The following is a 113,233-nucleotide window of genomic DNA, read 5'->3' on the forward strand; positions in this document are numbered from 1 at the left end:
AGGTACCTCGCTCCTGCGAGCACCTCCCCACGCTTGACGACCAATAGGAGCATCAACGCGGGTCAGGTTCCGGGCTTGCGCCCGTAGACGTACACGTCGTCGCCGTTCCTCAGGAGGTTCCAGTACGCCTTCGCGTCGGCCGGGCGCATGTTCACGCAGCCACGGGAACCCGGCGGGTTGTACATGGACTTGGTGACGGAGTGGAAGGCCTGTCCGCCGTCGAAGAACTGGGCGTACGGCATCCGGACGTCGTAGAGCGTCGACCAGTGGTCGATGTTGCGGTAGTAGATCTTCCTCGCGCCGGTACGGGTCTCGTCGCCGTCGCGGCCGGTCCGCACCGGGACCGGCCCGTACGTCAGCTTGGTGCCGTCCTGGATCCAGCTCAGCTGCCGCGTCAGGTCCACGCACGCGATGCGCCCCTTGTCGGTGGGGCACTTCCCCGCCGCGTTGGGGTTCTTCCCCGCCGCCCGCTGCTGGAGGATCGTGTTCATCGTGCGCCAGGTGATCTCCCCGGCGTATCCGACGGTCGGCGTGATCCCGTGCCAGCGCTGGAACGTCTGTATCGCCTTGCAGTCGGCCGGCGACTGCTTCCCGTCCACCGGCCGGCCCATGAACTTTTCCACCTGCCTCTGGTACGGCCCCGTCTGCGTCGTACAGGACGCCGCCTGGGCGGGCGCCGCCCCCAGCGCGACCGTCAACGGCACGACCAGTGCGGTCAGTCCGAGCGTGACCCCTGCCCGTCTGCGTATGCGTGTCCCACCCACGTACACCAACTCCCCCTTGAGCCCGGTGCGGTAGTTATGCCCGTAGGACGCGCGGGGAAGCGGTGTGGTTGTACGTTTCGCGAGACTTGCGGTTCTGTACGCGCGCGGCGTGCGTCCCGTACAGGGTGAGGGAGACCACCCCGAGGACGGCGACCAGCCCCAGCAGGACCGTCCCCGCCCAGCCGCCCGCGTGGAAGGCGACCGCGCCGAGCGTGCCGCCCGCGCTGCTGCCCAGGTAGTACGCCGACTGGTACAGCGCCGACGCCTGCGCCCGGCCCGTCTTCGCGGTACGGCTCACGGAGGAGGAGGCGACCGCGTGACCGGCGAAGAACCCGGCCGTGATCAGGACCAGGCCGAGCAGCACGCCCGCCAGCGCGTCCGACAGGGACAGCAGCAGGCCCGCCGCCGTCGTGGCCACCGCCAGGTACAGCGCCCCGCGCCGCCCCATCCGGCCGACCAGCTTGCCGGCCGCGGCCGACGACACCGTACCGACCAGGTAGACGAGGAAGATCGAACCGATGACGCCCTGCGGGAGCGAGAACGGCGCCTCGACGAGCCGGTAGCCGATCACCGTGTACACGGCGCCGAAGACGGTCATGAACAGCGCGCCGATCGCGTACAGCCGCATCAGCAGCGGGTCCGACAGGTGTGTGCCGACCGTCCGCGCCAGCGTGCGCGGGCTGAGCGAGCCGGTGGCGAAGTGCCGCGCCTTGGGGATCATCAGCCGGAACACCACCGCGCACACCAGCGCCATCAGCCCCACCGCGGCGAGCGCCGCCCGCCAGCCCCACAGCTGGGCCGCCCAGCCGGTGACGATCCGGCCGCTCATACCGCCGATGCTGTTGCCCGCCACGAACAGGCCGATCGCCGCGACCAGCGCCTTGGGCCGTACCTCCTCCGCCAGGTACGCCATCGCCGACGCGGGCAGGCCCGCGAGCGCGGCGCCCTGCACGGCGCGCAGCGCCACCAGCCACTCCAGGCTCGGCGCGAACGGCACCAGCAGGCCGAGGGCGACGGCGACCGCGAGGGAGGCGGTCATCATCGTGCGGCGGCCGAACCGCTCGGACAGGGCGCTCAGCGGCAGGACGCACAGGGCGAGCGCGCCGGTCGCGGCGGACACGGTCCAACTGGCGGCCGAGGCGCTCACGCCGAAGTCGGCGGAGACGGCCGGGAGCAGGGCCTGCGTCGCGTAGAGGAGGGCGAAGGTGGCGACTCCGGCGGCGAAGAGCGCGAAGCTCATCCGGCGGTAGCCGGGGCGGCCGGGGGAAAGGCGAGTGTCGGCGACCGCGTCGGTGGCGGCCGCCTTGGTACTGGCGGAAGGCATGTCTCGACCGTAGGCACCCCCGCTTCATGCGTCCAATGCATGGAACGGCTTTAATCGTTCCCATGGCGCATAACCACAGCTCACGGGAGTGGCTGTCACCGAACAGTAACGAAGAAGACATGGGGCTGCTGCTTGCGCCGCGGCTCGCGTACTTCGCGGCGGTCGCCCGCCACGAGCATGTGACGCGCGCCGCGCAGGAGATCGGCGTGCCGCAGTCGACGCTGTCGCGGGCCATGGTCCGACTCGAACAGGACCTGGGTGTGGCGCTGTTCGCCCGGAAGGGCCGCACCGTCTCGCTCACCCCGGCGGGGCGCACCTTCCTGGCGTCCGCCGAGCGGGCGCTGGCGGAGGTGGAGCGGTCCGCCGACGCGGTACGGGCGGACGCGGACCCCTCGGCGGGGCGGGTCGCCTTCGGGTTCCTCCACACCATGGGCTCGGAGACCGTCCCCGGGCTGATCCGGGCCTTCCGGGTGGACCACCCCAAGGTCCGCTTCACGCTCGTCCAGAACTACGGCGAGGCCATGATCGAGCGCCTCCGCGCCGGCGACCTGGACCTGTGCCTGACCTCCCCGGTCCCGGACGCCCCCGACCTGGTCGCCCGCCGCCTGGACGAGCAGCGCCTCCGGCTCGTCGTCCCGGACGACCACCGGCTGGCCGCCCGCAAGCGCGTCCGCCTCGCGGAGGCCGCCGACGAAACGTTCGTCACCCTGGAGCCCGGCTACGGGCTGCGCCGCATCACCGACGCCCTGTGCGCCGAGGCGGGCTTCACCCCGCGCGTCGCCTTCGAGGGCGAGGAGGCCGAAACGCTCCGCGGCCTGGTCGCGGCGGGCCTCGGCGTCGCGCTCCTGCCACCCCCGGCCGTCGCCCGCCCCGGCGTCGTCGAGCTCACGGTCACGTCCCCCCGCGCCGCCCGCGAGATCGGCGTCGCCTGGCTCGACGGCCACCCCGACACGCCCCCGGTGGCCGCCTTCAAACGGTTCCTCCTCTCCCGCCGGGGCCGCCTGCTCTCCGAGCCGGAGTAGCTGCCCTACCGCCGCAGGGCGTTGCCGAACCCCGACGCCAGCGGCATTCGCAGGCCCAGTGGTGGGGGCGCGGCGAACGCGTCGGCGACCGGGCGGGAGAAGGGGTGGGTGAACAGCGCGCCCAGGACGAAGTCGGCGGCCAGCGCGACCACTTCCTCGTGGTGCTCGCGCAGCGCGTGACCGTCCGAGTGGACCTCGAAGCGGCACGTGTCCCGGTTGGCCTTCTTCGCGCGCTCCGCCAGCCGGTACGACAGCTCCGGATCCGTACGCGTGTCGTTCGTGCCGTGCACGATCATCACCCGGCGCCCGGCGAGCTGTTTCACCGGTTCGGGCGCCGCCGCCACGTCGTCCTCCGGCAGCCAAGGGGCAAGTGCCAGCACCGAGTTGACGGCCGTGTGGCCCGCCGCGCGCAGCGCCGCCCGGCCGCCCATGCCGCGCCCGGCGAGGCAGACCGGGACGTCGCCGTAGCGTCGTACGACCTCCGAGGCCGCCCACCGCGCGTCCGCCGCGAGCCGCGCGTCCGCGCCGTTCCAGCCGCGCCCCCGGTAGCGCACCACATGGGCCACCAGCCCCTCCGACCGCCCCGCCCGGGCCAGGCGGCGCGCCAGCGGCAGGGCCGCCGCGTGCGCGACCGGCGACGGGCCACGCGCCGAGACCGGCTCGCCGTCCGGGAGGAGCAGCAACACGCCGCCCACCGCCGAAACGGACGCCCCCACGGGCCGGCCCAGCCTGGGCGCCCGCGCGCCCGACGTACCTACGAGTGCGTGGTGTGCCATGGCAGAACAGTCTCAGAAGAGGAGGTGTACGCCACTCGTACGCGCGGTCACTGTTACGTATCGACAGCCGTGCGAAAGAGGTTCCCTCTACGCGCGTAGGGGCTAGAGTTCGAAAATGACGAGCCAGACACCCACCATCCCTACCGCGGACCAGATCCGCCGCGCCCCCAAGGTGCTGCTCCACGACCACCTCGACGGCGGTCTGCGCCCCGGCACGATCATCGACCTCGCCGACGCCACCGGATACACGGCGCTGCCCGAGCACGAGCCGGACAAGCTCGGCATCTGGTTCCGCGAGGCCGCCGACTCCGGTTCGCTGGAGCGCTACCTGGAGACCTTCGCGCACACCTGCGCCGTCATGCAGACCCGCGAGGCCCTCGTCCGCGTCGCCGCCGAATGCGCCGAGGACCTCGCCGAGGACGGCGTCGTGTACGCGGAGGTCCGCTACGCCCCCGAACAGCACCTGGAGAAGGGCCTCACCCTCGAAGAGGTCGTCGAAGCCGTCAACGAGGGCTTCCGCCTCGGCGAGCGGCGCGCCCGCGAGAACGGCCACCGCATCCGCGTCGGCGCCCTGCTCACCGCCATGCGGCACGCCGCCCGCGCCCTGGAGATCGCCGAACTCGCCAACCGCTACCGCGACACCGGCGTCGTCGGCTTCGACATCGCCGGCGCCGAGGCCGGCTACCCGCCCACCCGCCACCTCGACGCCTTCGAGTACCTCAAGCGCGAGAACAACCACTTCACCATCCACGCGGGCGAGGCCTTCGGCCTGCCGTCCATCTGGCAGGCACTCCAGTGGTGCGGCGCCGACCGCCTCGGCCACGGAGTGCGCATCATCGACGACATCCAGGTCGCCGAGGACGGCACCGTCACGCTCGGCCGCCTCGCCGCGTACGTACGCGACAAGCGCATCCCGCTGGAGATGTGCCCGACGTCCAACCTCCAGACCGGCGCCGCCGCCTCGTACGCCGAGCACCCCATCGGGCTGCTGCGCACCCTGCACTTCAGGGCCACGGTCAACACCGACAACCGGCTGATGTCGGGCACCAGCATGAGCCGTGAATTCGAGCTGCTGACCGAGACGTTCGGCTACACGCTCGACGACATGCAGTGGTTCACCGTCAATGCGATGAAATCAGCATTCATTCCTTTCGACGAACGCCTGGCGATGATCAATGACGTGATCAAGCCCGGGTACGCCGAGTTGAAGTCCGAATGGCTGTTCCGGCAGACCGCCACGACCAGCGATTCCTCGCCCAAGACGCCCTGAGCGCAGCGTCCCGCGAACGGCCGGGAATTCCACGACCTGGCCGTTCCGGGTGTTTGCGGGGGTCACGGAACGATGACTAAGTTGCAGAGCCGCTCATCTTTCCCCGAGTTCCCCCAAGGACGAAATTCGATGAAGCAGTCTGCCGCCAAGACCCTCGGTGTCGCCGCCCTCGGCGCCGCGTTCGCCGCTGCCGCCGCCGGCACCGCATCCGCGGCCACCACGACGCCCACCAGCGCCGCGCTGGGCGCCGCCACCGCCACCGCGGTGCCGGTCCTCCAGTCCGCCGTCGAGCAGGCTCCGAACAACGCCACCGAGCTGCTGGCCACCGGTCAGGAACTGGCCGGCGCCGCCACCAAGAACGCCTCGCTCCAGGGCCTGCCCATCGACCCGGCCACCGTCACCGGCCTCATCGGCGGCCTGCCCGTCGGCGGCACCCTCCCGGCCGCCGGCCTCGGGGCCTGAGCCCCCCCGGCAGCCGCGTACGCGAACGGGGCGCGCACCTGGTGAAGGTGCGCGCCCCGTCGTCGTGGGCGGAGTGCTACCAGGCCGGCTTCGCGGCCTTCTCCGACGGCAGCAGTATCCACAGCGCCAGGTACAGCAGGAACTGCGGTCCCGGCAGCAGACACGACGCCACGAAGATCACGCGCATCGTCGTCGCGGAGGTGCCGAAGCGCCGCGCCAGCGCCGCGCACACTCCGCCGATCATGCGTCCGTCACGGGGGCGAACAAGTGCGGCCATGGTGGGCTCCTTCGCGAGATGAAGTCGATTCGTTCGAGTAACTCCATCCTCGCCCGAAAGCCCCGGACAAAACGTCGGACTACGGGGCGATCCCGACCCTGGGAATCCTCGGGGTCGCACCCTGAGAGACGTCATCCCGCAGTACCCCCACCCCCTGGCCCCGTCCCAGCCCATGCCGCCGCCGCAGCCGCCCCCGCCAGGCAGGCACCACCGCCAGGTGCGCCAGCGCCACGCCCGCGGTGTTCAGCAGCAGCGCGTCCACGTCCACGACCCGCCCCGGCACCGCCGTCTGCAACAGCTCGATGCCCAGCGACACCAGCGCGCCCGCCAGGACCGTACGGGCCAGCGAGGCCCACGGGGAGACATCCAGCCGGCCACCCGCCATGGGCAGCAGCACCCCGAGCGGCGCCAGCAGCAACAGCCCCTCGCCGATCCGTCTCGCCGCCTCGACCGGGCCCATCGCCAGATCGGCCTTTATCCCGGCCAACGGCTCCAGATTGGCCGCCGTCACCCACATCACGTCCAGCGGCCGGAGCGTCAGCCACCCCACGAGCACCAGATGAGCAAGGAGGAGAATGAGCCCCGCCGCGCGGAAGCGGATGACGGCACTGCCGCCCGAACCATGACGCTGCACGCCCCCCAAGACGCACCACCCGGCACGATCGGTTCCGCCCCCGTCCGTCGGGTCCGGCCCGGACGGTCAGGACGACGGGCGTGTCGGCGGCGCCGAGTCCGGGCGTTCCCTGAGCTGGGCCGTGCACGCGTACCGCCGGGCCGGGTAGGGGCCCGGGCCGCCGAGGAGGGCGGTGCCGCCGTCGGCGGTCGCGCCGTTCTCCGCGTACGTGCACACGATCTGCGACAGCGCCGCCGCAGGCAGGTCCTCGGGCTGGCGGCTCAGCCGCAGCGCGCCCTCCGGGTCGTCCTCGCGGGCCGCCGACACGGTCAGCGGCCCCTCGACGGAGGTGGTGAACCCCGCCTCCCGCTCGCCCGGCGACGGCTCCGCGAGGAGCTGGTTCAGCAGCGCCTGGGCCGTCGCCACCCGGCTGCCCTGCGGGTTCTTGTCGTCGGTCTGCGGAACCGTACGGTCCACCGCCTCCAGACCCGACGCGCACACCAGGTACACCCGGACCGGCACCGACTGCGCCTGCGAGCGTGACTCGACGTCCTCGCCCGACACGCTGCACGGCAGCCGCGACGGCGCGGCGCCCGCGTCGACCGGCACCGACGTCGTACGGATCCCGCAGCCGGAGGCGACGGCGGCGACCACGGCGACCCCCACGAGCGCGACCGCGCCCCGCCGCTCACGCACCACCCTCATCACCGCCACCCTCCTGCTGCTCTTCCGGCGCCGTATCCGTACGCGACGCGTCACGCGGCAGCCGCAGCACGAACACCGCCCCGTCACCGTCCGGCGAGTTGGCCGCCGTGATGTCACCGCCGTGGATCAGGGCGTTCTCCATCGCGATCGACAGACCGAGGCCACTGCCCTCCGAACGCGGCCGCGACGCGCTCGCCTTGTAGAACCGGTCGAACACATGCGGCAGTACGTCCTCGGGGATGCCCGGCCCGTGGTCGCGCACCTCGATGACCAGGTCGTCGCCCTCCGTCCGGACCGCGACGCGCACCGGCGAGCCACCGTGCTTGAGCGCGTTGCCGATCAGGTTCGCCAGGATCACGTCGAGGCGGCGCGGATCCAGCCGCGCCATGATCCCGCGCTCGGCGTCCAGCTCGACCGCGTCCAGCCAGGCGCGCGCGTCGATGCACGCCGTGACCTGGTCGGCGACGTCGACGTCGTCCAGGACGAGCCGCGCCGTACCCGCGTCGAAGCGCGTGACCTCCATCAGGTTCTCGACCAGCGTGTTCAGCCGCCGCGTCTCACTGACCACCAGCTTGACGGCCGGCGCGATCATCGGGTCGAGGGCGTCCTCTTCCTCCTCCAGCACCTCCGTCACGGCGGTCAGCGCGGTCAGCGGCGTACGCAGCTCGTGCGACATGTCCGCGACGAAGCGACGGCTCGACTCCTCCCGCGCGCTCATGTCCGCGACCTTCTTCTGCAGGCTCTCCGCCGCGCTGTTGAACGTCCGGGACAGCTCGGCCAGTTCGTCCGTGCCCGTCACCCGCAGCCTGGTGTCCAGCTCACCCTCGCCCAGCCGCCGTGCCGCCTCCCCGAGCCGGTGCACCGGCTTCAGCACGGTCGTCGCCGCCGCCTGCGCGAGCAGCGCCGAACCGACCAGAGCCAGCGCGGTCGCGATCCCCAGCGACCAGGCGAGCGAGTTCAGGTCCTGCCGCTCCGGCTCCAGCGACTTGAACATGTAACCGGTCGGCCCGCCGCCCACGATCCGCGTACCGCCCACCAGGTACGGCGTGCCGTCGCGCGTCGTACGCTGCCAGAAGAGGTGGTACGGGTACTCGTTGCCGTCCGCCACCTCCTGCCGCTCGTTCACCGCGGTCCGCAGCGCCTCCGGCACGTCGTCCATGGTGAACCGGTCGGGGTCCGACACCCCCACGATCGGCTTGCCCTTGGCCCGCTCGCCCAGCAGCACCACGCCGTACCCGACACCGCCGGACGACATCTCCTCGGCCGTCCGCCGCAGCTCCTCCTCCGTCGGCTGCAACGGCAGCGTGGCGGCACGCCGCTGCATCTCCTGACGGAAGTTGTTCAGCGCCGAGTCCTGCGCACGCTTCAGCACCGCCTCACGGTTGAGCCAGTACGCGATCCCCGACGCGGACGCGGCGGCGGTCAGCGCGACCAGAGCGAAGACGACGACGAGACGCAGCCGCAGACTCGTCCTTCTCACGCAGGCACGTCCAGCCGGTAGCCCACACCACGGACCGTACGGATCAGGGTCGGCGAGGACGGCACGTCCTCCACCTTCGCCCGCAGCCGCTGGACACACGCGTCCACCAGCCGCGAGTCGCCCAGGTAGTCGTGCTCCCACACCAGCCGCAGCAACTGCTGCCGCGACAGCGCCTGGCCCGGCCGGCGGGACAACTCCAGCAGCAGCCGCAGCTCCGTCGGCGTCAGCTGGAGATCCTCACCGTTCTTCGTCACGGTCATCGCCGACCGGTCGATCACCAGCGACCCGAACGTCGCCGAGTCCGTCGACTCGCGCTCGCCGCGCCGCAGCACCGCCCGGATCCGCGCGTCCAGCACCCGGCCCTGCACCGGCTTGACGACATAGTCGTCCGCACCGGACTCCAGGCCCACGACCACATCGATGTCGTCGCTGCGGGCGGTCAGCAGGATGATCGGCAACTGGTCGGTACGCCGGATGCGCCGGCACACCTCGAAACCGTCGATGCCGGGCAGCATCACATCCAGCACGATCAGATCCGGCCGCTGCTCACGCAGCAGTTTCAGGCCGTCCTCGCCCGTCGCCGCGGTGGCCACTTTGTGGCCCTGGCGTGACAGCGAGAGTTCGAGGGCCGTGCGGATGGAATCGTCGTCCTCGATCAGCAACAGGAAAGGCACGCCGTCATTCTGTCCCATGGGGGCGGGACAGTTCGACCGCCGGGGGCTGTGACAGGTCTGTGACAGTCGGCGGACACCGCTATGAACTGGCCAGGGCAAGCTCTTTGGCACACGGACCGAAGCAGACTCCAACCGACGGGGGGCGCGAGATGAACGCACTGCACAGCACCACCTCAAGCGCAGTTGTCACGCGTCTCCACGACGTCACGCGGAGCACGGAGAAGTCCGGCGCGGTGAACGGGCGGGGGTGCGTTCGCAGCGCCGGGCGTCAGCACAAGGCGCCCTACATGGTCGCCGTGGCTGACGGGGGAGCGGCGTACGGGGAGGACTCGGGGGAGCGGACGAACCTCACGGAGGCGGAGTTCACCGCCTACGTGCGGGAGCGCCGCGCCTCCCTGTACGCCACCGCCTACCACCTCACCGGCGACCGGTTCGAGGCCGAGGACCTGCTGCAGAGCGCGCTGTTCTCGACGTACCGGGCCTGGGACCGCATCAGCGACAAGGCGGCGGTCGGCGGATACCTGCGCCGCACCATGACGAACCTGCACATCAGCGCCTGGCGGCGGCGGAAGATCGACGAGTACCCGACCGAGGAGCTCCCCGAGTCCGCCGGCGACACCGACGCGATGCGCGGCACGGAACTGCGCGCGGTGCTCTGGCAGGCGCTCGCCCGGCTGCCCGAACTGCAGCGCACGATGCTGGTCCTGCGCTACTACGAGGGCCGTACGGACCCGGAGATCGCGGAGATCCTGGACATCAGTGTCGGCACGGTGAAGTCGAGCATCTGGCGCTCCCTGCGCCGGCTGCGCGAGGACGAGGTCCTCAGCTTCGGCCGTGACGAGGAGGAGTCCTTCGGCCAGCTCGTGGCCTGAAGGCAGGGGGGGCGGACGCGGTTTCGGGGGAGACGGCGGCCGGCGATCGGGGGACGGGGGAAACGGGGGACGGGGGGATCACGGGGGACAACGGGGTACGGGGGAAAAGCGCGGGGCCGGACAGGACGGGGGGTCTTGTCCGGCCCTCAGCTGTGTCCCGGGCGTTACGCCGGTTCAGGGGCCCGCGTCGGGGCGGGGCCCGCCGGAGCGCGGTGGCGGCCGGCCGCGGCGGCGGCGAGGCGGCCCAGGGCCTCGGCCTTGTCGCAGGGGTGGGCGCCCAGGGCGGTCTGACGGGTGACGATCGAGCGTTCCGTACGCATCAGGCGCCAGCCCCGGCGCAGCAGGACGGGCACCGACTTGCGGCCCTCCCGCAGGTCCCGCAGCAGCCGGCGGCGGAACGTGGTGGCCGGGCGGCCGCGCAGGCACAGGGCGTCGGCCAGGACGCCGAGTTCCTGGCACCGCGCCACGATGTCCGCCGCGAAGATGCCCTCCGCCACGAACAGCGGCGTGCGCTCGATGTCGAGGACCTCCCGGTCGACGCGCGCACTGGTGGCGATGTCGTACACGGGAACGGTCGTACGCCCGGTGGCGCACAGCTCCACGATGGCGGCCACGGCCGCGTCCGCGTCCCAGGACAGCGGGGAGTCCCAGTCGACGTCCGCGCTCCCGGGGACGAGCGGGAGCGTCGGGTCGTGGCCCTCCTTGTAGAAGTCGTCGAGGCGCAGCACGGGCAGGCCGGTGCGGGCCGCGAGGGAGGACTTGCCGGAGCCGGAGGGGCCCGCGAGCAGCACGACGCGGGTCGGGATCGGTTGGGAACTCACGGGACACCAGTCTGAACCATTGACCCGGTCGGGGGACCCCGGGAGTCACCCGTTGGTATCCAGCATCACATCTCAAATACGGTGCGTATCCGACACGTTACGCAGGTGGCAGGAGCTTCCATGACACGTCATACCTTGCTGAAGGCCGGGCTGACCGTTTCGGCCCTGGGCGCCGCCCTCGGTGTCACGGGGGGCACGGCGCACGCCGTGGTGCAGCCGCCGCAGGTGCCGCAGCTGCCCAAGATGGACCTCCAGGCGGGGCTTCAGGGCACCATGGGCGCCGTCCCGCATGCGACCGGGGTGGCCAAGAACCTGAAGGTCAACCCGCTGGCGCAGACGGGGGTGGACCCGCTCAACAACGGCATCGGTACGCAGGTCAGCGACTTCAAGCCGGTCGACACGACCTCGGCCACCGGCTCCCTGACGAGTTTGCCCGCCCTGCCGGTCGCGGGACCCCTGCTGGGCGGGGTCGTCCCGGGCTGACGTCCCACGTCTCCGGAGTGCGAGAACGGCTCCGCTTCCCCCGGACGGAGGGGAGGCGGAGCCGTTCGGTCACATGGACCAGTCGGGACCAGTCGGGACCAGTCGGGACCAGTCGGGACCAGTCGGGATCAGTACGCGGACCCGGACGCGCCCAAAGAGCCCGTCGGGTGCCAGACCGTCTTGGTCTCCAGGAACGCGGTCAGGCGGTGCGTACCCGGGTCGGCGGTGAAGTTCTCACCATCCACAGCCTGGGGACGCAGCACGCGCTTGAGGTTGTCCGCAGCGGCGATCTCCAGCTCGCGGGCCAACTCGGCGTCCGCGCCCGTCAGGTCGATGGCGTTGACGTCCTGGTGCGCGGCGAGCGGCGCCGCGATCTCGGCCGCCTTGCCGGACAGGACGTTGACGACCCCGCCCGGCAGGTCCGAGGTGGCCAGCACCTCGCCCAGGGACAGCGCCGGGAGCGGGGCCTTTTCGGAGGCGACGACGACCGCCGTGTTGCCGGTGGCGATCACCGGGGCGACGACGGAGACCAGGCCCAGGAACGACGACTCGCGCGGGGCGACGATCGCCACGACGCCGGTCGGCTCGGGGGTGGACAGGTTGAAGTACGGGCCCGCGACCGGGTTCGCCCCGCCCACGACCTGCGCGATCTTGTCCGTCCAGCCCGCGTACCAGACCCAGCGGTCGATGGCAGCCTCGACGACCTCGGCCGCCTTCGACTTGGACAGGCCCTCCGCGTGCGCCACCTCGTGCACGAACTGGCCCTTGCGGCCCTCCAGCATCTCGGCGACGCGGTACAGGATCTGGCCCCGGTTGTACGCCGTCGCGCCCGACCAGCCGCCGAACGCCTTGCGCGCCGCGACGACCGCGTCACGCGCGTCCTTGCGGGAGGAGAGCGGCGCGTTGGCCAGCCACTTGCCCTTTGAGTCCTGCACTTCGTACACCCGGCCGCTCTCGCTGCGGGGGAACTTGCCCCCGACGTACAGCTTGTAGGTCTTGAAGACGCTCAGACGGTTGCTCTCAACAGTACTCATCAGCGCTCGCCCTCCGGGCTCGACGGGGCGAGGTACGCCTCCAGGCCGTGGCGGCCGCCCTCGCGGCCGAAGCCCGACTCCTTGTAGCCGCCGAAGGGCGAGGTCGGGTCGAACTTGTTGAACGTGTTGGCCCAGACGACGCCCGCGCGGAGCTTGTTCGCCACCGCGAGGATGCGGGAGCCCTTCTCCGTCCAGATGCCGGCGGACAGGCCGTACTGGCTGTTGTTGGCCTTGGCGACGGCCTCGTCCGGGGTACGGAACGTCAGCACCGACAGGACCGGGCCGAAGATCTCGTCGCGGGCGATGGTGTGCGCCTGCGTGACGCCCGTGAAGAGCGTCGGGGCGAACCAGAAACCGGAGGTCGGGATCTCGCAGGCCGGTGACCAGCGCTCGGCGCCCTCCGCCTCGCCCGTCTCGGCCAGCGCCTTGATACGGGCCAGCTGCTCGGCCGAGTTGATCGCGCCGATGTCGGTGTTCTTGTCCAGCGGGTCGCCGAGGCGGAGCGTCGACAGGCGGCGCTTGAGGGCGTCCAGCAGCTCGTCCTGGATGGACTCCTGGACCAGTAGGCGGGAGCCCGCGCAGCAGACCTGGCCCTGGTTGAAGAAGATGCCCGTGACGATGCCCTCGACGGCCTGGTCGATGGGGGCGTCGTCGAAGACGATGTTGGCGCCCTTGCCGCCCAGCTCCAGGGTGAGCTTCTTCTTCGTGCCCGCCACCTGGCGGGCGATGGCCTTGCCGACGGCGGTGGAGCCGGTGAAGGCGACCTTGTTCACGTCCCCGTGCTCGACGAGCGCGGAGCCGGCGTCCCCGTAACCCGGAAGGATGTTGACGACACCCTTCGGCAGGCCCGCCTGGCGGCAGATGTCCGCGAAGAACAGGGCGGACAGCGGGGTTGTCTCGGCGGGCTTGAGCACCACCGTGTTGCCGGTGGCGAGCGCCGGGGCGATCTTCCACGCGAGCATGAGCAGGGGGAAGTTCCAGGGGATGACCTGGCCGGCGACGCCGAGCGGGCGCGGGTTCGCGCCGTAGCCGGCGTGGTCGAGCTTGTCGGCCCAGCCCGCGTAGTAGAAGAAGTGCGCGGCGACCAGGGGGAGGTCCGCGTCGCGGGTCTCCTTGATCGGCTTTCCGTTGTCCAGGGTCTCCAGGACGGCCAGCTCACGGCTGCGCTCCTGGATGATCCGGGCGATCCGGAAGAGGTACTTGGCGCGCTCGGCGCCCGGCAGCGCCGACCACTTCTCGAACGCCTTGCGGGCGGCCTTCACGGCCCGGTCCACGTCCTCGGCGCCGGCCTGGGCGACCTCGGAGAGCACCTCCTCGGAGGCGGGCGAGATGGTCTTGAAGACCTTGCCGTCGGCGGCCTCGGTGAACTCGCCGTCGATGAACAGGCCGTAGGACGGCGCGATGTCGACGACCGAGCGGGACTCGGGGGCGGGTGCGTACTCGAACTTGGTCATGGTGATCAGTCCACCGTCACGTAGTCGGGACCGGAGTAACGTCCGGTGGCCAGCTTCTGACGCTGCATCAGCAGGTCGTTGAGCAGGCTCGACGCGCCGAACCGGAACCAGTGGTTGTCCAGCCAGTCCTCGCCGACGGTCTCATTGACCAGGACCAGGAACTTGATGGCGTCCTTGGTGGTCCGGATGCCGCCCGCGGGCTTCACTCCGACCTGTACCCCGGTCTGGGCGCGGAAGTCGCGCACCGCCTCCAGCATGAGCAGCGTGTTCGCGGGGGTGGCGTTGACGCCGACCTTGCCGGTCGAGGTCTTGATGAAGTCCGCCCCGGCGATCATGCCGAGCCAGGAGGCGCGGCGGATGTTGTCGTACGTGGACAGCTCGCCGGTCTCGAAGATGACCTTCAGGCGGGCCTGCTCGCCGCAGGCCTCCTTCACGGCGCGGATCTCCTCGTACACCTTCAGGTAGTCGCCCGCGAGGAACGCCCCGCGGTCGATCACCATGTCGATCTCGTCCGCCCCGGCGGCGACGGCGTCCCGGGTGTCCGCGAGCTTGACGTCGAGGGCGGCGCGGCCGGCCGGGAAGGCGGTCGCGACGGAGGCGACCTTCACGTCCGTGCCGGTCAGGGCGGCCTTGGCGGTGGCCACCATGTCGGGGTACACGCAGAGCGCGGCGGTGCGCGGCGTGCTGCGGTCGGTCGGGTCGGGGTTGACGGCCTTGGCGGCGAGCGCCCGGACCTTGCCCGGGGTGTCCGCGCCTTCGAGCGTCGTCAGGTCGATCATCGAGATGGCCAGGTCGATGGCGTACGCCTTGGCCGTGGTCTTGATCGAACGGGTGCCGAGAGACGCGGCGCGCGCTTCGAGGCCGACGGCGTCGACGCCGGGCAGCCCGTGGAGGAAGCGGCGCAGTGTGCTGCCGGACGCGGTCACGTCAGCGAATGCGGGTGCTGTGGTGGTGGGCATGGTCACCACTTGAGCATATCTACGCGCGTAGCGGCCTGTACAGCCCCGGAGTGGAAGGTTGTGGAAAAGCGCTGGTGGTCACGGGTGCCGTGAGCTCCGTCACGTGCCTGTGGCAGGGAGCGGACACCTCCCGCACACAAGATCTATAACTTTGTTCACGCAGCCCGCCAGAACGCACCGGCCCCACCCGAACGAGCAGGCGGCATGCGGCTCTTCCTCCCTCATTCGCTCATCTTCAGCTTGTTCTTGCGAGGAACCCTGGGGCTAAGCACAGGCCGCGCAGCACATCATCAAGCGCGTGGCCGACGCCTACACCACACTCCGGGCGAACCTCCGGGCCGGGAACCTAGGGCCGGAGACCTCCAAGCACAGACGTAAGGCGGAGTCCGAACTACGACGCGCACGGTCCCCCACCATCGACATCCCCGAGGGCCCCGCCGTACTGAAGTACGCCGCCAAGGTGCGTACCGGCGACACGATCAGCGTCCGGCGTGCCGACGGGACCACCGCCGTCTTCCGTGTGCGCGAGCTGGAGCAGGTCGACAAGAAGGTCCTGCGGCGGCGAACTGGTGGACGGCCACCGGCCCGGCAACATCATCCTGTACGCCGATCTGGTCGCGTGAGTCCGTGGCCCGTGAGGCAGAATCGGCCGTATGACGACCCCCCAGGAGCCCCAGTACGCCGACCGGTCCTACCGCTCGACCGCCGGGATCGTGGGCGGTCTCCTGCTGCTCGGCTTCGCCGCCTGGATCGGCGGTGACGCCCTGCTCACGGGCGACGGCCGGGTGCGCCTGCTCGCCGTCGCGGCACTGCTGTTCGTGGTGCCGCTGATCGTCGCGTTCACCTTCCGGCCCGTGGTGTACGCCAACGACGACCGGATGCGCGTACGGAACCCCTTCCGGACCATCGACCTGCCGTGGGCGGCGGTGGCGGACGTACGGGCCGGGTACTCCAGCGAGGTCCTCACCCGGGACGGTACGAAGTACCAGCTCTGGTCGGTGCCCGTCTCGCTGCGCGAGCGGAAGAAGGCGGCACGCAGGCAGGACCCGGGCGTGCAGAGCGACGACTCCCAGGCGGGCAAGACCGCCGGGGCCGACCAGACCGTCGCCGACCTGCGTGAGCTGGCCGAGCGGTGCGCGTCCCGGCCCACCGCGCAGGGCGGCCCGCACATCCGCTGGGCGTACGAGATCATCGCCCCCGCGCTCGCGGGACTGGTCCTGCTCGTGGTCCTCGCGGTGGTCTGACGGTCACGGCGGTCCCGGCCAGACCAGGAGCATGTAGGCGCCCAGCCACGCCGACGACAGCGCCGCCGCGCCCAGCACCAGGCCCGCCACCGGCAGCCGCGCCCGGCTCACCGCCACGGCGAGCGGCAGCAGCAGCGGGAAGCCGGGCAGCAGGAAACGGGCGCGCGGGAAGTACACGCCGCCGCTGCCCAGGACCACCAGCAGCAGGGCCCCGCAGAAGACCAGGAGCGGCAGCGGCTGCCGGTCGGCCAGGCACAGCGCGTACAGCGCCACCGACGCCACCAGCACCGCCGAGACGGCCACCAGGAACAGCTGGGGAGTCCGGTCGTACGCCAGCAGCTCGCGCATCCAGCGGAGGGTGCCGGCGCCGCCGTCCCACGCGTTGCGCCACAGCCGCTGCACGGCGAAGTACCCGTCCCAGCGGCCCACCCGGGCGCCCACCCAGGCCACGTACCCCAGCCAGCCCAGTGGGGCGGTCAGCGCGGCGAGAAACGGTGCCCACGCGCGCGTGCGGGCCGCCGCCGTCAGACCGGCCACCGTCACGGCGGCCGCGAGGGCGATCCCGGTGGGGCGGGCCAGCCCGGCGAGCACGGTGAGGGCGGCCGCCGCGTACCAGCGGCCGGTCAGCACGGCGTACAGCGCCCACGCGACGAGCGCCGTGAACAGCGACTCGGTGTAGCCCATCCACTGGACGATCCCGACCGGCAGCGCCCCCCACAGGACGGCCAGCACGGTGCCGGTGCGGCGCCCGTGGAGCCGGTCGCCGACCGCGAAGATCCCCCAGGCGGCGACCAGCGAGAAGGCGACCGCCAGGACCAGCGCGACCGACGCGCGGGAGCCGGGCGTGACGCCCGCGACCGCCTTGATCAGCACCGGATAGAGCGGGAAGAACGCCAGGTTGTTGGAGTCCATACGGGTGCCGAGGGTGTCCTGGTACCCGTGGTCGGCGATGCCCAGGTACCAGTCCGAGTCCCACGACGTGGCCAGCGTCGGCCAGACCCCGTGCTGCTTCAGACGCGCCCAGCGCGCCAGCACCAGCAGCCCGAAGAGCCGGACCGTCAGGTATCCGAGCAGCGCGGGCGCGGCGTACCGCGCGTACCGCAGCGAGCGGGCGGTCCGCTCCCGTACGCCCCCGCCCGCCGGCGACGGCGGCCGGCGCGACGCGGGGACGGTCGGGCGCGGGGTGATCACCGACGGCGGCACGGTGGCGCTCCAGGGGCTCGGCTGCGGTACCGGTGACCCTGCTCGGTGGCCCGGGGTACGTACCGGTGCCGTGCGTCACCTGCCGTACGGGATTCACCCGTACGGGAGCGCGCGGTGGCTCAGATGCCTGCGGCGGCCGCCAGGTCCCGCTTGATCGCGGCCAGGATCTCGTCGCCCTTCGCCCGCGCGTCGGTCAGCTCGCTGGCGTGGCCGACCGGGACGACGACCTCCAGGTAGCACTTCAGCTTCGGCTCGGTGCCGCTGGGGCGGACGATGACGCGGGCCTTGAGGGCACCGTCCAGGTAGTACCGCAGACCGTCCGTGGGCGGCAGCTTGTCCGTGCCCTTGGTCAGGTCCTCGGCGGACGTCACGGTCAGCCCGGCGAGTGCGGTCGGCGGCTGCTCGCGCAGGCGGCGCATGGCGTTGGCGATGACGCTCAGGTCCTCCACGCGGACCGACAGCTGGTCCGTGGCGTGCAGCCCGTGCGCGATGGCGAGGTCGTCCAGCAGGTCGGAGAGGGTACGGCCCTGCTCCTTCAGCTCCGAGGCCAGCTCGGCGACCAGCAGCGCGGCCGTGATGCCGTCCTTGTCGCGTACGCCGCCGGGGTCGACGCAGTAGCCGAGCGCCTCCTCGTAGCCGTAGGCCAGGCCGTCCACGCGGGCGATCCACTTGAAGCCGGTCAGCGTCTCCTCGTACGGCAGTCCGGCGGCCTCGGCGATCCGGCCCAGGAGGCTGGACGACACGATCGACTCGGCGAAGGTGCCGGTGGCGCCCTTGTGGACCAGGTGGGCGGCGAGCAGCGCGCCGACCTCGTCGCCGCGCAGCATGCGCCAGTCGTCCTGGTACGGGACGGCGACGGCGCAGCGGTCGGCGTCCGGGTCGTTGGCGATGACGATGTCCGGCTGGACCTCCCTGGCCTTCGCGAACGCCAGGTCCATCGCGCCGGGCTCCTCGGGGTTCGGGAACGCGACGGTCGGGAACGCCGGGTCGGGCTCGGCCTGCTCGGCCACGAGCGCCGGCGCGGGGAGGCCGGCCCGCTCCCAGGCCGCGAGGACGACGTCCTTGCCGACGCCGTGCATGGCCGTGTAGACGACGTTCGCGGTACGGGGGGACCCGGGGGTCAGGACGGCGTCCGTACGCGCCAGGTAGGCCTCCAGGACCTCGTCCCCGAGGGTCTCCCAGCCGCCCTCGGCGCGCGGCACGTCGTTCAGGCTCGCGATCGCGGCGATCTCGGCGGCGATGCCGGTGTCGGCGGGCGGCACGATCTGCGAGCCGTCGCCCAGGTACACCTTGTAGCCGTTGTCGCGGGGAGGGTTGTGGCTGGCGGTCACCTCGACACCGGCGACGGCACCCAGGTGCCTTATGGCGTACGCCAGGACGGGCGTGGGCAGCGGGCGCGGCAGGACGGCGGCGCGGAGCCCGGCGCCGACCATGACGGCGGCGGTGTCGCGGGCGAAGTCGGCGGACTTGTAGCGGGCGTCGTAGCCGATGACGACGAGGCCGCCGGTGTTGCCGTTGCTCTTCAGGTACGCCGCGAGCCCGGCGGCCGCGCGGATGACCACGGCCCGGTTCATCCGCATGGGCCCCGCCCCCAGCTCGCCGCGCAGCCCGGCCGTGCCGAACTGGAGGGTGCCGCTGAACCGGGCGGCGAGCTCGTCGAGGTCCTGGGCCTCGACGAGCTTGGCGAGCTCGTCGCGCGTCTCGGGGTCCGGGTCCTCGGCGAGCCACGCCTCCGCCTGCGCGATGAGGTTCTGCTGCACGGTGTCTGCCTCTCTGGATGTCGTACGACTGGTCTGCGCTACGGGTACCGGTACCCCGACCGCCGGTCCCCGTCCCGGGACCTTTGCCCGTCCGGGCGGGGTGCCGTTGGGTCCGCGGGGTGGCCGGTCCAGGCGTGGTTGCCGTGCGGGGCGGCGCCCCGGGGTGGCCCGTCCGGGCGGGGTCCCGTGGGGTCCGCTCCGTGGGGCATGTCCTGGGCTCTCGCAAGCTCAGTCGTTTTACGCCCAGAACGCGCCCCACTGCGCGTCCCCCTTCGGGGTCGGCCAGGTGCCGGTGGCCGCACCGGGCCGGCTGCGCGAAGCGCCCGCTGGCCCTTTCTGACCTCCGCCCGGGAGCGGCGGTCGCCTGCGCCAGCACCTCCCGCCACGTCGCGGCGCGAAGCTGCCGCGTCCGGGGATCCGGGGGCGTCAGCCCCCGGATCCGGGAAGGGGCGGGGTGGGGAAAGCCCCCGGCCCCGGCGCAACGTGGGCACGCCGGGGGTGTGGGGGTTTCGCCCCGCCACCGCGGGCCCCGGGCCGGGAGCCCCGGACAAGGTCCCGTGCCTCGCGCGGCGCGGAGCCGGACGGCCCCGGGGTGGGTCAGATGCGGGCCAGGACCCGGGTCAGGAGCTCGCCCATGCGCGCGGCGGAGTCGCGGCCCGCCTGGAGGACCTCCTCGTGGTTCAGCGGCTCGCCCGAGAGCCCCGCCGCGAGGTTGGTGACCAGGGAGATGCCGAGGACCTCCGCGCCCGCCTCGCGGGCCGCGATGGCCTCGAGGACGGTCGACATGCCGACCAGGTCGCCACCGAGGACGCGGACCATGTTGATCTCGGCCGGGGTCTCGTAGTGCGGGCCGGGGAACTGGACGTACACGCCCTCTTCCAGCGTCTCGTCGACCTCCTTGCACAGCGCGCGCAGGCGCGGCGAGTACAGGTCGGTGAGGTCCACGAAGTTCGCGCCGACGATCGGCGAGGCGGCCGTCAGGTTGAGGTGGTCGCTGATCAGGACCGGCTGGCCGGGGCGCATGCCCTCGCGGAGGCCGCCGCAGCCGTTGGTCAGCACGACCGTCTTGCAGCCGGCGGCGACGGCGGTGCGCACACCGTGGGCGACGGCGGCGACGCCACGGCCCTCGTAGTAGTGCGTACGGCCGAGGAAGACCAGTGCCCGCTTGTCGCCGATCGTGTACGAGCGGATCTTGCCGCCGTGGCCCTCGACGGCCGGCGGCGGGAAGCCGGGGAGCTCGGTGACCGGGAACTCGGCGTCGGGCGCGCCGAGCGCGTCGACGGCCGGCGCCCAGCCGGAGCCCATCACCAGGGCGACGTCGTGGGTCTCGGCGCCGGTCAGCTCGCGCAGGCGCGCGGCGGCGTCGGCGGCGGCGGCGTAGGGGTCGCCCTGGAGGTGGTCCGGGGTGGCAGTTGCGTTCACAGAGTCTCTCGCCTCGCGAAGTAACAGTCGCCCCGGACCGCTCACGAGGACCGGGGGTCCGGGGGCCGGCCCCGGAAAAATGCAGTACGCACAAGAGCGTAGCCCGAGATTGCCTACGCGCGTAGATGACGATGCCCACGGAGCTCGGATCGTTGTCTTGTCGTTTCCGACAAAGACCCTCAGCAGGGGCGCTTGCGCAGCTCCATCACGTAGTCGTGCGGGGCACCCGCGGACTCGGCGGCGTCGGCGATCTCGCCCAGGTAGCGGGCCGAGGGCAGGCCGCCCTCGTAGCCGTTGAGGACGTACACCCAGGCCGGTTCCTCACCCTCCAGGGTGTGCACCCGCACCCGCATGCGCCGGTAGATGTCCAGGCCGACGCCCTCCCAGCGGTCCATGGAGTCCTCGTCCATGGGGGCGATGTCGTACAGCGCGACGAACACCTGGGAACGCGGCGCCTCCACGATCGTGGCCAGCGCGCCCTCCCAGCCCATCTGCTCGCCGCCGAACGTCAGCCGCCAGCCGTTGAGCCAGCCCGTGCCGCGCAGCGGGGAGTGCGGGGCGCGGCGGGTCATCAGCCGCGCGTCGAGGTTGCCGGCGTACGCGGCGTAGAGCGACATGGGATCGAGGGTACGGGAGGGCCGGGGGTGAGCGCTGTTTCCCGATCGAGGGCCCCGGGGGGAGGCCGCCCGGGTCGTGCGGGACAATGGGGTACGTACTTGCATCCCTGCCGTGACGAGAGCGCGAGGCGTAACCCCAGTGACCCGGATCGTGATCATCGGTGGCGGACCCGGCGGATACGAGGCGGCCCTGGTGGGCGCCCAGCTCGGCGCGGAGGTGACCGTCGTCGACACCGACGGCCTCGGCGGAGCGTCCGTCCTGACCGACTGCGTACCCTCGAAGACCCTCATCGCCACGGCCGAGGTGATGACCAACTTCGACTCCTCCCACGAGGAGCTCGGCATCATCGTCGCGGACGACACTCCGCACATCGAGCAGGCCGCCCGGATCGTCGGCGTCGACCTCGGCAAGGTCAACCGGCGTGTGAAGCGGCTCGCCCTCGCCCAGTCGCACGACATCACCGCCTCCGTCACGCGTGCGGGCGCGCGCGTGCTGCGCGGCCGGGGCCGGCTCGACGGCCGCCAGGCGGTGGACGGCTCCCGCCAGGTGATCGTTACCGCCGCCGACGGCAGCGAGGAGACGCTCACCGCCGACGCCGTACTGATCGCGACCGGCGGCCACCCGCGCGAGATCCCCGACGCCCTGCCGGACGGCGAGCGCATCCTCAACTGGACGCAGGTGTACGACCTGGACGAGCTCCCCGAGGAGCTCATCGTGGTCGGCTCGGGTGTGACGGGTGCCGAATTCGCGGGCGCGTACCAGGCGTTGGGCTCCCGCGTCACGCTGGTCTCGTCGCGCGACCGCGTGCTGCCCGGCGAGGACCCGGACGCGGCGGCCGTCCTGGAGGACGTCTTCCGGCGCCGTGGCATGAACGTCATGGCCCGTTCCAGGGCCGCCTCCGCCAAGCGGGTGGGGGACCGGGTCGAGGTGACGCTGGCGGACGGCCGGGTCATCTCCGGGTCGCACTGCCTGATGGCCGTGGGTGCCGTCCCGAACACCGCCGGGATGGGGCTGGAGGAGGCCGGCGTACGGCTCAAGGACTCCGGCCACATCTGGACCGACCGGGTCTCGCGCACCTCGGCGCCCGGGGTGTACGCGGCCGGTGACGTCACCGGCGTCTTCGCGCTGGCGTCGGTCGCCGCCATGCAGGGCCGGATCGCCATGTACCACTTCCTCGGCGACACGGTGAACCCGCTGAACCTGAAGACCGTCTCCGCGAACGTCTTCACCGACCCCGAGATCGCCACGGTCGGTTACACCCAGGCCGACGTCGACGCCGGCAAGATCGACGCCAAGGTCGTCAAGCTGCCGCTGCTGCGCAACCCGCGCGCCAAGATGCAGGGCATCAGGGACGGCTTCGTCAAGATCTTCTGCCGGCCCGGAACGGGGATCGTGGTGGGCGGCGTCGTGGTCGCCCCGCGCGCCTCCGAGTTGATCCACCCGATCTCGATCGCCGTCGACAACAACCTGACGGTCGAACAGATCGCAAACGCCTTCACCGTGTACCCGTCCCTGTCGGGCTCGATCGCCGAGGTGGCACGACAGTTGCACACCCGGAAGACCAGCGCCGAGGCGTAGCTTCGTAGGGCTGAGGGACAACACCCGGCAACCCCCGGCAAGTCGGGACATCGATCGGTCAAGGAACGTTCCCGGACGGGCCCGCCTATACCACTTGGCGGGCCCGTCTGTTCGCAACTTCGCGTAATAGGCGCATACCGCTGCAAAGAAACGGTCACTGGGGTTACTGTCAGTTTCGTGTTCGCTGCAGAACGTCGTCAGTTGATCCTTGAAATGGTGCGCGCCAACGGGGCGGTATCGCTCCGGGAGCTCGCCCGCGTCGTCCAGACCTCCGAAGTGACCGTACGGCGTGACGTGCGGGCACTGGAGGCAGAAGGACTCCTCGACCGCCGGCACGGCGGTGCGGTGCTGCCGGGCGGTTTTACGCGAGAGTCCGGCTTCCCGCAGAAATCCCATCTCGCGACCGCCGAGAAGACGGCCATCGCCGACGTGGCCGCCGGGCTCGTCGAAGAGGGCGAGGCCATCGTGGTCGGCGCGGGGACGACCACGCAGGAGCTGGCCCGCCGGCTCGCCCGCGTACCCGGGCTGACCGTCGTCACCAACTCCCTGCTGGTGGCGCAGGCGCTGGCCCACGCCAACCGGGTGGAGGTCGTCATGACCGGCGGCACCCTGCGCGGCTCCAACTACGCGCTGGTGGGCAGCGGGGCCGAGCAGTCCCTCCAGGGGCTGAGAGTCTCGCGGGCGTTCCTGTCCGGGAGCGGGCTCACCGCCGAGCGGGGCCTGTCCACGTCCAACATGCTGTCGGCGAGCGTCGACCGGGCGCTGGTCCAGGCGGCGGCGGAGGTGGTCGTGCTGGCCGACCACACCAAGCTCGGTACGGACACGATGTTCCAGACCGTGCCGACGGACGTGATCACCCGGCTGGTCACCGACGAGCCGCCCGTCCACGACGACCGGGCGGGCACCGAGCTCCAGGCGCTGGCGGACCAGGGCGTCCAGGTCACCGTGGCCGGCCCGGCGCCCGGCGCGTCCGGCGCGTCCGGCGCGGAGGGCGCCCCGCCACCGGGCCGGCAGGCCCGCCGGGACGTTCCCCTGCCGGGCCAGCGCGGACGCCACCCGGGCGGCCCCCAACTGCGCAGCGCGTCCCTCTCGGCGGACGGCCAGCCCCCGGAGCGCAGCGCGCGGGTGGCCGACCTCCGCCGCCGCTGAGCGCGCCCCTTCAGCGCCTCGCTGCCCCGCGGGCGAGCGCGCCCGTGCCGGGAGTCGCCCAGCCGCCGGGCGCCCCTCCTCAAGCCGGGCGTCGACTCCGGGGGCCACGCGGCGAGACCGGCGCCCCGCCCGCAGCCGGGCGAGGCCACCCGAGACCTGTGCACCCGTCCGTTGGCTGGCGTCCGCCCCCGTGCGGGGCCACGGGGCGCGAGGCCGGAGTTCCGGCCGACCTCCGGGTGCGGCCCACCCGAGACGAGGGCACCCGTCCGTTGGCTGGGCGCGCCATGCCTCGATGTCGGGCGACGGGTTTCGAGGGAGGGCGACGGCTCGGGGCCGGGCAGCACGCCTCGAAGCTGGACGCCGCAGGCGCCGGAGCGGCCCACGAGGCCGGTGCTGACGGCGGTGCGCGGCCGGGTCCGGGCCGCCCCACCACGGTCAGCATGGGCGACCGGCCTCCGAAGCCAGGCGCCGGGTGTCCGAGGCAGGGCGCCACGCCCCGGTGCCGGGCGACCGCCTCGCAGGACGGGCTATGGGCACCTTGAGCCCGTTACGGTCCGGGCCGCGTGGTCGTCAGGCCTTCAGGCCGCGCAGTGTCAGCATCAGCAGCCGGTCGGCCAGCTCCGGGTCGTCCGGGGACTGCTCGGCCGCCAGGGCGATCGCGTTGGTGAGCTGCATCAGGTCGCCGATCGACACGTCCGCCCGTACCGCGCCCGCCTCCTGGGCGCGGACCAGCAGGCGCTCGCCGGCCGCGCGCATGGGCGTGCTGCACTGTGACAGAGCCGAACTCGTGTCGTGCGACGCCGACATGAGCGCGCGGGCCAGGCCCCGGTACTCACCCGCGTGGGTGACGATGGCGCGCAGCCACTCCACCAGAGCCGTGCACGGCTTCTCCGAGGCGGCCAGGTCGTGGGACCGTTCCAGCAGGGTGTGGAGCGCCTCCTGGAAGACGGCGTTCATCAGCGCGTGCCGGTTCGGGAAGTGCCGGTACAGCGTGCCGATCCCGACCCCCGCGCGGCGCGCGATGTCCTCCAGCGACGCGTCGGTGCCGTGCTCCGCGAAGGCGGCCCGGGCCTCGCTCAGCAGTCGCTCGTAGTTGCGGCGTGCGTCGGCGCGCATGGGCCGCGGTGCGCCCGGCGCCCCGTCCGCCGCCGTTCCGCTCGCCGCCGTACTCGTCGCCATCGCGCCGTCCTCCCTCGCAACCCCGCCCTTCTGCCCTCCAGCATGCCATCGCGCACATGGCGAGGGGCCCGCCGGCCAGTGCCGACGGGCCCCTGTGGTGAGGTGTGTCAGTCCTTGATCTCGCAGATCGCGGCGCCGGACGTCACCGACGCGCCGACCTCCGCCGACAGACCCTTGATCGTGCCCGCGCGGTGGGCGTTGATGGGCTGCTCCATCTTCATCGCCTCGAGTACGACGATGAGGTCGCCCTCCTTGACCTCCTGGCCCTCCTCGACCGCGACCTTGACGATCGTGCCCTGCATCGGGGAGGCGAGCGTGTCGCCCGAGGCGGCCGAGCCGGACTTCTTGGCGGCGCGGCGCTTGGGCTTGGCGCCCGCGGCCAGACCCGTGCGGGCCAGGCTCATGCCCAGCGAGGACGGCAGCGAGACCTCCAGGCGCTTGCCGCCGACCTCGACGACGACGGTCTCGCGGCCCGGCTCCTCCTCCGCCTCGGTGGCGGCGGGGGCGGCGAACGGCTTGATCTCGTTGACGAACTCCGTCTCGATCCAGCGTGTGTGGATGCGGAACGGGTCCGAGGTGAACGCCGGGTCGGCCACCACAGCGCGGTGGAAGGGGATGGCGGTGGCCATGCCCTCGACCTGGAACTCGGCGAGTGCGCGGGCCGCCCGCTGGAGGGCCTGCTCACGCGTCGCGCCCGTGACGATCAGCTTCGCCAGCAGGGAGTCCCAGGCGGGGCCGATGACGCTGCCGGACTCCACACCCGCGTCCAGGCGGACACCGGGCCCGCTCGGCGGGGCGAAGGTGGTCACCGTGCCGGGCGCCGGGAGGAAGTTACGGCCCGGGTCCTCGCCGTTGATGCGGAACTCGAAGGAGTGGCCGCGTACGGCGGGGTCGTCGTACCCGAGCTCCTCGCCGTCGGCGATGCGGAACATCTCGCGTACGAGGTCGATACCGGTGACCTCCTCGGTGACCGGGTGCTCGACCTGGAGACGGGTGTTGACCTCCAGGAAGGAGATCGTGCCGTCCTGGCCGACGAGGAACTCCACGGTGCCGGCACCCTCGTAGCCGGCCTCCTTCAGGATGGCCTTGGACGCCCGGTACAGCTCGGCGTTCTGCTCCGCCGACAGGAACGGCGCCGGGGCCTCCTCCACCAGCTTCTGGTGGCGGCGCTGGAGCGAGCAGTCACGCGTCGACACCACCACGACGTTGCCGTGCTTGTCCGCCAGGCACTGCGTCTCCACGTGCCGGGGCTTGTCCAGGTACCGCTCCACGAAGCACTCGCCGCGGCCGAAGGCGGCGACGGCCTCGCGGACGGCGGAGTCGTACAGCTCCGGCACCTCTTCGAGGGTGCGGGCGACCTTCAGGCCGCGTCCGCCACCGCCGAAGGCCGCCTTGATGGCGATCGGCAGGCCGTGCTCCTCGGCGAAGGCGACGACCTCGTCCGCGCCGGACACCGGGTCGGGCGTGCCCGCGACCAGCGGCGCGCCGGCGCGCTGGGCGATGTGACGGGCGGCGACCTTGTCGCCCAGGTCCCGGATGGCCTGCGGCGGCGGGCCGATCCAGGTCAGGCCCGCGTCGATGACGGCCTGGGCGAACTCCGCGTTCTCGGAGAGGAATCCGTACCCAGGATGGATGGCGTCCGCGCCGGAATCGGCCGCGGCCTGGAGCACCTTGGCGATGTCCAGATAGCTGGCGGCCGGGGTGTCACCGCCCAGGGCGAACGCCTCGTCGGCCGCACGGACGTGCAGGGCGTCCCGGTCCGGATCGGCGTAGACGGCTACGCTCGCGATCCCGGCGTCCCGGCAGGCACGGGCGACACGGACAGCGATTTCGCCACGGTTGGCGATGAGCACCTTGCGCACGATGGCTCCCTCCTTGAAACAAGCTGAGTTTAGGGACAGCCGACACGGCCTTTCGACCCGTCCCCCATGGTGAGCTTGCCCACACGGAGCGTGATTCGAGCCGCGGTGGAGTCGTGAAATCCCTTGTCGCACCACGTTACGCAGGGCTTCTGAACGGAACAGTAACCCTGAGGTGTGGTCAAGGTCTCTGTCTTCCCGGCCAGCGGGGCATCCCGTTTCTTTGTGGAGTCCCTACGAATGGGCGAATCATTCTTTGCCAGGCGGCCAGAACCCTTGTTCGTACGTTTACCAGTCAGTAGCCTGCGCGCTGTCGTCCGTACTGGCAGGGGAGTACCCATGGTGGCCCGCAGACCGATAGCGCTGACGGCCGGGATCGTGCTGGTCTTGGAGGCGGTGGGCCTGGTGCTGTTGCACATGGTGCTCGCCAAGGTCATGGGCGGCCAGCGGATGTCGCTGGACGGCCTCGACCCGGACCTGATGGTCACCGCGATCTGGGTCATGGGTGGTGTCTTCGGGGCGTACGTGGCCCTGTGCGGGGCGCTGCTGGTGCGGCTGGGCGTACGGGACCGCGCCCTGGGGCGGGCCGCGCGGATCGTGCTCATCGCCTGCGCGATCACGCACGGGGTGCTGGGCGCGGTGACGGTGGGCCTGGTGGGGTGGGCGGCGTTCGCGTACATGACGGTCGTGCTGGGCCTGATCGTGGCCTCGCTGACGCTGTACGCGCCGGAGGGCGAGGAGCCGCCGGCGCCGCCCGTGGAGGGCGGCGTGGCGGCGGCGTGACGCGGGGGAGGGTCAGTCCCACAGGTCGGTGATCGCGATGCCCAGCTCGGCCAGCAGGCGGCGCAGCAGCGGCAGGGACAGGCCGATCACATTGCCCGGGTCGCCGTCGATGCCGTCGATGAAGGGCGCCGAGCGGCCGTCGAGGGTGAACGCGCCCGCCACGTGGAGGGGTTCGCCGCTGGCGACGTACGCCGCGATCTCCTCGTCCGTCGGGTCGCCGAAGCGGACCAGGGTGGAGGCGGTCGCGGAGGCGTACCGCTTGGCGGTCGTGTCGTAGACGCAGTGGCCGGTCTGGAGGATGCCGGCGCGGCCGCGCATGGCCTTCCAGCGGGCGGTGGCCTCCTCGGGGTCGGCGGGCTTGCCCAGCGCCTGCTTGTCCAGCTCCAGCACCGAGTCGCAGCCGATCACCAGCGCGCCGCTCGCCTCGGGCTTGGCGGCCACGTGGGCGGCCTTGGCCTCGGCGAGGGCGAGCGCCAGTTCGGCCGGGGTCGGGGCGGTGAACTTGTCCTCGTCGATCCCGCTGACGATCACCTCGGGGGTGAGCCCGGCCTGGCGCAGCAGACCGAGGCGGGCGGGGGACGCGGAGGCCAGGACGAGGCGGCGGCGCTGAGCAGCAGTCATGGGCGCCATCGTACGGAAAACGCCCACCGGTGACGGCTCGGTGCCGGTGTCAGTGCAGGCCCACCACGAACATCGCCAGCAGCATCGCCAGCGCCAGCAGAATCCCCGCGCGGCGCAGCATCGCCTGCATGTCGCGCATCTCTTCGGGCGGTTCGTTCTCGGGGTCGGACCACAGCATCCTTCGATCCTGCTGGCGAGGTCCGCCCGGCGCCTGAGTATGCGTACTCAGGCGCCACGGTGCTTACGGACTAATCAAGGGCTGGTCAACGGGTGGTGAACACCCCCGCACGGATCGCGGCGAGGGCCGCCGCCACCGCCCGTTCCTCGTCCGCGGCGGTGAGCGGCTCGTGGCTGACCGCGAAGCGGTAGTACAGCGGGGCGGAGACGGCGCGCAGGGCCTCGACCGGGTCGGTGCCGGGCGGGGCCTCGCCGCGGGCGACGGCCCGCTCCACGACGGTGGCCCATTCGCCGAGGCGGGCCGCGTAGAAGCCGTGCAGGGCGGTGGCGCACTCCTCGTCGCAGGCCGCCGCCGCGATGACCGCCCGGAAGACGGGGCCCATGCGCGGGTCGGTGAGGGTCTTGGCGACGAGGGTGGCGTTGTCGCGCAGGTCGCCTGCGAGCGAGCCGGTGTCCGAGGCCGGGACGGACCGCTCGGCCATGTCGCGGAGCAGGTCGGCGATCAGGCCGACGGGGGAGCCCCAGCGCCGGTAGACGGTGGTCTTGCCGACGCCTGCGCCGGCGGCGATCCGGTCCATGTTCAGGGCGTGGAAGCCCTCCGCGGCCAATGCCTCCTGGGTGGCCTGGAGGACGGCGGCGCGGACCTTGGCGGTGCGGCCGCCGGGGCGGACGGTGCCGGGCATGGATTCCAAATGGGAGACTCCCTCACCGATGGCTTCGGCTCCACCCCGAACGCCGACCGCCGCTGGTCGGACGCCCTCGCCGAGCGCACCGACCGCCCCGTACTGAACGCCGGCATCGGCGGCAACCTGCTGCTCAACGACTCGGCCTGGTACGGAGAGCGGTCCTCCGCCCGCTTCCACCGCGACGCCCTCGACCTGCCCGGCGCAGGAACGGTCGTCCTCCTCCAGGGGCTCAACGACATCGGCTTCAGCGAGGCCCGGGACCAGCCCACGTACAAGCCCGCCCCGGCCGTGTCGGCCACCGAACTGGTCGACGGCTACCGCACCCTGATACGCGCCCCACGCGCGCGTGGCGTGCGGATCGTCGGCGCGACCATCCTGCCCTTCAAGGGCACCACCCACTGGGGCCCGCGCGCCGCGAAGGTCAGCGCCGAGGTCAACGACTGGATGCGCGAGTCCGGCGAGTTCGACGCGGTCACCGACTTCCACCGGCTCATGGCCGACCCCGCCGACCCGGACCGCCTGCACCCCGCGTACGCGTACGAGGACGGCCTCCACCCGAACGACGCGGGATACCGCGTCATGGCGGAGGCCGTCGCTGCCCTGCTGTGACGGCTAGAGCGGCCAGTAGGAGCGCGTCCACGACCGCGGGCCCGGCTGCGGGCGGCGCGTATGGGCGATCCTCGCCGGGTCCGACCAGCCCTCGGGGACGCGCTCCGCGCCGCCGGAGGCCGCCGACGCGGTCGCGGCGGCGCGCGCCTGGACCACCGCCAGTGCGGCGGCCAGCTCCTCCGGGGTCGGGTTGCCCCGCAGAACCTTGATCATGGGTGGCTCCTTAGAGGGGGATGTTGCCGTGCTTCTTCGGAGGAAGGTTTTCCCGCTTCGTCCGCAGCTGACGCAGGCCCTTCACGATCTGCGTCCGCGTCTCCGACGGCATGACCACCGCGTCGATGTAGCCGCGCTCGGCCGCCGTGTACGGGTTGAGCAGGGCGTCCTCGTACTCCTGGATCAGCCGCGCCCGTGTCGCCTCGACGTCGTCGGCCTCCGCGATGGTGCGGCGGTGCAGGATGTTCACCGCGCCCTGCGCGCCCATCACCGCGATCTGCGCGGTCGGCCACGCCAGGTTCAGGTCGGCGCCCAGGTGCTTGGAGCCCATGACGTCGTACGCGCCGCCGAACGCCTTGCGCGTGATCACCGTGATCAGCGGGACGGTCGCCTCGGCGTACGCGTAGATCAGCTTGGCGCCGCGCCGGATGATGCCCTCGTGCTCCTGGCCGACGCCCGGCAGGAAGCCCGGCACGTCGACGAAGGTCAGCACCGGGATGTTGAACGCGTCGCAGGTACGGACGAACCGGGCGGCCTTCTCGGAGGCGTTGATGTCCAGGCAGCCCGCGAACTGCATCGGCTGGTTGGCGACGATGCCGACCGGGTAGCCCTCGACCCGCCCGAAGCCCGTGATGATGTTCGGCGCGAACATCCCCTGCGTCTCCAGGAATTCACCGTCGTCCAGCACATGCTCGATGACGGTGTGCATGTCGTACGGCTGGTTCGCCGAGTCCGGGATGAGGACGTCCAGCTCGCGGTCCTCGTCGCTCGGCTCCAGATCCGCCTCCTCCGGGAAGGCGGGCGCCTCGGAGAGGTTGTTCGACGGCAGGTACGACAGAAGGGACTTGACGTACTCGATGGCGTCCTTCTCGTCCCCCGCCATGTGATGCGCCACCCCGGAGGTGGTGTTGTGCGTCCGGGCGCCGCCCAGCTCCTCGAAGCCCACGTCCTCGCCCGTCACCGTCTTGATGACGTCGGGGCCGGTGATGAACATGTGCGAGGTCTGGTCGACCATGACCGTGAAGTCGGTGATGGCGGGGGAGTAGACGGCACCTCCGGCACACGGGCCGACGACCAGGCTGATCTGCGGAATCACGCCCGAGGCATGGGTGTTGCGGCGGAAGATCTCGCCGTACATGCCGAGGGCCATGACGCCCTCCTGGATACGCGCGCCACCGGAGTCGTTGATGCCGATGACCGGGCAGCCGGTCTTCAGGGCGAAGTCCATCACCTTGATGATCTTCTGCCCGAAGACCTCGCCCAGGGCGCCGCCGAACACGGTGAAGTCCTGTGAGAACACCGCCACCGGGCGGCCGTCGACCGTTCCGTACCCGGTGACGACACCGTCTCCGTACGGGCGGTTCTTCTCCAGGCCGAAGCTGGTGGAGCGGTGCCGGGCGAACTCGTCCAGCTCGACGAAGGAACCCTCGTCCAGCAGGAGGGCGATGCGCTCCCGGGCCGTCAACTTGCCCTTGGCGTGCTGCTTCTCGACGGCGCGCTCGGAGCCCGCGTGCGTCGCCTCGTCGATACGGCGCTGCAGATCCGCGAGTTTGCCCGCGGTCGTATGGATGTCGATCTTCTGGGGCTCTTGGGGCTTGACCGGCTCGGACATCGGGATGCGGCTCCCTGCATGGTCACGGGATCGTTGGCTACTGACCCGTAGCGTATCGGCGGGCATGGCCTTCGGCAGTGCGGTGTTTACCACACCTACGCTGGCTTGCATGACGCCCTCATATGGTCCAGGAAGCCCGTGGTCGGACCTCGAACGACCGCCCCTGAACGCCGCTTCCCTGCGCCGCGCCCTCCTCCGGCCCGGCGGCCGGTGGACCTCCCTCGACATCGTGCCCGCCACCGGCTCCACCAACTCCGACCTGGCCGCCCGCGCCGCCACGCTCCCCGAGGGCGCGATCCTCCTCGCCGAGGAGCAGACGGCCGGGCGCGGCCGGCTGGACCGCACCTGGTCCGCGCCCGCGCGCTCCGGCCTGTTCTTCTCCGTGCTGCTCAAGCCGGACGTCCCCGTCGCCCGCCTCGCCTGGCTGCCGCTGCTCACCGGCGTCGCCGCCGCCACCGGGCTGACCCGCGCCGCCGGTGTCGACATGGCGCTGAAGTGGCCCAACGACCTGATGGTGAAGGTGGAGGGCGAGGCCGGCAAGGAGGAGCGGAAGGCCGGCGGCATCCTCGCCGAGCGGGCCGGGGACGACGGCATCGTCGTCGGACTCGGCCTCAACGTCACCCTCCGCAAGGAGGAGCTGCCCGTCCCCACGGCCGGCTCCCTCCTCCTCGCGAACGCGATCTCCACCGACCGCGACACGCTGCTGCGCGCCGTGCTCCGCTCGCTGGAGCAGTGGTACGGCCGGTGGACGGCGGCCGGCGGCGACCCGGCGGCGTGCGGACTGGCGGAGGCGTACACGGCGGGCTGCGCCACCCTCGGCCGTACCGTCCGCGCCGAGCTGCCCGGCGACCGCACCCTCACGGGCGAGGCGGTCGCCATCGACGGCGACGGGCGGCTGGTGGTGGCGCCGCCCGGCGGAGAGCGGGAGGCCGTGGGAGCGGGTGACGTCGTGCATCTGCGCCCGGTGGACTAACGCGCTGGGCCGCCCGGACGTGAGCCAGGGCACACCTGCCGTATCGTTGACGACGATCCAGCTACAGATCGGCAGGACAGTGCGCAGGGAACGGGCAGGAGGCGGCCGGTGACCGTCGACGACGCGAACTCGGGCGGGTCCGGGTCCGGGCCGAGGGGGGCGGAGCCCAGCGGGGCGCAGTCCGGCGGGACGCCGAGCGGAACGCCCAGCGGGGCGGAGTACCCCACCCCCCACCATGTCGTCGACCACACGGCGGAGCCGACCGACGACCCCCTGGCCATCCGCCTGGAGCAGCTGATCCTCGGTGCCGAGCGCCGCTACACCCCCTTCCAGGCGGCCCGCACCGCCGGTGTCTCCATGGACCTGGCCTCCCGGTTCTGGCGGGCCATGGGCTTCGCCGACATCGGCCAGGCCAAGGCGCTGACGGAGGCGGACGTGCTGGCGCTGCGGCGGCTGGCCGGTCTGGTCGAGGCGGGCCTGCTGAGCGAGCCGATGGCGGTGCAGGTGGCCCGGTCCACCGGCCAGACCACCGCCCGGCTGGCCGAATGGCAGATCGACTCCTTCCTGGAGGGCCTCACCGAGCCGCCCGAACCCGGGATGACGCGTACGGAAGTGACGTATCCCCTGGTGGAGCTGTTGCTGCCGGAGCTCCAGGAATTCCTGGTGTACGTGTGGCGGCGGCAGCTCGCGGCGGCGACCGGGCGGGTCGTGCAGGCCGCCGACGACGAGGAGATGGTGGACCGGCGCCTCGCGGTCGGCTTCGCGGACCTCGTCGGCTTCACCCGGCTCACCCGGCGCCTGGAGGAGGAGGAGCTGGGCGAGCTGGTCGAGGCCTTCGAGACCACCTCGGCCGACCTGGTCGCCGCGCACGGCGGTCGGCTGATCAAGACGCTCGGTGACGAAGTGCTGTACGCGGCCGACGACGCCGGTACGGCCGCCGAGATCGCGCTACGGCTCATCGAGACGCTCGGCCACGACGAGACGATGCCCGCACTGCGCGTCGGCATCGCCTTCGGCACGGTCACGACCCGGATGGGCGACGTCTTCGGTACGACGGTGAACCTGGCGAGCCGGCTCACCTCGATAGCGCCCAAGGACGCGGTCCTGGTCGACGGGGCGCTCGCGGAGGAACTGTCGCGCACGGGCGAGGCGCCGGTGTCGGAGGCGCAGGTCGCGGAGGAGGTGGCGCGCGCGGAGAAGGAGGGCGAGGCGCCGCCCTCGTACCGCTTCGCGCTCCAGCCGATGTGGCAGCGGCCGGTGCGGGGGCTCGGGGTGATCGAGCCCTGGCTGCTGACGCGGCGGGAGCCTAAGATCCCCGGATAGCGGTCGCTAACGCTCGTTAACCGGGAGGGTCTCGCCTTATGTCCGAGCAGCGCTTCGGAGAATTCGTCGCCGTACGCCGTCATGAGCACGTGGCGGAACTGGTCCTCGACCGGCCCAAGGCCATGAACGCCGTCTCCACGGAGATGGCCCGCTGCATCGGCGCCGCGTGCGAGGCGCTCGGCGCCGATCCTTCGGTACGGGTGACCGTGCTGACCTCCTCCAGCGAGCGGGCGTTCTGCGTGGGCGCCGACCTCAAGGAGCGCAACTCGCTCAGCGACGCCGAGCTGGTGCGCCAGCGCCCGGTCGCGCGCGGCGCGTACACCGGCGTGCTGGAGCTGCCGATGCCGACGGTCGCCGCCGTGCACGGCTTCGCGCTGGGCGGCGGGTTCGAGCTGGCGCTCGCCTGCGACCTGATCGTGGCCGACGCGACGGCGGTCGTCGGGCTGCCCGAGGTGTCGGTGGGCGTGATCCCGGGCGGTGGCGGTACGCAGCTGCTGCCGCGCCGGGTGGGGGCCGCGCGGGCGGCGGAGCTGGTGTTCACGGCGCGGCGCGTGGCGGCGGCGGAGGCGGTGTCGCTGGGGCTGGTGGACCAGCTGGTGGACGACGCCCGGGAGGGTGCGCTGGAGCTGGCCGCCCGGATCGCCGGGAACTCGCCGGTCGGGCTGCGGGCCGCCAAGCGGGCCATGCGGCTGGGGTACGGGCTGGACCTGCGGGCGGGCCTGGAGGTCGAAGACGCGGCGTGGCGGTCGGTGGCCTTCTCGGGCGACCGGGCCGAGGGTGTGGCGGCGTTCAACGAGAAGCGGAAGCCCGAGTGGCCCGGGCAGTGAAAGGTCGGGCGGTGAAAGGTCGGGCGGTGAAAGGTCGGGGAGTGAAAGGTCGTGCATCCTCCCTAAGCTTGAGGAATGGGTGAGGATGTCCGGCTCCGCGCTGTAGTGGCGCTCGCGCAGGCCATGGCGTCGGCGCACACTCCGCGCGAGACCTGGCGGGCGGCCGCGCTGGGCGCGCGCGACGCGCTCCGCGGGACGTTCGCCGCGCTCTCGATGTGGGAGCGGGACCTCGGCCGGCTCAAGGTGCTCGTCAACGCGGGCGAGCGGGCGCCGGACGAGGAGGAGTTCCCGGACTCCGAGACGTACCCGGTCCACCAGTTCTCCGAGATCACCGAGTTCCTGCACGAGCGGTGGGCCGGAGGCGGGGAGCCGAACGCCTGGGTGGAGACGGCGGACGGCCCGGAGGCGGGGGAGCCCGGTTACTGCCACCAGAGGGTGGCCGCCCTGCGGCGGCGCGGTCGTGGCTGCTGTGTCGTCGCGCCGATAGTGATGCACGGGCGGGCGTGGGGCGAGCTGTACGTGGCGCGGCCGGCCGGGGCGCCGGTCTTCGACCGCCGCGACGCGGACTTCGCGACCGTCCTCGCGTCGGTCGTCGCGGCGGGGATCGCGCAGACCGAGCGCCTGGAGGAGGTCCGCAGGCTGGCCTTCACCGACCCGCTGACCGGGCTCGCCAACCGGCGGGCGGTGGACATGCGGCTGGACGAGGCGGTCGAGCGCTTCCTGGCGGACGGGACGGTGGTCTCGCTCGTGGTGTGCGACCTGAACGGCCTCAAGCGCGTCAACGACACGCACGGGCACGCGGTGGGGGACCGGCTGCTGGAGCGGTTCGGCTCGGTGCTGTCGTACTGCGGGGCGATGCTGCCGGGCGCGCTGGCGGCGCGGCTGGGCGGTGACGAGTTCTGCCTGGTGTCGGTGGGGCCGGAGGCGGACGAGGTGGTGCGGGCGGCGGACGAGCTGTGCGTACGGGCCGGTGAGCTGGAGCTGGGGGAGGGCGTGGCGTGCGGGGTGGCGTCGACCGGTGACCCGATCGGACCGGTGCAGTCGGCACGGCGGCTGTTCCGGCTGGCGGACGCGGCGCAGTACCGGGCCAAGGCGGCGCGGTCGCTCAAGCCGGTGGTGGCGGGGCGGGACGGCACGGTCATCGCCCTGGCGGACCACCCCCCGGCGGCCGCCCGCGACCGCCGCACCTTCCGCGACGCCCCCGCGGAGCCGGGTGCGTCTGCGGTGCGGGATGCGCCTGCGGCCCCTGCGGCGCCCGGGGCTTCTGCGGCCCCTGCGGCGCCCGGGGCTTCTGCGGCGCCGGGGGCGACTGCGGCGCCTGCGGTGCCCGGGGCTTCTGCGGTGCCAGGGGCTGCTGCGGCCCCTGCGCCGGAGCCGGCCGTCGGCACGGAGCCGGGCGCCGAGCCGGACCGGCCCGCCCCGTAGAGCCCCCTCCGGCGCGGAGCCGTTCGCCGCCGGCGCCCCTGTGGCCAGTCGCCCCCGCCGGGGCCCGCCTTCCCTCCCCGTTGTGGGCAATGGCCCCCGCCGAGGCCCGCCTCCCCCCGTTGTGGGCAGTCGTTCCGCAGGGCGGAACGGGTGGGCACAACGGGACGGGGCGGTGCCTTTGCGGCGGTTCCTCCCGGGGCGGTGCCCGTTCCCGGTTCGCTCCGGTGCCGTGCGGGTCGGTGGCCTGCCGGGGGGTGGGGGGCGTGGCCCCTCCGGGCTCGTCTCCTCAAGGCCGGCGGCCTCGGGCACGAGAAAGGGAGCCGTTACGGCGCCGCCGACCTCTGCGGGGACGACCCTGCACGGCCCCACCCCGGCCGGTGGCCGTCTGCGGGCGGTGGGGGAGGGGGCGCGGCCCCGGTCGGTGGTCGTAAGGGGCGCTGGGGAGGCGGGGTAGTGACACGTTGGGATTCAGTCCGTACGCTGCTGAATATGGATATGCACACAGTCGTGGTGGGGACGTCCGGCGCCACCGCCCAGGACGTCATCGCCGTGGCCCGCGGCAACGCCCGTGTCGAGCTCTCCCCGGAGGCGCTCACCGCGCTCGCCAAGGCCCGCGAGATCGTCGACGCCCTCGCCGCCAAGCCCGAGCCCGTCTACGGCGTGTCGACCGGATTCGGCGCGCTCGCCACCCGGCACATCAGCCCCGAGCTGCGCGCCCAGCTCCAGCGCAACATCGTCCGCTCGCACGCCGCCGGCATGGGCGCGCCCGTCGAGCGCGAGGTCGTGCGGGCGCTGATGTTCCTGCGGCTCAAGACCGTCTGCTCCGGGCACGCCGGGGTCCGGCCCCAGGTGGCGCAGACCATGGCGGACCTGCTCAATGCGGGCATCACCCCCGTCGTCCACGAGTACGGCTCCCTCGGCTGCTCCGGCGACCTCGCCCCGCTCAGCCACTGCGCGCTCACCCTGATGGGCGAGGGCGACGCCGAAGGCCCCGACGGCCGCGTCCGCCCCGCCGGAGAGCTCCTCGCCGAGCACGGCATCGAGCCCGTCGAGCTCCGCGAGAAGGAGGGCCTCGCCCTCCTCAACGGCACCGACGGCATGCTCGGCATGCTGATCATGGCCTTGGACGACCTCGACAAGCTCTACAAGTCCGCCGACATCACCGCCGCCCTGTCGCTGGAAGCGCTCCTGGGTACGGAGAAGGTCCTCGCGCCCGAGCTGCACGCCATCCGCCCGCACCCCGGCCAGGGCGCCGCCGCCGCGAACATGCTCGCCGTCCTCAAGGGCTCCGGCCTCACCGGCCACTTCCAGCAGGACGAGGCTCCCCGCGTCCAGGACGCCTACTCGGTGCGCTGCGCCCCGCAGGTCGCCGGGGCCGGCCGCGACACCATGGCCCACGCCCGGCTCGTCGCCGAGCGGGAGCTCGCCTCCGCCGTCGACAACCCGGTCGTCCTGCCCGACGGCCGCGTCGAGTCCAACGGCAACTTCCACGGCGCGCCCGTCGCCTACGTCCTGGACTTCCTCGCCATCGCCGCCGCCGACCTCGGCTCCATCGCCGAGCGGCGCACCGACCGGCTGCTGGACAAGAACCGCAGCCATGGGCTGCCGCCGTTCCTGGCCGACGACGCGGGCGTCGACTCGGGGCTGATGATCGCCCAGTACACACAGGCCGCCCTGGTGAGCGAGCTGAAGCGGCTGGCCGTGCCCGCTTCCGCGGATTCCATTCCGTCCTCCGCCATGCAGGAGGACCACGTCTCCATGGGCTGGTCCGCCGCCCGCAAGCTGCGCACCGCCGTCGGCAACCTGGGCCGGATCATCGCCGTCGAGCTGTACGCCGCGACCCGCGCCATCGAGCTGCGCGACGGGCTCACCCCGGCGCCCGCCTCCCGCGCCGCCATCGAGGCGCTGCGCGCGATCGGTGTCCAGGGCCCCGGGCCGGATCGTTTCCTCGCCCCCGACTTGGAGGCCGCCGACGCCTTCGTACGCGAAGGAAAGCTCGTCGAGGCGGTCGAGAAGGTCACCGGCCCGCTGGCCTGACGACGCCTTGCGCCGGGGCGCGCACCGTCATAGGACGGTGTGCGCCCCTCGTCGTACGGCGAAGGCCACCAGGCCCGTCCCCATCGCGAGGAAGGTCGCGCCGCCGAGCAGGTACGGGGTGGTGTCCACGCCGCCGGTGTCGGCCAGGACCAGCTGCTCCTGCCCCTTCGCGGCCGTGGACGTTCTCGCTTCGTGCTGCTCCGCGGGTGGCCGCTCAACGGTGGCGTTGGCCGAAGGGACGAACCACAGCGCACCGAGCAGGGTCCCGGCGGCGGTGGCGGTCAGCAGCGGTCGACGTGCGACGGACACAGATTCAGATCCTTTTGCGGAACCGAGAATTGGTGGGTGCGTCGATGCTAATGAACACAGCGGGTCGCTGGAAAGTCATGGGCCCCGGCGGCTTACGCTCCGTCATATGAGCCCTTCTGAGACATCACGGTATGTACGCCTTCGCGTGGAACTGCTGCTGGAAGTGACGGACAACGATCAACTCACCGGAGCCGCGCTGGAGCGCGTCGAAGCCGACGAATTCATGCCGGACGAGGAGCGTACGCACGCCCGATCCGCGGTACGAGAAGACGAAGCGGAAGCTCTCGCCTACCTCGTCGAGCCGGTCGATCTGCTCGGCCAGGTGCCTGGCGTGGAGCTCGCCCAGGCGTCGTGGAGCAGCGAGCAGGTCGAGTACGACCCCGACGCGGAGATGTGGGACCTGGATGAGGAGGATGATGAGGATCACCTCGACGACGTACGGCCGTAGCGTGTGACCTGTGACACGCTCCGGGTCCCGGACCGCCGCCGTGGCGGGCGCGTCCGGGGCCCATTTCACGCGCATCCGTATACCTCGGGAAGATCGGGAACCAATGGCTCCCCCGGGCGCGTCGATCAGTGGTGTTCCCCACATCCGTGCCGGATGGGGAACGGGACGGGTTGTTATGGGTGTTGTTGAGACAGTTGGCAGGGAATCGGCGACGATGGAGAAGCGTGTGATGACGGACAGCAAGCGGCGCAAGGGCCTGGCGGCCGCGTCCGCACTGCTCGGCGGCGTACTGGTGCTCACCGGCTGCGGCGGCGGTGAGGACAAGGCCGACGCCTCCGAAAGCTCGAAGACGTCACAGTCCCAGGTCGACGCGGCGGCGGCGGAGGACGCCTCCGAGGCCCGAATAACGATCTCCCCGAAGAACGGCGCGCAGAACGCCGGCATCAACAACGACGCCAAGGTCACCGTCAGCGAGGGCACGCTCACGCAGGTCACGATGACCGCCCCGGACGGCACGGCCGTCAAGGGTGAGATAGCCGCCGACGGCACCAGCTGGAAGCCCAGCGAGCAGCTGGAGCGGGCCACCACCTACAAGATCTCCGCCACCGCCAAGGACTCCGAGGGCCGTGAGGCCCACGAGAACTCCTCCTTCACCACCGTCTCCAAGGACAACAGCTTCATCGGGAACTTCACCCCCGAGGACGGCTCCACCGTCGGCGTCGGCATGCCCGTCTCGATCAACTTCAACAAGCCGATCACGGACAAGAAGGCCGTCCAGTCCGGCATCACCGTCTCGTCCACCAGCGGCCAGGAGGTCGTCGGCCACTGGTTCAACTCCCAGCGCATCGACTTCCGCCCCGAGAACTACTGGGCCGAGGGCTCCAAGGTCACGCTGAAGCTGAACCTCGACGGCGTCGAGGGCTCCGAGGGCGTCTACGGCGTCCAGCAGAAGACCGTCACCTTCACCATCGGCCGCAACCAGGTCTCCACCGTCGACGCCGCCGCCAAGACCATGACGGTCACCCAGGACGGCAAGACGATCAAGACCATCCCGATCTCCGCCGGCGCCCCCGAGAACCCGACCTACAACGGCCAGATGGTCATCTCCGAGAAGTTCAAGGAGACCCGGATGGACGGCTCGACGGTCGGCTTCACCAAGAAGGACGGCAAGGGCGAGTACGACATCAAGGACGTGCCGCACGCCATGCGGCTGTCCACCTCGGGCACCTTCATCCACGGCAACTACTGGGGCTCGGACTCCATCTTCGGCAAGGTCAACACCAGCCACGGCTGCGTGGGCCTCAACGACGCCAAGGGCGCCGACGACCCGAAGCAGCCCGGTGCCTGGTTCTACGACAACTCGATCGTCGGTGACGTCGTCGTCGTCAAGAACTCCAAGGACAAGACCATCGCCCCGGACAACGGCCTCAACGGCTGGAACATGAGCTGGGCGGAGTGGAAGGCCGGCTCGGCCGTCTGAGCCACCGGCTGAACGAACGGGCGGCGGTCCTCCTCACGGTGGGCCGCCGCCCGTCGTCGTACGTACGCACGCCGCTCTGCTCAGCGCGCCCCGGCGACCTCGTCGACCCCCCAGTTCGCCAGCAGCCGCAGCGACTCCGCCGACGGGGTGCCCGGCTCCGCCGTGTACGTCACCAGGCTCAGATCGTGGTCGTCGGGCAGCCGCAGCGTCTCGTACGACAGCGTCAGCTCGCCCACCAGCGGATGGTGCAGCCGCTTCGCGCCGTGCCCCTTCTCCTGCACCGTGTGCGCCGCCCACAGCTCGCGGAATTCCGAGCTCTTGACGGACAGTTCACCGACCAGCGTCGACAGTTGCGGATCGTCCGGCGAGCAGCCCGCGTACAGCCGCAGCGCGCTCACCACCTCCGTCGCCTTCGCCTCCCAGTCGACGTACAGATCGCGGACGTTCGGGTCGAGGAAGAGCTGCCGCGCCATGTTCCGCTCCTGCGGCTGAAGCGCCGCGAAGTCCCCGAACAGCGCCCGCGCCAGCCTGTTCCAGGCCAGGATGTCCAGCCGCCGCCCCAGGACGAACGCCGGCACCCCCTCCATCGCGTCCAGCAGATGCTGCACCGCCGGCCGCACCGTCTGCGGCCGGGTCGCCGGCACCCGCCGCTTCTTCTTGTGCGTCGGCCTCGCCAGGTGCGTCAGATGGTCACGCTCGGCATCCGTCAGACGCAGCGCCCGCGCGATCGCGTTCAGCACCTCGATGGAGACATTGCGGCCGTTGCCCTGCTCCAGGCGCGTGTAGTAGGCCACGGAAACGCCGGCCAGCTGCGCCAGCTCCTCCCGCCGCAGCCCCGGTACCCGGCGGTGGCGCCCGAACTCGGGCAGCCCGACGTCCTCCGGCTTCAGCCGGGCCCGCCGGGAGCGGAGGAACTCACTCAGTTCGGCACGCTGATCCATACGTCAAGTATTCCGGGTCGTACGTACCGACAGGCGGCTGATCCTGTCCCTGCCAGTAGTACGCACAGCGGACGTACGAACGACAGAGACCTGGGCGGCCCGCGCCGGCACCGGCAGACTCACTGCCATGACCACGAACGTCTCCGCTTACGCAGCCCCCGCCGCCAACGCCCCGCTGGAGCGCACCACCATCCCACGCCGGGCGGTCGGCGAGCACGACGTACTGATCGAGATCAGGTACGCGGGCATCTGCCACTCCGACATCCACCAGGCCCGCGACGGCTGGGGCGAGGGCATCTTCCCGATGGTGCCCGGCCACGAGATCGCCGGAATCGTCACCGAGGTCGGTGAGGGCGTGACGAAGTACAAGGCCGGCGACCGGGTCGGCGTGGGCTGCTTCGTCGACTCCTGCCGCCAGTGCGAGTACTGCCGCCAGGGCCTGGAGCAGTACTGCGTCGAGGGCATGACCGGCACGTACAACGCCCTCGACCGCAGCGGCGAGCCGACCTACGGCGGCTACTCCACCCACATCGTCGTCGACGAGAACTACACCGTCCGCATACCCGACGGCCTCGCCCTCGACGTCGCCGCCCCGCTGCTGTGCGCCGGCATCACCCTCTACTCGCCGCTCGTCCACTGGAAGGCCGGCCCCGGCAAGAACGTGGCCATCGTCGGACTCGGCGGCCTCGGCCACATGGGCGTGAAGATCGCCCACGCGCTGGGCGCCGAGGTCACCGTCCTGAGCCAGACCCTGCGCAAGCAGGACGACGGCCTCGCGATGGGCGCCGACCACTTCTACGCCACCAGCGACCCGGAGACCTTCGACAAGCTCGCCGGCACCTTCGACCTGATCGTCTCCACGGTCTCCGCGCCGCTGGACCTCGGCGCCTACCTGAGTCTGCTGAAGACCGACGGCGCCCTGGTGAACGTCGGCGCGCCGGAGGAGCCCGTCTCGCTGAACCTCTTCTCCGTCATCGGCGGCCGCAAGACCCTCGCCGGCTCGATGATCGGCGGGATCGCCGAGACCCAGGAAATGCTGGACTTCTGCGCCGAGCACAACCTGGGCGCGGAGATCGAGCTGATCCGCGCGGACCAGATCAACGAGGCGTACGAGCGGGTGCTGAAGAGCGACGTCCGCTACCGCTTCGTCATCGACACCGCGACGATCTGACAGCGGCGTCGATGACGCGATGACGTCCGGGGTAATCGACCCCGTACGCGCACGCCGGGAGCATGGGGTCATCCGGATCCGGATACGAACCCACGAGGAGGGCCCCATGCCCGCGTACGCCATCGGAAACCTGCGCCCCGTCGCCGTGCTCGACGACGAGGTGTTCACCTACATGGAGCGCATCCAGGCCACCCTCGACCCCTTCGGCGGCCGGTTCTTCGTGCACGGCGCGCCGGCCATGGAGGTCCGCGAGGGCGAGTGGAACACCGCGCTCGTCATCATCGGGTTCCCGTCGCTGGACCATGCCCGCGACTGGTACGACTCCGAGGCCTACCAGCGGCTCATCCCGCTGCGGACCCGGCACATGACCGGCGACGTCCTGCTCATCGACGGCGTCGCCCCGGACTATGACGTCTCGGCGACGGCCGCGATGCTGCGGGCGGCGCAGGCCGTCTGACGGTGGGTCACGCCTGCGTGGCCTTGGGCCTTTGCGGCTTCGGGCCTCCGTGCCTTGAGGCCGTGCGGCTTCGGGACCGCGTGGCCTTGAGGCCGTGCGGCAGGCCCTCGCGGCCTCAGGCCCCGACGCGGGGTCGAACGGCCCGGCCCGCCCTCAGTTCCAGCCGGTCGCCGGCGAACGCGCTGCGGAAGCGGCGGTCGTGCGAGACCACGACGACCGCCCCCTCGTACGCCGCCAGGGCGGCCTCCAGCTCCTCCACCAGGCCGAGCGCCACATGGTTCGTCGGCTCGTCCAGTACGAGGAGGCCGGCCGGACGTGTCACCAGGCGGGCCAGCTCCAGCCGCCGCCGCTGGCCCACCGACAGGGCGGCCACCGGAACCGGCAGGTCCTCCTCCCGGAACAGCCCGAGCGCCAGCAGCTCCTCGGCGTGGTCCTCCGGCGCATCGGGGCGCCCGGCCGCGAACGCCGCCAGCAGCGGGCGGCGCGGCGGCCGCGCGGGCAGCTCCTGCGGCAGGTAGCCCACCCGCGCCGGGCGGTGCACGGTGCCCGCGTCGGGGCGCAGGTCCCCGGCGATCACCCGCAGCAGGGTCGTCTTCCCGGCGCCGTTCGGGCCGGTCACCAGCAGCCGGCCGCCCGCCCCGACCCGCAGGCCCGCCACCCGCAGCCGGTCGCCGACGACCACGCCGTCCAGCTCCACCGCCACGTCCTGGGGGTCCGGCGCGGCCAGCCGGGGCGCGAACCGCAACGGCTCCGGCGGCGCGGCAACCGGCTCCCGCCGCAGCCGCTCCAGCCGCTGCCGCGCCGCCCTGACCCGCCCGGACAGCTTCGCCTCGTGCGAGCGCCGGTGCTTGCCGAAGCCCTCGCGCGGGTCCTTGCCCGAAGCGGCCAGCCGCTGCCCGGCCGCCGCGACCAGCGCCTCCGACTCCGCGAGGCCGTCCAGCCACGCCTGGTGGTCCAGCTCCCAGCGGCGGCGGGCAGCGGCCTTCGCCGCCCGGTAACCGGCCCAGCCGTCCCCGTACCGGGTCACCGCCCGCGTGTCCCGGTCGACCTCCAGGACCGCGGTCGCCACCGCCTCCAGGAACACCCGGTCGTGCGTCACGGCCAGCACCGTGCCCCGGTGCGCCCGCAGCCGCTCCTCCAGCCTGCCGGTCGCCTGCCGGTCGAGATGATTCGTCGGCTCGTCGAGCAGCAGCAGCTCAGCGCCCGACGCCAGCACACAGGCCAGCGCCAGCCGCGACTGCTCGCCCCCGGAGAGTGACCCCAGCGGCCGCCCGCGCCCGATGTGCCCGACGCCCAGCCCGTGCAGGGCGGCGTCGACCCGGGCATCCGCCTGGTAACCGCCGCGCTCCTCGTACGCGCTCAACAGCTCGCCGTACGCCGCCAGTTCGGCCTCAGACGCACTGCCGAGGCCCTCCTCGGCCGCCCGCAGCCGCCGCTCCATCGCCCGCAGCTCGGAGAGCGACGCGTCCACCGCGTCCTGCACGCTCGCCGCCGGGTCCAGGTCCAGGGTCTGCCCGAGATGGGCCACCCCACCGGAGAAGCGGACGGTCACCTCCCCACTGTCGGGCGCCTCGGCCCCGGCGAGCATCCGCAACAACGTGGACTTGCCGGAGCCGTTCTCCCCGATGACGCCGATCTTCTCACCGGGGCGGACGGTGAACGTGACCTGATCGAGCACGGAGCGGTCCCCGTACGCCTTGGACACGTCCTTGAGGGTCAATTGGGAGGGGTCGTGGGCGCGATCGCGCATGATTTCTTTCCCTGATGTCCGGGTTCGGAAAGGACGGGGCATGACGGGACGCCTGCGCGTCCGCGCCCGGAATCAGAGAAAGAAGTAGTACGAACCCATGCGATCGAGTGTAGGGACGGGCCGGGTGCCGCACCACCGGATTTCGCCCTTGCGACGACCGGGTGGGGTGGGAGGTGGGAGTGGTGCTGGTGCAGTGACCGTGGCCCGTGAGAACGAAGTGGATGACTGTCCCGGTTGTGTCGCAAAGCAGTTGGCTCAGTGGTCGCCTTTGATCAGCTGGTGTCAAACTCCCTCCATCCAAGGGAGGTTGCTGAATGTCACCGAGAGGTTCTGGGGGAAGCGCGCAGACGGCGTCTCGCGGGGGAGCCGGTGGGCACACACCAGACGAACCGCCCGGCCGCCGACGAGATTGGCAAGGCATTGCAGCCTTCATCGGCGCGGTCGCAGCGTTGATCACCGCTGTAGTGGCGGTCTTCGGTACCTCACCGTTCGAGGACGCGCTGGGAGGGGGCTCAGACCAGCGCCATGCACCAGTGGAGTCCGGAAATGACGAGGTCGAGGGCGCGCGGCCTTCTCCAGCCAGTCAGACCAGCCCCGAGGTGAGATGGTCGGGCGAGCTCGTTGCGGTCATGAAGCGTGCAGACCTTGACACGGTTCCGGCCTCTCGGACCTATGGCGAAGGTGGTGATCTTCACGCGAGCTGGGGACGCCCCAAGGGCTCAACTGTCACGGCCTACTTCATGCACGACGTGCAGGGCGCGGAGTTCGAGCGCGGAGTGCGGGTCACTCCCAAGAGTTGTGAGGAACGGATCAGCACACACGGAGCGGACAGCATCGATGTCGAGGCTGGTGTGCGGTTCTGCGTCCTGACGAATGCTGGGCGGGCAGCCATCCTGGACGTGAGGAGCGTGAACCTGGCAGCCGACGAGTTCACGGCACAGGTGACCGTCTGGGAGAAGTAGGCGGGATATCGGGGAGGTGGTCCTCTGGCGCCGCGGTGCCTTGACGAGGGTGGCCGTGCGGACGCATGGAGCAGCTGTCATTCATCGCTTCAGCAGGTGCGGTTCCGGCCACGTGGTGATCGGCTCACCGGACGCCGAGTGGATCTCCAGGAGCGCGAGATAACCGTCCTTCGTGAACACCATGACCCCGGCGTCGTCCGGCACGGTGTACCAGGCGTCCGCAGCCGGATTGCCCTGCGTCGGGGCCGGTGGCACCGCCGCGCGGTCCACCGTCAGGTCGACCGTCAGGCAGCCGCAGCCGCAGCCGCAGCCGCACCGGCCCGTCACTCGCGCGTAGGCGATCTGAGCACGCAGAGCGCTGCTCACCGGATTCTGGACCGGAGAGCAGCGCGTTCAGCGTCGCCGTCGCGTCCGGCGAGAGAGGCTCAGCCATCGGCCTTCGCCACGCCGATCGGGCAGCTCACGCCCGTACCGCCGATGCCGCAGTAGCCGCCCGGGTTCTTGTCGAGGTACTGCTGGTGGTAGGCCTCGGCCGGGTGGAAGGGGCGGTCGTCGGCGGGGAGGATCTCCGTGGTGATCGTTCCGTACCCGGAACCGGTCAGGACCCGCTGGTAGGCGTCACGGGACGCGGTGGCCGCGGCGGCCTGGGCGGGGGAGTGGGTGTAGATCGCCGAGCGGTACTGGGTGCCCACGTCGTTGCCCTGGCGGAAGCCCTGGGTGGGGTCGTGGGACTCCCAGAAGCGCTTCAGGAGCGTTTCGTACGAGACGGTCTCGGGGTCGAAGACCACGCGGACCACCTCCGTGTGGCCTGTCATGCCCGAGCAGACCTCCTCGTAGGAGGGGTTCCGCGTGTAGCCGCCCTGGTAGCCGACGAGCGTCGTCCATACGCCGTCGGTCTGCCAGAACTTCCGCTCGGCGCCCCAGAAACAGCCCAGGGCGAAGTCCGCGACCTCCAGCCCGTCCGGGTAGGGGCCCAGGAGGGGGTTGCCGAGGACGGTGTGGCGGGAGGGAACGGTGAAGCCGGGCTCCGGGCGGCCGCGCAGGGCCTGGTCCGGGGTGGGGAGCACGGGGGTGCGGCCGAACAGCATGACTCGGTCTCCTTCTGCGGGGCGCCGGGGCGGCACCGGAACAACGTTCCGGGAACGGGGGGAATTCCGCGTCAGCCGGCCGGCGTCGCCGCGCGCGAGGGCGCGGGCGGAGCCGCGCATGGTTGCGCCCACCGGGCGGAGTTCCGAAGCGGAACACCACCCACCGGCGCCACGGCCGACACGTCGGCCCGGCAGGCCCGGCAGGCCCGGCAGGTCGGGAGGCGGGCCGGGCCTGCCCGCAGGACTCCCGGTTCGCAGGCCTGAAGGCCGGTGGATGGGTGCTCGTCGTGCGCGGGCCGACGACGCTGGGTGGGCACCCGTACGTGCGGGGCGACGGCTGGTGGGTGGGCACCCGTACGTGCGGGGTGTGCGCACGCCGGCCGGGCACCCGTGCCCGCGGGGCGACGCCGGCGGGTGGGCACCCGTACGTGCGGGGTGTGCGCACGCCGGCCGGGCACCCGTGCCCGCGGGGCGACGCCGGCGGGTGGGCACCCGGACGCCCGGGCCAGGACCGCGGGGCCCGTCAGTGGGGCAGCGTCGCCGGGTTGCCGCCGTTGGCCTCGTAGCCCGCGACCGCCAGGGCGCGGTAGACCGCGTACTCCGCCGCCGGGTCCTCGCTGAGCGTCCACGGCAGGGCGCCGATGTGGCCGTCCACGTGGACCAGCTGGTGCATGGCCTCCGACCAGCGTTCCGCCCGTACCAGGAAGTGGATCAGCAGGTGGCGTACGTGCGCCAGCATCGGGTCGTCGGGGCGGGCCGAGTGGACCGCGTACAGCGCGCCCTCCATGGCCTTCGACACCACCTCGGTGCCGTAGAAGTCCTGCACCAGCGCCACCTCCGGCAGGTGCTCGAAGACCGCGAACAGCGGCAGCGCGGCGAGCAGCGACCCCTGCGGGGCGCGCGCCGCGGCGGCCGTCGCGAAGCGATCCGCGTCCTGCCGGGAGCCGTGCCACTTCTCGCACCAGTAGTGCAGGGCCGCCAGGTGCGCGCCCATGTGCTGCGGCGCACGGTCGATGATCTTCGCCCAGACCTGGTCGAACTGCTCGTGGGTGTAGCCCAGGCCCCGCGCCACGGCCAGCTCGATGATGTACGGGACCGGGTCGCCGGGCGACAGCAGCGCGGCCTGCTCGCAGACCGTACGCGCCTCCTCCAGGATGATCCGGAAGTCGTCGCTGCCCGCCGACGACGACCGCCACGCCTGCTGCACCAGGAACTCGGCGTGGACCTGCGCCCCGCCCGGGTCCTTCGGCTTGTCCGCGCGCCACGCCCGCAGCCAGGCGCCCCCCGTACCGGGCTGCTGCGCCAGCTCCAGCGACGCCGCGCCCGCGAACGCCTGCACCCGCTGCCAGCGCACCTCGCCGTCCTTGTCGGTGCCCGCCAGCAGCTGCGACGCGGCCCGCCAGTCCTGCGTGCGCTGCACCACGTCCAGTACGTCCAGGAGGTCCTGGTCCGGGCCGGGCATCCGTACGTCGAGGTGTTCCTGGCGTACGAAGCCGTACGCGCTCGGATCGGCGGCGTCCGGCGAACCGGGCGAGACCAGACGGATACCGCCACCACCACCCCGGCGGCGCCGCAGCCACGGCGCGAGCACCATGCCGATCATGGCCACCGCGATCAGGAACCAGAGAATCTCCATACCGCCATTGTCCCGGACGCGTCGGGTGCGTACAGCCGCCCGCGACTACGCTCGGGCCTCATGAGCGACGAGCACACCCACCAGAACTTCGAGACCCGCGCCATCCATGCGGGCAACACCGCCGACCCGCTTACCGGCGCGGTCGTCCCGCCCATCTACCAGGTGTCCACCTACAAGCAGGACGGTGTGGGCGGCTTGCGCGGCGGCTACGAGTACAGCCGCAGCGCCAACCCGACGCGCAGTGCGCTGGAGGAGAACCTCGCGGCGCTGGAGGGCGGCCGGCGCGGCCTGGCCTTCGCCTCCGGCCTCGCCGCCGAGGACTGCCTGCTGCGGACGCTGCTGGTGCCCGGCGACCACGTGGTCATCCCGAACGACGCGTACGGCGGCACGTTCCGCCTCTTCGCGAAGGTCGTCGCACGGTGGGGCGTGGAGTGGTCGGTCGCCGACACCTCCGACCCGGCGGCGGTACGGGACGCGATCACCGACCGTACGAAGGCGATCTGGGTCGAGACCCCGTCCAACCCGCTGCTCGGCATCACCGACATCGCGGCCGTCGCGGACGTCGCCCGCACGGCCGGCGTCAGGCTCGTCGTCGACAACACCTTCGCCAGCCCCTACCTCCAGCAGCCGCTCGCGCTCGGCGCGGACGTCGTCGTGCACTCGCTGACCAAGTACATGGGCGGCCACTCTGACGTCGTCGGCGGCGCGCTGGTGACCGCCGACGAGACGCTCGGCGAGGAACTGGCGTACCACCAGAACGCGATGGGCGCGGTCGCCGGGCCCTTCGACTCGTGGATCGTGCTGCGCGGCATCAAGACGCTGGCCGTACGCATGGACCGGCACAGCGAGAACGCGACCCGCGTCGCCGAGATGCTGACCCGGCACCCGAAGGTGACGAGCGTCCTCTACCCGGGCCTGCCCGAGCACCCGGGGCACGAGGTCGCCGCCAAGCAGATGCGGAGCTTCGGCGGCATGATCTCCTTCCGTGTCCAGGGCGGCGAGGAGGCGGCCGTCGAGGTCTGCAACCGGGCCCGGTTGTTCACGCTGGGCGAGTCCCTGGGCGGCGTCGAGTCGCTCATCGAGCACCCGGGCCGGATGACGCACGCGAGCGTCGCCGGGTCGCTGCTGGAGGTCCCGGCGGACCTGGTGCGGCTGTCCGTCGGCATCGAGAACGCCGACGACCTGCTGGCGGACCTGCGCCAGGCGCTGGGCTAGCCCGCCCTCTGTCGTGGACGGTGGCGTGACCCCCGTCGGCGGCAACCGCCACCGGCTGGGCGCCGGCCCTGTGTGGTGGACGGTCGCGGGCGTCGCGTCACCAGCCCTCGAACGGCGGCGTGACCCCCGTCGGCGGTGGCCGCCACGGTTCCGTGACCGACGCCCACACCGCGAACGCGACCGCCGCCGCCGTCAGCAGCGCCCACAGGGCGCGGCGCAGCAGCCGGGCCCGGTGCCGGCTGCGGGTGCCTCGGCTGATCGCGCGGGGCAGCAGGTCCGGCGGGAGCTGGACGCGCGGCGGGGCGTCCAGCATGCGCCGCACCTCGTCCTCCTTGCGGTCGTTCACGTGGCCCGCCTGAGGACGGTGACCGCACGAGCACACGTCGCCCGGACCCGGTCCGCCGGCAGCCCGAGCAGCGCCGCCGTCTGCTCCTCGGCGACACCCTCGTACAGGCGCAGCACGACGACGAGCCGTTCCAGCGGGGTCAGTCGCGACAGCACCCCGCCGCAGGGGCGGTGGAAGCGCCAGGCCGCGCGGGCGAAGCGGGCGGCCAGCTCGCGGCGGGTGAGGTCGTACGGGTCCTCGCCGCGCAGCCGGTCCCAGCGGGCGTACGTGGCCGCCAGCGCGGCGGTCAGCAGGGCCCCGGCGCGCGGGGCGCGGCCGGGCGGCTCGGTCGTCAGGAGCGTGGCGGCATGCAGCAGCCGGCCCGCGGTGCCCGCGACGAACGCCTCGAAGTCCTGGTCGCGCCGGCGCCGGTGCTGGTGGTGCGTCGTCGCCTGCCGCTCTCGCACGTCCTCATATCAGGCCAAAGTCCCGGCCCGGGTCAAGAGGCCGGAGCCGTCTCCGTCTCCGCCGCCGTCTCGGCCGCGCTCTCGGCGGGCGGCAGACCGGCCTGCCGGGCGGAGAGCGCGGAGTTGAAGCGGGTGAGCAGGGTGCAGAACGACTCGCGTTCCTCCTCGGTCCAGCCGTCCGTCACCTCGGCCATCAGCCGGCGCCGCGAGGAGCGGACCTCCTCCAGCCGGGCCTGGCCGCGCGGCGACAGCTGGAGCACGACGGCGCGGCCGTCCTCCGGGTGCGAGGTCCGCTTGACCAGGCCGGTGTCCACCAGCGGCGCGACCTGGCGGGTGACGGTGGACGAGTCGATGCCCATCCCCGCCGCCAGGGCCTTCACGCCCATCGGGCCTTCCTGGTCGAGGCGGTTGAGGAGCAGGTAGGCGGCACGGTCCATCGAGTTGCGGAGCTGGCCGGTGCCGCCGAGCCGGGTCTGCTCGGCCCGCCGGGCGAAGACGGCCACCTGGTGCTGGAGGGCATCGAGGAGACCGTGGTCAAGATCAGTCGTCATGTCCTGGGATGTGGGCATGGCTGGGGCTCTCTCGTGCGGTGGTGGTCGGTTGGTGGGGGACAGAGTACGCGGCCCGGTGCGCCTTGGTACCGGCGCTGCACAAACGTGATGAGCTGCAAGACTTGAGGTCATGAGCTTCGGTACGCCATACCCCTCACACCCCCTCATCCTCGATGACATCCGGGGGGCGCAGAAGATGCTCTCCGGGGTGGCCAGGATGACGCCCATGGAGGGCAGCCGGTACCTGTCGCGGCTGGTGGGCTCGCCGGTCCACTTCAAGTGCGAGAACCTCCAGCGGACGGGGTCGTTCAAGCTGCGGGGCGCGTACGTGCGGATCTCCGGGCTGCGCCCGGAGGAGCGGGCGGCGGGAGTCGTCGCGGCGTCGGCGGGCAACCACGCGCAGGGCGTCGCGCTCGCCTCGTCGCTGCTGGGCGTGCGCTCCACGGTCTTCATGCCGGTGGGTGCCCCGCTGCCGAAGGTGGCGGCGACGCGGGAGTACGGGGCGGACGTGCGGCTGCACGGGCACGTGGTCGACGAGACGCTGGCGGCGGCGCAGGAGTACGCGCACGACACGGGCGCGGTGTTCATCCACCCCTTCGACCACCGGGACATCATCGCGGGGCAGGGCACGGTGGGGCTGGAGATCCTCGAACAGTGCCCCGAGGTGCGGACGATCGTCGTCGGGGTGGGCGGCGGTGGCCTGGCGGCGGGCATCGCGGTGGCGGTCAAGGCGCTGCGGCCGGACGTGAAGGTGATCGGCGTCCAGGCGGAGGCCGCCGCCGCGTACCCGCCGTCGCTGGCGGCGGGCCACCCGCTGGCGATCGACTGCTCGCCCACGATGGCGGACGGCATCCAGGTGGGGCGCCCGGGGGACGTGCCGTTCGGGATCGTGGAGGAGCTGGTCGACGAGGTGCGCACGGTGTCGGAGGACGACCTGTCGTCGGCGCTGCTGCTGTGCCTGGAGCGGGCCAAGCTGGTCGTCGAACCGGCCGGGGCGAGCCCGGTGGCGGCGCTGCTGAGCGCGCCGGAGACGTTCAAGGGGCCGGTGGTGGCGGTGCTGTCGGGCGGGAACGTTGACCCGCTGCTGATGCAGCGCATCCTCCGCCACGGCATGGCGGCGGCGGGCCGCTACCTGAGCCTGCGGCTCAGGCTCACGGACCGCCCGGGCGCGCTCGCCATGCTGCTGGGCGTCCTGTCGGTCGCCGACGCCAACGTCCTGGACGTCGGGCACGTACGGACCGATCCGCGCCTGGGACTGACGGAGGTGGAGGTGGAGCTCCACCTGGAGACCAAGGGCCCGGAGCACTGCGAGGAGGTCGCCTCGGCGCTGCGGGAAGCGGGGTACACGGTGATGCCCTGACGGGCGGGTCCGGCGGGCTCGTCGACCCCCGTTGCGGGCAGTGGGCCGGCCGGGGGCGAGTCGCCCCCTGTTGTGGGCAGTCGTCCCGCGGGGGGATCCCCATCCTCTGCGGGGACGACCCTGCACGGCCCCGCCTGCGTCGTACGCCGTCTGCGGGCGCGGGTGCAATGCGGCCCGGTGACCTCGCCGAGGAGGCGGGTGCCGCGGACCATCCGCATAAGGAGGGCACAGGGGGCGGAGCCTCTTGTAAGTCGCGGTGTATCGCGTTATGTGTTCGTCACATAATTGCCGGGCGGGCCCCGTCCGGCATCCCTACGCTTTGGGTAGCGATTCACCCCATCAACGGGAGAACCCACATGCCAGGCGCAATTCACGCCGAAGGTCTGGTCAAGACCTTCGGCGACGTACGGGCTCTGGACGGCGTGGACCTCGATGTCCCCGAAGGGACCGTCCTGGGGCTGCTCGGCCCCAACGGTGCCGGCAAGACCACCGCCGTGCGCGTACTCACCACGTTGCTCAGGCCCGACAGCGGCAAGGCGGTCGTCGCGGGCATAGACGTCCTCAAGCACCCCAATGAAGTCCGCCGGGCGATCGGCCTGTCCGGACAGTTCGCGGCCGTCGACGAGTACCTCACCGGCCGCGAGAACCTCCACATGGTCGGCCAGCTCTACCAGATGTCGAGCAAGGCCGCGAAGATACGCGCGGGCGAACTGCTGGAGCGGTTCAACCTCGCCGAGGCCGCCGACCGCCCCGCCAAGACCTACTCCGGTGGCATGCGCCGCCGCCTCGACCTCGCCGCCGCGCTCGTGGTGTCGCCACCCGTGATGTTCATGGACGAGCCGACCACCGGCCTCGACCCGCGCAACCGGCAGCAGCTGTGGGACGTCATCCAGGAACTGGTCGCCGGCGGTACGACCCTGCTGCTGACCACGCAGTACCTGGAGGAGGCCGACCACCTGGCCCACGACATCTGCGTCGTCGACCACGGCAAGGTCATCGCCCGCGGCACCGCCGACCAGCTCAAGGTCCGTACCGGCGGCGAGCGCGTCGAGGTCGTCGTCCACCAGCCCGACCAGATCGACCCCGCCCGCGCCGTGCTCGCCGGCTTCGGCAAGGGCGAGGTCGCCGTCGAGACGCACACCCGCAAGCTCACCGTGCCGGTCACCGGCGGTGCCAAGCTGCTCGCCGAGGTCATCCGCGAACTGGACACCCGGGGCGTCGAGATCGACGACATCGGCCTGCGCCGGCCCACCCTCGACGACGTGTTCATCTCACTCACCGGCCACGCCGCCGAACTGGCCGACGAGGAGGCCGCGAAGTGAGCGCCATCACCGCCCCCAAGCCGCGCGGCGGCATCGCCCAGTCGGTCGCCGACTCCCTCGTCGTCGCCCGGCGGAATCTGATCCGGATGTCCCGGATCCCCGAAATGATCATTTTCGGGCTCATTCAGCCGATCATGTTCGTGGTGCTCTTCAGCTACGTCTTCGGCGGCTCCATGAACATCGGCGGCACCACCGACCCGGACGTCTACCGCAACTTCCTGATGGCCGGCATCTTCGCCCAGACCGTCACCTTCGCCACGGCGGGTGCGGGCGCCGGTATCGCCGACGACATGCACAAGGGCCTCATCGACCGCTTCCGGTCCCTGCCCATGGCCCGCGGCGCGGTCCTCACCGGCCGTACGCTCGCCGACCTCGTACAGACCGCGCTCACCGTCGTCGTCCTCGCGGTCGTCGCCCTGCTCGTCGGCTGGCGCATCCACGAGGGCGTGCCCAAGGCGCTCGGCGCGTTTCTGCTGCTGCTTCTGCTCGGGTACGCGTTCTCCTGGATCGGCGCGCTGATCGGCCTGTCCGTGCGTACGCCCGAAGCGGCCACCTCCGGCGGTCTGATCTGGCTGTTCCCCGTGACGTTCCTGTCCAACGCGTTCGTGGACTCGTCCCGGATGACGCCGTGGCTGCGGCACATCGCCGAGTGGAACCCCTTCAGCGCCACCGTGCAGGCCTGCCGCGAGCTGTTCGGCAACCCGGGCGTCACGAACTCCACGGCCTGGCCCATGGAGCACCCGGTGCTCGCCTCGATCCTCTGGTCGCTGGTGATCATCGCGGTGTTCCGCACCCTGGCGGTGCGCAAGTACCGCTCGGCGGCGTAACACGCACGAAGGGCCGGGCCCAGCGGCCCGGCCCTTCGGTGGTGCTGTCAGCCCGAGTACGGCTTCGCGTCGAGGATCGTCACCGACGCCTTCTTGCCGTTCGGCAGCTCGTACTGCGCGTCCTCGCCGACCTTCTTGCCATTGACACCCGAGCCGAGCGGCGACTGCGGGGAGTACGTCTCGATGTCGGAGCTCGCGTACTCACGCGAGGCGAGCAGGAAGGTCAGGGTGTCGTCCTCGTCGCCGTCGAAGGCGATCGTGACCACCATGCCGGGCGCCACGACGCCGCTCTCCGCGGGAGCCTCGCCCACCTTCGCGTACTCCAGGAGCTGGGTGAGCTGGCGTACGCGCAGCTCCTGCTTGCCCTGCTCCTCCTTGGCCGCGTGGTACCCGCCGTTCTCGCGCAGGTCGCCCTCCTCGCGCGCAGCCGCGATCTTCGCTGCGATCTCGGTTCGCGCGGGACCAGACAGGTACTCCAGCTCGGCCTTGAGCTGGTTGTACGCCTCCTGGGTGAGCCAGGTGACGTTTTCGCTGGTCTGGGTCACAGGTGCTCCTCGTCGGTACTGGGAATACAAAGCATCGCCCTACCCAGAAGGATTGTGCCTTCCTGGATGGGCGAAACCACGAGCCTAACAATTTCGGCGGGGAAGGGGGAGGACGAAAGCCACGGAATCTGTGTCCACGCAGGTCACGGCGCGGAAGCGGGGCGGATGCGTGGCGCGGCTACTCCGACGTACAGCCCAGGAGCTCCGCGCTCGTCGCCTTCGCCGTCGTGCGTACGGTGACGACCTCGTCGATCCGGTCGGTCGCCTGGTCGAAGCGGACGTCCTTGTGGCCCACCTCGCTGCCGTCCTCCGCGAGGGCGCGCAGCGTGCAGGAGCCCTTGGCGTCCCGGTCCTTGCGCACCTCCAGGTGCGCCTGGACCCGGTCGTCGGCCGAGACGTCGAACTTGATCAGCTCGGCGCTGATCCTCTGGCCGGCGATGTAGTCGTACCCGAACCAGCCGACCAGGCCGAGCAGCGCGACGCCCAGGACCGAGCCGACGATCTTGAGCTTGCGGTCGGCGCGCTCGTCCGCCGAGCGGCCGTAACGGCCCTCGGGCAGCCCTTCCCGCACCGCGCTCATGATCGTTCCTCTCCTGGGCCGACTTCCCGGACGGCGGAATTTTCCGCCCACCGATTCCGTCACTATAGAAGCCGCCCGATGTGACAATTCATTGAGGATCGAGTCTTGACTGAGCAGCTGCGACTGATGGCCGTTCACGCCCACCCCGACGACGAGTCGAGCAAGGGCGCGGCAACGATGGCCAAGTATGTGTCCGAGGGGGTGGACGTGCTGGTCGTGACCTGCACCGGGGGCGAGCGCGGTTCCATCCTCAACCCGAAGCTCCAGGGTGACCCGTACATCGAGGAGAACATCCACGAGGTACGCCGCAAGGAGATGGACGAGGCCCGCGAGATCCTCGGCGTCCGGCAGGAGTGGCTGGGCTTCGTCGACTCCGGCCTTCCCGAGGGCGACCCGCTGCCGCCGCTGCCGCAGGGCTGCTTCGCCCTGGAGGACGTCGACAAGGCCGCCGGCCGCCTGGTGAAGTCCATCCGTACCTTCCGCCCGCAGGTCATCACCACGTACGACGAGAACGGCGGCTACCCGCACCCCGACCACATCATGACCCACAAGATCACGATGGTGGCCTTCGACGGTGCGGCGGACGCGGAGAAGTACCCGGAGTCGGAGTTCGGTCCGGCCTGGCAGCCGCTGAAGGTCTACTACAACCAGGGCTTCAACCGTCCCCGCACGGTCGCCCTGCACGAAGCGCTGCTGGCCCGGGGCCTGGAGTCGCCGTACGGAGAGTGGCTGGAGCGCTGGAAGGAGTTCGAGCGCGCCGAGCGGACCCTGACCACGCACGTCCCGTGCGCCGACTTCTTCGAGATCCGCGACAAGGCCCTGATCGCCCACGCGACGCAGATCGACCCGGACGGCGGCTGGTTCCGCGTCCCGATGGAGATCCAGAAGGAGGTCTGGCCGACGGAGGACTACGAGCTGGCCAAGTCCGTGGTGGACACCTCCCTCCCCGAGGGCGACCTCTTCGCGGGCATCCGCGACAATGCCTGACATGAGCGCACACCAGGCACTGACCCAGCTCGTCCCGCTCGCCGCCAAGGAGCTCGACGAGAACAAAGTGACCCCCGGCGTCCTCGGTTTCATCGTCTTCGCGGTCATGGCCGCGGGCGTATGGCTGCTGATGAAGTCGATGAACCGCCACATGGGCAAGGTCGACTTCGAGGAGGCCCCCGAAGCCCCGGAACCGGCGGCGGCGACGGGCGCCGAGAGCACGCCGGGCAAGAGCGCCCGGTAGGCCCCAGGCTCGACGTCACGGCTCCATGACCACCGCGTGGTGGTTATGGAGCCGCGCCATGCCCGGATCAGGGGCGGGGCGAACCCGTTCCGGTCCCCGCCTCCGTCGGGACGCCCATCACCTCCCGCGCGTGCCGGTTCGGGGTCAGGCCCAGGGGCCAGGCCTGCCAGGGGGCTTCCAGGCGGACGCCGCGTTCCAGGACCAGCGACCAGGCCGCCAGGGCGTCCTCCAGGCGCGGGTCGCGGGCAGGGTGCTTGGCCTCCGTCAGCTGGGCCAGCTCCTGCTGGGCGACGACCGTGCCGACGTCCACGCCGCCCGGGGAGGCGTACGGCAGCAGGGTGCAGCGCAGGAAACGGGACCAGTCCGCGCCGCGCAGGTCGCCGTACGAGGCGAACAGGGCGGTGGCCTCGTCGCACAGCGCGAGCGCCTGGGGCGCCCTGCTGTTGCCCGCGTCGATGACCGCCAGCTCCAGGCACGTCCACGCCTCGCCGTGCGCCACTCCGATACGGCGGAAGTCCGCGCGGGCGTCCACCAGCAGCTGGCGGGCGAAGCCCGAGTTGCGGAGGTTGCCCGTGCGGGCGGCGCGCTGGTCGCGGGTGGCGCGGCCCGAGTGGTGGCGGGCGCACGCCAGGCCGTACACGTCCCGCATCCGGGAGAACATCGTGCGGGCCCGCTCCAGCTCCCGCACCGCCTCATCGGTGTCGCCCTCGTCCTCCAGCGCCTGGCCCAGGTAGTACAGCGTCCACGCCTCGCCCCGCGCGTCCTCGTTGTCACGCTGGCGCGCCAGCGCCGTACGCAGCTGCCCGGCCGCCGCGCCGGGGTCGCCGTCCACCAGCCGGGCCCGGCCCAGCTGGGTCAGCGCCCACGCCTCACCCCGCCCGTCGTGCGTGCGCCCATACAGCTCCAGCGCCGTACGCAGCTCCTCCTCGGCGCGCGGCACGTCCCCCAGCCGCAGCCGGACCTGGCCCAGCTGGAAGTGCGCCCACGCCTCGCCGTGCAGCGACTCGTTCTCCCGGTGCAGCGTCAGCGCCGTGTCCAGCAGGGCCAGCGCCTCCACGATGTTCGCCCGGTCCCGCTCCACCGCCGCCAAAGCGTGCAGCGTCCACGCCCGGTCCCCCGCCAGCTCCGGCGACGCCTGGAGCTCCAGCGCCTCCCGCAGCCTCGCCGCCGCCTCCGGCAGATTGCCCTGGTGCTGCAGCGTGATGCCCAGCGAGCACAGCGCGAGCGCCGCCCCCGCGTCCTGCTGGGCCTCCTGGTACAGCGACACCACCGACGTCAGCGTCGTACGCGCCGTGTCCAGCTCGCCCAGCTGCCGCGCCGCGATACCGGTCCGCCACCGCACCGACCGCACCAGCAGCCCCTGGTCCACGGCCTCGGTCAGCTCCTGGAGCTCACCGAGCCGGTACAGGTCGCCGCGCAGCAGGCAGTAGTCGCACAGCGCGCCCAGCAGGTCCAGCACCGTCTGCCGGCTCACGCCCTCCGCGTTGCGCAGCGCCGCCGTGATGAACGCCGACTCGTCGTCCAGCCAGCGCAGCGCCGCCTCCAGCGAGGTGAACCCGTGCCCGCCGAAGCGGCCCGCCCGCGTCGACATCTTGCCGTCCACCATGCGGATCACCGCGTCGGCCAGCTCCGCGTAGTTCCTGATCAGCCGCTCCTGGGCGGCGGCGATGTCGCCCGCGTCCTCCTCGTCGTCCAGCCGCGCCGCCGCGAACGCCCGCACCGCGTCGTGCAGCCGGAACCGGTCGCCCCGCACCTGGTCCAGCAGGCCCGCCCGCGCCAGCTCCCGCAGCCGCTTCTGCGCCTCGTCCTCCCCGGCCGCCAGCAGCGCGCCGGCCGCCGCCGCCCCGAGCGACGCCCGCCCCGCCAGCGCCAGGCGCCGCAGCAGCCGCCGCTGGTCCTCCTCCAGGTCCGTGCCGTACCGCGCCGCCACCGCCCGTTCGACCGGACCGCCCGGCTGCCGCTCCAGCAGCCGGGCCACCTCCGCCGTCGACCGGGCGCCGACCGCCGAGCCCGCCACCCGCAGCGCCAGCGGCAGCCCCGCGCACAACTCCCGCACCCGCTCGGCCGCCTCCGCGTCGTACGGCCCCCGCTCCCCGCCGCCGGCCACCTCCCGCAGCAGGTCCTCCGCGCCCGCCGCGTCCAGGCCCGTCACCGGCAGGTGGTGCACCCACGCCGGCACGTCGTCGCCCAGCTCCAGCGGCTCGCGCGCCGTCACCAGCACCAGGCTCTCCGACCGCTCCGGTATCAGCGTCCGCACCTGCTCCGCGTCCCCCGCGTCGTCCAGCACCACCACGACCGGCAGCCCCGTCAGATGCTGGTGGTACAGCTCGGCCAGCCGCCGCACCTGCGCCTGCGCCGACGACGAGCGGTCGCGCAGCAGCAACTGCTCGCGCGGCGCGCCCAGCCGGTTCAGCAGGTGCAGCAGCGCGTCGCGGGTCGACACCGGCTTCCCGCCGCGACCGGTGCCCCGCAGGTCCACCAGGCACGCCCCGCGGAACAGGTCCCGCAGCCGGTGCGTGGCCCGCACGGCGAGGGCGGTCCGCCCCGCGCCCGGCTCGCCGTGCAGCACCACCACCGTCGGCCGTGTCTCGGTCGCCGCACGCCCCGACCGCACCCACCGCTCGATCCGCTCCAGCTCCCCGCGCCGCCCCGCGAACGGCTCCCCGGCCTCCGGAAGGTGGCCGAACGACTGCTCCAGAGCCGTGCGCCGGCGGGCGACGGCGCTGCGGTCCACGCCGCGCAGCGCCGGCGCCTTGTCGGCCGGCTTCTGCGCGGCGGCCGCCGCCAGGATCCGCTGCTGGTCCAGGAACGGGCGTATGCCCCGTACCTCCAGCGCCGTCAGCCACTGGAGCCGCAACTGCTCGGGCCCGCCCGGCTGGCCCAGCGCCCCGGCCCGGCGGTGCGCGGCCGGCCAGTGCGCCGCGGTCACCTTCAGCACCGTCGCCGCCGCCCCGGCGACCGCCACCACCGCCCCGGCCCCCAGCGCCGTGCCCGTCGCCGTGCCGAGCGCCAGGTCCGCGCCGATCGCCGCCACCGCCGCGACCGCCGTGACCAGCGTGGGCGTCCCGACGGCCTGCCCGCTGAACCGCTCCGACAGCGACAGCCGGCCCGCCTCCGCCGCCTCCAGCGCCGCCGCATACGCCGCGTACTCTTCCGCGGCGCTCGCCGCCAGGGTGTCCAGCGCTGCCCGGCCCCGCGCCAGCAGCACCCCCGCGTCGGCCCGCCCGCCCGAGCGCCGCACCTCCTCCTCCACGGCCCGGGCCAACAGCCGCTCGGCCTCCGCGCGATGGCTCTCCCGCAACTGCGTCATCCGCGTCCCCCTCCGCAAGCGATCACTTTCCGACAAGTGTCCGCCGTAGGGCTGATCGGCGCGAGGGGCTGTGGATAACCCGGTTCACCCCAGACACCCGGGACACCCCCTGGACGCCCGAGGCGCGTGGTGTGCACATCCGGCAGGATGGGTGGTATGCCGAACCGACTGGCCCATGAGACGTCCCCGTACCTCCTCCAGCACGCCGACAACCCGGTCGACTGGTGGCCCTGGACGGGCGAGGCATTCGAGGAGGCCCGGCGCCGCAACGTGCCCGTGCTGCTCAGCGTCGGCTACAGCTCCTGCCACTGGTGCCACGTGATGGCGCACGAGTCGTTCGAGGACGAGACGACCGCCGCGTACGTCAACGAGCACTTCGTGCCCGTCAAGGTCGACCGGGAGGAGCGGCCCGACGTCGACGCCGTCTACATGGAGGCCGTGCAGGCCGCCACCGGCCACGGCGGCTGGCCCATGACCGTCTTCCTGACGCCCGAGGCCGAGCCGTTCTACTTCGGTACGTACTTCCCGCCCGCGCCCCGCCACGGCATGCCGTCCTTCCACCAGGTCCTCCAGGGCGTCGCGGTCGCCTGGGCCGACCGGCGCGCGGAGGTCGACGAGGTCGCCGGGAACATCGTGCGGGAGCTGGCGGGGCGCTCCCTCGCCTACGGCGGGGCCGGTGCGCCTGGCGAGCAGGAGCTCGCCCAGGCGCTGCTCGGGCTGACCCGCGACTACGACGACCGGCACGGCGGCTTCGGCGGGGCGCCGAAGTTCCCGCCGTCCATGGTGGTCGAGTTCCTGCTGCGCCACTACGCCCGCGCCGGCGCCGAGGGCGCCCTGCAGATGGCCGCCGACACCTGCGAGGCGATGGCCAGGGGCGGTATCTACGACCAGCTCGGCGGTGGCTTCGCCCGCTACTCGGTGGACCGCGAGTGGGTCGTGCCGCACTTCGAGAAGATGCTGTACGACAACGCCCTGCTGTGCCGCGTGTACGCCCACCTGTGGCGGGTCACCGGCAGCGACCTGGCCCGCCGGGTGGCTGTGGAGACGGCCGACTTCATGGTGCGTGAACTGCGCACCGCCGAGGGCGGGTTCGCCTCCGCGCTGGACGCCGACTCCGACGACGGTACGGGCAAGCACGTCGAGGGTGCCTTCTACGTGTGGACGCCCGGGCAGCTGCGCGAGGTCCTGGGTGAGGAGGACGCCGCGTACGCCGCCCAGTACTTCGGCGTCACCGAGGAGGGCACCTTCGAGCACGGCTCCTCCGTGCTGCAACTGCCCCAGGGCGCCGGGGTCGTGGACGCCGAGCGCATGGAGGGGATCCGGCGGCGGCTGCTCGCCGCCCGCGAGGAGCGCCCCCGCCCCGGCCGCGACGACAAGATCGTCGCCGCCTGGAACGGGCTGGCGATCGCCGCGCTCGCCGAGACCGGCGCCTACTTCGACCGCCCCGACCTGGTCGAACGCGCCACGGAGGCCGCGGACCTGCTCGTACGGCTCCACATGGACAGCTCCGCGCGGCTCGCCCGCACCTCCAAGGACGGGCACACCGGCGCCAACGCCGGGGTGCTGGAGGACTACGCCGACGTCGCCGAGGGGTTCCTGGCGCTGGCCGCCGTGACCGGCGAAGGCGTCTGGCTGGAGTTCTCCGGCTTCCTCCTCGACATCGTCCTCGACCAGTTCACCGGCGAGGGCGGCGCGCTGTACGACACCGCCCACGACGCCGAGCGGCTGATCCGCCGCCCCCAGGACCCCACCGACAACGCCGCCCCCTCCGGCTGGACCGCCGCCGCCGGAGCCCTCCTCGCGTACGCCGCCCACACCGGCTCCGAAGCCCACCGCACCGCCGCCGAGGGCGCCCTCGGCGTGGTCAAGGCCCTCGGCCCGCGCGCGCCCCGCTTCATCGGCTGGGGCCTGGCCGTCGCCGAGGCGCTCCTCGACGGGCCGCGCGAGATCGCCGTCGTCGGCCGGCCGGACGACGACACCGCCCGCGCCCTGCACCGCGCCGCGCTCCTCGGTGCCGCCCCCGGCGCCGTCGTCGCCTTCGGCGAACCGGACGGGGCCGAGGAGGAGTTCCCGCTGCTCAAGGACCGTCCCCTGGTCGACGGGCGGCCCGCCGCGTACGTCTGCCGCCACTTCACCTGCGACGCGCCTACCACGGATCCGGACGACCTGGCGCGCAAACTGGCCAACTGACGCTGAAAACACAGTTTTTATCGGGACAGCTCCTGACTGTCACTGTCTGCCTCTATTCTCATCGGACAAAGGAGTGGAGACTCCGCGCACGTTCTGGGGAGGGCGTGCGCGGACGTTGAGCGAGGGCGTCGACGGCCAGGGGGGTCCTGCCGCGATTCGCCCCTGACATGTCTCTTGGGGAACGACCGTACTGCGGCGGCGTGACACCGGTGCGACCACCGGTGCGCGCACCTGCTCCGCCGCGGCATGGTCGGAGGGGGGAACCTTTCCGTGCTCGTATCCGTGTCCGTCGTCGCCATTTCGCTGGCGCTCTTCTGGATGGCCGCCTTCACCCTGTGGTGGCAGATGCACGCCTGGCGTACGCCCGAGACGCTCGCCGCCACCCGGTTCCAGAGCCCGGACGGGCAACAGGGGCTGTCGTTCTCGCTGTTGCTGCCCGCCCGCCATGAACAGCTCGTCCTGGAGCACACGATCGACCGGCTGCTGGAGTCCAGCCACCGGGACTTCGAGATCATCGTGATAGTCGGCCACGACGACCCGGAGACCACCGAGGTCGCCGAACGGGCCGCCGTCCGCGACCCCGGCCGCGTACGCGTCGTCGTCGACACCCACGAGTCCAAGAACAAACCCAAGGCCCTCAACACCGCCCTGCCCTACTGCCGGGGTGACGTCGTCGGCGTCTTCGACGCCGAGGACCAGGTCCACCCCGAGCTGCTCGCACACGTCGACCACGCCTTCACCGCCACCCGTGCCGACGTCGTCCAGGGCGGCGTCCAGCTGATCAACTTCCACTCCAGCTGGTACTCCCTGCGCAACTGCCTGGAGTACTTCTTCTGGTTCCGCTCCCGCCTCCACCTGCACGCCGCCAAGGGCTTCATCCCGCTCGGCGGCAACACCGTCTTCGTCCGCACCGACGTGCTGCGCGAGGCCGGCGGCTGGGACCAGAACTGCCTCGCCGAGGACTGCGACCTGGGCGTGCGGCTCTCCAGCGTCGGCAAGAAGGTCGTCGTCGCGTACGACGCCGACATGGTCACCCGCGAGGAAACCCCCGGCACCCTGATGAGCCTGCTCAAACAACGCACCCGCTGGAACCAGGGCTTCCTCCAGGTCTACCGCAAGAAGGACTGGAAGCAACTGCCCACGCTCGGGCAGCGGATGCTCGCCCGCTACACCCTCATGACGCCGTTCATGCAGGCCTTCACCGGCGTCATCATCCCGCTCAACGTGGCCGTCGCGCTCTTCCTCGACGTCCCCATCGGCATCGCCGTCATCACCTTCCTCCCCCTGCTGACCGCGATGGTGACGTTCGTCTTCGAGATCGTCGGACTGCACGACTTCGGCAGGCAGTACGGGCTGCGCGTACGGCTCGTCCACTACCTGAAGCTCATCGTCGGCGGGCCCTTCTACCAGCTGCTGCTGGCGGGCGCGGCGGTCCGCGCGGTCTGGCGCGAGCAGCGCGGCCGCAACGAGTGGGAGCTCACCAGCCACGTCGGCGCCCACCTCGTACGGGAGGAAGCCACCCGATGACCGCCACCCTTCCCGCGGCTCCCGCGGCCCCCGAGACGGTCGCCGTCCCGGCACCGCACGACAAGAGACGGCTGGTCACCCGGCCCGTCATACGCTTCCGCAGCTCCCGCCCCGACCTCGTCCTGTGCGGCGTGCTGCTCGTGGTGATCCTCCTCGTCCAGGGCTGGAACATCCAGCAGTACCCCACCCTCAGCGACGACGAGGGCACCTACCTCGCCCAGGCCTGGGCCGTGCAGAACGGCCGGGGCCTCGCCCATTACACGTACTGGTACGACCATCCGCCGCTCGGCTGGATGCAGCTCGCCGCCCTCACCTGGATACCGTCGCTGATCGCGCCCGAGACGATGACCGTCGCCTCCATGCGCCTGGCGATGCTGCTGGTCAGCGCCGCCTCCGCGGTGCTGCTGTACGTGCTGGCGCGCCGCCTGTGGCTGCCGCGCTGGGCCGCGGGCCTGGCCATGGCGCTGTTCGGGCTCTCCCCGCTCTCCGTCGTCCTGCAGCGGGAGATCTTCCTCGACAACCTCGCCGTGATGTGGATGCTGCTGGCGTTCTGCCTCGCCGCCTCACCCAACCGGCACCTGTGGCACCACTTCGGCGCCGGGATCACCGCCGCCATAGGCGTCCTCACCAAGGAGACGATGCTCGTCGTCCTCCCGGCGCTGCTGGTGACCATGTTGCGCCACGGCCACCGCGACACCCGCAAGTTCGCCGTCACCGGAGCCATCACCGCCTGCGCCCTGATCGGCTTCTCCTACCCGCTGTTCGCGCTCCTCAAGAGCGAGCTGCTGCCCGGCGACGGACACGTCTCCCTGTGGGACGGCATCACCTACCAGATGAGCCGCCCCGGCTCCGGCTTCATCCTCACCGACGGCACCGGCTCCAACGGGGTGCTCGACTCCTGGCTCTACTACGACCGGGTCCTGCCGCTCGGCGGCCTCGCCGGCGCCGCCCTGCTCCTGCTCACCCTCCGGTGGTCGGTCACCGCGCGGGCCCTGGCCGGACCGGCGCTCGCGGTCGCCATCCTGGCGGTCGTCGCCATGCGCCCCTCCGGCTACCTGCCCGCCATGTACGTGATCCAGGCGCTGCCCTTCCTGGCCCTGGTCCTCGCCGGCGGCGCGGCCAGCGTCGCCCACGCCGTGCTGCGCAAGGGCCGCCGTACGCCCGCCCTGCTCCCGGTGCGCCGGACCGTCGCCGTCCTGCTCGCGGCCACGGCGGCCGTGTACGTCGTCCCGCGCTGGTACGACGGCGACCGCACCGCCATGACCGCCGACGCCAACGCCCCCTACCGGGCCGCCGCCGCCTGGCTCGGCCGCGAGGTCCCCGACCCCGCCCACGCGCGCGTGCTGGTCGACGACGCGCTCTGGCTCGACCTCGTCCACGCCGGGTACGAACCCGGGCTGGGCGTCATCTGGTTCTACAAGGCCGACCTCGACCCGGCGGTGACGAAGACCATGCCCCGCGGCTGGCGGGACCTGGACTACGTCGTCGCCTCCCCGACCGTACGGCGCGACGCGCGTGACCTGCCCAACGTCAAGGCGGCGCTGGAGCACTCGACGCCCGTCGCCACCTTCGGCGAGGGCCAGGAACGCATCGAGATCCGGAAGGTCACCGGAGACCGGAACAGCCGAGCGGAGGCCTCTTGACCATCCAGCCCACCGGCGCCGAGCACGTCGCCCCGGTCACCGACGACGTACCCGAGCCGGGTGCCGTCACCGTCGTCATCCCCACCTTCAACGAGTCCGCCAACGTACGGGAGCTGCTGCGCCGCATCACCGCGACGGTGCCGGACCGCCTCCCGTGCGAGATCGTCTTCGTCGACGACTCCACCGACGACACCCCGGCCGTGATCGCCGACGCCGCCCGGGACTGCCCCTTCCCCGTCTCCGTCATCCACCGCGACACCCCCGACGGCGGCCTCGGCGGCGCCGTCGTCGCCGGGCTGAAGGCCGCCACCGCCGACTGGATCGTCGTCATGGACGCCGACCTCCAGCACCCGCCCGCCCTCGTCCCCGACCTCGTCGCCACCGGCGAGAAGGAGGACGCCGACCTCGTCGTCGCCAGCCGCTACCTGGCCGGCGGCAGTCGCGCCGGACTCGCCGGCGGCTACCGCGTCGCCGTCTCGCGCGGCGCGACCTGGCTCGCCAAGGGGCTCTTCCCGCGCGCCCTGCGCGGCATCAGCGACCCGATGAGCGGCTTCTTCGCCATCCGGCGCGCCGCCATCACCACCGACACCCTGAAGCCCCTCGGCTACAAGATCCTCATGGAGCTGGCCGTACGGTGCCGTCCGGCCCGGGTCGCCGAGGTGCCGTTCGTCTTCGAGGAACGGTTCGCCGGCGAGTCCAAGTCCACGGCCAGAGAAGGCGTGCGGTTCCTCCGCCACCTCGTCGAGCTGCGCACCGCGTCCCCGCTCGCCCGCATGGTCGCCTTCGGGCTGATCGGCCTCACCGGCTTCGTACCGAACCTCGCCGCCCTGTACGTCCTCACCGGCGCCGGGCTGCACTACCTGCCCGCCGAGATCCTCGCCAACCAGCTCGGCGTCGCCTGGAACTTCCTCCTCATCGAGGTGCTGCTGTTCCACGACCGCCGCCACCACCGGCACTGGGCCGACCGCGTGGGGCGCTTCGCGCTCCTCGCCAACGCCGACCTGGTCCTGCGTATCCCCCTGATCGCCCTGTTCGTCGGGCAGCTCCACATGGCGGTGCTGCCCGCCACCGCCCTCGCGCTGCTGACCACGTTCGTCCTGCGCTTCGCCGGCACCGAGGCGCTGGTCTACCTGCCCCGCAGAGCGCGTCCGGCCCGCACGGGAAGGAACGTCCGGTGAAACCGACCCCTCGACGAAGGCGAGGAGTGGCCCTGTTCGCCATCGGCGCCATGACCTCCGGCCTCCTTCTGGCCGCCCAGCCCCCGGCGGCCGCCGGGATCAACCTCATCAAGAACCCCGGCTTCGAGACCCCGGGCACGGACCACACCGGCATGCCCGAATGCTGGTCCAAGTCCGGCTGGGGGAACAACGACTTCACCTTCACCACCACCAGCGACGCCCACACCGGCACCGGCGCCATGAAGGTCGAGCTGACCCGCCGCGTCGACGGCGACCGCAAGGCCCTCATCACCGAGTCCAACGCCTGCGCCCCGGCCGTCGCCGCCGAGCGGCAGTACGACCTGTCCCTCTGGTACAAGTCGACGACCCCGGACACCGCGATCACGCTCTTCCGGCACGACACGACCGCCGGCTGGCAGTACTGGACCGACCTCAAGACCCTCCCGGTCGCCGCCGCCTACACCCGCGCCGAGGTGCGCACGCCCGTCGTCCCGCCCGGCACCGACAAGATCGCCTGGGGCGTGTCCGTCTTCGGCACCGGCAGCGTCACCACCGACGACTACGTGATGGAGGAGGTCACCCCGCCCGCGCCCGACCCGGTCTGCACCGGCACCGCCGAGGAGTGCGCCAAGGGCAGGTGGGAGGTCCTCCCGACCAAGAACCCGGTGCGCTCCATGCACTCGGTCGTCCTCCACAACGGCAAGGTGCTGCTGATCGCGGGCTCCGGCAACGACCCGGAGATGTTCAAGGCCGGCACCTTCACCTCCGCCGTGTACGACCCGGCGAACGGCTCCTTCAAGACCATCCCCACCCCTGTCGACATGTTCTGCGCCGGCCATGTGCAGCTGTCCGACGGCCGGGTGCTGGTGATGAGCGGCAACAAGGGCTATCCGTCCGCCGACGGGAGGATCGGCTACCAGGGCCTGAAGGACTCGTACACCTTCGACCCGGCGACCGAGTCGTACGTGAGGACCAACGACATGCACGACGGGCACTGGTACCCGTCGGCGACGATCCTCGGCAATGGTGACGTGATCTCCTTCGGCGGGCTGAAGGAGGACTCCACCGGCAATGTGACGGCGGAGAAGTTCTCGGCGGCGCAGAACAAGTGGCTGCCGATCAACGAGGTCAAGCAGACCTGGTCGTACTGGGGCCTGTACCCGTCGATGATCCTGATGCAGGACGGGCGGCTGTTCTACTCCGGCAGCCACACCTTCGGCAACGGCACCCCGGGCACCGGCGCCTCGATCTACGACTACGACAAGAACACCATCACCGACGTCCCGGGCCTGAGGAACAAGGACGAGCGGGACGAGTCCGCGAGCGTCCTGCTGCCGCCCGCCCAGGACCAGCGGGTGCTGACCATCGGCGGCGGCAACAACGAGCGCAACCCCGCCGCCAACCGCCTCACCGACATCATCGACCTCAAGCAGCCCAACCCGGCCTACGTCGCCGGCCCGCCGATCCCGCACGGCCTGGTCGACCAGGGCGCCGGCAAGCGCCCGCAGACCGGCGACGAGGGCAAGATGTACGTGTCGGCGGTGCTGCTGCCCGACGGCAAGGTCCTGGAGACCGGCGGCGCGCTGCACGACCGGGCCGACCCGGTGTTCGAGGCGTCGATCTTCGACCCGGCCACCGACACCTACCAGGCGGGCATGGCCGCCGACCCGGTGCCGCGCGGCTACCACTCGTCGGCGTTCCTGCTGCCCGACGGCCGGGTGATGGCGGTCGGCGACAACCCCGGCAACGGCTCCTACAACCACGACGTGTCGGTCTACACGCCCCCGTACCTGCTGAAGGGCCCGCGCCCGCAGATCACCTCGGTGATCGACAGCCGGTGGAACTACGGCGACACCCAGCGGATCACGGTGGACCGGCCGATCGTCAAGGCGGAGCTGATCCGCCCGGCGGCCGTCACCCACTCCTCCGACCCCAACCAGCGGTTCGTGGACCTGCCGCTGTCCGTCATCGACGACCGTACTGTCGACCTGAACGTCACCGGCAACCCGAACCTGGCCCCGCCCGGCTGGTACATGCTCTTCGCGGTCGACGCGGGCGGCGTCCCGTCCATCGCCCAGTGGGTGCACCTGGGCGGACCGGCGGCGATGGCGGCGGAGGCGGAGAGGTCGGCGCACGTCCACGACTTCGCCGGCGACCTCGCCGCCACCCCGAAGAAGCCGCTGAAGAAGCGGGACGCGGCGCCGGTCAGCCCCCGGATCGCCGGGTGCGACCGGCACTATGGCACGGCCGGGGTGTGCGTACCGACGGTGTTCCCGCGGTCGGTGACGGCGACGACGAAGGCCCGCTGCGACTGGCTGGCGGTCCACGACTACGGCCGCCTGAAGGTCAACGGCAAGGACGACCCGCTGCGGCTCGACCCGAACCGGGACGGCGTGGCCTGCGGAAAGGGGGACACGCCCGTCAGGGACGCCGCTACAGCGAAGGCCCGCCCTTGAGCGTGTCGAGGGCGCGGTTCACGAGCGCGACCAGGTCGTCCCGCTGGTCGCGCTCGGCCCAGTGGATCAGCACCTCGCGCAGCGCACCCGTCACGGCGGCGGTGAAGACCCGTACCTCCAGGTCGTCCGCCGCCCGGCCGGTGCGGTCGGCGAGCACGCGCGACAGCACCTGGGAGGTCTCGGCCATCGTCTCGGTCATCCGGGCGCGTACGGCCGGGACCTCCACCAACAGCCGGGCGCGCTGCCGCGTCTCCTCCGGCTCGTGCTCCAGGAACGCGGCCACGGTCCGGGTGAGGACACTGCGGAGGGACTCCAGCGGGTCCTCGCCGGCGGGCCGCCCGCGGAGCGCCTCCTCCATGACCGGGTCGTACTCGTCGGTGAGGACGATGTCCTCCTTGGCCGGGAAGTACCGGAAGACGGTGCTGGGCGAGACCTCGGCCGCCTCGGCGATCTGCTCGACGGTGGTCGCCTCGTACCCCTGCTCGGCGATCAGCCGGTAGGTGGCCCGGCGGATCGCGATCCGGGTCTTGAGCTTCTTGCGCTCCCGCAGCCCCATGGGCCGGTGCGCCCGGGTGAGCGGATCGAGCGGGGCGGGGAATTCGGCGGCCATGCGGCTCATTGTCGACCATCGCCCCGCGACGGCGAACGGCCGTGGCGCGGGGGCGCCACGGCCGTTCCGGGTCGGGCGGTGCGGGGCAGCCGTACTAGGGGTGTCCGGCGGATCAGGCCGGACGCCCCCTAGTAGGCCACCAGCGAGATGCCGACGTAGTGGGCGACGAACGCCGCGAGCGTGAGGGAGTGGAAGACCTCGTGGAATCCGAACCACCGCGGCGACGGGTTCGGGCGCTTGAGTCCGTAGACCACGCCGCCCAGGCTGTAGAGCACTCCGCCGACGATCACCAGGACCAGCACCGCGATTCCGCCCGTGCGCATGAAGTCGGGCAGGAAGAAGACGGCCGCCCAGCCCATCGCGATGTAGCACGGCGTATAGAGCCAGCGCGGGGCGCCGACCCAGAACACCCGGAACGCGATCCCCGCCACCGCGGACGCCCAGACCGCCCACAAGAGCACCCGCCCGGTGGAGTCGGGGAGCAGGAGCAGGGTCAGCGGGGTATAGGTGCCCGCGATGATCAGGAAGATATTGGCGTGGTCCAGCCGGCGCAGTACGGCGGTGGCGCGCGGGCCCCAGTCGCCCCGGTGGTAGAGGGCGCTCACTCCGAAGAGCAGGCAGGCGGTCACGGCGTAGATGCCGCAGGCGATCCGGCCGCGCGTCGAGTCGGCGAGCGCCGTGAGGACGATGCCCGCGACGAGGGCGGCGGGGAACATGCCCGCGTGCAGCCAGCCGCGCAGCCTCGGTTTCACCGGCGGAGGTTCTATCTCGGTTACTTCGGGCCTGGCTGCAGTCATGCCCGGAATGCTACCGACGCCTCCGCAGCGACCGGCAGCGAGTGGCCATGCTCACGTGAGAGGTCCTCTGGACATATGCGCACAAGGCACGGATGATCAGATGAGTGCGGTCGGCACCGGATGAGCGCCAAGAGATCCATGCAGTGAAGCATCCGGGTCGCAGCCCCCACGGGGCAGACAACCCAAAACCCCTCAACAAGGAGCAATCGTGGCGCGCGGTAATGCGGCTCCCACCACCGTCCCCACCAACCACCAGGAGCTGATCTCCTGGGTCGACGAGATCGCAAGCATCACGCAGCCGGACAACGTCGTCTGGTGTGACGGTTCAGAGGCCGAGTACGAGCGCCTGTGCGAGGAGCTCGTCGCCAAGGGCACGTTCCGCAAGCTCGACGCCATCAAGCGTCCGAACTCGTACTACGCCGCGTCCGACCCGACGGACGTCGCACGCGTGGAGGACCGCACCTTCATCTGCTCCGAGAAGGAGGAGGACGCGGGCCCGACCAACCACTGGAAGGCCCCGGCGGAGATGAAAGAGATCTTCGCGGGTGAGAAGGGCATCTTCCGTGGCTCCATGAAGGGCCGCACGATGTACGTCGTGCCCTTCTGCATGGGCCCCCTCGGCTCGCCGCTCTCCGCCATCGGCGTCGAGATCACCGACTCCGCGTACGTCGCCGTCTCCATGCGCACCATGACCCGCATGGGCCAGGCGGTCCTCGACGAGCTGGGCGAGGACGGCTTCTTCGTGCGCGCCGTCCACACCCTGGGCGCCCCCCTCGCCGAAGGCGAGCAGGACGTCCCGTGGCCCTGCAACTCCACCAAGTACATCTCGCACTTCCCCGAGACCCGCGAGATCTGGTCGTACGGCTCCGGCTACGGCGGCAACGCCCTCCTCGGCAAGAAGTGCTACGCCCTGCGCATCGCGTCCGTCATGGCCCGCGACGAGGGCTGGCTCGCCGAGCACATGCTGATCCTCAAGCTCACCCCGCCGCAGGGTGAGGCCAAGTACGTCGCCGCCGCCTTCCCGTCCGCGTGCGGCAAGACCAACCTCGCGATGCTGGAGCCCACGATCTCCGGCTGGACCGTCGAGACGATCGGCGACGACATCGCGTGGATGCGGTTCGGCGAGGACGGCCGGCTGTACGCGATCAACCCCGAGGCGGGCTTCTTCGGCGTCGCGCCCGGCACCGGCGAGCACACCAACGCCAACGCCATGAAGACCCTGTGGGGCAACGCCGTCTTCACCAACGTCGCGCTCACCGACGACAACGACGTGTGGTGGGAGGGCATGACCGAGACGGCCCCGGCGCACCTCACGGACTGGAAGGGCAACGACTGGACGCCGGACTCCGACACCCCGGCCGCCCACCCCAACGCCCGCTTCACCGTCCCCGCCTCGCAGTGCCCGATCATCGCGCCCGAGTGGGAGGACCCCAAGGGCGTGCCGATCTCGGCGATCCTCTTCGGCGGCCGCCGCGCCACCGCCGTCCCGCTGGTCACCGAGTCCTTCGACTGGAACCACGGCGTCTTCCTCGGCGCGAACGTGGCGAGCGAGAAGACCGCCGCCGCCGAGGGCAAGGTCGGCGAGCTGCGTCGCGACCCGTTCGCCATGCTGCCGTTCTGCGGCTACAACATGGGCGACTACATGGCCCACTGGATCAAGGTCGGCAAGAACGCCGCCGACCGGTCGAAGCTGCCGAAGATCTACTACGTCAACTGGTTCCGCAAGAACGACGCGGGCAAGTTCGTCTGGCCCGGCTTCGGTGAGAACAGCCGCGTACTCAAGTGGATCGTCGAGCGCCTGGACGGCAAGGCCGAGGGCGTCGAGACGCCGATCGGCATCCTGCCGACGCGCGAGGCCCTCGACACGGACGGGCTCGACCTGCCGGAGGCGGACCTCGACTTCCTGCTGAAGGTCGACACCGAGGTCTGGCGCGAGGAGGCCGCCCTGATCCCCGAGCACCTCAACACCTTCGGCGACCACACGCCGAAGGAACTGTGGGACGAGTACCGCTCGCTGGTCGCCCGCCTGGGCTGACCTGGAAGACTTCGTGGCGGGTCACCCTGCATCCGCCCTGACCTGTGGGTTCACGAATGACCCGCCGCGATGCGATCGGCCCCCGGAGCCCCCTCAGGCTCCGGGGGCCGAACTTTCACACGCCCGATTTTCGAACCCTTGTGCACAAGCTGTGCACGGCAGTTACATTTCCCCCACGTGTCCCTCTCCTCACGGAGGGGGCCAATCATGCCTGTGGGGGGCTCAGTTGAGTACATCCGTACGTTCCGTACGCTCGCGACGACGCGTCACATCCGCGCTCGTCGCCCTCTCGCTCACGCTCGGCACGGGAGGCCTGGTCGCGGCAGCCGCACCTGCCGCGTACGCCGCCGACGCGAGTGAGGTCGTCGCCAAGCTGCCGATCTCCTCGTACTCCGCGATGGTCGTCGACTCCGCGCGTGAGCGCGTGTACATCGCGGACAAGCGGTCCTACTGGTACGAAAGGGGCCAGGTCCTCGTCTACAACTTCCAGGGCCAGCAGGTCGCAACCCTGACCGGCGCCAGCCCGGTCTCCGGGCTCGCGATGAGCGCCGACGGCGCGACCCTGTACGCCGGCGAGCGCGAGTCCGTCGCCGCGTACGACACCGCCACGCTCCAGGTGACCGGCCGGACCTCGGTGCACAGCGACACGTGCGGGCGGGAACTCGCCTTCTCGGGCGGCAAGCAGTGGCACACCAGGGGGAACGCGAACTACGAGTCCGAGTGCGCGTACGCCGTTCACGGCCTCGACTCCATCAGCGGCGGCGCCTACAACGTCACCGGCTGGAACGTCACCGGCCGGATGCTGCTGGAGACCGGCGCGGGCGCCGAGAACCGTCTGTTCATGGGCCAGGTCAAGAACGAGAAGGCCACCGACCCGGCCCTGACGTCCTTCGACACCAGCGGGGACAATCCCGTACGCGGCGACTCACGCCGCTTCGCGGACGCCGAGGGCAAGGGCGGCCTGGACCTGAAGGACCTGGCGGTCAGCGCGGACGGCAAGCGCCTCGCGGTCGCGGACGCCGCCCACGGCACCCGGCTGCTCAACTCCGGCGACCTGTCCGACGCCCCGGCCCCGTACCAGCCGCTGCCCGCCGACGCGACCGCCTCCGCCGTTGCCTTCAGTGGCGACGGGAAGTACATCGCGCGCGGCGCCTCGGCCACCGGCTCCACGCCCGACCTGCTGATCCAGCCCGCCGACCCGGCGAACGGCACCACGGCGCTGGAATTCGCCTACGAGGGCGAGCTCGACGGCAACCGGGTCGTCCCGCGCGGCCTCGAGTGGTCCGCGGACGGCTCCCGGCTCTTCGCGCTCACCACCAACGCGCCCGGCAACGCCTTCTGGCTGCACGTCATCCAGCCGCCGGCCGCCCAGTACCACTCCCGCTTCACCGGCGGGCTCACCTCCACCCAGGCCGTCGTCGGCGAGCCGGTCGGCATCCGGGGCCGCCTGGAGCTGGACGGCCCGGCGCCCGCCGAGCCGGTCAAGGTGACGGCCGTACGCACCGACGCGGACGGCACGCGCAAGACCGCCCCCGCCGAGGTGGCAGCCGACGGGACGTTCACCGTGCTCGACGTACCCGCGCGGGTGGGGGAGTCGACGTACACGCTGTCCTTCCTCGGCGACCTGACGCACCGCCCGGCCGAGGACGTCAGTCTGACCGTGTCCGTGGCCAAGGCCCCGAGCGCGATCACGCTCACCGCGCCCGCCGAGGCATCCAAGAGCGCGGGCCTGGAGATCACCGGCACGTTCACCGCGCAGGGGCCCGCGCTGCCCGCCGGGATCACGCTCGCGGTCCAGCGCGCCGACCGGCTCGGCACCGGCACGCTCACCTCGGTGGCGGTCGCGGCGGACGGCACGTTCCGGATCAACGACCTGCCGCGGACGCGGGGCTCGGTCACGTACACCGTCAGCTACGCGGGCGACGACGTCCACGCGGCGTCGAGCGCTGAGGCGACGGTGTGGGTACGCCGCTGACGCGACTGAAGTAGTGGCAACCCGGCCCGCGCCCTCCCCGGGCGCGGACCGGGGCCGTCAGAGGGCGCCGACCGGGCTGAACTGCTCCAGTGCGGCGGTGTGCGCGTCCATGCGCTCGGCGGCGAGGATCGCGGCGGCCGTGTCGGCCCGGGAAGCGGCGACCACCAGGGCGCGTCCCGCGAGGGCGTGCGCGCGGCGGTGCAGGGCGGCCGGGTCGGCGCCGGTCAGGCCCGCGTGCCGGGCGGGCGGGGCGCCGCGCAGCCTGGCGACCTGCTGGGCGATGCGCTCCGCCGCCGCGTCGTCGCCGAGCTCGTCGGTGACGGCGAGCAGGGCGGCGAGGTGCCCGGCGAGCTGGATGTCCAGCTCCTCCTCGCGCGAACGGTGCGGGATGCGGTCCTGGGCGTCGTCGGCCATCCGGTGGACCGACTTGGTGCGGATCGGTTCGTACATGGTGGACGGCCTCCTGCTCGGTGACAGGAGACCATCCTACCTTGGATTCTGTCTAAAGTTGAGCTGACTCCATGTACGGGGTTCAGTGCTGGCTGTAGCCGTCGAGGAAGTTTCCGATCCTCGTCACGGCATCCGCCAGATCCGTGGCGTTCGGCAGCGTCACGATCCGGAAGTGGTCCGGCTCGTGCCAGTTGAAGCCCGTCCCGTGCACCACCATGATCTTCTCGGCCCGCAGCAGGTCCAGGACCATCTGCCGGTCATCCTTGATCTTGTAGACGTCCGGGTCGAGCCGCGGGAACAGGTACAGCGCGCCCTTCGGCTTCACACACGTCACGCCCGGGATCCGCACCAGCAGCTCGTACGCCACGTCCCGCTGCTCCAGCAGCCGCCCGCCCGGCCGCACCAGGGCCTCGATCGACTGCCGCCCCTGGAGCGCGGCGGCGATCGCGTGCTGCGCCGGCATGTTGGCGCACAGCCGCATGTTCGCCAGGATCGTCAGCCCCTCGATGTACGACGAGGCGTGCGCCTTCGGCCCGCACACCGCCAGCCAGCCGCTGCGGTAACCGGCCACCCGGTAGTTCTTCGACATGCCGTTGAAGGTCAGCACCAGCAGGTCGGGCGCGATCGCCGCGGTCGGTGTGTGCGTGACCCCGTCGTACAGGATCTTGTCGTAGATCTCGTCCGAGCAGACGACCAGGTTGTGCCGCCGCGCGATCTCCGTCAGCCCGCGCAGCATCTCGTCGTCGTACACCGCACCCGTCGGATTGTTCGGGTTGATGATGACGATCGCCTTGGTCCGGTCGGTGATCCTGCGCTCGATGTCGGCGAGGTCCGGCATCCAGTCGGCCTGCTCGTCGCAGCGGTAGTGCACCGCCGTACCGCCCGCGAGGGACACCGACGCCGTCCACAGCGGATAGTCCGGGGCCGGTACGAGGACCTCGTCGCCGTCGTCGAGCAGCGCCTGCATCGACATCTGGATCAGCTCCGAGACGCCGTTGCCGAGGTAGATGTCCTCGACGGAGAGGGGGATGCCCTTGGTCTCGTAATGACTCATGACCGCCCGCCGCGCGGACAGCAGGCCCTTCGCGTCGCCGTACCCGTGCGACTCGCCGAGGTTGCGCAGCATGTCCTCGAGGATCGCGGGCGGGCACTCGAAGCCGAAGGCGGCGGGGTTGCCGGTGTTGAGCTTCAGGATCCGGTGACCCGCAGCCTCCAGCCGCATCGCCTCCTCGAGCACCGGGCCCCGGATTTCGTAACAGACGTTGGCGAGCTTCGTGGACTGGATCACCTGCATGTCGCGAGCTTACGGCGGTGGCGGGTGGGGCGCCTCGTGTTTTGTGCCACTTCGCCCCCGCGAGAGGGCACCCTTGATCGCCCGCACCCGTGCGGGCATCATCGGCGGATGGCCGCTCTGCGACGTTTCGACGGGTACGGCGTACTGATCACCGGCGCGGCGCGCGGCATCGGCGAGGCGACCGCGCGCAGACTCGCCGCCGAGGGCGCGCGGGTGCTGATCGCCGACATCGACGACGACCTCGCACGCGAGGTCGCCGGGACGATCCCCGGGGCGGTGGCGTACGGATGCGACGTGAGCGAGGCGGACGCGGTCGAGGCGGCGGTGGCGTACGCCGTGGAGACCTTCGGCCGCCTGGACGTCCTCGTCAACAACGCCTTCGCCCGCACCCCGGACGCGCCGAGCCTCCAGGACGAGGCCGACGAGACCTGGCAGCGGTCCCTGGACGTCACGCTGATCGGCGCGCTCCGCTGCGCGCGGGCGGCCCTGGAGCACCTGGCGGCGTCGGGGCGCGGGGCGATCGTCACCATCGGGTCCGTCAACGCCGAGCAGGCCTTCGGCGGCCACGCGTACAGCGCCGCCAAGGCCGGGCTCACCTCGCTCACCCGCACGCTGGCCGCGGACGCCGCCCCGCGCGGCGTCCGCGTCAACCAGGTCAACCCCGGCACGGTCCGCACCCGCGCCTGGGCCGGCCGCGAGCACGTCCTGGACGCCCTGGCCGACCGGGTCTACCCGCTGGGCCGAGTGGGTGAGCCCGAGGACATCGCGGCGGCGGTGGCGTTCCTCGCCTCCCCGGACGCCTCCTGGATCACCGGCACCACCCTGCGCGTCGACGGCGGCCTCCTGGCGGTCAACACCGGCTTCGCCCAAGCCCTCGCGGACGACTGACCCCCGGGGCGGTTACGGCTGGCGCGGCGCGCGGCGCGGCCGGGTCGGTTGCGGTCGGTGGGCCAGGGTCGGGGCCCCTCCGGGCTCACCTCCTCGCGGTCGGCGGGGTGCCCACCTGGTCTCGTCGCCGTTTCTCGCCGCCAACCGCTGCGGGGGCGACCCTGCACGGCCCCTCCTCGCCGTGGTCGGAGCCAGCGCGCCCGATCTCGTGTGCACGCGGCCCCGGCCACCCGCTTCCCTCGCCCCACCGGGCCGCAGTCGGCGTACGACCGGGGCGGGGCCGTGCAGGGTCGCCCCCGCAGAGCTTGGGGGAGGCGCCGGAAGGGCTCCCTTTCCGGCGTACCCAAGGCCGCCGGCCTCGAGGAGGTGAGCCCGGAGGGGCCACGCCCCACCACCCGCGACAGGCGCCGCACCCGGGCGCACGGCCGAAAACGCTCTCCTCCCGCACCCGCCCCACCCCTCAGAATGCGCATGACAAAAGTCATCGCCAGAGGGGACCCCCCACATGCGTAAGCCTCTCGCCGGCGCGCTGCTCGCACTCGCGCTCCTCGGAGCCGGCGCCACAAGCGCCACAGCAGCCCCGGCACCGGCCCCGGCACCGGCTCCCACCACCAAGGCCGTCGACTTCGCCGGCACCGTCGCGCTCAGCAACTGCTCCGGTTCCGTCGTCCGCGTGCCCGGCTCGCAGCCCACCGATCCCGCGCTCGTGCTCTCGAACGGCCACTGCCTGGAGAGCGGCATGCCCGGTCCCGGCACCGTCGTCGTCGACAAGCCCTCCACCCGCACCTTCGGCCTGCTCAACTCCGCCGGCACCAAGGTCGCCACCCTGCGCGCCACCAAGATCGCGTACGCGACCATGACCGACACCGACGTCTCCCTGTACGAGCTGACCAGCACGTACGCCCAGATACAGGCGCGCCACAACATCAAGGCCCTGGAGCTGAACGCGACCCGCCCCGCGCAGGGGACGGCCATCAAGGTCGTCTCCGGGTACTGGAAGCGGATCTACAGCTGCTCCATCGACGGCTTCGCGTACCGGCTCAAGGAAGCCGGCTGGACCATGAAGGACTCCGTCCGCTACACCGCCGCCTGCGACACCATCGGCGGCACCTCCGGCTCGCCCGTCGTCGACAACGTCACCGGCAAGGTCGTCGCCGTCAACAACACCGGCAACGAGGACGGGCAGCGCTGCACGATGAACAACCCCTGCGAGGTGGACGAGAACGGCACCGTGACCGTGCGCCACGGCATCAACTACGGGCAGCAGACGTACGGCATCGTCGCCTGCGTCGGCACCGGCAACAAGATCGACCTCCGCTGGCCGGGCTGCACGCTGCCCAAGCCCTAGCCGAGCGCGCACGGCCCGCCCGATAGGTTGGCGGGTCATGTGGGCAATGAGCGCTGTCGGGTACCGCCGGCTCGGCGCGGCCGGGTCGGTCGCGACGGCCGTGGGCGGCTGGGCCGCCGGTACGCTGCCGGCCCGCGACCCGTGGGGGATCTGGGTCCCCCACGGGCCGGGGGTCACGGCGGCGGCCGCCGTCCTCGCGTACACCGGGCTGACGCTCCTCGTCGTCGCCTGGTGGGGGTACGGCCGGGCCGGGGCGTCCGTGCGCGAGACGCTCACCACGCTCGCCTGGTGGGCCGCCCCCCTGCTACTCGCCCCGCCCCTCTACAGCGCCGACGTGTACAGCTACATCGCCCAGGGCGCGATGGTCCTGGAGGGCCACGACGTGTACGGCGCCGGTCCCTCCGTCCTGGACCCGGCCGGCCTCGGCGGGGACGCCGCCGCGAGCGTCGGCGGCCACTGGACGGACACGCCCGCCCCGTACGGGCCGGTCTTCCTGGTGCTGGCGCAGGCGGTGACCTGGACCACCGGCGGGCCGATCGTGCCCGCGGTACTCGGCATGCGGCTGATTGCCGTGGCGGCGCTGGCCCTGACCGTGTGGGCGCTGCGCCGACTGGGCCGGGAGCGCGGTGAGGAAGGGGAGCGCGGTGCTCTCTGGCTCGGCGCGCTCAACCCGCTCCTGCTCATGCACGTGGTCGGCGGCATGCACAACGACGGGCTCATGATCGCCCTCATGCTGGTGGGCGTCGTGCTCGCGCGGCGCGGCCGCTGGATCCTCGGCAGCGCGGCCGTCGGCCTCGCGATGATGGTCAAGTCCCCGGCCGCCGTGGCGCTCCTCTTCATCGGCGTGATCGTCGGCAGGGCGGCGACCGGCCCGCGCGTACGGCGCGTGGCGAAGGGGCTGCTGGTACCGGGGGTGATCGCCGGGGCGGTGGCCGTGGGCGCGACGGTGGCCGCCGGCACGGGGTTCGGCTGGCTGCGGACGCAGAGCGTCGCCGGGACGATCCACACCGCGCTCTCGGCCACCAGCGACGTGGGCCTCGCCCTGGGCGAGCTGCTGCACCTGCTGCTGGGGGCGGACCCGGACCCGGTCAAGGCCGCCGTCCAGCGCCTGGGCCTCGCGGCGGCGCTCGCGCTCATCGCGCACCTGGCGTGGCGCTCGGCGCGCGGCCGCCTCGACCCGGTCCACGCCCTGGGCCTGGCCCTCGTCGCCCTGGTGGCCCTCTCGCCGATGGTCCAGCCCTGGTACCTGCTGTGGGGCGCCACCGTGGTGGCCGCCACGGCGTGGGACGGCCGCGCGGGCCGCGTCCTGATGGTGCTGTCCGCCGCCCTCGTCTACGAGACGGCCCCCTCGGGCCGCACCCCGGCGTACGGCTTCGCCCTGGCGGCCCTCGCGTGCGTCGTCGGGACGGTGCTGGTACGCCGCGACACGGCCACCGCACCGGACCGGCGCCGGGCACCCGGCCCCCGCGAGGGGGAGCGGGGCGAGGCACGTACGCCCTGACTGCCGCGAAGCCCAGGCCGACGGCATGGCTCCTGCCAGGGGCATTTGTGAACACCACCGGGCTCCGGGCGCACACCGAGTGCCCTGGAGCTCCGACTATCAGGTCGTCGGCAGACTGTTCTTCACCCTGCCCAATGGCGACCACAGCGCAGCGACGGCCGCGCCTCGGGGCCGATAGGCCTATTTCCCATACAGGCGCCCTTATCACCCCTCGCACTGCCGTTCGCGTTCAGGCCCGTATGCTCACGGGGACCAGCCGGGCCTCTGTACCGGCAAGCACACGAGGTGGATACACAGTGAGTGAAGGCGGTCAGCGGACCACAGGCCCGCTCGGCACGGTGTTGGTGATCATTCCGACCTACAACGAGGCCGAGAACATCGCGGCGATTACCTCTCGGGTCCGTAGTTCCGTGCCCGATGCGCACATTCTTGTCGTCGACGACAACAGTCCGGACGGCACCGGCAAGATCGCGGACGAGCTCGCAGCCGACGACAACCATATTCACGTCCTGCACCGCAAGGGCAAAGAAGGCCTCGGCGCGGCGTATCTGGCCGGGTTCGGCTGGGGCATCGAGAACGATTACGGCGTCCTCGTCGAGATGGACGCCGATGGCTCTCACCGCCCCGAGGAACTGCCCCGCCTGCTTACGGCGCTGCCCGGTGCGGATCTGGTGCTCGGGTCCCGTTGGGTACCCGGCGGGAGCGTAGTGAATTGGCCCAAGTCCCGGGAGTTCCTGTCGCGAGGCGGCAGCCTCTACTCCCGTCTGATGCTGGGAGTACCCATCCGCGATGTGACCGGCGGCTTCCGGGCGTTCCGCAAAGAGACGCTGGAAGGACTGGGTATCGCCGAGGTCGCCTCCCAGGGGTACTGCTTCCAGGTTGATCTCGCCTGGCGGACCGTGAAATCCGGTTTCCATGTCGTCGAGGTGCCGATCACCTTCGTCGAGCGGGAGCGGGGCGACAGCAAGATGAGCCGCGCGATTGTGGCGGAGGCGCTGTGGCGGGTGACCGCCTGGGGCCTTGGCCACAGGGCCAGGGCGCTCCTGCGACGCGGCTGAATTGAGGTCCGTCCTGCGGGGCCCGCAGGACGGACCTCAATTCAGTGAGCGCTCCGGGACACCTGCCGGCTGCCGGATACGGTGCCGGCGACAGGAAGCTGCGGAACCCTCTCACGGCCCTGGATGAGCTGGTGGAGCAGGAGAGGCAAACCGACGACGGCGATGATCCACACGGTGAGCATGAGCCGGTCGCCCTGGCTGTCGACGGGGTGCGCGATCTCGGCCGCGATGCCCGTCAGTCCGACGGCCAGAACGATCCAGCCGAGCGCACGGCTGTGCCGGAACAGGCCGTATGCGCCGAGGCCGACAGCAGTGACAAGCCAGGGGCTGCGGACCTGCTCCTGAATCCAGTGGGTCCAGTAGTTGCCGTTCAGCTCGACCAGCATGGGCCAGGGGGCGGCGACATCGGGCTGGGCGAAGTGATCAGTGAAAGTGTCCTGCAACGTCTCGGTACTGCCCGGCAGGTTGTAGTGCATGCTGAGCGCACCGATCCCAAGCACCACGGCCGCATTCAGGGCAGCCATGAAATACGTGCCCCGATGCCTAGTGCCGGCCACTAGTGCCAGGCACACCATCGCAGCGGCGGCCAATGCCCCCGCGATGAGCAGGAAGGTCGAGTACTTGACAGCTGTGCCCACCACCATGGACCCGGCGAGCAGGATCGCTCCTGCGGTAAGGCGACGATTGAACAGCCACCACGCACCCAGCAAGGCACTCATGGTGAGAGCGAGTACGGGGCCCTCTGTGAGGGGATATCCACCCCACCAGCCGATTGGACAGGCGTAGAAGAAGGCCTGTCCGAGCAGGGCGAACCTTGCAGGTGCCCCTACGGCGCGCAGCAGCAGGTAGGCAAAGAGGCCGCCGGCAACGGTGAACAGGACCGAGGTGACGAGCAGTCCCGAACCCGCGCCGAACACGGCGACAAACGGCGCGGCCAGGACCGGGAATCCCGGCCGGACATCGAATATGCGCTCATAGCGAGGGCTGAGCGGTTTCAAGCCGTCAGCCGACTCTGCCATGCAGGCGGAGAACCCTTTCCCCGGCGTGGGGTACGGAGCAGCGTCATCGCGCAGGTTCTCCGGCTTCAGCCCGTGGGAGCGCATCTCCCGCCGCACCTTGTCGTGGCAGTACGCCTTCAACGCGGTCCGGTGCGCCTGCTCCGGAGAGGCTCCGAGGAACTGCAGCGCGGCCTGGTTGTAACGGTAGGCGTCATTGGCCGGCGCCAGGGTGGGCCTGCCGATGATCTGGAGAATTATGTACGCGATGGCGATCAGCGCGGGGAGCATCCACCGGCGCGACCGACGTATGCTCTTTCTCCGGCGGGTCTCGGACGACCCCACATCACCTGCTCGGGGCCGAGAAACAGCAGTGAGGTCATTGGCGCTCGTCACGGGCGGTCACATTACCCTACTAGCACCTCGTGCGAATCCGTCACATATGCGGGCGCCTCCGCCGCAGCGCAGCCCACCGCAGGCTCCGTCACGACGAGGCCAGAACACACCGTGCCGTTCTGTAGAGCCGTTGTTCATGTGACGCGACAGCGGCAGACGCTCGTGTACTCCTCGACTCCGGAGCGGCCCAGGAGCGCTTGGATCCGAGGCCCACAGTTGCACGACTCCCGTCTCTGCCAAGAAGATGCACTGCATACATCTGGAACTTAGTGAGATGTGCCCGACATCACGTGTCGATGGTCCGGTCCTTCGCGGCGCGGCCAGGGCTAGTCGGCGGGCCAAGGGAGCGGCCCGCCGACAGAGCTCAGTATCCGAGGTACCGGAAGCGCGCTCGTGGCTTCTCGGTGTACTCGGGCGCCGAGCGTGCTTACGGGACCAGCTCGATGTGGGGGTGGGACGGGTCTACCGGGCAGGCGTGGAGCTGGAAGTTGTAGCCGCCGACAATGTCGATCAAGGTGAAGTTGCCGTCCCGGGCGCCCAGCGGAGGGGGGGCCGGGTTCGCCGGTTCCTCCTCGGCGATCCAGGTCCCGCTGCCGCCGTCCCATTCCGAGGAGGCGATGGTGAGGAGCGGGACCTCCTCGGTGCCGCACTCGGGGCAGGAGCGGTCGACGGGGTCGCCGAGGCTCCAGCGGGTCCAGCCGCCGGTCTTCCAGCCGGGGGCGGTGGAGAGGTTGTTCAGGTAGAGCTCGCCCGGGTCGTACGCGTACGTGTTGTACTGCGCGGGGTCGATCGACTCCCAGCGGCTGAAATCGTCCAACTGGTCCCGGAGTTCCTTGTCCAGCTCCCTGGGGTGGGGGTACTCGGTGACCTGCTCCGGTGAGAACAGGCACGGCTCCGGGAGGTAGCAGTCCCGCTGGACGATGGGCGGCTCGGGCGGTGCGTCGAGAAGGTCGATGACGGTTGCGGAGGAGCGCCAGAACAGTGCGGTTTTGGGGCTGGCATGTTCCGCGTGGTCGAAGGGGCACCACAGGACCTGGAGGAGGTCCGCGTCGGGCGGGCACGGGAAGGGGACGTCACGGGCGTAGAGCTGGGCGACGGGGAGGAGGGGGATCGGGCCGTCGAACCACGGGCGGCCCGCGAGCCGCTCCCAGGTCGCCCGTTCCTCGGGAGTCCACTGGGGCGCCTCAGGGTCGAGGCGCCGCCGCTCGGCCGCTGCGGCGCGGTCGTGGCGGAGGATCCGGACGTCGTCCGGTGAGTGGACCACCGGCGCCGCGCGGCTGTCGTGCGGCTCGTCGCAGTACGGCCACGGCTCGTCGGCGGGCCACAGCAGCGGCCCGCCGACGGAGCTGTCATGCACGGTCGGCGCCCCCGGCCTCGGGTGCAACCGGGTCGCAGTCCGTGCCAGCGGGGCCAGTTGAGGGAAGAGCGCGGTGACGTCGAACGGCCGCGGTGGGGTGGTGAAACTCATGCCGGCTCCCGTTGGCGCGAACTGATGGATTCAGTTACCGAGGTTGTACAACCCAGTGTTCGTATAGGTGTTGGTGACGTAGACGTTGGGGAACAGTTCCTCGGTCGTCCCGTTCGCCCGTTGGATATTAGCGTTCATCGTGACGCCCACCGGGATGGTGCTGTTCGCGTCCTTATAGACGGGTGTCACCTGGTACAAGATCGCGTCGTTCGTTCCGAGAACCCGATTGGAATCGTTGCCCTTGACCAGGTCCTCCGCCATCTTCTCGTAGGTCCGCATGCTGGGCGTGCCCGTGTTCATCCCGGACTGCCAGCAGGGGACGAGGTTGTAGCGAGTGAGCGCACTCGTGCCCTGTCCGCCGAGGATATTCGCGATGAGATGACACCGGACCAGCCGATAGGTGAGATTGTTCGCCTTCTTGAACTCCTCCGCGTCCTTCATGCCGGTGATGGGGTCGCTGGTTTCGGTCCCTCGGCCGGTATTCAGCCCCAGGCACGCCTGCGCCTTGGCCGGCCGCTGTCCGGGCCCGCTCGTCGGGTCGCTCTTGTTGACGAGCGGTACCGGTTCGGTGTTGTTCTTGAACCAGCCGTCGCCGTTGGGAAGCGAGTTGATCGGCGCGGGGTCGTTCAGGCAACTGGCCTGCGGACCGGTGTCCGGCAACGAGAACGTCAGCTCGAACTGGTCGGCGTCAATCACCCGCTGATTCTTGAAGCCGTCGGCAAGCTGGATGTCGGCGAACTGCTTCTCGGCGGGCGTGACATGGGCCTGCACGCAGGGTGAGGTACGGTCCAGGACGTTGGCGTCGTTCAGGACGTAGGTGTCCCATTCGCCGTTGCCGAGGTTGGGGATCACCGTGACGCACCGGTCGCCGGGGGCACCGCCCTCCTTCGCCTCCCCGAAGGGGAAGTCGCCACAGCTGTCAGAGGCGACGAGGTCCGTCTGGGCCGTGAAACCGGCGCACGTGCTGGCGGTACGACCGGCCACGCCGCTCGTCGACCGGGTCAGCGGGCTGCCCTTCTTGCCCCAGGCGCCGTTGAGGTTGTTCTGCGCCCAGCCGTAGGCGGCCACGGCGCCGCCCGCGTCCGCGCTCGTCGCCTTCATCGGCACGACGGCCATGACGGAGGGGACGGCGCAGCCCGCCACCGAAGTGCCGCCGACCGCGTGGTCGCACCTGATCTGACGTGGGTTCTTCCACGACGCGTTCGGGTCGGTCGGCGTCGTGTTCGGGGACGTCACGTACATCGCGTAGGAGGTGAAGAACGAGGCGGAGCTACCCGTCGTCTGGGGCGACGAATAGGTGACGTTGCCGGTGAGGGGCTGGCCGGTGGTGATGCCGCCGCCGTACCAAGGAGCGGTCTTGGTGGCCGTGCAACCGGCGTCACAGGATGCGCGGAACTTGACGTTCAGGGCGGTGACATCGCCGGAGGCGGCCGTCATCCTGACGGTGACCTGCTCGCTCCAGGTCGTGGCGGTCGGGGACAGGTCGGCGCCGGTCGAGACCTCCAGGACGCCGCGTCCGATCTCCACACCCCTGCTGTCGCGGAGGATGTAGGTGACGTTGATGCCGGTCACGCAGTACGAGAAGCGCTCGTAGCTGTAGTTGCCGGGGTTGGTGATGTAGCAGCTGGCGGTGGCGGCGGCAGCAGCGGGGGCACCGGCTGCCCGGGACTTCGCCTTCGCCTTCGCAGGGGCGGGGGTGACCGTCACACAGGACTCGACGGCACCCGCGCGGCGCTCCTTGGAGCCCGGCGCGGTGGCGGTGCATTCCTCACCGGAGCCGGCCGCGAACCTGCTGGTCCCGGTGAGGGGGGCGGTGGCCGGCAGGTCCGCCGAGTCGAGCCTGCTCACCGGCTGCGGCTTCTCTTGGGCCCCCTGCTGCGCCGGGCTCATGCCGGTCGTGGTGAGCCCCAGCGTCACCACCGTCACCAGGGCCAGTACGGTCGACCGGGCACGTCTCCGTCCGGGCCGACCACGTCGTATCGCATGCATGATTGTCATACCTCTCTTGTTGGCGTGGGTGCCCCGACGGCTTCGGTAAGGGGCAATGAGGGGCACCGGCACAGCGGTGCCCCTCGGACAGCGGACAGCTGCCGGACATCCGGGGGATCCAGACGGCACGATCAGCAGTTCGCCCGCGTGGGAGTCGTTCTCGTGCGATGGGGACCGGCCGGGGCGCCGGGCTCGTCGGCGCCGGGACCGGCCGGGCTCGGGCCGAGGCCGTTCGGTCCAGGCCCGGGCGCCGAGCGCTGCGACGCAGGTCAGAAGATGGACGACAGGACCTTGGTGGCCCCCGACACGACGTCCTCGCCGACGTCGGCGATCTTGCCGACGACGGGCTTGATGAGCTTGCCGCCGAGAGCCTTGTCCGCGGCACCGATCCACTTGGACTGGCCGAAGGTGACCAGGCTCAGGCCGGTGCCGATGGCGGAGTCGATGAACTCGCCACTGGTGAAGCCGTGTTCGATGCCGGTGAAGAGGGTGCCGAGGCCGCTGGCGCCCATCGAGACCGCGGCGAAGAAGCCGGCGGCCGCGGCGGCCGGGGGGAACACGAGGGCGGCGAGGGCGCAGCCCGCGGCCAGGAATCCGGCGCCGACACTGATCGCGTTGAACGCGTCGGCGTAGAAGCCGGCGTCGTTCCACCACTCGTCGGCGTCCGCGCTGGTGCCGTTGGGGTTGATCTGGTCGTTGGTGTCCTCGTCGGCCGGGTTGATCTTGGCCTCCCGCTCACGGCGGGCCTTCTCGGCAGCCTCCTTCGCAGCGGCCCTGACCTCGGCCTCACGCTTGGCCGCAGCGATCCGCCTGGCCTCGGTGGCCGCGGCCGCCGCCGTCGCCGCGTCCTTGCCCGCGGCGATCGAGGAAGCGCGGGCGCTCGCGGCGGAAGCCTGAGCGCTGTACGACGACTTCAGGGCGGAACGGGCGGAGTCCATCGCCTTGTTCGCCGAGTAGTTCGCGGAGCGGGCGGCACTACGGGCGGTCGACGCCGCCGCGCTCGCCCGTGCCGCGGACGCCTTGGCGTCGGCCGCGGACTTGTCGGCCGCGTCCGCGTTCCGCCTGGCCTCGGCGGCGTAGTCCTCGGCCTTGGCCGCGGAGTCAAGTGCCCTGGCCGCCCACTCCTTGGCCTCGGCGGCGGCACTCCGGGCATCGGCTGCGACCTTGGATGCCAAGGCGGCGTTCTCCTGCGCCTTTTCGGCGATCTTCGCCGCAGCCGCGATGGCGCCCCGGATCGCGGCGACATGGGTGGCGGTGTCGTGGTCGAGCTGGGCGGTCCGGTACTGCACCAGGGAGACGAAGTTGCGGCGCATCCAGGTGGGCCCCTCCATGGCCACCTCGGCATACGCCTTGGTGAAGGCACCCCCGGTTTCCATCAGCGTGAGGGTGAGGACCGCGTCGTCCTCCCGTATCGCCCGGGGGTACTCGTCGTCGAAAAAGTTCTGCAGCGATTCGGTGGTGTTGATGTCGAGTGCCTTGTTCGCCGCCTCGGTGACGGCCTTGCCGGGATTCGAGTCCAGGATGCGAGTGATCGCCACCCGGTTGTCCTCGTCGGAGGCCCTCTTCATGCCGCCGGTGAGGAAGTCGCCGACCGCCTTGGAATCAGGGCTCTCCAGGGCGGCCTGGGCCGCTTCGGCGATCCTGGGGCCGGCGATCGTGGCCACGTGGAGCGTGGTCTCCCGGTCGTCCTGAACCTGGGCCAGGTGCCGGTCGAGGTCGATCCAGGCGTACACGTCGTCGTCCGAGCCGGAGAGGGCGAACTGGGCCGCCTGCCGGGTCCAGGCACCCCTGGAGTTGAGCAGGGCGACGGCCGCCTTGCGCCCCTGGACCGCCGCGAGCTCCATGTCGTTCGCCGCCAGTGCCTGCTCGGCCTTGGTGATCAGGTCCTTGGTCGCCTGATCGATCTGCTGGGCCTGGGCGACCTTGTTCTGATAGGCAGCCATCTCCTTCGTCTCGATCTCGGCCAGCAGCCTGACCTCCTCGATGGCCTGCAGCTTGTCCTGCTCAAGGGTTTCCGCCTCGGCCTTCCGCGCGTTCTGCTCCACCAGGAGGGCGTCCGAGACGGCCTTGGTGGCCGTGTTGGCGGCCAGCACGGCCGCCGCCGCGTGGGCGGTGGACCTGTTGGCGTAGTCGACGGCCTGGCCCGCGTACTTCACGGCCTCCTCGGCGGCGGCCGCCGCCTTGTCGGCGTGGTCCGCCGCGGCGTTGGCGGCGTCCCGGGCGGTGCGGGCGGCCGCGGCCGCGGTGGTGGCGAGGGTATGTGCGGCGGAGGCGGCGTTGGTGGCCCGGTTCGCGGCGCTGGACGCGATCGCGGCCTGGCGCTTGGCCTCCGCGGCCTCCGACTGTGCGGCACCGGCGGCGGCACCGGCCTGGGCGGCGGCGTTCGCGGCGGCGGCCGCGTTGCGTGCGGCGGAGGCGGCGGCGGAACCGGCGGCGGCTGCCTTGGTTCCGGCGACGGCGGCCTGGTCGGCCGCCTTGGCCGCGGTACGCGCCTTGGCCGCGGCGTTGCGGGCGGCGACCGCCGCGTTCTTGGCGGCCTCGGCCTTGCCGGCATCCTTGGAGGCACCGATCGCGGCATGGAAGGCGCGGGCCGCGGCGCTGCCGGCGTTCGCGGCGGCCTGGGCGGCGCCGGTGGCGGCCCAGGAGGCGCGACGGGACGCCGACACAGCGGCGTTCGAGGCGTTGATGGCGTTACGAGCGGCATCCGCCGCGCCCTTCGCGGCGCCCGCCGCCTTGCGGGCCGCCGCCCCGGACTTCTGTACATCCTGCTGGGCAGCCGCCGCCTCGGCGGCTGCCTTCTCCGCCGCCTCCTTTGCCTTGTCCGCGGCGGTCTGGGCGCGCGCGGAGGCCTCGACGGCCAGGTTCGTCTCGCGCTCGGCGCGCTTGCCCTCCCGCTGGACGACGGCGACGAGCTCCTCGATCGTCGCCGACTCCTGGTCCCGGGCACGGGCGATGTGCTGCCCGGTCTCGATGAACCACTCCACGTCGGACGCGCTGCCGCTGAGGGCGCGGTCGGCGTACTTCTGCACCTCCGGGCCGGCCTGCGTCAGCATGGTGGCGACCTGGACGCGGGCGTCCTCCAGACGTGCGTCGTACTGGGTGTCGGTGAGGAACGCGATCAGGGACTGCTCGGTGCCGGCGGTCAGGGCGGCGGTGGCGGCTCGCCGGACCGCTCTGTCGCCGGTGCCCGACACGATGGTGGTGGCCACCTGGAGGTCCTCGAGGATGGCGGTTTTGAAGCCGCCCCTGAGGAAGTCGGCGATGGCGGCGTCACCGTTGTCGAGGGCGGCGACCGCCTCACGGCGCAGGCCCTTGCCCGCGCGGTCCAGGCTGCTGACGATGGCGACGCGGTTGTCCTGCACGGTTTGGTTCGGCAGCGTTTCGGCCAGGAAGGTCTGGATCTCGCTGTCGGAGGCGACCAGGGCCCGGGCGGCTGCGGACTTGACGCCTCTTCCGCCCGATATCCAGGCCTTGACCACCTTCGCCCGCTCGGTGTCCGGCAGGGGGACGGGATCCGGCGCAGTGCCCTCCACCGCGGCGGCGACCGGGGCGAGGAGCACCGAGGGCGTGGAGGCTACGGCGGTGGTGGCGGCGAGCGCACCGAGCACGCGGCGCCGGCTCCAGAAAGTTGTCTGCATAAGAGAGTTGTCCTCGTGTGAGCTGTGGGCAGGACATGTCGGATCTCCCTGGCAGGCCGGTTTCCGACGTGCCCGCGGGATGGAATGCCCATGGATGCGAAGTCGCGTGTAGGCGGAGCTCGTTGTAATGCCGGACCTTATCAACCTCTCATACCGAAGGGGCCAATTGAAGAGTCCGGTCTTTCAACGGACGCTTCGAATCCGCTTCTGATCGTCCCTCAGCATTCATTTACATGTCCTTCACAACTTTCGGCACAACCTTTACAAGGGGTGACGCAGATCACGAAGCATGCGTAGGGATTGCGCCAGTATGCGTGGGTTTTTTCACTCGACCTGAGGGCCACTTCATGTTGGTATGGCGAAGCGGATGATGATCGCCGGGACAGGGGGCCTCTCGTTTCGAGAGGTAAGGGAACTGCTTTCCGCAGGAGTTGGAGCATGCCCGGCAGGGCGATGTTGATATCGCATTCCTGTGCACCCGATTTCGAGCCCGATGATGAACATTCGGCCGTCAGCGACGAACTTGGGGATGCAATGAAGGAATACAGCAGAATGCCCGTGAAGCCGCAGCGCAAGCGGCTTGCGCGGCGCGCACTGGGCGCGGCCGCGGTCGGCGCCCTGGCTTGGATCACGGCGACCACGGGCATCCCCGGCGGGGCGTCGCAGCAGACGGGCCCCACCGCACTGGTCGCGGGGGACGCCCCCGGTTACACGGTGGAGGATTTCACCTACCCGAACGCGGACAAGGTCCTGGCCGAGAAGAACATCGTCCTCAAGCGCGGTGACGGGCACATCACCCTGGCCGACTGTGCGGCCGGAACCGGCCTCCTGGAGATCCTGGCCCGTGACAGGACGGACAAGATCTGCTTCAGGGTGGTGGGCGACTCCGGCTGGCTGACCCTGGAGATCCCCGCGGTCTACGCGGTCAAGGGCAACGACTACACGACCTCGGTCGACATGACCGTAGGTACCGAGGAGAAGTCGTTCGACATCAACAAGAACGCCTGGACCTCGGTGGGTGAAACCGCGGACCCAGAGGGCCGTGATCACCTGCTCGTCGAGATCAGGTCCTCCAAGTAACCGCAGGTCGACATCGACATGCTCATCACTCCGCGGTCCCGTGCCCACAGGACGCGCGGCCCTCGTGCCCAGGAAGCCACATTCATGTACCTCTCCAGACGCCCCCGTCTCTCCGCGCTGGCCGCTGCCCTGCTCGCGGCCCCCGTCGTGCTGAGCGCTGCCCCCGCCACCGCACTGACCGGAGCCGACGCCCCGGCGCAGCTGAACTACGTCGCGAAAATCAACGTCGGTGAACAGACCGCCTGCACCGGCACCCTCATCGACCGGCAGTGGGTCCTGACCGCGGCCACCTGTTTCGCCGCGGACGGCAAACCCCCCGCAGGCAAGCCCGCTACCACCACCACCGTCACTGTCGGCCGCACCGACCTGTCCCAGGCCGGCGGCAGCGTCCTGTCGGCCATCCGGCTCGTCCCCCATGCCGACCGGGACCTGGTGCTCGTCAAACTCGCCGCCAAGATCACCGATCCGGGCATCACGCCCGTCCGGTTGGCGGCCACGCCCGCCACCGCGGGTGAGGAGCTGGTGAAGGCCGGATTCGGACGCACCAAGACCGAATGGGTGCCCGACAAGCTCCACACCGGCACCTTCACCGTCGCGTCAACCACGGCCACGACAGTGGACCTCAACGGCTCCGACACCGCGACCGTCTGCAAGGGCGACGCCGGCGGACCCGCCCTGCGCACCGTCAACGGCACCACGGAACTCGTCGCCGTCAACTCCCGTTCCTGGCAGGGTGGATGTCTCGGCAACGATCCCGCCGAAACCCGTACCGGTGCCGTCGACACGCGTGTGGACGACATCAGCGCCTGGGTCGATCACGCCACCTCCCGCAATCCTGACGACCTCACGGGTGACGGCAAGGCCGACCTCGCGGCCGTCAAGAGCGACGGCATTCTGTGGATCTACCCCGGCACCGGAAAGCCCGGCATGGGCGCCCTGGGCACCCGCTTCCAGGCCGGCACCAGCTGGACGAGCCAGGACGCCATCACCACCGGCGACCTCAACAACGACGGCATCGGTGACCTCCTGTCCCGTCAGGCGTCCGACGGCACGCTGTGGGTCTACCCCGGCACCGGAAAGCCCGGCATGGAGACCTTCGCCACCCGGTACCAGGTCGGCAGGAGCTGGCAGACCCAGGACGTCACTCGCACCGGGGACTTCAACAGCGACGGGATCACCGATGTCCTGACCCGTCAGGCGTCCGACGGCACGCTGTGGGTCTACCCCGGCACCGGAAAGCCCGGCATGGACGCCTTCCCCAGCCGCTACCAGGTCGGTACCAGCTGGAAGAGCCAGAACGTCATCACCACCGGCGACCTCAACAACGACGGGCGCACTGATGTGCTGTCCCGTCAGGCGTCCGACGGCACGCTGTGGGTCTACCCCGGCACCGGAAAGTCCGGCATGGAGACCTTCGCCACCCGGTACCAGGTCGGCAGGAGCTGGCAGACCCAGGACGTCACTCGCACCGGGGACTTCAACAGCGACGGGATCACCGATGTCCTGACCCGTCAGGCGTCCGACGGCACGCTGTGGGTCTACCCCGGCACCGGAAAGCCCGGCATGGACGCCTTCCCCAGCCGCTACCAGGTCGGCACCGGCTGGGGGCCCTACCGCATCATCTGAGCGGCGGGACGACCTCCGATTCTCCCTCGCACTCCTCTCAAGAGTGCGGGGGAGATCCCTCCTGCCCAGTGAAGCTTTTCGCCGGACTTCTCCCACGCGGCTTGCCGTTGCCGACATGTTCAGGAGGCGGGCGTACGGCGGATCGCGCGGCCCGCCAGGGTGTCCGTGCGCCGGCCGTCGTCGATGACGAAGCGGCCGTCGATCAGCACGTACGGGATGCCGGCCGGCAGGGTGCGCGGGGCGTCGAAGGTGGAGCCTGCCGCGACCGTGGCCGGGTCGAAGAGGACCAGGTCGGCGCGGTGGCCCACGCGGACCAGGCCCCGGTCGGGGAGGCGGAGGCGGGCGGCGGGGCGGGAGGTGAGGTGGGCGACCGCCTCCTCCAGCGACAGGACGCCCAGTTCGCGCGCGTAACGCCCCAGGTAGTGCGGGAACGTGCCGTAGGCGCGCGGGTGCGGCTTGGCGCCCTGGAGGATGCCGTCCGAGCCGCCCGTGTGGACGCGGTGGCGCATGATCGCCCGGACGTTCTCCTCGTGGCCGACGTGGTGGAGGATCGTCGTGCCCAGCCGGTCGTCGATCAGCAGGCGGCGGGCGTTGGTCCAGCCGTCGAGACGCCGGCCGACGAAGCCGGCGAGCCCCGGATCGGAGACGCCCGAGATCTCCACGGTGTCCCACTCGACGGGTACGCCGTGACAGCCGTCCGAGCCGGTGACCTCCAGGTGGTGGCGTATCCGTTCGGCCGTCGCCTCGTCGCGAAGGCGGGCCAGGACCGCCTCCGGGCCGCCCTCGCCCGCCCAGCTCGGCAGCATCGCGACGAGCGTCGTGCAGCCGGGCGTGTAGGGGTAGGTGTCGAGCGAGATGTCCGCGCCGTCCGCCAGCGCCTTGTCCAGCAGCGCGAGCAGCTCGGGTGCCCTGCCTTTGTTGACGCCGAAGTTCATGGTGGCGTGGGCCAGGTGCAGCGCGCAGCCGGCCTCCCGCGCGAGGGCCACCATCTCCTCGTACGCCTCCAGCGCGCCCGCGCCGTAACTGCGGTGGTGCGGGCAGTAGTAGCCGCCGTACGCCGCCACGACCCGGCACAGTTCGGTCAGTTCGGCGTCCCGCGCATACATGCCGGGCGTGTAGGTGAGGCCGGACGACATGCCGAACGCGCCCTGCTCCATGCCCTCGGCGACGAGCTGCTTCATACGGGTCAGCTCGGCGCCGGTCGGCGGGCGGTCCTCCCAGCCGACGGCGTACATCCGCACCGTGCCCTGGGGGACGAGGTAGGCGGCGTTGACGGCGATGCCCTGACGGTCCAGGCGGTTCAGATATTCGCCGACGGTCCGCCAGTCGACGTCGATGTCGCAGCCGTCGCCGTTCCAGCCGGTGATGGCCCGGCGGACCTCGCCGAGGGTGCGGTCGTCGACCGGCGCGTACGACAGGCCGTCCTGGCCCAGCACTTCGAGCGTCACACCCTGCGCGGCCTTGGCGCTGTGGTCCGGGTCCCGGAGCAGGGCGAGGTCGCTGTGGGCGTGCATGTCGATGAAGCCGGGGGCGAGGGCGAGCCCGTGCGCGTCCAGGACGCGCCCGCCGGAGAGCGCCGGGTCGCCCTGCCGTCGGATCGCGGCGACCCTGCCGTCCGTGATGCCGACGTCGGCGCGGTAGGAGGGGCCGCCGGTGCCGTCGACGACGCGTACGTCCCGTATGACGAGGTCCATGCCGGCCGCTCCTAGAAGAAGGTGCGGATGTAGTCGACGACCGTGCCGTCCGCCTCGACCAGCGGGATCAGCGGCCACTTGTCGAACGCCGTGCAGGGGTGCGACAGCCCCATGCCGACCCAGTCGCCCACCTCCAGCTCCGCCTCGGCCGTCGTGTCGAGCCAGGCGTGCTGGTCCGACAGGCGGCTCACCGTGATCCCGTCCGCCGGGCGGACCGCCCCGTCGCGCGCGGAGCGGACGACCTGCGCCTCGGGGAGGTGGAGGTCGTACGCGGCGTCCCGCTTGCCCGCGTTGACGAACGCCTGCTCGGGCGTCGGGCGGGACACCACCTGGGCCCAGAGGCGGAACGCGGGCTGGAGGGCGCCCTCCTCCGGAACCCGGTTGAAGGGCGTGAGGTTGCGGTACTGGCCGTCGTCGTGCGACACGTACGCCCCCGAGCGCAGCAGCTTCAGCACCGGGCGGGACAGCGGCGGCAGTTCGGCGAAGACCTCGGCGACCGTGTCGAACCAGGCGCTGCCGCCCGCGCTGACGACGATCTCGTCCAGGCCGGCCGGGAAGCGGCCCGCCTTGTCGAGCTCGACCGCGAGGGCGGTGAGGCGGCGCAGCCAGGCCCGTACGGTGTCGGTCGTCGCCCCCGGCACCTCGCCCTCGTACCCGGCGACGCCGACGAGGCGGAGCGTGCTCGTCGCGGCGACCGCGTCCGCGACGGCGGCGCAGTCCGCCTCCGTACGCGCCCCGGTGCGCGCGCCGTCACCCGCGCCGAGCTCGACGACGACGTCGACGGGGCGCCGGGAACCACGCAGGGCCTGGTCCATCAGCTCGACGCCGCGTACGGAGTCGACGTAGCAGATGAAGCGGAAGTCCGGGTCCTCGGCGAGTTCGGCGGCGAGCCAGCGGAGGGCGGCGGCGTCGACCAGCTCGTTGGCGAGGAAGATCCGCTGGATGCCGAAGGTCCGGTAGACGCGGGCCTGGTGCGGCACGGCCGCCGTGATGCCCCAGGCGCCGTACTCCACCTGCCGGTCGAACAACTGCGGCGCCATGGACGTCTTGCCGTGCGGCGCGAAGGCGAGGCCGTGCCGCTCGGCGTACGTCTCCAGCAGCGCCAGGTTGTGCTCCAGGGCCTCGGCGGAGAGGGCGAGGACGGGGGTGGTGAAGCCGCCGGTGAACAGGTTGCGGCGCTGGGCGGCCAGCTCGCCGACGGTCAGGCCCTCGGCGTCCATGGGGAGCCCCTTGAACCGGTGGTCGACGTGCTCGTCCTTGAGGTGCTCGAAGGCCATGGCAACCCGTCCCCATCTGTTGCATTCTCTGCAACGGTAATTGCGTATATTGCTCAGCGGTGTCTAACATCCGGCGCAACGCCGGGTCAATGGATCCGCCAGGAACCCGTGAGGAGCCCCAGAGTGACCGCAACCGACGTCGTCTGTCTCGGCGAGTCCATGGTCACCTTCCTGCCCTCCCGCCCCGGCCGCCTCGCCGACGTGCCGTCCTTCGTCCGCGCCATCGGCGGCGCCGAGTCCAACGTCGCCTGCGCGCTGGCCGCCGCCGGCCACCGGACGCGGTGGGTCAGCCGCGTCGGCGCCGACGGCTTCGGCGACCACCTGGTGCAGGCCGTCGCCGCGTACGGGGTCGACACCGCCGCCGTACGCCGCGACCCCACGCGCCCGACCGGCATCTACTTCCGCACGGCCACCGACCGGACCACCGACGCCCACGAGGTCGTCTACTACCGGGCGGGGTCCGCCGCCTCCGCCATGTCCCCGGAGACGGTTTCGTACGAGGACCTCGCCCCCGCCCGCGTCCTGCACCTGTCGGGCATCACCGCCGCGCTCTCCGCCGGCTGCCTGGCCCTGATGCGTGCCCTCACCGCCCGCCGCCCCGGCCGCCCCCTGCTCTCCTTCGACGTCAACCACCGGCCGGGCCTGTGGCGCGGCGCCGACCCCTCGGTCCTCCTCGACCTCGCCCGGGGCGCCGACCTCGTCTTCGTCGGCGAGGACGAGGCGGAGGCGGCGTGGTCCCTGCGGGGCGCGGCGGCGATCCGGGCGGCGCTGCCGGAGCCGTGCGTGGTGGTGGTGAAGCAGGGCGGCCGTGGCGCGACGGCGTTCAGCCGCTGCGCGGGCGTTGAACCGGGGGCTCCGCCCCCGGACCCCCGCGCCTCAAACGCCGGCGAGGCGGAATGTGCCCCGCGGCGCGAAGCTGCCGCGCACCAGGGGTGTGGGGGCGTCAGCCCCCACGGTGAAACCTCCCCTCCCGCACAGGGGGCCTGGGGGCGAAGCCCCCAGTTTCGGGAAGGGGCGGGGTGGGGAACGGCCCCGCGCAGCGGCCCCACGCCCGCACCCGCGCACCCTGTCCCCTCCCCGGGAGCCGCCCCCGACCCGGGGCGCCGCCCCGACGGGCAGGGGGCGCGGCCCCAGCAGGGGCCCCAGCAGGGCGACACCGTCACCTTCGTCCCCGCCCCCCGCGTCGACGTCGTCGCCCCCGTCGGCGCCGGCGACGCCTTCGCCGCCGGGTTCATCGGCGCCACCCTCCGCGGGCTCGGCCTCACGCACCGGCTCCGCCACGGGCACCTCATGGCCGCCGCCGCGCTCACCGTCCCCGGCGACCTCGGCACCCCGCCCGCCACCGCACACGCTGACCGCCTCGCCGGCCTCGACGAAGACGCCTGGGAGAGACTGCACCTCGGCCCCGGCTGGACACGGACCGGGGAAGACCAGGAGGTACGTACGCCATGAGCCAGACCGTCGACCGCGCGCTCAGCATCCTGCCGCTGCTCGCGCGCGGCCCCGCCGACCTCGGGCAGGTCGCCGACGCCCTGGGCGTACACAAGTCGACCGCCCTGCGGCTGCTGCGCACCCTCCACGAGCACGGGCTCGTCTACCGCCAGCGGGACCAGCGCTACCGCCTCGGCGCCCGGCTGTTCGCCCTCGCGCAGGAAGCCGTGGAGAACCTCGACATCCGCGAGATCGCCCACCCCCACCTCGTACAGCTCAACGAGGAAACCGGGCACACCGTGCACCTCGCCGTGTACGAGGAGGGCGAGGTGCTCTACCTCGACAAGGTCGACAGCCGCTACCCGGTCCGCATGTACTCACGCATCGGCAAGCCCGTCGCGATCACCGTCGCCGCCGTGGCGAAGCTGCTGCTCGCCGACCTGCCCGAGGCCGAGCGCCGCGCGCTGGCCGCGAAGCTCGACTACCCCATGTACACGTCCCGTTCGATCCCGAACGCCGCTGCCTTCCTCCAAGAGCTGGCGGCCGTACGCGAACAGGGCTGGGCCACCGACCTCGGCGGCCACGAGGAGTCCATCAACTGCGTCGCGGCCCCGATCCGCGGCGCGGACGGCCGGGTCGTCGCCGCCATGTCGGTGTCCGCCCCGAACGTCGTCGTCACCGCCGAGGAACTCCTCGCCCTCCTGCCGCTGGTGCGCCGCACCGCCGATGCCATCACCCGTGACTACTCAGGCAAGGACACCGCATGACCGAGAAGACCCCCAAGACCGCGATCACCCCCGCCACCCACACCGCCCCGCCCGCCCGCTTCTCCCACGGCGTACGCAAGGGCAACATCCTCCAGGTGGCCGGCCAGGTCGGCTTCCTCCCGGCCGTCGAGGGCCAGCCGCCGACCGTCGCCGGGCCGACCCTGCGCGAGCAGACCCTCCAGACCCTCGCCAACGTGGAGGCGGTCCTCAAGGAGGGCGGCGCGAGCTGGGACGACGTGATGATGATGCGCGTCTACCTCACCGACACGGCGCACTTCGCCGAGATGAACGACATCTACAACGCGTACTTCGCCGACCTGACCGCCGTCCCCGCCGCCCGTACGACGGTCTACGTCGGCCTCCCCGCCGGCCTGCTCATCGAGATCGACGCGCTGGCCGTGCTCGGCTGAACCACCGCGGTACGGCGGGGAATCCCGTACCGCGACGGCCCTCGGGCACTACGCGCAGTACTGCTGCTCCTTGCCGATCGACCGGTACATGCAGTCGGCGTTCTCGATGAGTTGCAGGACCGCGTCGCGGTTGCGGCTCGTCTCGCGTTCGATGACCTCATCGGGCGGGTAGAAGCCGCCGCCCGAGGATGAACGCGGGTACATCTCGAAGGTGTAGCCGAAGATCTTGTGCGCGCCCCAGAGGTAGTCGTCGATGGACCCGTCCGTGATGTAGAGGTCGCTGGACTGCTCGGGCGTGTAGCCGTTGCTCGCGGCCATCTTGCGGCCGACCGTGGCGAAGGCGTCGCGGTCGTCCTGGGTGAGGCCGGGGGCCGTGTCGTTGTACGTGTAGCCGTACGGCCACAGCACCAGCTCGCTGTACGTGTGGAAGTCGATCCCCGCCTTGATCTGCTGCTTGCCGCCGACGACCCGGGAGCGGACGAAGTCGGCGACGACCTTCACCTCGGGGGCGGACTCGGGCGCGGTGCCGCGGTAGGTGTCGGAGCTGGGGGAGCCGGAGGAGCCGCCGCAGCAGCCCCACTTGAAGTTCCAGTTGCGGTTCATGTCCGTGCCGATGTACGACGAGCCGGAGTTGGGCTGCCGGTTCTTGCGCCAGCTGCGGTAGGAGCCGGAGGCGATGTCGTACTCGCCGCCGTCGGGGTTGAGGTCCGGCACGATCCAGATCTCACGGTTGTTGACGGCGCTGGTGATCCGGGAGTCGGTCCCGTACCCGGCGCCGAACTCGCGCAGCAGGTACAGCGCCATCTCGACGGTGAGGTGCTCGCGGGCGTGCTGGTGGTGGGTGAAGAGGATCTCGGGCTCGTTCTCGTCCGCCGCCACGTTGTCGCTGATCTTGATGGCGACGATGTCGCGGCCCTGGTAGGACTTGCCGATGACGCGGCGGCTCATGATGCCCGGGTACTGCTGGAGCCGCTGGCTGATCTCCGCGTTCATCTCGGCGTAGTTGTGGTAACGCGAGTCGGCGGAGGGGAAGTCCATGGTGCCGAGGGAAGTGCCGGAGGCCTTGCCGCCGGTCCGGTCGGGCGGCGCGGGCAGGGCTTCGAGCTTGTGGCCGAGGGCGCGCAGCTTGCGGGCCTGTTCGGCGTTGGCGCTGACGACGACCGCGTGGTCGTCGGCCTCGTCGATGGTGACGCCGGTGGCGGCGAGGGCGGTGCGCTCGGCCGGGGTGGACGGGCCGTGGATCTCGTACTGCCGGATGACCTCCTCCGTGGTGGCGGCGGGGGCGGTCGGCACGTCGGCGGCCGTCGTGGTGGTGGCGGTGAGCGGTGCCGCGACGGCGAGCGCCAGGAGGGCCGTGAGGGTGGCGGACCTTCTGCCGGGTATGCCGCGTGTGCCGCGTATGCGCATGCGCATGTCGTCTCCTGCGGTGGGGGGTACGGGGTGGGTTGCCCCGTGCGAGGCATCGTCCGGCTATGGCATGAGCGCGTCAAGAGCGCTTCCGGTCGTGGCGTCACCCGCCGTACCCCTTGCGCGATCACCGCGCGCCGCGCTTTGGTGACGTGACGTCGGGTGAAGGAAAGGCGGCAACGCATGGCAGACACCGCACAACAGGGCGAGACCGAGGGGACGGGCCCCCGGCTCCGCAAGGCGAGCTGGCGCTACATCGGGCCGGGCATCGTCGTGGCCGCGACCGGCGTCGGCGCCGGCGACCTCGTCGCCACGCTCATCGCGGGCAGCAAGTTCGGCTACACGCTCCTGTGGGCAGCCGTCGTCGGCTGCCTCATCAAGATCTCGCTCGCCGAGGCCGCCGGACGCTGGCACCTGGCCACCGGCCGCACCCTCTTCGACGGTTGGCGCAGCCTCGGCGCCTGGACGACCGTCTACTTCGCCGTATACGTCGCCATCTGGGGCTTCGTGTACGGCGCCGCCGCCATGTCGTCCAGCGCCCTGCCCCTCCAGGCGCTGTTCCCGGGCGTCATGGACCTGAAGTGGTGGGCCGTCCTGTGCGGCGTGGGCGGACTGGTCTTCGTCTGGTTCAACCGGTACGCCGTCTTCGAGAAGGTCATGACGATCCTCGTCGGCGTCATGTTCGTCGTCACCGTCTACCTCGCCATCCGCGTCACCCCGCACCTCGGCGACGCGCTCGCGGGCCTCGTACCCGTCCTCCCGGGCGGCTCCCTGATCTACACCCTCGGCCTCATCGGCGGCGTCGGCGGCACGATCACGCTGGCCGCGTACGGCTACTGGGTCAACGCCAAGGGCTGGACGGACACCTCCTGGATGAAGGTGATGCGCCTGGACAACCGCGTCGCCTACATCACCACCGGCATCTTCGTCGTCGCCATGCTCTTCGTCGGCGCCGAACTGCTCCACTCCTCCGGCGTCGCCCTCGCCAAGGGCGACAAGGGACTCCTGGATCTCGGCAACGTCCTGGCGGACCAGTACGGGACCGTCACTTCCAAGCTGTTCCTCATCGGCTTCTTCGCCACCTCCATCACATCCCTCATCGGCGTCTGGCACGGCGTGAGCCTGATGTTCTCCGACTTCGTCACCCACTTCCGCAAGAGGGGCGCGACCACCGGGGAGGAGGTCGCCGCCGGCGTACGCGAGAAGTCGCTGCCCTTCCGCGCGTACCTGCTGTGGCTGACGTTCCCGCCGATGTCCCTGCTCTTCCTGGACCAGCCGTTCGGCCTGGTGATCGTCTACGGCGTGATCGGCGCCTTCTTCATGCCGTTCCTGGCCCTCACCCTGGTGTGGCTGCTCAACTCCTCGCGTACGCCGCGCGAATGGCGCAACGGCTGGCTGAGCAACGGCGTCCTGGGTGCGGCGGGGCTGCTGTTCGTGGTGCTGTGCGTGCAGCAGGTGCGCGAGCTGCCCTGGTAGGGCGCGGGCCCTGCCGGTTGGCGATACTGGGGGCATGACAACGCCCCCCGGGTTCGGCCCGCCGATACCGATACAGCCGCCGTACGGCGCGTCACCGGCGCCGTACGGCGCTCCGGCCCCGGTCCCGTACGGCACCCCGCCCCCGGTCCCGTACGGCGGCCCGGCCCCGGCGCCGTACGGCACCCCGGCTCCGTACCCCGGTCCCTATGGGCCGCCGCCTCCCGGCGACGGGCCGGAGTTCGTGGCGCACGACCGGCGCAACTCCGTGATCGTGGACCCGTCCGGGGTGTCCCTGGAGATCAACGGCCACACCATGGAGTTCCCGTGGGCGGGCGTCTCCACGGTCCGCTTCGCCCCGGCCCCGTACGGCCACGTGCTGATGGTGTCCGTCACCCACCCCAGCGGCATGCTGTACGAGTGCCGGATCGACGCCCGCCGCAAGGCCCAGCTCCACCAGTGGCTGGCGGAACTGGGCCCCGTACTGCACCACTACCTCGCGAACCGGGCGTGACCCCTACGGCAGGTTGTGGACGTGCGGCCCGACCGCGTTCGACCAGGCGTTGCCGGCGGTGGCGTCCCAGTTCGTGGACCAGGTCATCGCCCCGCGTAGCGCCGGGTACGTCTTCGACGGCTTGAAGGAGCCGCAGCCGGTGCCGCGCGTCAGGCAGTCCAGCGCGTTCTTCACGATCGACGGGTCGACGTAGCCGCTGCCCGCGCCACGCGGTGAGGCGGGGACGCCGAGGCCGACCTGGGAGGCGTCCAGGCCGCCCTCCAGCTGGATGCAGGCGAGCGCGGTCAGGAAGTCGACCGAGCCCTGCGCGTACACCTTGTTGTCGCAGCCCATCATCGAACCGCTGTTGTAGTACTGCATGTTGACCACCGTCAGGATGTCCTTCACGGCGAGGGCCGTCTTGAAGTACTCCGTTCCGGTGTTCTGCATGTCGATGGTCTGCGGCGCCATCGTCAGCACCATCCCCGGCCCGGCCTTCGCCGACAGCTGGCGCAGCGCCTTGGTCAGGTACGTGGAGCTGATGCCGTGCTCCAGGTCGATGTCGGCCCCGCTGAAGCCGTACTCCTGCATCAGGGCGTACGCGCTGTTCGCGAAGGCCGTCGCCGACGCGTCGCTGTTGATGGTGACGTTGCCCTTCTCGCCGCCCACCGAGATGATCACCGACTTCCCGGCGGCCTTCTTCGCCGCGATGTCGGCCTTGAAGTCGGCGACCGAGGCGTAGCCGACGGCCGGGTCGAGGTTGAAGACGATCTGGCCGGGCGTGGCGGTGGAGTCGGCGAACGACACGGCGATGATGTCGTACTGCGCCTGCACGTCCCGCAGCTTCTGCACGGTGGCGCCGTTGTCGAAGTTCTGCCAGTAGCCGGTCACCGCGTGGCGCGGCACGGCGGGGTTGGGGTTGGTCCCGCCGGTGGACGTCTTCCCCGTCACCGCCGCCGACCTCGCCGACTCACCGGCCGTGTTCACCGCGCTCACCTGGAAGCTGTACGAGGTGTTCGCGGCCAGCCCCGTCACGGTCGCCGACGTCCCGGTCACCGACTGCACCTTGGTGCCGTCCCGGTAGACGTTATAGCCGGTCGCGCCGGAGACGCCGTTCCAGCTCAGGGCGACGGACGACGAGGTCACCGCGCCGGTGGCCAGCCCGCTGGGCGTGGCCGGCACCACCGGGTCGGGGTCGCCCCCGCCGCCGTCGGGCCCGAAGACCGAGATGTCGTCGGCGTAGTAGGCGGTCTGCCCGTACCACCCGTGCGTGTAGACCGTGACGGACGTCGTGGTCGCGCCGGTCGTGAAGCGGGTGGTCAGCTGCTTCCAGCCGGCCGAGTCGGGCGTCCACGTCGACACGTCCGTCGTCCCGGTGCCGCTCGCGCCCAGGTACGCGTACCCGCCCTGCACCCAGGCGCTCAGCGTGTACGTGGAGTTCGGCTTGACCGCCACGGTCTGCGCGCACCGGGCGTTGTCCTGCCCGCCGGGCGTGGCCCGGAGCGCGGCGGCCCCGCCGTGCACGGGGGAGGAGACGGTGGCGCCGCTGCCCGCCGAGCACGTCCAGTTGGCGAGCCCGGCCTCGAAACCGGCGTTCTTGGCGACATTGACGTCGGCGGCGTGCGCGGTGCCGGCGGCCCCGCCGACCAGGGCGAACCCGGCGCCTACGGCCAGCGCCAGGGTCCCGCCGAGCCATCCGCCGCGACGTGCGGGTCTGCGTGCGCTTCTGCGTGTGCGGTGTGAGGGGTCCACGTGCTGCCTCCGGTGGGGGAGTCGGGGAGGTGCTGGGGAACGGTGGCCACCGCCGTTTTCGTAAAACTGGTCCAGACCAATCGACTTGTCAAGACCTCTGGAAAGAAACAGGAGTTAACCACTGACGCCTTCGTCCGGATTGGTCACCCACGGGCCGTCCACGCAGTGCGAGCGAGCGATCTGAAAGCTGTTCTCTGCCCCCTCAGACCTGGCTAAAGTGCGGGTGGCAGGAGTGAGCGTGGAGGAGCAGGCAGAGCACGTAAAGCAGGTAAGGCAGGTATCTGCGGTACGCCGGAATCCCGGCGGCCGGAGCCGAACGGGGAACCAGCGTGCCGACCGCAATCGCCGTCACCAGCGCCGATCTGGTGCTACCACCGACCGATCACCAAACCCCCACAGCGGCCCTGCTGCCGTCCCCCGACGCGCAGCCGCTGGACGCCGCCGTCGCCGACATGCAGGTCATGGTCGAGCAGCACGGCTACGTCATCGCCCTGTACCCCGCCTCCCTCCCCGCCCCCCACGAACGCCGCCTGCACACCGTCCGCTCCGTCCTGGAGAGCGACCGCATCGCGCTCCTGAAACTGGACCTCCCGCCGCTCGGCGTCGCCGTCCTCGTACGCCAGCTGCGCCAGTTGTCCATCTGCGACTTCAGCCCCGGCGTCGTCGCCTCCGCCGCCCGGCTGCTGTCCCACTACATCTACGCGGGCGCCCTCCTCACCACCGTCACCCGGCTCGACCGCGTCCCCGTGAGCCTGAAGTCCCACGCCAAGTCCTGGGTCCCGGGGTCACAGTTCGGCGTCCTCGCCAATCCGGCACCGCAGCTGATCAGGATCGGCACCGGGGAGCAGCTCGCCGGTCCGGAGTTCGGTACGCAGCTGATGCTGGCCCGGGGGCAGTTGACGTCCGACTGGGTCACCGAGAGTCTCGCGCCCGCCTGGCGCGTGCAGGGAGTGGTGGAGAGCGCGCTGCCGGCCGACTCCCCGAAATGGTGGGGGACGGCGAAGATGATGGAATTCGCCGCCTTTCTCCCCGACATCTCGGTCCTCTACCAACTCGTCGCGTCCGTACGGCGGGAAGTGTGCTCCTGGTGCGGAATCGACCTCATAGGAGACCGCTGCGGATTCTGCTCGGCCCCGCTCGTGCCGCCCGAGCTCAGCCAGGGAACGGCATGAGCCCCCCGATACGCCCACTCCCACGCCTACGTCTCCTCACGAGGTCGCCCCGCCCATGAACTCACGTCAGCGTCGCGGTGTCATTCTGCTGCTCCTTTCGGTCCTGTGCGCGCTCGGCGCGTTCGCCGGTGTGGTCACGGTGATCAGCGACGTGAATGCGAAGGTCGGGCCGGAAGTCGACGCGTACGAACTGAAAGCCGACGTGGCGGCCTACACGGCTCTTCAGCCCGGCCAGTTCCAGAAGATGAAGATGCCCAAGCGCTGGCTTTCCGGAAACGCCGTCACCGACCTCTCCGTCGTCAAGGACAAGATCGCCGTCACCGACCTCAAAAAGGGCTCACTGCTCCAGGAGGACATGATCGCCAGACGGCCCGCGCTGGAAAGCGGCCAGCAGGAGATCGCCATCATGATCGACGCCGCCACCGGAGTCGCCGGAAAGATCACCGCCGGCTCGCTGGTGAACATCTTCGCCACCTTCGACGACGACAACCGCGAAAAGGGCGCCGTCGCCGAATCCCGCATCATCGTCGCCAACGCCCGCGTCCTCGACGTCGGCAAACTCACCCCGCTCGACGGCAAGCGCGACGACAACCGGGGCATCGGCATCCGGGAAGCCGTACCGATCACCTTCGCGCTCTCCACCACCGACGCCCAGCGCGTGGCCTACGCCGAGTCGTTCGCCGAGCACGTACGGCTCGCCCTGCTGCCCAGGAACAGCCCCACCGTCCTGCGGCCCGGCGAGGGCAGCTACACGCTCGACGAAGACAAGAACAAGTGAGGGCCGGATGACCACACGCATCCTCCCGGCCGTCGGTGACGCCGACGCCGCCCGATCCATCACCACCCTCCTCAGCCAGCTCCCGGACGCCGAACCCGCCGGACCGGTCGGCGACTCGACCTCCCTGATCGACACCCTCGCGCGGCTCGCCGCCGAGTCCCTCGACGAACTGCCCGAGGTCGTGCTGGTCCACGGCGGGATCGGGCCCGTCCCCGCACTCGAACTCATCCGGGAGGTCGCCCTCCGCTTCCCCGCCGTCGGCGTCGTCCTCGTCACCGCCGACGCGGGCCCCGGCCTCTACTCGGCCGCCATGGACTCCGGCGCCCGCGGCCTGATCGGCCTGCCCCTGTCGTACGAGGAGCTCGCCCAGCGCGTCCAGTCCGCGGCCGCCTGGTCCGTGGGCGTACGGCGCCACCTCGGACAGGGCGGCGACGTCTTCACCGGACCGGGCGGCCGGGTCATCACCGTGAGCGGCGCCAAGGGCGGGGTCGGCACCACCGTCACCGCGGTACAGCTCGCCCTCGCCGCCCGGGCGTCCGGCCTGAGCGTGGCGCTGGCGGACCTGGACCTCCAGGCCGGGGACGTGGCGTCGTACCTGGACGTGCAGTTCCGTCGGTCCGTCGTGGACCTCGCCGCCGTCCAGGACATATCGCCCCGGGTGCTCCAGGACGCCCTGTACGCCCACCAGACCGGCATCGGGCTGCTCCTCGCGCCGGGGGAGGGCGAGCGGGGCGAGGACGTCAGCGACCGGTCCGTCCGCCAGATCGTCAGCGCGCTGCGCAACCGCTACGAGGTCGTCGTCATCGACTGCGGTACGCACCTCAACAGCGCCAACGCCGCCGCCATCGAGATGGCCGACACCACGCTGCTCGTCGTCACCCCGGATGTGGTGGCCGTGCGCGCCGCCAAACGCATGGTCCGGCTCTGGGACCGGCTCCAGATCCGCAAGGCGGAGGAGACGGTGACCGTCGTCAACCGGCACATCAGGAACACGGAGATCCAGCCGCAGCTCGTCGAGAAGATCACCGGCACGCGCGTCACGAGGACCTCCGTACCCGCGAACTTCAAGGAACTCCAGTCGGTCGTCGACGCCGGCCGGATGCAGGACCTGGAAGCCAAGTCGTCCGTCAAGCAGGCGCTGTGGGCACTGGCGGGCGAACTGGGGATCGTGAAGGCAGCGGAAGGGGAAAACAGGCAGGGGAAGTTCCGCGGCGACCGGGGCTCGGTGGGCCTCCGGCGCGGGCGCGGCAACAAGTAGGGGATACGCCATGAGACGCCGTCACGGAAATGACCGGGGACAGGTCGCGGTCGAGTTCACCGGCAGCGTCCCGGTCGCCCTCGGCGTGATCGTCCTGCTCTGGCAGGCCGCCCTCGTCGGCTACGCCTGGTCGCTGGCCGGCAACGCGGCGGACGCGGCGGCCCGCGCGGGGACGGTGGGCGGGGCGGGGGCGTGCGCGGCGGCGGCCCAGGGGAGCGTGTCGGGGGCATGGACCGCGCAAGCGAACTGCTATCCCGACGGCGACCTGTACACGGCGTCGGTCGACCTGAACGTCCCCGTCCTGTTCCCGGGCTTCGACATCCCCGTACCCGTGACCGGCACGGCGTCCGTCGCGAGGGAGGGCGAGCGGTGATCGCGTCGTACGTACGCAGAAGGCGGCGCGCCGGAGACACCGGAGACGCCGGCCAGTCGGCGGTCGAGTTCGTCGGCTGGGTCACCGTGCTGCTGATCGCCGCCCTGGCGGCCGTCCAGCTCGGGTTCGTGGCGTACGCCGTACAGCAGGCGGGTACGGCGTCGAGGGCGGCGGCGCGGGTGGCGTCGCAGGACCCGACCGCGAACGCCGGGGCAGCCGGCAAAGCCGCCACGAGCGCCTGGCTGGACACGGGTGTCACCGTTTCCCCGGGCGGCGGCGACCAGGTCACCGCCACCGCGACCGTCCCCATCCCCTCCGTCATCCCGCTGTTCACCTTCCCCAGCGCCCAGAGGTCCACCACCATGCCCGTCACCACGCCCGCCACCGACTGAGGGAACTGAGCAAACTGAGGGAGTTGAGAACGACATGAGCTTGCGGGCGCGCATCACCAGTCCCGAGCCGGTCAACGGCAAGGGCGAGGACAACCACCTCGTCGGCGTCTACCGCGTCAAGCTCCTGGAGGAGATCGACCTCGCGGAGATGTCCGCCCTGGCGACCGCCGAGCGCCGCGCCCGCCTGGAGCGGGTGCTCGGCCACATCATCAGCCGCGAGGGCCCCGTCCTGTCCTCCACCGAGCGCTCACAGCTCATCCGCCGGGTCGTCGACGAGGCGCTCGGGCTCGGCATCCTCGAACCGCTCCTCGAAGACGCCTCCATCAGCGAGATCATGGTCAACGGCCCCGAGCAGGTCTTCGTCGAGCGGCGCGGCCGCCTCGAACAGCTGCCGATGCGGTTCTCCTCCACCGAGCAGCTGATGCAGACCATCGAACGGATCGTCTCCACCGTCAACCGCCGCGTCGACGAGTCCAACCCGATGGTCGACGCCCGCCTCCCCTCCGGCGAACGCGTCAACGTCATCATCCCGCCGCTGTCCCTCTCGGGCCCCATCCTCACCATCCGCCGCTTCCCCCGCGCCTTCACGCTCCAGGAGATGGTCGCCCTCGGCTCGCTCGACGAGCACATGGTGATGCTGCTCGCCGGGCTCGTACGCGCCAAGTTCAACGTGATCGTCTCCGGCGCCACCGGCACCGGGAAGACCACCCTGCTCAACGCCCTGTCCGGACTCATCCCCGAGGGCGAGCGCATCGTCACCATCGAGGACTCGGCCGAGCTGCAGCTCCAGCAGTCCCACGTCATCACCCTCGAAGCCCGCCCCCCGAACGTGGAGGGCAAGGGCCGGGTCACCATCCGCGACCTCGTACGCAACTCGCTGCGCATGCGCCCCGACCGGATCATCGTCGGTGAGGTCCGAGGCGGCGAGACGCTCGACATGCTCCAGGCCATGTCCACCGGCCACGACGGCTCCCTCGCCACGGTCCACGCCAACAGCGCCGAGGACGCCCTGATGCGCCTCCAGACCCTCGGCTCCATGTCGGAGGTGGAGGTCCCGTTCGTCGCCATCAAGGACCAGATCAACAGCGCGGTCGACGTCATCGTCCAGCTCACCCGGCACGCCGACGGCGCCCGCAAGATCACCGAGATCGCGATCGTCGACTCCCACGGCCGCGAGGAGTACCGGATCGTCACCGTCTGCCGCTTCGCCGCCCAGCCGATGGCCGCCGACGGACGGATCCACGGCCACTTCGAGTACCACCCGCTCCCGCGCCGCGTCGCCGAACGTCTCTACCTCAAGAGCGAGGCCATACCGGCGGCGTTCGGCGTCGCCCAGACCGACGAACAGCTCGCCCTCCGCCGCGCGACGACCGCCTGACCGCCCGCCCGGTCGCCCGCCCCCGCCCCCGCCCGGCCCCCCCCGACTGGACCGCCGCCCCCGACTGGACCGCCGCCCCCGACTGGACCGATGGACCACCATGGAAAACGTCCCCCTCCTGACGCTCGGTGTCACGCTCCTCGCCTGCGTGCTGGGCATCGCCGGCGTACACGTCTACGCGTCCGGCAAGGCGCAGCGCCAGGCCCTCGTGGCCCGGATGACCCAGACGGGACACGTCCCCCTCCACGGCCGGCGCCGCCGCTTCGTACACGTCGACCGACGCCTGCGCACCACCGCCCTCGGCCGCCGCATCGAACGCAAGATCGCCGCCACCGGACTCGACCTCACCCCCGGCGAGTACGCCGTCTACGCGGTGGCCGCCCTGCTCGGGGTCTACTTCACCGTCGGCGCGGTCTTCGCCCCGTTCTTCGGCGTCCTCGCCGCCCTCACCGGCCTGTGGGGCGCCGCCGCGTTCCTCAACTGGCAGCGCCAGAAGCGCACCGAGGCGTTCATCAACCAGCTCCCCGAGCTCACCCGCGTCCTCGCCAACGCCACCCAGGCCGGCCTCGCCCTCCGTACCGCCATCGCCATGGCCGCCGAGGAGCTCGACGACCCGGCCGGCGAGGAGCTCCGCAAGGTCGCCGACCAGCTCGCCGTCGGCCACAGCCTCGACGACGCCCTCGGCGACCTCGCCGACCGGCTGCCCTCCCGCGAACTCGTCGTCCTCGTCTCCACCCTCGTCCTGTCCAACCGCGCCGGCGGCCAGGTCGTCACCTCCCTCCGGAACCTCACCGGCACCCTGGAGGAGCGCAAGGAGACCCGGCGCGAGGTCGTCACCCTCCTCTCCCAGGTCAAGGTCACCGCCTTCGCCCTCCCCCTCCTCGGACTGGGCTTCCTGCTGATGATCAACGGCATGGCCCCCGGCGCCCTGGACAAGATGACCGGCTCGGTCGCCGGCCAGATCGGCTCCGTCCTCGCCTTCGGCCTCTACGCCGTCGGCTTCGTCCTCATCCGCCGCCTGTCCCGCATCCGCGTCTGAGGAGGTGACACGTCATGGGCCTGTTGTACGCGGCCGTCATCGGCCTGTCCGTGTACGGCGTCTTCCACGGCATCCGCATGTACCGGGCCGACGCCAGACTCCCCGGTGACCTGGTCCTCGCCCTCGAAGTCGGCGCCACCCGCACCACCGCCGTCGGCTCCGGCATCGACCGCCTCGGCATGCGCTGGGCGCCCGCCGTCCTCGGCATGATGGGCCCCAAGCGGGTCGACGCACTGCGCCGCCGCCTCGACATGGCGGGCAACCCCGGCGGTATGACCGTCGACCGGTACGCCGCCCGCCGCGCCGTCTACGGCTTCCTCGGCATCCTCGCCGCCCTCGCCATGCTGGCGCGCGGCCAGACGGTCGTCGCCGTCATCGTCCTGCTGTACGGGCTGACCTGGACCGACGTCCTGCTCCGACTCGCCATCCGCCGCCGCAAGGACGACATCGAACGCACCCTGCCCGACTTCCTCGACGTCCTCGCCGTCGTCGTCTCCGCCGGCCTCGGCTTCCGCCAGGCCCTGGAGCGGGTCGCGGAGAAGTACTCCGGCCCATGGGCCGACGAACTGCGCATCACGCTGCGCCAGATGGACATGGGCGTCAGCCGCCGCGACGCCTTCGACCAACTGCGCAAACGCAACGCCTCCGAGCAGGTCTCCATGTTCGTCACCGCCCTCCAGCAGGGCGAGGAACTGGGCGCGCCCATCGTCGACACGCTCATCCAGATCGCCAACGACATGCGGCGCACGGACGCCCAGAACGCGCGGCGCACCGCCGCCAAGGCCGTACCGAAGACCACACTCGTCGTGACGATGGTGATGCTGCCCGCCACCATGATCCTGATCGCCCTGAGCTTCTACTACGGCTCCGGGGTCGACTTCACGGACATCATCGGCGGGTGACCCCATGCCACTGAGAACAGCGGATCCCCCTTCCCTCCCGCTCCAGATCAACGCCCTACAGGCGCTGTGCCGCCAGGTGTTCGGCTTCCGGCTGGCGATGATCGTGCTGGCGTCCCCGTTCGCCCTCGACGGCGCCGCGCCGGGCCTCGGCACCTGGCTCGTCGGCGCCGCCGTCCTCATCACCTTCATGGTGTCGTACGTCGTGCTGCGCGACTGGGAGCGCTTCGGCCGCGTCCTGCTGCGCCACCCCGTGGTGCTGGTGGGTGACATGCTGTTCGGCGCGCTGCTGCTGGCCACCGCGTCACCCGAGTCGACGCTCGCGTACGTCACCATCTGCACGCCGCTGCTCGCCGGCCTGCTGTACGGCTGGCGCGGCGCCGCGTTCTTCGCCGTACTCCAGTCGCTGCTGCTGCTCCTCTCGTACGGCGTGAGCACCGAGGTCGCGGTGGAGCCCTCGTCGCTCCTCTTCCCCGGCCTGTGCGTGATCGCCGGAGCGGTCGGCTCCACCCTCCGGGGCCTCATCCTCGACTTCGGCGCCGCGAGCCAGGCCCTCACCGAGGCACGCGCCCGCCTCGCCGTCACCGGTGCCGTGGAGGCCGAACGGGCCCGGCTCGCCCGCGAGATGCACGACTCGGTCGCCAAGACCCTGCACGGGCTGGCGCTGGCCGCCGACGGTCTGGCGTCCACCGCGGACCGCGCGGACCCCACGTCGGTCCGCCGCCAGGCGGAACTCGTCGCCCGCTCCGCCCGCCGCGCCGCCGCCGAGTCGCGCGAGCTGCTGGCCGACCTCCGCCGCGAGTCGGGCCTGGACGGCGGGGTGGATGTCGCCGCCGAACTCGCCGCGCGCACCGCCGACTTCGCCCGCCGCCACGGCGTACGCACCACGTACCGCCCGCTGGGCGCCACCCCGCCCCGCGCCCCGCACGCGGTGGCCCGCCAGCTCCTGGCCATCGCCTCGGAGGCCATGGAGAACGCCCACCGCCACGGTCGGCCGTCATGCATCACCGTGTCGGCGGGCGTGACCGACGACGTCCTGCGCCTGAGCGTCTACGACGACGGCCACGGCCTCCCCGCCGGCACGACGCTCGACGACCTGAGACGGGCGGGCCACTTCGGCCTCGTCGGCATGGTGGAACGCGCCGCGTCGATAGGCGCCCGCATCCGCATCGGGCGGGGGCGGGCCACGAAGGGCACGGAGGTCCGGCTGGAACTGCCCGTACGGGCGCTGGAAACGGAGGGCGCACCACCATGCATGAGCACCTGCGAGTGATCGTCGCCGACGACAACCCCGTCGTCCGGGCGGGCCTCACCGCCCTGCTGTCCGGCCGCGAGGACATCGAGGTCGCCGCCCAGGCCTCGGACGGCCGCGAGGCCTACGAGGAGGCGGTACGCCACCACCCGGACGTCATCCTCCTCGACGTCCGCATGCCGGGCGTCGACGGCATCGCGGCCCTGCCCCACCTGGTACGCCTGGCGCCCGTCCTCATGACCACGTACAGCCGCGAGTCGGACACCGTCCACGAAGCCCTCCACCTCGGCGCGTGCGGCTACCTCGTCCATGGCGAGTTCACGGCCGACCAACTCGTCGACGCGGTACGCGACGCGAAACTGGGCCGTGCGCATTTCACCCACACGGCGTCGAACGCCCTGCTGGCGACCGTCCGCGCCCACTATGCGTCTGCAACGCCCACCTCACTGTCAAGTGGCGGGCAGCGCACCGATTTCTCCGGAATCCCTTCGCAGCAGCAAGCGAGTGTGGCACATTCATTACTGAGCCAACGGGAGGTGGAGGTGATGGACCTGATCGCGTCGGGCATGACCAACCAGCAGATCGCCGCCACGTGCTTCATCAGCCAGAAGACGGTCAAGAACCACATCAACCGCATCTTCGCCAAGCTCAACGCCGAAAGCCGAGGCCAGGCCATCGCCATCTGGCACGGAGGTGGACGCACCCATGGCTGACGACCCCCGACTCCCCAATTGGGCCCCCACTTGGGCCCCCAGGCCCATGCCCCGTCACCTCCGCCCGCCGTACGTTCCCCCCATCGAGCTGTACGAGCCCGGAGGAGACCACCATGTCGAACATCACGCTGTACGTGGGTACGTGGGCGAAGACGACCGCTGCGGCGCTCAAGCGCCGGGGGGACCGGGGGCAGGGGGCCGTCGAGTACGTCGGGATCATCATCTTGGTGGGGGTGATCATCGCGGCGGTGGTGGGGTCGGGTGCCGGCGCGGCCATCGCGAACGGCCTGGTTACGCAGATCACCAACATCGTCGGCGGTGGCTGAACAGGCGTATGCGCACATCGCGCGAGAAAGGGCAGGCTTCGCCCCTCTACATCTTCGTAGTGGCGAGCCTGCTCTTTCTCGCGCTTGCGTTTTTCGCGGTCGGCCAGGCCGGAGCAACTCGCAATGGTGCCCAGTCAGCAGCGGACGCCGCCGCATTGGCAGCCGCCCGTGAGTCCCGGGACACCTTCCAGCTCCAAGTCGGCGACCTGGGCGATCTCCTCAGTGGCGACCTGATCGGAGACGTCAACGGTTGCTCAGCCAGCCACTACTACGCCGGCGAGAACGGCGCCAACGTCGACCCCGGCGGATGCGATTGGGTGGCCGACGGCCGCTGGGGCTTCACGGTGAAGGTGACGTCGCAGGAGCCCGTGGGCGACACCGTCCTGCCAGGCACGGAGAGCCAGCACGCAAGGGCCAGCGCCACGGCGGTGGTCGTCCCCCGGTGCAGTTTCGATCCCGCCGATGACGACACCGCGCCGTCCCCAGGGGCGCTGGACTGCGAAGGTGACGTCTTGGACGTCGACCCGAGCGCTCTCCCGGACAT

101 protein-coding genes and 4 pseudogenes (1 of these 105 cut by a window edge) are annotated in these 113,233 nt (G+C 71.5%); 57 read left to right on the forward strand and 48 right to left on the reverse strand.

Annotation, left to right across the window (positions count from 1 at the left end; translation table 11 throughout):
• Positions 1-62: 62 nt before the first annotated feature.
• Both BKD26_RS02775 and BKD26_RS02780 read right to left on the reverse strand, forming a co-directional pair.
• Positions 63-764: a L,D-transpeptidase family protein gene (locus BKD26_RS02775; RefSeq protein WP_241518522.1), complete on the reverse strand. Its 702-nt coding sequence runs from the start codon at positions 762-764 to the stop codon at positions 63-65.
• Between the two features lie 34 nt (positions 765-798).
• The gene (locus tag BKD26_RS02780) at positions 799-2,088 is read right to left on the reverse strand and encodes an MFS transporter (protein WP_084895380.1); all 1,290 of its coding nucleotides are present in this window, start codon (positions 2,086-2,088) and stop codon (positions 799-801) included.
• Between the two features lie 62 nt (positions 2,089-2,150).
• Between BKD26_RS02780 and BKD26_RS02785 the strand changes: the two genes are divergently transcribed.
• A complete protein-coding gene (locus BKD26_RS02785) occupies positions 2,151-3,110 on the forward strand; it encodes a LysR family transcriptional regulator (protein ID WP_084895382.1) in 960 nt (319 codons plus the stop codon).
• 5 nt (positions 3,111-3,115) lie between these two features.
• Here the strand turns inward: BKD26_RS02785 and BKD26_RS02790 are convergent, their stop codons facing one another.
• Positions 3,116-3,886, reverse strand: a complete 771-nt coding sequence (locus BKD26_RS02790) for an alpha/beta hydrolase (protein WP_084895384.1) — start codon at positions 3,884-3,886, stop codon at positions 3,116-3,118.
• A gap of 115 nt (positions 3,887-4,001) precedes the next feature.
• Between BKD26_RS02790 and BKD26_RS02795 the strand changes: the two genes are divergently transcribed.
• Entirely contained in the window at positions 4,002-5,156 is a 1,155-nt protein-coding gene (locus BKD26_RS02795) for an adenosine deaminase (protein WP_084895386.1), read from the forward strand.
• 129 nt (positions 5,157-5,285) lie between these two features.
• Positions 5,286-5,618 carry a hypothetical protein gene (locus BKD26_RS02800; protein WP_084895388.1) on the forward strand — a complete coding sequence of 111 codons (333 nt, stop codon included), beginning with the start codon at positions 5,286-5,288 and terminating at the stop codon, positions 5,616-5,618.
• Positions 5,619-5,694: 76 nt separating this feature from the next.
• Here the strand turns inward: BKD26_RS02800 and BKD26_RS02805 are convergent, their stop codons facing one another.
• From BKD26_RS02805 to afsQ1, 5 genes are all read right to left on the reverse strand, one after another.
• A complete protein-coding gene (locus tag BKD26_RS02805) occupies positions 5,695-5,895 on the reverse strand; it encodes a PspC domain-containing protein (RefSeq protein ID WP_084895390.1) in 201 nt (66 codons plus the stop codon).
• 79 nt (positions 5,896-5,974) lie between these two features.
• On the reverse strand, positions 5,975-6,529 hold the full coding sequence (locus tag BKD26_RS02810; protein ID WP_084895392.1) for a VanZ family protein: 555 nt from the start codon (positions 6,527-6,529) through the stop codon (positions 5,975-5,977).
• A 66-nt stretch (positions 6,530-6,595) separates the two neighbouring features.
• Positions 6,596-7,213 carry a hypothetical protein gene (locus BKD26_RS02815; protein WP_084896175.1) on the reverse strand — a complete coding sequence of 206 codons (618 nt, stop codon included), beginning with the start codon at positions 7,211-7,213 and terminating at the stop codon, positions 6,596-6,598.
• Complete coding sequence (locus tag BKD26_RS02820) at positions 7,197-8,693, reverse strand: HAMP domain-containing sensor histidine kinase (RefSeq protein ID WP_241518523.1); 1,497 nt, start codon at positions 8,691-8,693, stop codon at positions 7,197-7,199. The genes BKD26_RS02815 and BKD26_RS02820 overlap by 17 nt, the downstream gene beginning before the upstream one ends.
• On the reverse strand, positions 8,690-9,367 hold the full coding sequence (gene afsQ1 / locus BKD26_RS02825) for a two-component system response regulator AfsQ1 (protein ID WP_179166385.1): 678 nt from the start codon (positions 9,365-9,367) through the stop codon (positions 8,690-8,692). The genes BKD26_RS02820 and afsQ1 overlap by 4 nt, the downstream gene beginning before the upstream one ends.
• Positions 9,368-9,516: 149 nt before the next feature.
• On the opposite strand from afsQ1, the gene BKD26_RS02830 reads away from it, so the two are divergent.
• Positions 9,517-10,239: a SigE family RNA polymerase sigma factor gene (locus BKD26_RS02830; protein ID WP_084895397.1), complete on the forward strand. Its 723-nt coding sequence runs from the start codon at positions 9,517-9,519 to the stop codon at positions 10,237-10,239.
• A 164-nt stretch (positions 10,240-10,403) separates the two neighbouring features.
• Here BKD26_RS02830 and BKD26_RS02835 read toward each other — a convergent pair whose 3' ends face one another.
• Positions 10,404-11,060, reverse strand: a complete 657-nt coding sequence (locus BKD26_RS02835) for a hypothetical protein (RefSeq protein WP_084895399.1) — start codon at positions 11,058-11,060, stop codon at positions 10,404-10,406.
• A 120-nt stretch (positions 11,061-11,180) separates the two neighbouring features.
• On the opposite strand from BKD26_RS02835, the gene BKD26_RS02840 reads away from it, so the two are divergent.
• On the forward strand, positions 11,181-11,543 hold the full coding sequence (locus tag BKD26_RS02840) for a hypothetical protein (RefSeq protein ID WP_084895401.1): 363 nt from the start codon (positions 11,181-11,183) through the stop codon (positions 11,541-11,543).
• A 128-nt stretch (positions 11,544-11,671) separates the two neighbouring features.
• Here the strand turns inward: BKD26_RS02840 and BKD26_RS02845 are convergent, their stop codons facing one another.
• Genes BKD26_RS02845 through deoC form a run of 3 tightly spaced genes read right to left on the reverse strand, consistent with a single transcriptional unit; the run spans position 11,672 to position 14,996 of the window.
• Entirely contained in the window at positions 11,672-12,577 is a 906-nt protein-coding gene (locus BKD26_RS02845; RefSeq protein WP_084895403.1) for an aldehyde dehydrogenase family protein, read from the reverse strand.
• A complete protein-coding gene (locus BKD26_RS02850; protein WP_084895405.1) occupies positions 12,577-14,031 on the reverse strand; it encodes an aldehyde dehydrogenase family protein in 1,455 nt (484 codons plus the stop codon). The genes BKD26_RS02845 and BKD26_RS02850 overlap by 1 nt, the downstream gene beginning before the upstream one ends.
• A gap of 5 nt (positions 14,032-14,036) precedes the next feature.
• Positions 14,037-14,996, reverse strand: a complete 960-nt coding sequence (gene deoC, locus BKD26_RS02855) for a deoxyribose-phosphate aldolase (protein ID WP_084896178.1) — start codon at positions 14,994-14,996, stop codon at positions 14,037-14,039.
• 256 nt (positions 14,997-15,252) lie between these two features.
• Between deoC and BKD26_RS41020 the strand changes: the two are divergent.
• From BKD26_RS41020 to BKD26_RS02865, 3 genes and pseudogenes are all read left to right on the forward strand, one after another.
• Positions 15,253-15,381 (forward strand): annotated as a pseudogene (locus BKD26_RS41020) (RNA-guided endonuclease TnpB family protein); the annotation flags it as partial.
• Between the two features lie 36 nt (positions 15,382-15,417).
• A pseudogene (locus tag BKD26_RS41025) lies at positions 15,418-15,613 on the forward strand (class F sortase); the annotation flags it as partial.
• Positions 15,614-15,643: 30 nt separating this feature from the next.
• Positions 15,644-16,234, forward strand: coding sequence for a PH domain-containing protein (locus BKD26_RS02865; RefSeq protein ID WP_084895407.1), 591 nt, complete (start codon positions 15,644-15,646; stop codon positions 16,232-16,234).
• Positions 16,235-16,237: 3 nt separating this feature from the next.
• On the opposite strand, the gene BKD26_RS02870 is transcribed toward BKD26_RS02865, so the two are convergent.
• The 4 genes from BKD26_RS02870 to BKD26_RS02885 all read right to left on the reverse strand — a co-directional run bounded on the left by BKD26_RS02870 (position 16,238) and on the right by BKD26_RS02885 (position 21,236).
• The gene (locus BKD26_RS02870) at positions 16,238-17,425 is read right to left on the reverse strand and encodes a hypothetical protein (RefSeq protein WP_241518524.1); all 1,188 of its coding nucleotides are present in this window, start codon (positions 17,423-17,425) and stop codon (positions 16,238-16,240) included.
• Between the two features lie 131 nt (positions 17,426-17,556).
• Entirely contained in the window at positions 17,557-19,197 is a 1,641-nt protein-coding gene (locus BKD26_RS02875; RefSeq protein ID WP_084895411.1) for a phospho-sugar mutase, read from the reverse strand.
• Positions 19,198-19,794: 597 nt separating this feature from the next.
• A complete protein-coding gene (locus tag BKD26_RS02880) occupies positions 19,795-20,619 on the reverse strand; it encodes a purine-nucleoside phosphorylase (protein ID WP_084895414.1) in 825 nt (274 codons plus the stop codon).
• 179 nt (positions 20,620-20,798) lie between these two features.
• Entirely contained in the window at positions 20,799-21,236 is a 438-nt protein-coding gene (locus tag BKD26_RS02885) for a gamma-glutamylcyclotransferase (protein ID WP_084895416.1), read from the reverse strand.
• Between the two features lie 139 nt (positions 21,237-21,375).
• Here BKD26_RS02885 and BKD26_RS02890 point away from each other — a divergent pair, with 139 nt between their 5' ends.
• Both BKD26_RS02890 and BKD26_RS02895 read left to right on the forward strand, forming a co-directional pair.
• Positions 21,376-22,815 (forward strand): NAD(P)H-quinone dehydrogenase, encoded by a 1,440-nt coding sequence (locus tag BKD26_RS02890; RefSeq protein ID WP_073753864.1) that lies wholly within the window; start codon positions 21,376-21,378, stop codon positions 22,813-22,815.
• 177 nt (positions 22,816-22,992) lie between these two features.
• Positions 22,993-23,964, forward strand: coding sequence for a DeoR/GlpR family DNA-binding transcription regulator (locus tag BKD26_RS02895; protein ID WP_084895418.1), 972 nt, complete (start codon positions 22,993-22,995; stop codon positions 23,962-23,964).
• Between the two features lie 570 nt (positions 23,965-24,534).
• Here BKD26_RS02895 and BKD26_RS02900 read toward each other — a convergent pair.
• Positions 24,535-25,143, reverse strand: a complete 609-nt coding sequence (locus BKD26_RS02900; RefSeq protein ID WP_084895420.1) for a TetR/AcrR family transcriptional regulator — start codon at positions 25,141-25,143, stop codon at positions 24,535-24,537.
• 107 nt (positions 25,144-25,250) lie between these two features.
• Positions 25,251-27,005 carry a biotin carboxylase N-terminal domain-containing protein gene (locus BKD26_RS02905; RefSeq protein WP_084895423.1) on the reverse strand — a complete coding sequence of 585 codons (1,755 nt, stop codon included), beginning with the start codon at positions 27,003-27,005 and terminating at the stop codon, positions 25,251-25,253.
• Between the two features lie 336 nt (positions 27,006-27,341).
• Here BKD26_RS02905 and BKD26_RS02910 point away from each other — a divergent pair, with 336 nt between their 5' ends.
• Positions 27,342-27,785, forward strand: a complete 444-nt coding sequence (locus BKD26_RS02910) for a hypothetical protein (RefSeq protein WP_084895425.1) — start codon at positions 27,342-27,344, stop codon at positions 27,783-27,785.
• Between the two features lie 12 nt (positions 27,786-27,797).
• Here BKD26_RS02910 and BKD26_RS02915 read toward each other — a convergent pair whose 3' ends face one another.
• From BKD26_RS02915 to BKD26_RS02920, 3 genes are all read right to left on the reverse strand, one after another.
• Positions 27,798-28,406: a nucleoside triphosphate pyrophosphatase gene (locus BKD26_RS02915; protein WP_084895426.1), complete on the reverse strand. Its 609-nt coding sequence runs from the start codon at positions 28,404-28,406 to the stop codon at positions 27,798-27,800.
• A gap of 49 nt (positions 28,407-28,455) precedes the next feature.
• Entirely contained in the window at positions 28,456-28,584 is a 129-nt protein-coding gene (locus BKD26_RS41930) for a hypothetical protein (protein WP_260604300.1), read from the reverse strand.
• A gap of 85 nt (positions 28,585-28,669) precedes the next feature.
• Positions 28,670-29,266: a TetR/AcrR family transcriptional regulator gene (locus BKD26_RS02920; RefSeq protein WP_084895428.1), complete on the reverse strand. Its 597-nt coding sequence runs from the start codon at positions 29,264-29,266 to the stop codon at positions 28,670-28,672.
• Positions 29,267-29,278: 12 nt separating this feature from the next.
• Between BKD26_RS02920 and BKD26_RS02925 the strand changes: the two are divergent.
• A pseudogene (locus tag BKD26_RS02925) lies at positions 29,279-29,878 on the forward strand (SGNH/GDSL hydrolase family protein); the annotation flags it as partial.
• 3 nt (positions 29,879-29,881) lie between these two features.
• Here BKD26_RS02925 and BKD26_RS02930 read toward each other — a convergent pair.
• Positions 29,882-30,091, reverse strand: coding sequence for an acyl-CoA carboxylase epsilon subunit (locus BKD26_RS02930; RefSeq protein ID WP_073753878.1), 210 nt, complete (start codon positions 30,089-30,091; stop codon positions 29,882-29,884).
• Positions 30,092-30,101: 10 nt separating this feature from the next.
• Positions 30,102-31,703 (reverse strand): acyl-CoA carboxylase subunit beta, encoded by a 1,602-nt coding sequence (locus BKD26_RS02935; RefSeq protein WP_084895430.1) that lies wholly within the window; start codon positions 31,701-31,703, stop codon positions 30,102-30,104.
• Between the two features lie 109 nt (positions 31,704-31,812).
• Here BKD26_RS02935 and BKD26_RS02940 point away from each other — a divergent pair, with 109 nt between their 5' ends.
• The 5 genes and pseudogenes from BKD26_RS02940 (at position 31,813) to hutH (ending at position 38,288) form a co-directional block, all read left to right on the forward strand.
• Positions 31,813-32,676 carry a biotin--[acetyl-CoA-carboxylase] ligase gene (locus BKD26_RS02940; RefSeq protein ID WP_084895432.1) on the forward strand — a complete coding sequence of 288 codons (864 nt, stop codon included), beginning with the start codon at positions 31,813-31,815 and terminating at the stop codon, positions 32,674-32,676.
• A gap of 108 nt (positions 32,677-32,784) precedes the next feature.
• Positions 32,785-33,999 (forward strand): adenylate/guanylate cyclase domain-containing protein, encoded by a 1,215-nt coding sequence (locus tag BKD26_RS02945; RefSeq protein ID WP_084895434.1) that lies wholly within the window; start codon positions 32,785-32,787, stop codon positions 33,997-33,999.
• 38 nt (positions 34,000-34,037) lie between these two features.
• Entirely contained in the window at positions 34,038-34,826 is a 789-nt protein-coding gene (locus tag BKD26_RS02950) for an enoyl-CoA hydratase-related protein (protein WP_084895436.1), read from the forward strand.
• Positions 34,827-34,901: 75 nt separating this feature from the next.
• Positions 34,902-36,011 (forward strand): annotated as a pseudogene (locus BKD26_RS02955) (sensor domain-containing diguanylate cyclase); the annotation flags it as partial.
• A 735-nt stretch (positions 36,012-36,746) separates the two neighbouring features.
• Complete coding sequence (gene hutH, locus BKD26_RS02965; protein WP_084895439.1) at positions 36,747-38,288, forward strand: histidine ammonia-lyase; 1,542 nt, start codon at positions 36,747-36,749, stop codon at positions 38,286-38,288.
• Between the two features lie 27 nt (positions 38,289-38,315).
• Here the strand turns inward: hutH and BKD26_RS02970 are convergent, their stop codons facing one another.
• On the reverse strand, positions 38,316-38,597 hold the full coding sequence (locus tag BKD26_RS02970; RefSeq protein WP_084895441.1) for a hypothetical protein: 282 nt from the start codon (positions 38,595-38,597) through the stop codon (positions 38,316-38,318).
• A gap of 124 nt (positions 38,598-38,721) precedes the next feature.
• Positions 38,722-39,120, reverse strand: a complete 399-nt coding sequence (locus BKD26_RS40065) for a hypothetical protein (RefSeq protein ID WP_179166386.1) — start codon at positions 39,118-39,120, stop codon at positions 38,722-38,724.
• A 139-nt stretch (positions 39,121-39,259) separates the two neighbouring features.
• On the opposite strand from BKD26_RS40065, the gene BKD26_RS02980 reads away from it, so the two are divergent.
• Positions 39,260-40,525 carry an Ig-like domain-containing protein gene (locus tag BKD26_RS02980; protein WP_084895443.1) on the forward strand — a complete coding sequence of 422 codons (1,266 nt, stop codon included), beginning with the start codon at positions 39,260-39,262 and terminating at the stop codon, positions 40,523-40,525.
• 80 nt (positions 40,526-40,605) lie between these two features.
• Here the strand turns inward: BKD26_RS02980 and BKD26_RS02985 are convergent, their stop codons facing one another.
• Entirely contained in the window at positions 40,606-41,466 is an 861-nt protein-coding gene (locus BKD26_RS02985) for a helix-turn-helix transcriptional regulator (RefSeq protein WP_084895445.1), read from the reverse strand.
• Positions 41,467-41,593: 127 nt separating this feature from the next.
• Here BKD26_RS02985 and BKD26_RS02990 point away from each other — a divergent pair, with 127 nt between their 5' ends.
• A complete protein-coding gene (locus BKD26_RS02990) occupies positions 41,594-42,637 on the forward strand; it encodes an NAD(P)-dependent alcohol dehydrogenase (protein WP_084895447.1) in 1,044 nt (347 codons plus the stop codon).
• 106 nt (positions 42,638-42,743) lie between these two features.
• Positions 42,744-43,094, forward strand: a complete 351-nt coding sequence (locus BKD26_RS02995) for a DUF1330 domain-containing protein (RefSeq protein ID WP_084895449.1) — start codon at positions 42,744-42,746, stop codon at positions 43,092-43,094.
• Between the two features lie 115 nt (positions 43,095-43,209).
• Here the strand turns inward: BKD26_RS02995 and abc-f are convergent, their stop codons facing one another.
• Positions 43,210-44,844: a ribosomal protection-like ABC-F family protein gene (abc-f, locus tag BKD26_RS03000; RefSeq protein WP_084895451.1), complete on the reverse strand. Its 1,635-nt coding sequence runs from the start codon at positions 44,842-44,844 to the stop codon at positions 43,210-43,212.
• Positions 44,845-45,293: 449 nt separating this feature from the next.
• On the opposite strand from abc-f, the gene BKD26_RS39665 reads away from it, so the two are divergent.
• The gene (locus tag BKD26_RS39665; protein WP_143662599.1) at positions 45,294-45,806 is read left to right on the forward strand and encodes a hypothetical protein; all 513 of its coding nucleotides are present in this window, start codon (positions 45,294-45,296) and stop codon (positions 45,804-45,806) included.
• Between the two features lie 81 nt (positions 45,807-45,887).
• Here the strand turns inward: BKD26_RS39665 and BKD26_RS03010 are convergent, their stop codons facing one another.
• From BKD26_RS03010 to BKD26_RS03020, 3 genes are all read right to left on the reverse strand, one after another.
• Entirely contained in the window at positions 45,888-46,172 is a 285-nt protein-coding gene (locus BKD26_RS03010) for a hypothetical protein (RefSeq protein ID WP_143662600.1), read from the reverse strand.
• Positions 46,173-46,231: 59 nt separating this feature from the next.
• On the reverse strand, positions 46,232-46,894 hold the full coding sequence (msrA, locus tag BKD26_RS03015) for a peptide-methionine (S)-S-oxide reductase MsrA (protein WP_084895457.1): 663 nt from the start codon (positions 46,892-46,894) through the stop codon (positions 46,232-46,234).
• Between the two features lie 523 nt (positions 46,895-47,417).
• Entirely contained in the window at positions 47,418-48,530 is a 1,113-nt protein-coding gene (locus BKD26_RS03020) for a hypothetical protein (RefSeq protein ID WP_084895459.1), read from the reverse strand.
• 60 nt (positions 48,531-48,590) lie between these two features.
• Between BKD26_RS03020 and BKD26_RS03025 the strand changes: the two genes are divergently transcribed.
• Complete coding sequence (locus BKD26_RS03025; RefSeq protein WP_073753911.1) at positions 48,591-49,745, forward strand: cystathionine gamma-synthase; 1,155 nt, start codon at positions 48,591-48,593, stop codon at positions 49,743-49,745.
• A gap of 97 nt (positions 49,746-49,842) precedes the next feature.
• On the opposite strand, the gene BKD26_RS03030 is transcribed toward BKD26_RS03025, so the two are convergent.
• The 3 genes from BKD26_RS03030 to BKD26_RS03040 are packed head-to-tail and all read right to left on the reverse strand — an operon-like array spanning position 49,843 to position 51,106.
• Positions 49,843-50,091, reverse strand: a complete 249-nt coding sequence (locus BKD26_RS03030) for a hypothetical protein (protein ID WP_241518525.1) — start codon at positions 50,089-50,091, stop codon at positions 49,843-49,845.
• Positions 50,088-50,537, reverse strand: a complete 450-nt coding sequence (locus BKD26_RS03035) for a sigma factor-like helix-turn-helix DNA-binding protein (protein WP_084895461.1) — start codon at positions 50,535-50,537, stop codon at positions 50,088-50,090. Before BKD26_RS03035 ends, BKD26_RS03030 begins: the two co-directional genes overlap by 4 nt.
• Before the next feature lie 32 nt (positions 50,538-50,569).
• The gene (locus BKD26_RS03040) at positions 50,570-51,106 is read right to left on the reverse strand and encodes a MarR family transcriptional regulator (protein WP_179166387.1); all 537 of its coding nucleotides are present in this window, start codon (positions 51,104-51,106) and stop codon (positions 50,570-50,572) included.
• A gap of 112 nt (positions 51,107-51,218) precedes the next feature.
• Between BKD26_RS03040 and ilvA the strand changes: the two genes are divergently transcribed.
• From ilvA to BKD26_RS03055, 3 genes are all read left to right on the forward strand, one after another.
• Positions 51,219-52,448, forward strand: a complete 1,230-nt coding sequence (gene ilvA, locus BKD26_RS03045; RefSeq protein WP_084895465.1) for a threonine ammonia-lyase — start codon at positions 51,219-51,221, stop codon at positions 52,446-52,448.
• A 356-nt stretch (positions 52,449-52,804) separates the two neighbouring features.
• On the forward strand, positions 52,805-53,770 hold the full coding sequence (locus BKD26_RS03050) for an ATP-binding cassette domain-containing protein (RefSeq protein ID WP_084895467.1): 966 nt from the start codon (positions 52,805-52,807) through the stop codon (positions 53,768-53,770).
• The gene (locus BKD26_RS03055; protein WP_084895469.1) at positions 53,767-54,597 is read left to right on the forward strand and encodes an ABC transporter permease; all 831 of its coding nucleotides are present in this window, start codon (positions 53,767-53,769) and stop codon (positions 54,595-54,597) included. Before BKD26_RS03050 ends, BKD26_RS03055 begins: the two co-directional genes overlap by 4 nt.
• Before the next feature lie 47 nt (positions 54,598-54,644).
• Here the strand turns inward: BKD26_RS03055 and greA are convergent, their stop codons facing one another.
• Both greA and BKD26_RS03065 read right to left on the reverse strand, forming a co-directional pair.
• Entirely contained in the window at positions 54,645-55,142 is a 498-nt protein-coding gene (gene greA / locus BKD26_RS03060) for a transcription elongation factor GreA (protein ID WP_084895471.1), read from the reverse strand.
• Between the two features lie 178 nt (positions 55,143-55,320).
• Complete coding sequence (locus BKD26_RS03065) at positions 55,321-55,722, reverse strand: DUF4307 domain-containing protein (RefSeq protein WP_084895473.1); 402 nt, start codon at positions 55,720-55,722, stop codon at positions 55,321-55,323.
• 105 nt (positions 55,723-55,827) lie between these two features.
• Here BKD26_RS03065 and mca point away from each other — a divergent pair, with 105 nt between their 5' ends.
• Both mca and BKD26_RS03075 read left to right on the forward strand, forming a co-directional pair.
• Positions 55,828-56,709 (forward strand): mycothiol conjugate amidase Mca, encoded by an 882-nt coding sequence (gene mca, locus BKD26_RS03070; RefSeq protein WP_084895475.1) that lies wholly within the window; start codon positions 55,828-55,830, stop codon positions 56,707-56,709.
• Between the two features lies 1 nt (position 56,710).
• Entirely contained in the window at positions 56,711-56,953 is a 243-nt protein-coding gene (locus BKD26_RS03075; RefSeq protein WP_084895477.1) for a hypothetical protein, read from the forward strand.
• A 67-nt stretch (positions 56,954-57,020) separates the two neighbouring features.
• Here BKD26_RS03075 and BKD26_RS03080 read toward each other — a convergent pair whose 3' ends face one another.
• The gene (locus BKD26_RS03080; protein WP_179166414.1) at positions 57,021-60,254 is read right to left on the reverse strand and encodes a tetratricopeptide repeat protein; all 3,234 of its coding nucleotides are present in this window, start codon (positions 60,252-60,254) and stop codon (positions 57,021-57,023) included.
• 165 nt (positions 60,255-60,419) lie between these two features.
• Here BKD26_RS03080 and BKD26_RS03085 point away from each other — a divergent pair, with 165 nt between their 5' ends.
• From BKD26_RS03085 to BKD26_RS03105, 5 genes are all read left to right on the forward strand, one after another.
• Positions 60,420-62,453, forward strand: a complete 2,034-nt coding sequence (locus tag BKD26_RS03085) for a thioredoxin domain-containing protein (RefSeq protein ID WP_084895481.1) — start codon at positions 60,420-60,422, stop codon at positions 62,451-62,453.
• 270 nt (positions 62,454-62,723) lie between these two features.
• Positions 62,724-63,980 (forward strand): glycosyltransferase, encoded by a 1,257-nt coding sequence (locus tag BKD26_RS03090; protein ID WP_084895483.1) that lies wholly within the window; start codon positions 62,724-62,726, stop codon positions 63,978-63,980.
• Complete coding sequence (locus BKD26_RS03095; RefSeq protein ID WP_084895485.1) at positions 63,977-65,623, forward strand: glycosyltransferase family 39 protein; 1,647 nt, start codon at positions 63,977-63,979, stop codon at positions 65,621-65,623. The genes BKD26_RS03090 and BKD26_RS03095 overlap by 4 nt, the downstream gene beginning before the upstream one ends.
• Positions 65,620-66,801: a glycosyltransferase family 2 protein gene (locus BKD26_RS03100; protein WP_084895488.1), complete on the forward strand. Its 1,182-nt coding sequence runs from the start codon at positions 65,620-65,622 to the stop codon at positions 66,799-66,801. The genes BKD26_RS03095 and BKD26_RS03100 overlap by 4 nt, the downstream gene beginning before the upstream one ends.
• A gap of 50 nt (positions 66,802-66,851) precedes the next feature.
• Positions 66,852-69,257 carry a galactose oxidase early set domain-containing protein gene (locus BKD26_RS03105; RefSeq protein ID WP_084896182.1) on the forward strand — a complete coding sequence of 802 codons (2,406 nt, stop codon included), beginning with the start codon at positions 66,852-66,854 and terminating at the stop codon, positions 69,255-69,257.
• Here the strand turns inward: BKD26_RS03105 and BKD26_RS03110 are convergent.
• Positions 69,235-69,867, reverse strand: a complete 633-nt coding sequence (locus tag BKD26_RS03110; protein WP_084895490.1) for a TetR family transcriptional regulator — start codon at positions 69,865-69,867, stop codon at positions 69,235-69,237. The genes BKD26_RS03105 and BKD26_RS03110 overlap by 23 nt on opposite strands.
• Before the next feature lie 128 nt (positions 69,868-69,995).
• Positions 69,996-70,664 carry a hemolysin III family protein gene (locus BKD26_RS03115; protein WP_084895492.1) on the reverse strand — a complete coding sequence of 223 codons (669 nt, stop codon included), beginning with the start codon at positions 70,662-70,664 and terminating at the stop codon, positions 69,996-69,998.
• A 208-nt stretch (positions 70,665-70,872) separates the two neighbouring features.
• Between BKD26_RS03115 and BKD26_RS03120 the strand changes: the two genes are divergently transcribed.
• Both BKD26_RS03120 and BKD26_RS03125 read left to right on the forward strand, forming a co-directional pair.
• Complete coding sequence (locus BKD26_RS03120) at positions 70,873-72,699, forward strand: phosphoenolpyruvate carboxykinase (GTP) (protein ID WP_084895493.1); 1,827 nt, start codon at positions 70,873-70,875, stop codon at positions 72,697-72,699.
• Positions 72,700-72,925: 226 nt separating this feature from the next.
• Entirely contained in the window at positions 72,926-74,674 is a 1,749-nt protein-coding gene (locus BKD26_RS03125; RefSeq protein WP_241518526.1) for an Ig-like domain repeat protein, read from the forward strand.
• A gap of 57 nt (positions 74,675-74,731) precedes the next feature.
• Here BKD26_RS03125 and BKD26_RS03130 read toward each other — a convergent pair whose 3' ends face one another.
• Positions 74,732-75,124 carry a hypothetical protein gene (locus tag BKD26_RS03130; protein ID WP_084895495.1) on the reverse strand — a complete coding sequence of 131 codons (393 nt, stop codon included), beginning with the start codon at positions 75,122-75,124 and terminating at the stop codon, positions 74,732-74,734.
• A gap of 82 nt (positions 75,125-75,206) precedes the next feature.
• Positions 75,207-76,418 carry a pyridoxal phosphate-dependent aminotransferase gene (locus BKD26_RS03135; protein WP_084895498.1) on the reverse strand — a complete coding sequence of 404 codons (1,212 nt, stop codon included), beginning with the start codon at positions 76,416-76,418 and terminating at the stop codon, positions 75,207-75,209.
• 108 nt (positions 76,419-76,526) lie between these two features.
• Here BKD26_RS03135 and BKD26_RS03140 point away from each other — a divergent pair, with 108 nt between their 5' ends.
• From BKD26_RS03140 to BKD26_RS03155, 4 genes are all read left to right on the forward strand, one after another.
• Positions 76,527-77,306, forward strand: coding sequence for an SDR family oxidoreductase (locus tag BKD26_RS03140; RefSeq protein ID WP_084895500.1), 780 nt, complete (start codon positions 76,527-76,529; stop codon positions 77,304-77,306).
• Between the two features lie 505 nt (positions 77,307-77,811).
• Entirely contained in the window at positions 77,812-78,654 is an 843-nt protein-coding gene (locus tag BKD26_RS03145) for a serine protease (RefSeq protein ID WP_084895502.1), read from the forward strand.
• Positions 78,655-78,691: 37 nt separating this feature from the next.
• Positions 78,692-80,155 (forward strand): polyprenol phosphomannose-dependent alpha 1,6 mannosyltransferase MptB, encoded by a 1,464-nt coding sequence (gene mptB, locus BKD26_RS03150; protein ID WP_084895504.1) that lies wholly within the window; start codon positions 78,692-78,694, stop codon positions 80,153-80,155.
• 296 nt (positions 80,156-80,451) lie between these two features.
• Positions 80,452-81,213: a polyprenol monophosphomannose synthase gene (locus BKD26_RS03155; protein WP_179166389.1), complete on the forward strand. Its 762-nt coding sequence runs from the start codon at positions 80,452-80,454 to the stop codon at positions 81,211-81,213.
• Between the two features lie 41 nt (positions 81,214-81,254).
• On the opposite strand, the gene BKD26_RS03160 is transcribed toward BKD26_RS03155, so the two are convergent.
• The 4 genes from BKD26_RS03160 to BKD26_RS03175 form a co-directional block, all read right to left on the reverse strand.
• On the reverse strand, positions 81,255-82,499 hold the full coding sequence (locus tag BKD26_RS03160; RefSeq protein ID WP_084895508.1) for a hypothetical protein: 1,245 nt from the start codon (positions 82,497-82,499) through the stop codon (positions 81,255-81,257).
• A 532-nt stretch (positions 82,500-83,031) separates the two neighbouring features.
• On the reverse strand, positions 83,032-84,072 hold the full coding sequence (locus tag BKD26_RS03165) for a hypothetical protein (protein ID WP_084895510.1): 1,041 nt from the start codon (positions 84,070-84,072) through the stop codon (positions 83,032-83,034).
• Positions 84,073-84,102: 30 nt separating this feature from the next.
• A complete protein-coding gene (locus tag BKD26_RS03170; RefSeq protein ID WP_241518527.1) occupies positions 84,103-86,061 on the reverse strand; it encodes a DNA/RNA non-specific endonuclease in 1,959 nt (652 codons plus the stop codon).
• Positions 86,062-86,330: 269 nt separating this feature from the next.
• On the reverse strand, positions 86,331-89,699 hold the full coding sequence (locus BKD26_RS03175) for an ALF repeat-containing protein (protein ID WP_179166391.1): 3,369 nt from the start codon (positions 89,697-89,699) through the stop codon (positions 86,331-86,333).
• Between the two features lie 552 nt (positions 89,700-90,251).
• On the opposite strand from BKD26_RS03175, the gene BKD26_RS03180 reads away from it, so the two are divergent.
• Entirely contained in the window at positions 90,252-90,779 is a 528-nt protein-coding gene (locus tag BKD26_RS03180; RefSeq protein ID WP_179166392.1) for a hypothetical protein, read from the forward strand.
• Positions 90,780-90,863: 84 nt separating this feature from the next.
• Entirely contained in the window at positions 90,864-92,405 is a 1,542-nt protein-coding gene (locus BKD26_RS03185) for an FG-GAP-like repeat-containing protein (RefSeq protein ID WP_179166393.1), read from the forward strand.
• Between the two features lie 119 nt (positions 92,406-92,524).
• Here BKD26_RS03185 and BKD26_RS03190 read toward each other — a convergent pair whose 3' ends face one another.
• Together BKD26_RS03190 and BKD26_RS03195 are read right to left on the reverse strand one after the other, a co-directional pair.
• Positions 92,525-94,099 (reverse strand): D-aminoacylase, encoded by a 1,575-nt coding sequence (locus tag BKD26_RS03190; RefSeq protein ID WP_084895513.1) that lies wholly within the window; start codon positions 94,097-94,099, stop codon positions 92,525-92,527.
• A gap of 11 nt (positions 94,100-94,110) precedes the next feature.
• Complete coding sequence (locus tag BKD26_RS03195) at positions 94,111-95,376, reverse strand: amino acid deaminase (protein ID WP_084895515.1); 1,266 nt, start codon at positions 95,374-95,376, stop codon at positions 94,111-94,113.
• A gap of 123 nt (positions 95,377-95,499) precedes the next feature.
• On the opposite strand from BKD26_RS03195, the gene BKD26_RS41030 reads away from it, so the two are divergent.
• From BKD26_RS41030 to BKD26_RS03215, 3 genes are read left to right on the forward strand one after another with little or no spacing between them, the layout of a single operon-like run.
• Complete coding sequence (locus tag BKD26_RS41030; RefSeq protein WP_277622338.1) at positions 95,500-96,828, forward strand: PfkB family carbohydrate kinase; 1,329 nt, start codon at positions 95,500-95,502, stop codon at positions 96,826-96,828.
• Positions 96,825-97,574, forward strand: coding sequence for an IclR family transcriptional regulator (locus tag BKD26_RS03210; protein WP_084895517.1), 750 nt, complete (start codon positions 96,825-96,827; stop codon positions 97,572-97,574). Before BKD26_RS41030 ends, BKD26_RS03210 begins: the two co-directional genes overlap by 4 nt.
• The gene (locus tag BKD26_RS03215; RefSeq protein ID WP_084895518.1) at positions 97,571-97,984 is read left to right on the forward strand and encodes a RidA family protein; all 414 of its coding nucleotides are present in this window, start codon (positions 97,571-97,573) and stop codon (positions 97,982-97,984) included. Before BKD26_RS03210 ends, BKD26_RS03215 begins: the two co-directional genes overlap by 4 nt.
• Before the next feature lie 48 nt (positions 97,985-98,032).
• Here the strand turns inward: BKD26_RS03215 and BKD26_RS03220 are convergent, their stop codons facing one another.
• Positions 98,033-99,397, reverse strand: a complete 1,365-nt coding sequence (locus tag BKD26_RS03220; protein ID WP_084895520.1) for a M14 family metallopeptidase — start codon at positions 99,395-99,397, stop codon at positions 98,033-98,035.
• Positions 99,398-99,574: 177 nt separating this feature from the next.
• On the opposite strand from BKD26_RS03220, the gene BKD26_RS03225 reads away from it, so the two are divergent.
• Positions 99,575-100,867 carry an Nramp family divalent metal transporter gene (locus BKD26_RS03225; RefSeq protein ID WP_084895522.1) on the forward strand — a complete coding sequence of 431 codons (1,293 nt, stop codon included), beginning with the start codon at positions 99,575-99,577 and terminating at the stop codon, positions 100,865-100,867.
• Positions 100,868-100,901: 34 nt separating this feature from the next.
• The gene (locus tag BKD26_RS41935; protein ID WP_084895524.1) at positions 100,902-101,378 is read left to right on the forward strand and encodes a hypothetical protein; all 477 of its coding nucleotides are present in this window, start codon (positions 100,902-100,904) and stop codon (positions 101,376-101,378) included.
• Positions 101,379-101,381: 3 nt separating this feature from the next.
• Here BKD26_RS41935 and BKD26_RS03235 read toward each other — a convergent pair whose 3' ends face one another.
• Positions 101,382-103,031, reverse strand: coding sequence for a glycoside hydrolase family 18 protein (locus tag BKD26_RS03235; RefSeq protein WP_347104251.1), 1,650 nt, complete (start codon positions 103,029-103,031; stop codon positions 101,382-101,384).
• A 407-nt stretch (positions 103,032-103,438) separates the two neighbouring features.
• On the opposite strand from BKD26_RS03235, the gene BKD26_RS03240 reads away from it, so the two are divergent.
• The 12 genes from BKD26_RS03240 to BKD26_RS03295 form a co-directional block, all read left to right on the forward strand.
• Positions 103,439-104,281 carry a hypothetical protein gene (locus BKD26_RS03240; RefSeq protein WP_084895528.1) on the forward strand — a complete coding sequence of 281 codons (843 nt, stop codon included), beginning with the start codon at positions 103,439-103,441 and terminating at the stop codon, positions 104,279-104,281.
• A gap of 55 nt (positions 104,282-104,336) precedes the next feature.
• Entirely contained in the window at positions 104,337-105,059 is a 723-nt protein-coding gene (gene cpaB / locus BKD26_RS03245) for a Flp pilus assembly protein CpaB (RefSeq protein WP_084895530.1), read from the forward strand.
• A 7-nt stretch (positions 105,060-105,066) separates the two neighbouring features.
• Positions 105,067-106,317, forward strand: coding sequence for an AAA family ATPase (locus tag BKD26_RS03250; protein WP_084895532.1), 1,251 nt, complete (start codon positions 105,067-105,069; stop codon positions 106,315-106,317).
• Positions 106,318-106,327: 10 nt separating this feature from the next.
• The gene (locus tag BKD26_RS03255) at positions 106,328-106,690 is read left to right on the forward strand and encodes a TadE/TadG family type IV pilus assembly protein (protein WP_084895534.1); all 363 of its coding nucleotides are present in this window, start codon (positions 106,328-106,330) and stop codon (positions 106,688-106,690) included.
• Positions 106,687-107,082 (forward strand): TadE family protein, encoded by a 396-nt coding sequence (locus tag BKD26_RS03260; RefSeq protein WP_179166384.1) that lies wholly within the window; start codon positions 106,687-106,689, stop codon positions 107,080-107,082. Before BKD26_RS03255 ends, BKD26_RS03260 begins: the two co-directional genes overlap by 4 nt.
• A 34-nt stretch (positions 107,083-107,116) precedes the next feature.
• Positions 107,117-108,460 carry a CpaF family protein gene (locus BKD26_RS03265; protein WP_084895538.1) on the forward strand — a complete coding sequence of 448 codons (1,344 nt, stop codon included), beginning with the start codon at positions 107,117-107,119 and terminating at the stop codon, positions 108,458-108,460.
• Between the two features lie 100 nt (positions 108,461-108,560).
• Positions 108,561-109,499 (forward strand): type II secretion system F family protein, encoded by a 939-nt coding sequence (locus BKD26_RS03270; protein ID WP_084895540.1) that lies wholly within the window; start codon positions 108,561-108,563, stop codon positions 109,497-109,499.
• Positions 109,500-109,513: 14 nt separating this feature from the next.
• Positions 109,514-110,401, forward strand: coding sequence for a DUF5936 domain-containing protein (locus BKD26_RS03275; RefSeq protein WP_084895541.1), 888 nt, complete (start codon positions 109,514-109,516; stop codon positions 110,399-110,401).
• Between the two features lie 4 nt (positions 110,402-110,405).
• The gene (locus BKD26_RS03280) at positions 110,406-111,671 is read left to right on the forward strand and encodes a histidine kinase (protein ID WP_084895543.1); all 1,266 of its coding nucleotides are present in this window, start codon (positions 110,406-110,408) and stop codon (positions 111,669-111,671) included.
• Positions 111,650-112,363, forward strand: a complete 714-nt coding sequence (locus BKD26_RS03285) for a response regulator transcription factor (RefSeq protein WP_107417739.1) — start codon at positions 111,650-111,652, stop codon at positions 112,361-112,363. Before BKD26_RS03280 ends, BKD26_RS03285 begins: the two co-directional genes overlap by 22 nt.
• A gap of 113 nt (positions 112,364-112,476) precedes the next feature.
• Positions 112,477-112,689 carry a hypothetical protein gene (locus BKD26_RS03290; RefSeq protein ID WP_084895546.1) on the forward strand — a complete coding sequence of 71 codons (213 nt, stop codon included), beginning with the start codon at positions 112,477-112,479 and terminating at the stop codon, positions 112,687-112,689.
• Positions 112,690-112,697: 8 nt separating this feature from the next.
• Positions 112,698-113,233, forward strand: the 5' portion of a protein-coding gene (locus BKD26_RS03295; protein ID WP_084895548.1) for a pilus assembly protein TadG-related protein. The gene runs 37 nt beyond the window's last position; 536 of the gene's 573 nt are visible here — the first part of the coding sequence; the start codon lies at positions 112,698-112,700; its stop codon lies beyond the right edge, outside the window.

The organism is Streptomyces sp. CB03238 (assembly GCF_002099185.1).
Lineage (GTDB): Bacteria > Actinomycetota > Actinomycetes > Streptomycetales > Streptomycetaceae > Streptomyces.

Excerpts from the sequence above, each read along its gene's own strand:
- BKD26_RS02780 (WP_084895380.1), bottom strand. The coding sequence starts at position 2,088 with ATGCCTTCCGCCAGTACCAAGGCGGCCGCCACCGACGCGGTCGCCGAC.
- BKD26_RS02785 (WP_084895382.1), top strand. The coding sequence starts at position 2,151 with ATGGCGCATAACCACAGCTCACGGGAGTGGCTGTCACCGAACAGTAAC.
- BKD26_RS02790 (WP_084895384.1), bottom strand. The coding sequence starts at position 3,886 with ATGGCACACCACGCACTCGTAGGTACGTCGGGCGCGCGGGCGCCCAGG.
- BKD26_RS02795 (WP_084895386.1), top strand. The coding sequence starts at position 4,002 with ATGACGAGCCAGACACCCACCATCCCTACCGCGGACCAGATCCGCCGC.
- BKD26_RS02800 (WP_084895388.1), top strand. The coding sequence starts at position 5,286 with ATGAAGCAGTCTGCCGCCAAGACCCTCGGTGTCGCCGCCCTCGGCGCC.
- BKD26_RS02805 (WP_084895390.1), bottom strand. The coding sequence starts at position 5,895 with ATGGCCGCACTTGTTCGCCCCCGTGACGGACGCATGATCGGCGGAGTG.
- BKD26_RS02815 (WP_084896175.1), bottom strand. The coding sequence starts at position 7,213 with ATGAGGGTGGTGCGTGAGCGGCGGGGCGCGGTCGCGCTCGTGGGGGTC.
- BKD26_RS02830 (WP_084895397.1), top strand. The coding sequence starts at position 9,517 with ATGAACGCACTGCACAGCACCACCTCAAGCGCAGTTGTCACGCGTCTC.
- BKD26_RS02840 (WP_084895401.1), top strand. The coding sequence starts at position 11,181 with ATGACACGTCATACCTTGCTGAAGGCCGGGCTGACCGTTTCGGCCCTG.
- BKD26_RS02845 (WP_084895403.1), bottom strand. The coding sequence starts at position 12,577 with ATGAGTACTGTTGAGAGCAACCGTCTGAGCGTCTTCAAGACCTACAAG.
- BKD26_RS02850 (WP_084895405.1), bottom strand. The coding sequence starts at position 14,031 with ATGACCAAGTTCGAGTACGCACCCGCCCCCGAGTCCCGCTCGGTCGTC.
- BKD26_RS02865 (WP_084895407.1), top strand. The coding sequence starts at position 15,644 with ATGACGACCCCCCAGGAGCCCCAGTACGCCGACCGGTCCTACCGCTCG.
- BKD26_RS02885 (WP_084895416.1), bottom strand. The coding sequence starts at position 21,236 with ATGTCGCTCTACGCCGCGTACGCCGGCAACCTCGACGCGCGGCTGATG.
- BKD26_RS02900 (WP_084895420.1), bottom strand. The coding sequence starts at position 25,143 with ATGGCGACGAGTACGGCGGCGAGCGGAACGGCGGCGGACGGGGCGCCG.
- BKD26_RS02910 (WP_084895425.1), top strand. The coding sequence starts at position 27,342 with ATGGTGGCCCGCAGACCGATAGCGCTGACGGCCGGGATCGTGCTGGTC.
- BKD26_RS02915 (WP_084895426.1), bottom strand. The coding sequence starts at position 28,406 with ATGACTGCTGCTCAGCGCCGCCGCCTCGTCCTGGCCTCCGCGTCCCCC.
- BKD26_RS41930 (WP_260604300.1), bottom strand. The coding sequence starts at position 28,584 with ATGCTGTGGTCCGACCCCGAGAACGAACCGCCCGAAGAGATGCGCGAC.
- BKD26_RS02920 (WP_084895428.1), bottom strand. The coding sequence starts at position 29,266 with ATGCCCGGCACCGTCCGCCCCGGCGGCCGCACCGCCAAGGTCCGCGCC.
- BKD26_RS02930 (WP_073753878.1), bottom strand. The coding sequence starts at position 30,091 with ATGATCAAGGTTCTGCGGGGCAACCCGACCCCGGAGGAGCTGGCCGCC.
- BKD26_RS02935 (WP_084895430.1), bottom strand. The coding sequence starts at position 31,703 with ATGTCCGAGCCGGTCAAGCCCCAAGAGCCCCAGAAGATCGACATCCAT.
- BKD26_RS02940 (WP_084895432.1), top strand. The coding sequence starts at position 31,813 with ATGACGCCCTCATATGGTCCAGGAAGCCCGTGGTCGGACCTCGAACGA.
- BKD26_RS02950 (WP_084895436.1), top strand. The coding sequence starts at position 34,038 with ATGTCCGAGCAGCGCTTCGGAGAATTCGTCGCCGTACGCCGTCATGAG.
- hutH (WP_084895439.1), top strand. The coding sequence starts at position 36,747 with ATGCACACAGTCGTGGTGGGGACGTCCGGCGCCACCGCCCAGGACGTC.
- BKD26_RS40065 (WP_179166386.1), bottom strand. The coding sequence starts at position 39,120 with ATGCGCGTGAAATGGGCCCCGGACGCGCCCGCCACGGCGGCGGTCCGG.
- BKD26_RS02980 (WP_084895443.1), top strand. The coding sequence starts at position 39,260 with ATGGAGAAGCGTGTGATGACGGACAGCAAGCGGCGCAAGGGCCTGGCG.
- BKD26_RS02985 (WP_084895445.1), bottom strand. The coding sequence starts at position 41,466 with ATGGATCAGCGTGCCGAACTGAGTGAGTTCCTCCGCTCCCGGCGGGCC.
- BKD26_RS02990 (WP_084895447.1), top strand. The coding sequence starts at position 41,594 with ATGACCACGAACGTCTCCGCTTACGCAGCCCCCGCCGCCAACGCCCCG.
- BKD26_RS02995 (WP_084895449.1), top strand. The coding sequence starts at position 42,744 with ATGCCCGCGTACGCCATCGGAAACCTGCGCCCCGTCGCCGTGCTCGAC.
- abc-f (WP_084895451.1), bottom strand. The coding sequence starts at position 44,844 with ATGCGCGATCGCGCCCACGACCCCTCCCAATTGACCCTCAAGGACGTG.
- msrA (WP_084895457.1), bottom strand. The coding sequence starts at position 46,894 with ATGCTGTTCGGCCGCACCCCCGTGCTCCCCACCCCGGACCAGGCCCTG.
- BKD26_RS03020 (WP_084895459.1), bottom strand. The coding sequence starts at position 48,530 with ATGGAGATTCTCTGGTTCCTGATCGCGGTGGCCATGATCGGCATGGTG.
- BKD26_RS03025 (WP_073753911.1), top strand. The coding sequence starts at position 48,591 with ATGAGCGACGAGCACACCCACCAGAACTTCGAGACCCGCGCCATCCAT.
- BKD26_RS03040 (WP_179166387.1), bottom strand. The coding sequence starts at position 51,106 with ATGCCCACATCCCAGGACATGACGACTGATCTTGACCACGGTCTCCTC.
- ilvA (WP_084895465.1), top strand. The coding sequence starts at position 51,219 with ATGAGCTTCGGTACGCCATACCCCTCACACCCCCTCATCCTCGATGAC.
- BKD26_RS03050 (WP_084895467.1), top strand. The coding sequence starts at position 52,805 with ATGCCAGGCGCAATTCACGCCGAAGGTCTGGTCAAGACCTTCGGCGAC.
- BKD26_RS03065 (WP_084895473.1), bottom strand. The coding sequence starts at position 55,722 with ATGAGCGCGGTGCGGGAAGGGCTGCCCGAGGGCCGTTACGGCCGCTCG.
- BKD26_RS03075 (WP_084895477.1), top strand. The coding sequence starts at position 56,711 with ATGAGCGCACACCAGGCACTGACCCAGCTCGTCCCGCTCGCCGCCAAG.
- BKD26_RS03085 (WP_084895481.1), top strand. The coding sequence starts at position 60,420 with ATGCCGAACCGACTGGCCCATGAGACGTCCCCGTACCTCCTCCAGCAC.
- BKD26_RS03095 (WP_084895485.1), top strand. The coding sequence starts at position 63,977 with ATGACCGCCACCCTTCCCGCGGCTCCCGCGGCCCCCGAGACGGTCGCC.
- BKD26_RS03105 (WP_084896182.1), top strand. The coding sequence starts at position 66,852 with ATGACCTCCGGCCTCCTTCTGGCCGCCCAGCCCCCGGCGGCCGCCGGG.
- BKD26_RS03110 (WP_084895490.1), bottom strand. The coding sequence starts at position 69,867 with ATGGCCGCCGAATTCCCCGCCCCGCTCGATCCGCTCACCCGGGCGCAC.
- BKD26_RS03115 (WP_084895492.1), bottom strand. The coding sequence starts at position 70,664 with ATGACTGCAGCCAGGCCCGAAGTAACCGAGATAGAACCTCCGCCGGTG.
- BKD26_RS03130 (WP_084895495.1), bottom strand. The coding sequence starts at position 75,124 with ATGTACGAACCGATCCGCACCAAGTCGGTCCACCGGATGGCCGACGAC.
- BKD26_RS03135 (WP_084895498.1), bottom strand. The coding sequence starts at position 76,418 with ATGCAGGTGATCCAGTCCACGAAGCTCGCCAACGTCTGTTACGAAATC.
- BKD26_RS03140 (WP_084895500.1), top strand. The coding sequence starts at position 76,527 with ATGGCCGCTCTGCGACGTTTCGACGGGTACGGCGTACTGATCACCGGC.
- BKD26_RS03145 (WP_084895502.1), top strand. The coding sequence starts at position 77,812 with ATGCGTAAGCCTCTCGCCGGCGCGCTGCTCGCACTCGCGCTCCTCGGA.
- mptB (WP_084895504.1), top strand. The coding sequence starts at position 78,692 with ATGTGGGCAATGAGCGCTGTCGGGTACCGCCGGCTCGGCGCGGCCGGG.
- BKD26_RS03160 (WP_084895508.1), bottom strand. The coding sequence starts at position 82,499 with ATGCTCCCCGCGCTGATCGCCATCGCGTACATAATTCTCCAGATCATC.
- BKD26_RS03165 (WP_084895510.1), bottom strand. The coding sequence starts at position 84,072 with ATGAGTTTCACCACCCCACCGCGGCCGTTCGACGTCACCGCGCTCTTC.
- BKD26_RS03170 (WP_241518527.1), bottom strand. The coding sequence starts at position 86,061 with ATGCATGCGATACGACGTGGTCGGCCCGGACGGAGACGTGCCCGGTCG.
- BKD26_RS03175 (WP_179166391.1), bottom strand. The coding sequence starts at position 89,699 with ATGCAGACAACTTTCTGGAGCCGGCGCCGCGTGCTCGGTGCGCTCGCC.
- BKD26_RS03180 (WP_179166392.1), top strand. The coding sequence starts at position 90,252 with ATGCCCGTGAAGCCGCAGCGCAAGCGGCTTGCGCGGCGCGCACTGGGC.
- BKD26_RS03185 (WP_179166393.1), top strand. The coding sequence starts at position 90,864 with ATGTACCTCTCCAGACGCCCCCGTCTCTCCGCGCTGGCCGCTGCCCTG.
- BKD26_RS03190 (WP_084895513.1), bottom strand. The coding sequence starts at position 94,099 with ATGGACCTCGTCATACGGGACGTACGCGTCGTCGACGGCACCGGCGGC.
- BKD26_RS03195 (WP_084895515.1), bottom strand. The coding sequence starts at position 95,376 with ATGGCCTTCGAGCACCTCAAGGACGAGCACGTCGACCACCGGTTCAAG.
- BKD26_RS03210 (WP_084895517.1), top strand. The coding sequence starts at position 96,825 with ATGAGCCAGACCGTCGACCGCGCGCTCAGCATCCTGCCGCTGCTCGCG.
- BKD26_RS03215 (WP_084895518.1), top strand. The coding sequence starts at position 97,571 with ATGACCGAGAAGACCCCCAAGACCGCGATCACCCCCGCCACCCACACC.
- BKD26_RS03220 (WP_084895520.1), bottom strand. The coding sequence starts at position 99,397 with ATGCGCATGCGCATACGCGGCACACGCGGCATACCCGGCAGAAGGTCC.
- BKD26_RS03225 (WP_084895522.1), top strand. The coding sequence starts at position 99,575 with ATGGCAGACACCGCACAACAGGGCGAGACCGAGGGGACGGGCCCCCGG.
- BKD26_RS41935 (WP_084895524.1), top strand. The coding sequence starts at position 100,902 with ATGACAACGCCCCCCGGGTTCGGCCCGCCGATACCGATACAGCCGCCG.
- cpaB (WP_084895530.1), top strand. The coding sequence starts at position 104,337 with ATGAACTCACGTCAGCGTCGCGGTGTCATTCTGCTGCTCCTTTCGGTC.
- BKD26_RS03250 (WP_084895532.1), top strand. The coding sequence starts at position 105,067 with ATGACCACACGCATCCTCCCGGCCGTCGGTGACGCCGACGCCGCCCGA.
- BKD26_RS03255 (WP_084895534.1), top strand. The coding sequence starts at position 106,328 with ATGAGACGCCGTCACGGAAATGACCGGGGACAGGTCGCGGTCGAGTTC.
- BKD26_RS03265 (WP_084895538.1), top strand. The coding sequence starts at position 107,117 with ATGAGCTTGCGGGCGCGCATCACCAGTCCCGAGCCGGTCAACGGCAAG.
- BKD26_RS03270 (WP_084895540.1), top strand. The coding sequence starts at position 108,561 with ATGGAAAACGTCCCCCTCCTGACGCTCGGTGTCACGCTCCTCGCCTGC.
- BKD26_RS03275 (WP_084895541.1), top strand. The coding sequence starts at position 109,514 with ATGGGCCTGTTGTACGCGGCCGTCATCGGCCTGTCCGTGTACGGCGTC.
- BKD26_RS03280 (WP_084895543.1), top strand. The coding sequence starts at position 110,406 with ATGCCACTGAGAACAGCGGATCCCCCTTCCCTCCCGCTCCAGATCAAC.
- BKD26_RS03285 (WP_107417739.1), top strand. The coding sequence starts at position 111,650 with ATGCATGAGCACCTGCGAGTGATCGTCGCCGACGACAACCCCGTCGTC.
- BKD26_RS03290 (WP_084895546.1), top strand. The coding sequence starts at position 112,477 with ATGTCGAACATCACGCTGTACGTGGGTACGTGGGCGAAGACGACCGCT.